The organism is Burkholderia sp. WAC0059, assembly GCF_002870125.1.
Classification (GTDB): domain Bacteria; phylum Pseudomonadota; class Gammaproteobacteria; order Burkholderiales; family Burkholderiaceae; genus Paraburkholderia.
The window spans coordinates 1-111,276 of the sequence record NZ_PNEO01000001.1 but is presented as its reverse complement, the minus strand read 5'-3'; the positions used below and the strand labels follow the sequence as shown (position 1 = coordinate 111,276).

107 protein-coding genes and 3 pseudogenes are annotated in these 111,276 nt (G+C 66.6%); 56 read left to right on the top strand and 54 right to left on the bottom strand.

Annotated elements, in window-relative coordinates:
- Positions 1–254: 254 nt before the first annotated feature.
- From CY652_RS00525 to CY652_RS00515, 3 genes are all read left to right on the top strand, one after another.
- Positions 255–596, top strand: a complete 342-nt coding sequence (locus tag CY652_RS00525; protein ID WP_102128997.1) for a hypothetical protein — start codon at positions 255–257, stop codon at positions 594–596.
- Between the two features lie 157 nt (positions 597–753).
- Positions 754–1,056, top strand: a complete 303-nt coding sequence (locus CY652_RS00520; protein ID WP_258002127.1) for a hypothetical protein — start codon at positions 754–756, stop codon at positions 1,054–1,056.
- 238 nt (positions 1,057–1,294) lie between these two features.
- Positions 1,295–2,602 carry an MFS transporter gene (locus CY652_RS00515; protein ID WP_102128727.1) on the top strand — a complete coding sequence of 436 codons (1,308 nt, stop codon included), beginning with the start codon at positions 1,295–1,297 and terminating at the stop codon, positions 2,600–2,602.
- A 58-nt stretch (positions 2,603–2,660) separates the two neighbouring features.
- On the opposite strand, the gene CY652_RS00510 is transcribed toward CY652_RS00515, so the two are convergent.
- The 3 genes from CY652_RS00510 to CY652_RS24320 form a co-directional block, all read right to left on the bottom strand.
- Positions 2,661–2,930: a hypothetical protein gene (locus CY652_RS00510; RefSeq protein ID WP_102128726.1), complete on the bottom strand. Its 270-nt coding sequence runs from the start codon at positions 2,928–2,930 to the stop codon at positions 2,661–2,663.
- A 16-nt stretch (positions 2,931–2,946) separates the two neighbouring features.
- A complete protein-coding gene (locus tag CY652_RS00505) occupies positions 2,947–3,381 on the bottom strand; it encodes a DoxX family protein (RefSeq protein WP_102128725.1) in 435 nt (144 codons plus the stop codon).
- Positions 3,382–3,740: 359 nt separating this feature from the next.
- Positions 3,741–3,902, bottom strand: coding sequence for a hypothetical protein (locus CY652_RS24320; protein ID WP_180970352.1), 162 nt, complete (start codon positions 3,900–3,902; stop codon positions 3,741–3,743).
- A 671-nt stretch (positions 3,903–4,573) separates the two neighbouring features.
- Between CY652_RS24320 and flhD the strand changes: the two genes are divergently transcribed.
- Together flhD and flhC are read left to right on the top strand one after the other, a co-directional pair.
- Positions 4,574–4,894: a flagellar transcriptional regulator FlhD gene (flhD, locus tag CY652_RS00500; protein WP_102128724.1), complete on the top strand. Its 321-nt coding sequence runs from the start codon at positions 4,574–4,576 to the stop codon at positions 4,892–4,894.
- Positions 4,891–5,505 carry a flagellar transcriptional regulator FlhC gene (gene flhC / locus CY652_RS00495; RefSeq protein WP_258002126.1) on the top strand — a complete coding sequence of 205 codons (615 nt, stop codon included), beginning with the start codon at positions 4,891–4,893 and terminating at the stop codon, positions 5,503–5,505. The genes flhD and flhC overlap by 4 nt, the downstream gene beginning before the upstream one ends.
- A gap of 121 nt (positions 5,506–5,626) precedes the next feature.
- On the opposite strand, the gene CY652_RS00490 is transcribed toward flhC, so the two are convergent.
- Both CY652_RS00490 and CY652_RS00485 read right to left on the bottom strand, forming a co-directional pair.
- On the bottom strand, positions 5,627–6,952 hold the full coding sequence (locus CY652_RS00490) for an Nramp family divalent metal transporter (RefSeq protein ID WP_102128722.1): 1,326 nt from the start codon (positions 6,950–6,952) through the stop codon (positions 5,627–5,629).
- A 46-nt stretch (positions 6,953–6,998) separates the two neighbouring features.
- A complete protein-coding gene (locus CY652_RS00485) occupies positions 6,999–8,195 on the bottom strand; it encodes an acyl-CoA dehydrogenase family protein (protein ID WP_102128721.1) in 1,197 nt (398 codons plus the stop codon).
- A gap of 549 nt (positions 8,196–8,744) precedes the next feature.
- Here CY652_RS00485 and CY652_RS24700 point away from each other — a divergent pair.
- Positions 8,745–8,873, top strand: coding sequence for a hypothetical protein (locus tag CY652_RS24700; protein ID WP_258002125.1), 129 nt, complete (start codon positions 8,745–8,747; stop codon positions 8,871–8,873).
- 41 nt (positions 8,874–8,914) lie between these two features.
- Here CY652_RS24700 and CY652_RS00480 read toward each other — a convergent pair whose 3' ends face one another.
- The 3 genes from CY652_RS00480 to CY652_RS00470 form a co-directional block, all read right to left on the bottom strand.
- Positions 8,915–9,820, bottom strand: coding sequence for a cation diffusion facilitator family transporter (locus CY652_RS00480; protein WP_102128720.1), 906 nt, complete (start codon positions 9,818–9,820; stop codon positions 8,915–8,917).
- A 202-nt stretch (positions 9,821–10,022) separates the two neighbouring features.
- Positions 10,023–10,796, bottom strand: a complete 774-nt coding sequence (locus CY652_RS00475) for an alpha/beta fold hydrolase (protein ID WP_102128719.1) — start codon at positions 10,794–10,796, stop codon at positions 10,023–10,025.
- Positions 10,793–11,848 carry a M14 family zinc carboxypeptidase gene (locus CY652_RS00470; protein ID WP_102128718.1) on the bottom strand — a complete coding sequence of 352 codons (1,056 nt, stop codon included), beginning with the start codon at positions 11,846–11,848 and terminating at the stop codon, positions 10,793–10,795. The genes CY652_RS00475 and CY652_RS00470 overlap by 4 nt, the downstream gene beginning before the upstream one ends.
- A gap of 254 nt (positions 11,849–12,102) precedes the next feature.
- Here CY652_RS00470 and phnC point away from each other — a divergent pair, with 254 nt between their 5' ends.
- From phnC to phnE, 3 genes are all read left to right on the top strand, one after another.
- The gene (gene phnC, locus CY652_RS00465; RefSeq protein ID WP_102128717.1) at positions 12,103–12,945 is read left to right on the top strand and encodes a phosphonate ABC transporter ATP-binding protein; all 843 of its coding nucleotides are present in this window, start codon (positions 12,103–12,105) and stop codon (positions 12,943–12,945) included.
- 34 nt (positions 12,946–12,979) lie between these two features.
- Positions 12,980–13,954, top strand: coding sequence for a phosphonate ABC transporter substrate-binding protein (gene phnD / locus CY652_RS00460; protein ID WP_102128716.1), 975 nt, complete (start codon positions 12,980–12,982; stop codon positions 13,952–13,954).
- A 167-nt stretch (positions 13,955–14,121) separates the two neighbouring features.
- Entirely contained in the window at positions 14,122–14,934 is an 813-nt protein-coding gene (gene phnE, locus CY652_RS00455) for a phosphonate ABC transporter, permease protein PhnE (RefSeq protein ID WP_258002155.1), read from the top strand.
- 83 nt (positions 14,935–15,017) lie between these two features.
- Here the strand turns inward: phnE and pcaF are convergent, their stop codons facing one another.
- The 5 genes from pcaF to cyoA form a co-directional block, all read right to left on the bottom strand.
- Positions 15,018–16,220: a 3-oxoadipyl-CoA thiolase gene (gene pcaF / locus CY652_RS00450; RefSeq protein ID WP_102128715.1), complete on the bottom strand. Its 1,203-nt coding sequence runs from the start codon at positions 16,218–16,220 to the stop codon at positions 15,018–15,020.
- Between the two features lie 317 nt (positions 16,221–16,537).
- Positions 16,538–16,870, bottom strand: coding sequence for a cytochrome o ubiquinol oxidase subunit IV (gene cyoD / locus CY652_RS00445; RefSeq protein WP_102128714.1), 333 nt, complete (start codon positions 16,868–16,870; stop codon positions 16,538–16,540).
- On the bottom strand, positions 16,871–17,479 hold the full coding sequence (gene cyoC, locus CY652_RS00440; RefSeq protein WP_102128713.1) for a cytochrome o ubiquinol oxidase subunit III: 609 nt from the start codon (positions 17,477–17,479) through the stop codon (positions 16,871–16,873).
- Positions 17,479–19,464, bottom strand: coding sequence for a cytochrome o ubiquinol oxidase subunit I (cyoB, locus tag CY652_RS00435; protein WP_102128712.1), 1,986 nt, complete (start codon positions 19,462–19,464; stop codon positions 17,479–17,481). The genes cyoC and cyoB overlap by 1 nt, the downstream gene beginning before the upstream one ends.
- Before the next feature lie 3 nt (positions 19,465–19,467).
- A complete protein-coding gene (gene cyoA, locus CY652_RS00430; protein WP_102128711.1) occupies positions 19,468–20,358 on the bottom strand; it encodes a ubiquinol oxidase subunit II in 891 nt (296 codons plus the stop codon).
- A gap of 170 nt (positions 20,359–20,528) precedes the next feature.
- Between cyoA and CY652_RS23705 the strand changes: the two genes are divergently transcribed.
- Entirely contained in the window at positions 20,529–20,840 is a 312-nt protein-coding gene (locus CY652_RS23705; RefSeq protein WP_146009990.1) for a hypothetical protein, read from the top strand.
- A gap of 157 nt (positions 20,841–20,997) precedes the next feature.
- Positions 20,998–21,822, top strand: coding sequence for an IclR family transcriptional regulator (locus CY652_RS00425; RefSeq protein ID WP_102128994.1), 825 nt, complete (start codon positions 20,998–21,000; stop codon positions 21,820–21,822).
- A gap of 56 nt (positions 21,823–21,878) precedes the next feature.
- Here CY652_RS00425 and phnN read toward each other — a convergent pair whose 3' ends face one another.
- Genes phnN through phnF form a run of 3 tightly spaced genes read right to left on the bottom strand, consistent with a single transcriptional unit; the run spans position 21,879 to position 23,952 of the window.
- Positions 21,879–22,442, bottom strand: coding sequence for a phosphonate metabolism protein/1,5-bisphosphokinase (PRPP-forming) PhnN (gene phnN / locus CY652_RS00420; RefSeq protein ID WP_102128710.1), 564 nt, complete (start codon positions 22,440–22,442; stop codon positions 21,879–21,881).
- The gene (locus CY652_RS00415) at positions 22,439–23,197 is read right to left on the bottom strand and encodes a DUF1045 domain-containing protein (protein WP_102128709.1); all 759 of its coding nucleotides are present in this window, start codon (positions 23,195–23,197) and stop codon (positions 22,439–22,441) included. The genes phnN and CY652_RS00415 overlap by 4 nt, the downstream gene beginning before the upstream one ends.
- Entirely contained in the window at positions 23,194–23,952 is a 759-nt protein-coding gene (gene phnF / locus CY652_RS00410; RefSeq protein WP_102128708.1) for a phosphonate metabolism transcriptional regulator PhnF, read from the bottom strand. The genes CY652_RS00415 and phnF overlap by 4 nt, the downstream gene beginning before the upstream one ends.
- Positions 23,953–24,152: 200 nt before the next feature.
- Between phnF and phnG the strand changes: the two genes are divergently transcribed.
- From phnG to CY652_RS00365, 9 genes are all read left to right on the top strand, one after another.
- Positions 24,153–24,647, top strand: a complete 495-nt coding sequence (gene phnG, locus CY652_RS00405) for a phosphonate C-P lyase system protein PhnG (protein WP_102128707.1) — start codon at positions 24,153–24,155, stop codon at positions 24,645–24,647.
- Positions 24,644–25,276 (top strand): phosphonate C-P lyase system protein PhnH, encoded by a 633-nt coding sequence (phnH, locus tag CY652_RS00400; RefSeq protein ID WP_102128706.1) that lies wholly within the window; start codon positions 24,644–24,646, stop codon positions 25,274–25,276. The genes phnG and phnH overlap by 4 nt, the downstream gene beginning before the upstream one ends.
- Positions 25,276–26,403: a carbon-phosphorus lyase complex subunit PhnI gene (locus CY652_RS00395; RefSeq protein WP_102128705.1), complete on the top strand. Its 1,128-nt coding sequence runs from the start codon at positions 25,276–25,278 to the stop codon at positions 26,401–26,403. Before phnH ends, CY652_RS00395 begins: the two co-directional genes overlap by 1 nt.
- Positions 26,400–27,347 carry an alpha-D-ribose 1-methylphosphonate 5-phosphate C-P-lyase PhnJ gene (locus CY652_RS00390; protein ID WP_102128704.1) on the top strand — a complete coding sequence of 316 codons (948 nt, stop codon included), beginning with the start codon at positions 26,400–26,402 and terminating at the stop codon, positions 27,345–27,347. Before CY652_RS00395 ends, CY652_RS00390 begins: the two co-directional genes overlap by 4 nt.
- Positions 27,344–28,114: a phosphonate C-P lyase system protein PhnK gene (gene phnK, locus CY652_RS00385; protein ID WP_102128703.1), complete on the top strand. Its 771-nt coding sequence runs from the start codon at positions 27,344–27,346 to the stop codon at positions 28,112–28,114. Before CY652_RS00390 ends, phnK begins: the two co-directional genes overlap by 4 nt.
- A 13-nt stretch (positions 28,115–28,127) precedes the next feature.
- Positions 28,128–28,913, top strand: a complete 786-nt coding sequence (gene phnL / locus CY652_RS00380; RefSeq protein ID WP_102128702.1) for a phosphonate C-P lyase system protein PhnL — start codon at positions 28,128–28,130, stop codon at positions 28,911–28,913.
- A gap of 17 nt (positions 28,914–28,930) precedes the next feature.
- A complete protein-coding gene (locus CY652_RS00375; protein WP_102128701.1) occupies positions 28,931–30,064 on the top strand; it encodes an alpha-D-ribose 1-methylphosphonate 5-triphosphate diphosphatase in 1,134 nt (377 codons plus the stop codon).
- A 429-nt stretch (positions 30,065–30,493) separates the two neighbouring features.
- Positions 30,494–31,261: an ABC transporter substrate-binding protein gene (locus CY652_RS00370; RefSeq protein WP_102128700.1), complete on the top strand. Its 768-nt coding sequence runs from the start codon at positions 30,494–30,496 to the stop codon at positions 31,259–31,261.
- 187 nt (positions 31,262–31,448) lie between these two features.
- Positions 31,449–31,862, top strand: a complete 414-nt coding sequence (locus CY652_RS00365) for a DUF6232 family protein (RefSeq protein WP_102128699.1) — start codon at positions 31,449–31,451, stop codon at positions 31,860–31,862.
- Positions 31,863–31,908: 46 nt separating this feature from the next.
- Here CY652_RS00365 and CY652_RS00360 read toward each other — a convergent pair whose 3' ends face one another.
- Entirely contained in the window at positions 31,909–34,362 is a 2,454-nt protein-coding gene (locus tag CY652_RS00360; RefSeq protein ID WP_102128698.1) for a glycogen/starch/alpha-glucan phosphorylase, read from the bottom strand.
- Positions 34,363–34,969: 607 nt separating this feature from the next.
- On the opposite strand from CY652_RS00360, the gene CY652_RS00355 reads away from it, so the two are divergent.
- Positions 34,970–36,325, top strand: coding sequence for an MFS transporter (locus CY652_RS00355; RefSeq protein WP_102128993.1), 1,356 nt, complete (start codon positions 34,970–34,972; stop codon positions 36,323–36,325).
- Between the two features lie 39 nt (positions 36,326–36,364).
- On the opposite strand, the gene ltaE is transcribed toward CY652_RS00355, so the two are convergent.
- Positions 36,365–37,369 (bottom strand): low-specificity L-threonine aldolase, encoded by a 1,005-nt coding sequence (ltaE, locus tag CY652_RS00350; protein WP_102128697.1) that lies wholly within the window; start codon positions 37,367–37,369, stop codon positions 36,365–36,367.
- Positions 37,370–37,534: 165 nt separating this feature from the next.
- Positions 37,535–38,209 (bottom strand): murein hydrolase activator EnvC family protein, encoded by a 675-nt coding sequence (locus CY652_RS00345; RefSeq protein WP_102128696.1) that lies wholly within the window; start codon positions 38,207–38,209, stop codon positions 37,535–37,537.
- Between the two features lie 265 nt (positions 38,210–38,474).
- Between CY652_RS00345 and CY652_RS00340 the strand changes: the two genes are divergently transcribed.
- Together CY652_RS00340 and CY652_RS00335 are read left to right on the top strand one after the other, a co-directional pair.
- The gene (locus tag CY652_RS00340; RefSeq protein ID WP_102128992.1) at positions 38,475–38,795 is read left to right on the top strand and encodes a hypothetical protein; all 321 of its coding nucleotides are present in this window, start codon (positions 38,475–38,477) and stop codon (positions 38,793–38,795) included.
- A 135-nt stretch (positions 38,796–38,930) separates the two neighbouring features.
- Entirely contained in the window at positions 38,931–39,659 is a 729-nt protein-coding gene (locus CY652_RS00335; RefSeq protein WP_102128695.1) for a DUF2968 domain-containing protein, read from the top strand.
- A 61-nt stretch (positions 39,660–39,720) separates the two neighbouring features.
- Here CY652_RS00335 and gndA read toward each other — a convergent pair whose 3' ends face one another.
- The 11 genes from gndA to CY652_RS00280 all read right to left on the bottom strand — a co-directional run bounded on the left by gndA (position 39,721) and on the right by CY652_RS00280 (position 53,331).
- Positions 39,721–41,130 carry an NADP-dependent phosphogluconate dehydrogenase gene (gene gndA, locus CY652_RS00330; RefSeq protein WP_102128694.1) on the bottom strand — a complete coding sequence of 470 codons (1,410 nt, stop codon included), beginning with the start codon at positions 41,128–41,130 and terminating at the stop codon, positions 39,721–39,723.
- A 218-nt stretch (positions 41,131–41,348) separates the two neighbouring features.
- Positions 41,349–41,954, bottom strand: a complete 606-nt coding sequence (locus tag CY652_RS00325) for a pyridoxamine 5'-phosphate oxidase family protein (RefSeq protein WP_102128693.1) — start codon at positions 41,952–41,954, stop codon at positions 41,349–41,351.
- 116 nt (positions 41,955–42,070) lie between these two features.
- Positions 42,071–42,982, bottom strand: a complete 912-nt coding sequence (locus CY652_RS00320) for an NAD-dependent protein deacetylase (RefSeq protein WP_102128692.1) — start codon at positions 42,980–42,982, stop codon at positions 42,071–42,073.
- A gap of 152 nt (positions 42,983–43,134) precedes the next feature.
- A complete protein-coding gene (locus CY652_RS00315) occupies positions 43,135–43,902 on the bottom strand; it encodes an SDR family oxidoreductase (RefSeq protein WP_102128691.1) in 768 nt (255 codons plus the stop codon).
- A 147-nt stretch (positions 43,903–44,049) separates the two neighbouring features.
- Positions 44,050–44,541: a GNAT family N-acetyltransferase gene (locus CY652_RS00310; RefSeq protein ID WP_102128690.1), complete on the bottom strand. Its 492-nt coding sequence runs from the start codon at positions 44,539–44,541 to the stop codon at positions 44,050–44,052.
- 77 nt (positions 44,542–44,618) lie between these two features.
- Positions 44,619–46,031 (bottom strand): DUF2252 domain-containing protein, encoded by a 1,413-nt coding sequence (locus CY652_RS00305; RefSeq protein WP_102128991.1) that lies wholly within the window; start codon positions 46,029–46,031, stop codon positions 44,619–44,621.
- Positions 46,032–46,413: 382 nt separating this feature from the next.
- Positions 46,414–47,430 carry an NAD(P)(+) transhydrogenase (Re/Si-specific) subunit beta gene (locus CY652_RS00300; RefSeq protein WP_180970350.1) on the bottom strand — a complete coding sequence of 339 codons (1,017 nt, stop codon included), beginning with the start codon at positions 47,428–47,430 and terminating at the stop codon, positions 46,414–46,416.
- Positions 47,431–47,843: 413 nt separating this feature from the next.
- A complete protein-coding gene (locus CY652_RS00295; RefSeq protein ID WP_102128990.1) occupies positions 47,844–49,034 on the bottom strand; it encodes a porin in 1,191 nt (396 codons plus the stop codon).
- A 779-nt stretch (positions 49,035–49,813) separates the two neighbouring features.
- A complete protein-coding gene (ahpF, locus tag CY652_RS00290) occupies positions 49,814–51,415 on the bottom strand; it encodes an alkyl hydroperoxide reductase subunit F (protein ID WP_102128688.1) in 1,602 nt (533 codons plus the stop codon).
- 179 nt (positions 51,416–51,594) lie between these two features.
- A complete protein-coding gene (ahpC, locus tag CY652_RS00285) occupies positions 51,595–52,158 on the bottom strand; it encodes an alkyl hydroperoxide reductase subunit C (protein WP_102128687.1) in 564 nt (187 codons plus the stop codon).
- 252 nt (positions 52,159–52,410) lie between these two features.
- Positions 52,411–53,331: a LysR family transcriptional regulator gene (locus CY652_RS00280; protein WP_102128686.1), complete on the bottom strand. Its 921-nt coding sequence runs from the start codon at positions 53,329–53,331 to the stop codon at positions 52,411–52,413.
- Between the two features lie 106 nt (positions 53,332–53,437).
- Between CY652_RS00280 and CY652_RS00275 the strand changes: the two genes are divergently transcribed.
- The 6 genes from CY652_RS00275 (at position 53,438) to CY652_RS25015 (ending at position 56,818) form a co-directional block, all read left to right on the top strand.
- Entirely contained in the window at positions 53,438–54,163 is a 726-nt protein-coding gene (locus tag CY652_RS00275) for a pirin family protein (protein ID WP_102128685.1), read from the top strand.
- A gap of 116 nt (positions 54,164–54,279) precedes the next feature.
- Positions 54,280–54,693, top strand: coding sequence for a DoxX family protein (locus CY652_RS00270; protein ID WP_102128684.1), 414 nt, complete (start codon positions 54,280–54,282; stop codon positions 54,691–54,693).
- 293 nt (positions 54,694–54,986) lie between these two features.
- A complete protein-coding gene (locus CY652_RS00265) occupies positions 54,987–55,409 on the top strand; it encodes a transcriptional regulator (protein ID WP_102128683.1) in 423 nt (140 codons plus the stop codon).
- Between the two features lie 39 nt (positions 55,410–55,448).
- Complete coding sequence (locus CY652_RS00260) at positions 55,449–56,006, top strand: FUSC family protein (protein ID WP_102128682.1); 558 nt, start codon at positions 55,449–55,451, stop codon at positions 56,004–56,006.
- 226 nt (positions 56,007–56,232) lie between these two features.
- Positions 56,233–56,364: a hypothetical protein gene (locus CY652_RS24695; RefSeq protein WP_258002124.1), complete on the top strand. Its 132-nt coding sequence runs from the start codon at positions 56,233–56,235 to the stop codon at positions 56,362–56,364.
- 10 nt (positions 56,365–56,374) lie between these two features.
- Positions 56,375–56,818 (top strand): rubredoxin, encoded by a 444-nt coding sequence (locus CY652_RS25015; RefSeq protein ID WP_102128681.1) that lies wholly within the window; start codon positions 56,375–56,377, stop codon positions 56,816–56,818.
- Positions 56,819–56,855: 37 nt separating this feature from the next.
- On the opposite strand, the gene CY652_RS00250 is transcribed toward CY652_RS25015, so the two are convergent.
- Positions 56,856–58,685, bottom strand: coding sequence for an IlvD/Edd family dehydratase (locus tag CY652_RS00250; protein ID WP_180970348.1), 1,830 nt, complete (start codon positions 58,683–58,685; stop codon positions 56,856–56,858).
- A gap of 298 nt (positions 58,686–58,983) precedes the next feature.
- Here CY652_RS00250 and CY652_RS00245 point away from each other — a divergent pair, with 298 nt between their 5' ends.
- Complete coding sequence (locus CY652_RS00245) at positions 58,984–60,132, top strand: DUF2242 domain-containing protein (RefSeq protein ID WP_102128680.1); 1,149 nt, start codon at positions 58,984–58,986, stop codon at positions 60,130–60,132.
- An 18-nt stretch (positions 60,133–60,150) separates the two neighbouring features.
- Here CY652_RS00245 and CY652_RS00240 read toward each other — a convergent pair whose 3' ends face one another.
- Together CY652_RS00240 and CY652_RS00235 are read right to left on the bottom strand one after the other, a co-directional pair.
- Positions 60,151–60,357, bottom strand: coding sequence for a glycine zipper 2TM domain-containing protein (locus CY652_RS00240; RefSeq protein ID WP_258002123.1), 207 nt, complete (start codon positions 60,355–60,357; stop codon positions 60,151–60,153).
- A gap of 153 nt (positions 60,358–60,510) precedes the next feature.
- Positions 60,511–61,179 carry a hypothetical protein gene (locus tag CY652_RS00235; RefSeq protein WP_102128679.1) on the bottom strand — a complete coding sequence of 223 codons (669 nt, stop codon included), beginning with the start codon at positions 61,177–61,179 and terminating at the stop codon, positions 60,511–60,513.
- A 384-nt stretch (positions 61,180–61,563) separates the two neighbouring features.
- Between CY652_RS00235 and CY652_RS00230 the strand changes: the two genes are divergently transcribed.
- Both CY652_RS00230 and CY652_RS00225 read left to right on the top strand, forming a co-directional pair.
- Positions 61,564–62,544: an aldo/keto reductase gene (locus CY652_RS00230; RefSeq protein WP_102128678.1), complete on the top strand. Its 981-nt coding sequence runs from the start codon at positions 61,564–61,566 to the stop codon at positions 62,542–62,544.
- A 143-nt stretch (positions 62,545–62,687) separates the two neighbouring features.
- The gene (locus tag CY652_RS00225; RefSeq protein WP_102128677.1) at positions 62,688–63,056 is read left to right on the top strand and encodes a DUF3564 family protein; all 369 of its coding nucleotides are present in this window, start codon (positions 62,688–62,690) and stop codon (positions 63,054–63,056) included.
- Between the two features lie 21 nt (positions 63,057–63,077).
- Here the strand turns inward: CY652_RS00225 and rarD are convergent, their stop codons facing one another.
- Positions 63,078–63,971 (bottom strand): EamA family transporter RarD, encoded by an 894-nt coding sequence (gene rarD / locus CY652_RS00220; protein WP_102128676.1) that lies wholly within the window; start codon positions 63,969–63,971, stop codon positions 63,078–63,080.
- A 396-nt stretch (positions 63,972–64,367) separates the two neighbouring features.
- On the opposite strand from rarD, the gene egtD reads away from it, so the two are divergent.
- Positions 64,368–65,339, top strand: a complete 972-nt coding sequence (egtD, locus tag CY652_RS00215) for an L-histidine N(alpha)-methyltransferase (RefSeq protein WP_102128675.1) — start codon at positions 64,368–64,370, stop codon at positions 65,337–65,339.
- A 42-nt stretch (positions 65,340–65,381) separates the two neighbouring features.
- On the opposite strand, the gene CY652_RS00210 is transcribed toward egtD, so the two are convergent.
- A complete protein-coding gene (locus tag CY652_RS00210; protein WP_102128674.1) occupies positions 65,382–65,672 on the bottom strand; it encodes an acylphosphatase in 291 nt (96 codons plus the stop codon).
- A gap of 163 nt (positions 65,673–65,835) precedes the next feature.
- Here CY652_RS00210 and hpnA point away from each other — a divergent pair, with 163 nt between their 5' ends.
- Together hpnA and CY652_RS00200 are read left to right on the top strand one after the other, a co-directional pair.
- On the top strand, positions 65,836–66,849 hold the full coding sequence (hpnA, locus tag CY652_RS00205) for a hopanoid-associated sugar epimerase (RefSeq protein WP_102128673.1): 1,014 nt from the start codon (positions 65,836–65,838) through the stop codon (positions 66,847–66,849).
- Between the two features lie 107 nt (positions 66,850–66,956).
- On the top strand, positions 66,957–67,445 hold the full coding sequence (locus CY652_RS00200; RefSeq protein WP_102128672.1) for a hypothetical protein: 489 nt from the start codon (positions 66,957–66,959) through the stop codon (positions 67,443–67,445).
- A gap of 192 nt (positions 67,446–67,637) precedes the next feature.
- Here the strand turns inward: CY652_RS00200 and CY652_RS00195 are convergent, their stop codons facing one another.
- Entirely contained in the window at positions 67,638–68,816 is a 1,179-nt protein-coding gene (locus CY652_RS00195; RefSeq protein WP_102128671.1) for a glycosyltransferase, read from the bottom strand.
- Complete coding sequence (hpnC, locus tag CY652_RS00190; protein ID WP_102128670.1) at positions 68,813–69,679, bottom strand: squalene synthase HpnC; 867 nt, start codon at positions 69,677–69,679, stop codon at positions 68,813–68,815. The genes CY652_RS00195 and hpnC overlap by 4 nt, the downstream gene beginning before the upstream one ends.
- A 339-nt stretch (positions 69,680–70,018) precedes the next feature.
- Here hpnC and ispH point away from each other — a divergent pair, with 339 nt between their 5' ends.
- Positions 70,019–70,963: a 4-hydroxy-3-methylbut-2-enyl diphosphate reductase gene (gene ispH / locus CY652_RS00185; RefSeq protein ID WP_102128669.1), complete on the top strand. Its 945-nt coding sequence runs from the start codon at positions 70,019–70,021 to the stop codon at positions 70,961–70,963.
- A gap of 12 nt (positions 70,964–70,975) precedes the next feature.
- The gene (hpnH, locus tag CY652_RS00180; protein WP_102128668.1) at positions 70,976–72,127 is read left to right on the top strand and encodes an adenosyl-hopene transferase HpnH; all 1,152 of its coding nucleotides are present in this window, start codon (positions 70,976–70,978) and stop codon (positions 72,125–72,127) included.
- Positions 72,128–72,257: 130 nt separating this feature from the next.
- Here the strand turns inward: hpnH and CY652_RS00175 are convergent, their stop codons facing one another.
- Positions 72,258–72,863: an MlaC/ttg2D family ABC transporter substrate-binding protein gene (locus tag CY652_RS00175; protein ID WP_102128667.1), complete on the bottom strand. Its 606-nt coding sequence runs from the start codon at positions 72,861–72,863 to the stop codon at positions 72,258–72,260.
- Positions 72,864–73,042: 179 nt separating this feature from the next.
- Here CY652_RS00175 and CY652_RS00170 point away from each other — a divergent pair, with 179 nt between their 5' ends.
- Together CY652_RS00170 and CY652_RS00165 are read left to right on the top strand one after the other, a co-directional pair.
- A complete protein-coding gene (locus tag CY652_RS00170; RefSeq protein ID WP_102128666.1) occupies positions 73,043–75,655 on the top strand; it encodes an MMPL family transporter in 2,613 nt (870 codons plus the stop codon).
- 11 nt (positions 75,656–75,666) lie between these two features.
- On the top strand, positions 75,667–76,584 hold the full coding sequence (locus CY652_RS00165) for an MlaA family lipoprotein (protein WP_102128665.1): 918 nt from the start codon (positions 75,667–75,669) through the stop codon (positions 76,582–76,584).
- Between the two features lie 134 nt (positions 76,585–76,718).
- Here the strand turns inward: CY652_RS00165 and CY652_RS00160 are convergent, their stop codons facing one another.
- The 8 genes from CY652_RS00160 to CY652_RS00125 form a co-directional block, all read right to left on the bottom strand.
- Entirely contained in the window at positions 76,719–77,207 is a 489-nt protein-coding gene (locus CY652_RS00160; RefSeq protein WP_102128987.1) for an acyl-CoA thioesterase, read from the bottom strand.
- 138 nt (positions 77,208–77,345) lie between these two features.
- Positions 77,346–77,993, bottom strand: a complete 648-nt coding sequence (locus tag CY652_RS00155) for a phosphorylase (protein WP_258002122.1) — start codon at positions 77,991–77,993, stop codon at positions 77,346–77,348.
- Positions 77,994–78,058: 65 nt separating this feature from the next.
- Entirely contained in the window at positions 78,059–80,056 is a 1,998-nt protein-coding gene (gene shc, locus CY652_RS00150; RefSeq protein WP_102128664.1) for a squalene--hopene cyclase, read from the bottom strand.
- A complete protein-coding gene (gene hpnE / locus CY652_RS00145; RefSeq protein WP_102128663.1) occupies positions 80,053–81,321 on the bottom strand; it encodes a hydroxysqualene dehydroxylase HpnE in 1,269 nt (422 codons plus the stop codon). The genes shc and hpnE overlap by 4 nt, the downstream gene beginning before the upstream one ends.
- Entirely contained in the window at positions 81,321–82,175 is an 855-nt protein-coding gene (gene hpnD, locus CY652_RS00140; protein ID WP_102128662.1) for a presqualene diphosphate synthase HpnD, read from the bottom strand. The genes hpnE and hpnD overlap by 1 nt, the downstream gene beginning before the upstream one ends.
- 183 nt (positions 82,176–82,358) lie before the next feature.
- The gene (locus CY652_RS00135; protein WP_102128661.1) at positions 82,359–83,336 is read right to left on the bottom strand and encodes a GGDEF domain-containing protein; all 978 of its coding nucleotides are present in this window, start codon (positions 83,334–83,336) and stop codon (positions 82,359–82,361) included.
- Entirely contained in the window at positions 83,333–83,947 is a 615-nt protein-coding gene (locus tag CY652_RS00130) for a chemotaxis protein CheC (protein WP_102128660.1), read from the bottom strand. Before CY652_RS00130 ends, CY652_RS00135 begins: the two co-directional genes overlap by 4 nt.
- Complete coding sequence (locus tag CY652_RS00125; protein WP_102128659.1) at positions 83,940–84,308, bottom strand: response regulator; 369 nt, start codon at positions 84,306–84,308, stop codon at positions 83,940–83,942. Before CY652_RS00125 ends, CY652_RS00130 begins: the two co-directional genes overlap by 8 nt.
- 548 nt (positions 84,309–84,856) lie before the next feature.
- Here CY652_RS00125 and CY652_RS00120 point away from each other — a divergent pair.
- Positions 84,857–87,124, top strand: a complete 2,268-nt coding sequence (locus tag CY652_RS00120) for a hybrid sensor histidine kinase/response regulator (RefSeq protein ID WP_102128658.1) — start codon at positions 84,857–84,859, stop codon at positions 87,122–87,124.
- A gap of 225 nt (positions 87,125–87,349) precedes the next feature.
- Here the strand turns inward: CY652_RS00120 and arsC are convergent, their stop codons facing one another.
- Complete coding sequence (gene arsC / locus CY652_RS00115) at positions 87,350–87,712, bottom strand: arsenate reductase (glutaredoxin) (RefSeq protein ID WP_102128657.1); 363 nt, start codon at positions 87,710–87,712, stop codon at positions 87,350–87,352.
- A gap of 620 nt (positions 87,713–88,332) precedes the next feature.
- On the opposite strand from arsC, the gene parA reads away from it, so the two are divergent.
- From parA to CY652_RS00105, 3 genes and pseudogenes are all read left to right on the top strand, one after another.
- On the top strand, positions 88,333–88,995 hold the full coding sequence (gene parA / locus CY652_RS00110) for a ParA family partition ATPase (RefSeq protein ID WP_102128656.1): 663 nt from the start codon (positions 88,333–88,335) through the stop codon (positions 88,993–88,995).
- Between the two features lie 24 nt (positions 88,996–89,019).
- Positions 89,020–89,128: pseudogene (locus CY652_RS25070) on the top strand (ParB/RepB/Spo0J family partition protein); the annotation flags it as partial.
- Positions 89,129–89,226: 98 nt separating this feature from the next.
- Positions 89,227–90,090 (top strand): annotated as a pseudogene (locus CY652_RS00105) (ParB/RepB/Spo0J family partition protein); the annotation flags it as partial.
- Positions 90,091–90,100: 10 nt separating this feature from the next.
- On the opposite strand, the gene CY652_RS00100 reads toward CY652_RS00105, so the two are convergent.
- The gene (locus tag CY652_RS00100; protein WP_102128654.1) at positions 90,101–91,459 is read right to left on the bottom strand and encodes a replication initiation protein; all 1,359 of its coding nucleotides are present in this window, start codon (positions 91,457–91,459) and stop codon (positions 90,101–90,103) included.
- 1,971 nt (positions 91,460–93,430) lie between these two features.
- Between CY652_RS00100 and CY652_RS00095 the strand changes: the two genes are divergently transcribed.
- Complete coding sequence (locus CY652_RS00095) at positions 93,431–94,615, top strand: DNA-binding protein (protein ID WP_102128653.1); 1,185 nt, start codon at positions 93,431–93,433, stop codon at positions 94,613–94,615.
- 198 nt (positions 94,616–94,813) lie between these two features.
- Here CY652_RS00095 and CY652_RS00090 read toward each other — a convergent pair whose 3' ends face one another.
- The 3 genes from CY652_RS00090 to CY652_RS00080 form a co-directional block, all read right to left on the bottom strand.
- Positions 94,814–95,815 (bottom strand): tyrosine-type recombinase/integrase, encoded by a 1,002-nt coding sequence (locus tag CY652_RS00090; protein WP_102128652.1) that lies wholly within the window; start codon positions 95,813–95,815, stop codon positions 94,814–94,816.
- A 20-nt stretch (positions 95,816–95,835) separates the two neighbouring features.
- Complete coding sequence (locus CY652_RS00085) at positions 95,836–96,255, bottom strand: DUF2471 family protein (protein WP_102128985.1); 420 nt, start codon at positions 96,253–96,255, stop codon at positions 95,836–95,838.
- A 120-nt stretch (positions 96,256–96,375) separates the two neighbouring features.
- Positions 96,376–96,987, bottom strand: a complete 612-nt coding sequence (locus CY652_RS00080; RefSeq protein ID WP_102128651.1) for a helix-turn-helix domain-containing protein — start codon at positions 96,985–96,987, stop codon at positions 96,376–96,378.
- Positions 96,988–97,173: 186 nt separating this feature from the next.
- On the opposite strand from CY652_RS00080, the gene CY652_RS00075 reads away from it, so the two are divergent.
- From CY652_RS00075 to CY652_RS00060, 4 genes are all read left to right on the top strand, one after another.
- Complete coding sequence (locus CY652_RS00075) at positions 97,174–98,373, top strand: glycine C-acetyltransferase (protein ID WP_102128650.1); 1,200 nt, start codon at positions 97,174–97,176, stop codon at positions 98,371–98,373.
- A 15-nt stretch (positions 98,374–98,388) separates the two neighbouring features.
- The gene (gene tdh, locus CY652_RS00070) at positions 98,389–99,417 is read left to right on the top strand and encodes an L-threonine 3-dehydrogenase (protein WP_102128649.1); all 1,029 of its coding nucleotides are present in this window, start codon (positions 98,389–98,391) and stop codon (positions 99,415–99,417) included.
- Between the two features lie 99 nt (positions 99,418–99,516).
- Entirely contained in the window at positions 99,517–100,152 is a 636-nt protein-coding gene (locus CY652_RS00065) for a TetR/AcrR family transcriptional regulator (RefSeq protein WP_102128648.1), read from the top strand.
- A gap of 112 nt (positions 100,153–100,264) precedes the next feature.
- On the top strand, positions 100,265–101,287 hold the full coding sequence (locus tag CY652_RS00060) for a hypothetical protein (protein ID WP_102128647.1): 1,023 nt from the start codon (positions 100,265–100,267) through the stop codon (positions 101,285–101,287).
- 283 nt (positions 101,288–101,570) lie between these two features.
- On the opposite strand, the gene CY652_RS00055 is transcribed toward CY652_RS00060, so the two are convergent.
- The gene (locus tag CY652_RS00055) at positions 101,571–103,433 is read right to left on the bottom strand and encodes an ABC transporter ATP-binding protein/permease (protein ID WP_102128646.1); all 1,863 of its coding nucleotides are present in this window, start codon (positions 103,431–103,433) and stop codon (positions 101,571–101,573) included.
- The gene (locus tag CY652_RS00050) at positions 103,430–104,305 is read right to left on the bottom strand and encodes an extracellular solute-binding protein (RefSeq protein WP_102128645.1); all 876 of its coding nucleotides are present in this window, start codon (positions 104,303–104,305) and stop codon (positions 103,430–103,432) included. Before CY652_RS00050 ends, CY652_RS00055 begins: the two co-directional genes overlap by 4 nt.
- Before the next feature lie 208 nt (positions 104,306–104,513).
- Here CY652_RS00050 and CY652_RS00045 point away from each other — a divergent pair, with 208 nt between their 5' ends.
- The 3 genes from CY652_RS00045 (at position 104,514) to CY652_RS00035 (ending at position 106,122) form a co-directional block, all read left to right on the top strand.
- Positions 104,514–104,942, top strand: coding sequence for a TOBE domain-containing protein (locus CY652_RS00045; protein WP_102128644.1), 429 nt, complete (start codon positions 104,514–104,516; stop codon positions 104,940–104,942).
- 83 nt (positions 104,943–105,025) lie between these two features.
- Positions 105,026–105,643: a nitrogen fixation protein NifQ gene (locus CY652_RS00040; RefSeq protein WP_102128643.1), complete on the top strand. Its 618-nt coding sequence runs from the start codon at positions 105,026–105,028 to the stop codon at positions 105,641–105,643.
- Positions 105,644–105,708: 65 nt separating this feature from the next.
- Positions 105,709–106,122 carry a winged helix-turn-helix domain-containing protein gene (locus CY652_RS00035; protein WP_374703613.1) on the top strand — a complete coding sequence of 138 codons (414 nt, stop codon included), beginning with the start codon at positions 105,709–105,711 and terminating at the stop codon, positions 106,120–106,122.
- On the opposite strand, the gene CY652_RS00030 is transcribed toward CY652_RS00035, so the two are convergent.
- Positions 106,119–107,462, bottom strand: coding sequence for a DUF2325 domain-containing protein (locus CY652_RS00030; RefSeq protein ID WP_102128641.1), 1,344 nt, complete (start codon positions 107,460–107,462; stop codon positions 106,119–106,121). The genes CY652_RS00035 and CY652_RS00030 overlap by 4 nt on opposite strands.
- Positions 107,463–107,783: 321 nt before the next feature.
- Between CY652_RS00030 and CY652_RS00025 the strand changes: the two genes are divergently transcribed.
- The 5 genes and pseudogenes from CY652_RS00025 to CY652_RS00005 form a co-directional block, all read left to right on the top strand.
- Positions 107,784–109,070, top strand: a complete 1,287-nt coding sequence (locus CY652_RS00025; RefSeq protein ID WP_102128640.1) for an MFS transporter — start codon at positions 107,784–107,786, stop codon at positions 109,068–109,070.
- A gap of 155 nt (positions 109,071–109,225) precedes the next feature.
- On the top strand, positions 109,226–109,702 hold the full coding sequence (locus tag CY652_RS00020; RefSeq protein ID WP_102128984.1) for a zinc-finger-containing protein: 477 nt from the start codon (positions 109,226–109,228) through the stop codon (positions 109,700–109,702).
- 51 nt (positions 109,703–109,753) lie between these two features.
- The gene (locus tag CY652_RS00015; protein ID WP_102128639.1) at positions 109,754–110,239 is read left to right on the top strand and encodes a hypothetical protein; all 486 of its coding nucleotides are present in this window, start codon (positions 109,754–109,756) and stop codon (positions 110,237–110,239) included.
- A 515-nt stretch (positions 110,240–110,754) separates the two neighbouring features.
- The gene (locus tag CY652_RS24315; protein WP_180970346.1) at positions 110,755–110,910 is read left to right on the top strand and encodes a hypothetical protein; all 156 of its coding nucleotides are present in this window, start codon (positions 110,755–110,757) and stop codon (positions 110,908–110,910) included.
- Between the two features lie 117 nt (positions 110,911–111,027).
- Positions 111,028–111,276, top strand: a pseudogene (locus CY652_RS00005) (ABC transporter permease); the annotation flags it as partial.

Here is a 111,276-nt window from a genome sequence, read left to right as displayed (position 1 = left end):
CTGCGGCAAATCGCGGAACTACGCCTTTCGCGAATAGTCTAGCTCGCTGCGTTCGAACTTGTGTGAACGTCGCGACGCGCCCGAAGCGGCAGTCGCATGGCTACAACACCACGAGCATGCGAGGCGAACGGGCCGCCGCAAAACGCGGCTTCGGCCCGTGCCGCCGATATATCGCCGATATAATGACCGGCTTCTCCCTGGAGAACGCGCGGCCTGTCGGGCGCGTGCCTTTTTTCGGAGCATTCAGGAAAGAGATGAAGAAACTTGCCGTGCCCCTGCTGTTCATCCCGCTTGCGCTCGGCGCATGTGCCTGGTTTCAGAAAAACCCCGACGCGAGCAGGCTCGTCATCGACAAAACCACTTCCCGCTCGGTCAACGACGTAATCGCCTGCCTGACGGTCGAGGCATCGAAGCACGACACGAGCTTCAGCACGTCGGCGGCAACGCAGGGCGCGACGATGCTCCAGTTCAGCGACTCGACCGTCATCCTGCTGCGCGCGGCCGGCAGCGGCACGACCAGCTACCGCGTTTTCGCGGCCGGCCATCCGTCTTCGGCCAGTTGGATCGGAAGCTCGAGCGAAACCTGCGCACCCTGACGAAATAACGAAACTAATGAAGCGGGCCGCCGGCAGGCGCTGCGTTTAAATCCGGTTACGCGTTGTGGCTTGCTGTAACACAATCGGGGCGAGTCTTAAGAATCGTTTAAGTCTTCCTCCGCACCATCGTCGAACCAGAAAGCAGCAGGAGGTGCCCATGCCCAAGCAGGACCCGACGACGATTGCAGAACGCCCGCTCGCGGCCGCCCGGAATGCGAGTCCGGCGCCCGCCCCCGTCCGCCCCGCGAAACGGACGATATTGCGCCGATTGCTCGGCCATCACGAACTGGCAACCTTGCTGCTGTTGCTGCACGCGCCGATCGACGCGCACGCGAAACCGGAGATCCCCATGCTCCAGGAAGCGGGGCTCGTCGAAACGGTCGCCCAGGACGTCGGGACGCCGCAGATTCGCCTGACGCCCGAAGGCAACGCGGTCCTGCAAGGGCTTGGCCTCGCCTGATTTTCATTCCTGCCAATGCCCTTCGCCGACGCGCCGCGCGCGTCGGTCTTCCCCTCCCCGCCTCGCTGGCCGCCCCGGCCGATCCTGTAGAATGACCCGCTGAATTTCGTCGTCGGCTCGTTCTCCTATCCGGACGAACGCGTTCCCGCTCCGGCGCCCCATCCCGCGCCCGCCCCGACGACCGCCACGCCCCACGCGTCCCGCGTGTAACGATCCATTTCATCCCGACTTTTCCGGCATGCAGGCAACCGACCTGAACGGCGCCGCGGCAGCGCGTGCGCTCGCCCCTCGCGACTACAAGACCCTGGCGCTGGCCGCGCTCGGCGGCGCGCTCGAGTTCTACGACTTCGTCATTTTCGTGTTCTTCGCGCCGGCCATCGGGCAGCTATTCTTTCCCGCGTCGATTCCCGACTGGCTGCGGCAGTTGCAGACGTTCGGCATTTTCGCGGCGGGCTATCTGGCGCGTCCGCTCGGCGGCATCGTGATGGCGCACTTCGGCGACCTGCTCGGCAGAAAGCGCATGTTCACGCTGAGCGTGCTCCTGATGGCGCTGCCCACGCTCGCGATGGGCCTGCTGCCGACCTACGCGGCAATCGGCAGCCTCGCGCCCGTGCTGCTGCTCGCGCTGCGCGTGCTGCAGGGCGCAGCCGTGGGCGGCGAAGTGCCCGGCGCCTGGGTGTTCGTCTCGGAGCATGTGCCGCAACGCCATGTCGGCTATGCCTGCGGCACGCTCACGGCGGGGCTCACCGCCGGCATCCTGCTCGGCTCGCTAATCGCGACGGCAATCCATCGGCAGTTCGGCCCCGCCGAAGTCGTCGCCTATGCCTGGCGCATCCCGTTCCTGCTCGGCGGCCTGTTCGGCATGGTTTCCGTCTATCTGCGCCGCTGGCTTCACGAAACGCCGGTCTTCGCGGAGCTCCGGCAACGCCGGTCGCTCGCTGACGAAATCCCGCTCAAGGCCGTGCTGCGCGATCACGGCCGCGCGGTCGTCGTCTCGATGCTGCTCACGTGGATGCTGTCGGCCGCCATCGTCGTCGTGATTCTGATGACACCGTCGCTGCTGCAAAAGCAGTTTCGCCTCGACGCCGCGACGACGCAGCTCGCGAACTGCGTCGCCACGCTGTGCCTGAGCATCGGCTGCGTCTGCGCCGGCTCGCTGGCCGGCCGCTTCGGCGCGCGGCGCGTGCTGGTGCTCGGCGGCATCGTGCTGGCCGCGTCGTATGCGCTGATGTTCCGGCAACTGGCCGTCGCGCCCTCGCTGCTGATACCGCTCTACGCGGTGACGGGCCTCTTCGTCGGCGTGGTCGGCGCCGTGCCGGTCGTGATGGTGAACGCGTTTCCGGCGGCCGTGCGCTTCTCGGGCATCTCGTTCTCGTACAACGTCGCCTACGCGATGTTCGGCGGCCTGACGCCGATCGTCGTCGCGCTGATGATGAAGTCCGAGCCGGTCGCGCCCGTGCTCTACGTCGGCGCGGTCTGCGCGCTCGGCGTCGTCACCGCGTGCTTCGTCAAGGATTCGCCCGCCGGGCGGCGGACACAACGCTGAAAGGCCGGACGGCCGGGTGGGCCTCGTCCACCCGCCGACCTCCCGGATCGAACGAAGCCTACAAGCTCGTTTCCTGAATCGACCCGGTGCTGACGGCCTTGTCGATCAGACCGGCGTCCTGGGCCTTGCGGATGGCATGCGCAATCAGCCGGTCCGGGTCCTCGAGCTCCACCTTCAGCATGCCGATCAACCCCGACGCGTCGAGGATCACGAGCGTCTTCGCCGAATCGGCATAGCTGATCAGGATGCGGCGCGAGCCGTCTTCGGCAAGGCTCGCGCAGAGCCGCTCGGTTTTACCGCCCACGTTGCAATCGAAGGTCTGTATCAAGGTCCGCTCCTCGAGTTCATCCGCGCAGCAGGCCGCCGCGCGGCGCGCGCAGGCCGTCCACCGATACGCGTCCTGCGCCCGTTACGGCCAGCAGCAGGAAACCGCCGGCAATCGCCACATTCTTCCAGAAATGGACGATCGCATCCTGTTGCAGCGCGGTAGCGGCGATGTTCCAGAAGTCGTGGCCGAACACGGCAGCCACGACGCTGTACACCGCCAGCACGAATGCGACGAAACGGGTTCGCACGCCGAGCACGAGCGCGAAACCGCCCAGCAACTCGACCGCGACCACGGCCGGCGCGGCGATCTGTGAGAACGTCACGCCCCTCGTCTGCAGCCAGCCGACGAACCCCGCGTATCCCAGCAGTTTCATTGCCGCGCCCCAGAGAAACAGGATGGCGAGCGCCACGCGGGCAACGAAAATGATCAGGGAATCGAAGGGACGCGTCATCAGGGCACTCCGGTGGGCAATAAGGAGATGACCGCCGCGCACACGGGCAGTTCCCGCGCGCCCCGGAGTGGAATGTGAAACGCGATCCGCGGTCGGCGCCATGCGCTTGCATGACCGCTCGCCGCGGACGACGAAAAGAACCGGCTAACCGTCAACGACAATGAAGCGCCCAACCATCAGTTGAAGATGGAGTCGCGAGCGAACCGCCAGGCACATTCGAGAGCCGCGTCACGGCTGGGCACATTGCGCCGGATAGCGAACGATCCACCTGAAAAGAAAAAGGGAAACGCGCCGGCGGCAGGCACCGGACCTCGCCGATCACGCGGATCTTGCAGAAAGAAGACCGACCCGGGACGCACTCAATGCCGATGATGCATCCAGTGCCCGCGATGCTCGTCGAGCCATCGGGTCAGCCGCGCCTCGATCCTGCCGCGGCTATGTCTCGACACGCCCCAGATCGCGGCGCTGATCACCAGCATCACGGCTGGTCCCAGCAAATAGGCCACCACCATCTCGCTCATGGCACGCTCCTCGCCATGTATTCGCCTTCGTCATCTCGATATTTTAGGCGATGGCATGCGCGCTACCAGTGCCGCTTCGGCCGCACCGTGGTCGACGCCGCCAGGCCCGCCGCCCCGCCCTGAGCGCGCGTCTTCGCGCGCGGGCCCGGCGGAGCCCGCGCCGTTCCGACCCCTGCCGCACGGAGCAGGAAGAACATCTGACAAGTTGTAACAAGTTTATCGGCTAAAGAGCGAATAAGGCAGGCGGAACTTCTTACTTAGCCAACCTGTTTTTTTTGAAATATTTATTCAACAAACTAATTGTATACACTCTGTGCGTCGGCAAACCGACCGGGAAGCGGACCGGGCAGGATTCGCCTCAACGCCATACGGCACGGGCTCGGCGCCCTCGCCGTCGGCCTGGACGGCGAGCGTCGACGCAATCTTGACGTTCAAGACAATTAGATGAAAAAGTTACCGAAATTCGGAAGTTTTTTTATTGACCTGTTTTTGAAAAGGGATTGCTTTCCGGGATAAGTCCTCATACAATTTGCCTCAAGGTGTTACGAGTTGTAACACCTTGTATCAAATGATCGGGGTCTGGTCAGCAACGGCAAAAACACCCGATACATGACAAAGTCATAACGGCAACTAATGCCGGCGGTTAATTCGGGGCTTCGGGAAACTGGGAAATGGACCGTAGCAGCGAGACGCTGGAGTCAATCCGCGAAATCAATCTGTCGTACATCATGCTCGCGCAGCGCATGCTGCGTGAGGACAAGGCCGTTGGCATGTTCCGGCTAGGCCTGTCGGCCGAACTGGCCGATCTGCTGGCCGGGCTGTCGCTCGCGCAGATCGTCAAGCTGGCGTCGTCCGACCAGCTTCTGTGCCTGTTCCGCTTCAACGACCACACCATGCTGTCGGCGCTCACGCAGACCACGCGGCACACCGACGTGGGCTCGACCCATGCGGCCATCCTGCTCGCGGGTCAACCTGCCGAGCAGTTCGCATGACAAGGGAATCGGCCGTCATGTCGACGAAGCGCAGCCTGACCGAAGACGCCCAGGAAGTATTCCGCGCCATCGCGTTGATCGAGCTGGGCGCGCGCATGCAGGTGCTCGAAAGCGAGCTGACCCTCTCGCGCGACCGGATGATCCGCCTGTACCGCGAGATCAAGGGCGTATCGCCGCCCAAGGGCATGCTGCCGTTCTCGGCGGACTGGTACATGACGTGGCTCGCGAACATCCACGCGTCGCTGTTTTACAACACTTATCTGTTCCTGAAGAACGAGGCGCGCTGCTCGCATCTCGACGCGCTGACGAAGGGATTCCGGCTCTATCTCGAGCACTGCCGCCACGCCGGCACCGAACCCGTCCTTGACCTGACGCGCGCCTGGACGCTCGTGCGTTTCTTCGAGGCCGACATCCTCCAGCTCACGCCCTGCTGCCGTTGCGGCGGCAAGTTCGTCGCCCATCGCCACGACCTGCAGCACAACGTCGTGTGCGGCGCCTGCCAGCCGCCCTCGCGAGCCGGCAAGACGAAGAAGGCCGCCGCCGCGCGGCGCGACGCCGACGTCAACCGCGCGGCCGATCCGGCCGCGGACGGGATCGCCGAAGCCGCCTGATCTTTTCGGGCGAGCCTTTTCGGAACCTTCTTCCCCTCGGGACTTCCATTCGACGCCGCGGACCGGGACCATCCGGTCCGCGGCGTTGTGCCGTATGGCCGACCGATTTCTCAGTTTCCGCTCAGTTTCCGGTAAACGTCTGCCAGGCCAGCCACAGGTTCGCGACCGTGATCACGACGAAAAGCAGCCAGGCGAGCAGCCGCGTCGGGAACCGGTTGGCGAACGCGCCCATCAGTGCGCGATCGTTGGTCATGCGGATCAGCGGCCAGAGCGCGAACGGCAGTTGCAGGCTCAGCACGACCTGGCTCGCGACGAGCATCGTGCCCACCGCGCCGTTGCCAAGCAGCGCCACGCCCGTCAGGGCCGGGATCAGCGCGAGCGTGCGCGTGATGAGCCGGCGCTGCCAGCACGGAATCTTCATCTGCAGGAAGCCTTCCATGATGACCTGGCCCGCCACCGTGCCCGTGAAAGTCGAGCTCTGGCCCGAGGCGAACAGCGCGACGGCGAACAGCACGGCCGCCGCGCCCGTGCCGACGATCGGCGCGAGCAGCCGGTAGGCATCCTCGATCTCCGTGACCTGGTTGTGCCCCGTCGCGTGAAACGCCGCGCCGGCGAGAATCAGGATCGCCGCGTTGATGAGCAGCGCGACGACGAGCGAGGCGATCGTGTCGATGCGCGACATGCGGATGGCCATGCCGATGCTCGCGGGATCGCGCTTTACCGCACGGGTCTGCACGATCGACGAGTGCAGATAGAGGTTGTGGGGCATCACGGTCGCACCGAGAATGCCGATCGCGAGATAAAGCGGCTCGCTCGACGAAATGGCCTGCCACGACGGGATGGCGCCGAGGAAGACCGCGGGCCAGTGCGGCTTCACGAGGACCAGCTCGACGAGATAGCCGACCCCGACGGTCGCGATCAGCCCCAGCATGATCGCTTCGAGCGTGCGGAATTTCTTGCCCTTCAGGCCGAGGACGATGAGCGTGTCGAAGGCGGTCAGCACCACGCCGACGAGCAGCGAGCAGTGCAGCAGCAGATGGAACGCGAGCGCACCGCCGAGCACTTCCGCGAGATCGCACGCGATGATCGACACTTCGGCGAGCAGCCACTGGACGATCGCGACGGGGCGCACGTAACGGGTGCGCGATAACTGGGCCAGGTCCTGGCCGGTGACGAGGCCGAGCCTCATGCTCAGGCATTGCAGCACGATGGCCGCGAGGCTCGAGAGCACCACGACGAACAGCAGGCTGTAGCCGTAGCGCGAGCCGGCCTCGATGTCGGTGGCCCAGTTGCCCGGGTCCATGTAGCCGATGGAGATGAGCAGTCCGGGACCCGCGAACTGCAGGATCCGCTTCCAGAGCGGCGCGTGCGTCGAGACCTCGACGCTGCCCTGCACTTCCGAGGGGCAAAACGGCGCCGTGGCCGTGGTCGGTAATCTGAACTCCAACGGATGATCCTCGAGAGTGACGCGGCGGCGGCCGCAATCTGGCCCCTCAAGTGTACAGCGTCGGCTCCGGCAGGTCCCCGGTCAGCGCATAACGGCCCACGGCGCGCACGCGATAGTCGAGCGAATCGTGCAGTGTATGGACCCGGGCATTGCGCCAGAAGCGGTCCAGCGCCAGCGCGGCGGCCGTCGCCCGCGCGCCGCAGGCATCGAACAACTGCTCACCGAGATCGAGCGCGGCGCGATGCGCCACGATCTTCGCCTCCGACACCGCCAGCGCGACTTCGGCGCGCGCCGATGCCGAAAGGCGCTCGCCCTCGCCCCATGCGTTCTCGAGCATCGATACGGCGCGACCGGCCAGCGCCGACGCGCTGAGCGCCTTCACCCGCATTTCGCCGAAGCGCTGCAGCATGTAGGGATCGTCCGTCGCGCGCTCGATGCCCGAGTTCACCCAGGGCCGCCCATGCTCGACCACCCACGCGCGCGCCTCTTCGAGCGCGCCCTCGGCGAGGCCGACGAACAGGTTGACGAGCACGAGCTGCGCGACGAGCGTGCGCAGCGTCGTGCGCGGATGCTCGGGCCGATGCAGCACCTCGTCCGGGCGTACCGTCACGCCGTCGAACGAGACGGTGCCGCTGTCGGTCTGCCGCTGGCCGATCGGGTCCCAGTCGTCGTGCACGGTAATGCCCGCGCGCGCGGTCGGCACCACGGCGAACACCGGCTCGCCGCTGGCCTCGTCGTGGGCACTGATCGTCATCATCTGCGAGCCGAACGTGCCGGAGCAAAAGCCCTTGCGCCCGTCGAGACGCAGCCCGCCGTCGGGCGTCGCATGCGCGACGAGACGCGTATCGAGCGGATTGACGGCATTGCCCCACCACCAGCCGCCATCGACCGTGCCGCGCAGATAACGCGCGCGCTGCGCCGCGTCGCCCCACAGATCGACGCTTGCGATCTGCAAATACTGAAAGCCGAGCAAATGCCCGAGCGCGCCGTCCGCGCGGGCCAGCGCGCGAACGACGCCGAACAGCTCCGACCAGTTCGCGCCCGCGCCGCCGTATTCGCGCGGCACGGAAAGCGTGAGCAGTCCGGCGTCGGCGATCAGCTTCTTTTCGTGCGCCGCGTGGCCGCCCGCGCGGTCGCGCCTGGCGGCGCTTTCGCGCAACGCCGCGACCAGTCCGGCGAGGCGCGCTCCCAGTTCCTGCCCGTCCTGCGCGCGTGCCTCGGCAGGTCCGCGAGGATCGTTCATACCCGACTCCCGATTGGTTCAAATTCCGGTAACGCCGCGCGCAGGCCCGAGGCCGCGCGCCGGTCGGCACCACACACGATCGATATACGGCGAATCCCGGCAAGATACAACGAACGCAGCGTGCCGGTCTGCAGGCGCGCGCGGGATTTCTACCGGCGAGCACAGCACATCGCAACGACCGGCCGCGGGCTGCCGCCGGCGATCATCGACACCGGCAGACCCGGAAAAATCCCGGAAAGAGTCCGCCGCGAACGCGGCGCATAGCAGAGCATGACGACGATATCCGCGCCCGGCAGACCGGCGGCGCCGTCGATGCGCCAGGCTCATGCCCGGATGAAGAAGACATGACGCGCTCGCCCGCTCCGTGTGGGGCGCAGCCGATGATAGAAACACCGGCGAATGCGGTCTACGAACGGATTGCGCAAAGCAAATCGCCCTTGCTGATATGGCCCGGCGCGCCGTTCCGGATTGTTCCGGAAATTCGACAATTCTTTTCGCGGGTCGGCGATTTATCGGCGTCGCGGCGGCGTCTACAGTCACGACTGTCCATTGCCAGCATCACTTGTCAGGATCTATTGCAAGGAGCACGACATGACCCCCGCCATCCCCTCGGAACTCGACAACTGGGACAGCTCGACGCCGGTCTGGACGCCGTTTCGCGGCGTATCGCAGGCGTAAGTACCGACCGTCCGCGCCGGCACGGCGCGAACGGCGCTGCGTCAGCGCTCGATGAAGTCCGGCTCGAAGAACACCCAGCGGACCTGCGGAAACGCGGCCTGCAGGTCGGCCTCGATGCGGTTGATCGCGTCGACGAGCGCGCGGCTCTGCGGATAGTCGATCATCTCGGCCTGCACGGCCACCATCACGTCCTTGCCCCACTGCAGCGTGATGAGATTGATGACGCCGCGAATCTCGGCGCGCGCGCGCAGAAACGCCTCGATGTCCCGCCGCACTTCGGGGCTCGCCGATTCGCCGGCGATCATCGACTTCACCTCGCGCGCCACGAGGCCCGCGATCACCATCAGCAGGATGCCGATTCCGATCGAACCGCAGGCGTCGAAAAAGGAGTAGCCGGTCGTCACCGTCAGCAGCACCGCGACGAAGGCGATCGCCAGACCCGCGAGCGCGGCGATGTCCTCGCCCGCGACGACGAGCAGATCCGATTCGCGCGTTTCGCGAAACCAGCGCCATAGCGATTTGCCCGGATGCTCGCTGCGGATCACGCGCAGCGCGCCCATGAGCGACAGCGTTTCGAGCACCACCGACACGCCGAGCACGCCCAGCGCCACGTAGACGTGCTGGAGCGGCTCGCGCGCGATCAGCCGGTGCACGCCCTCGTACACGGAGAACGCGCCGCCCGCGAAAAACAGCATGAGCGCGACGAGCAGCGAATAGAAATTGATCTCGCGTCCCGTCCCCATCGGGTGCAGCACGCTGACCGGGCGGTTTGCCTCGCGCAGGCCGAACAGCAGCAGCAACTGGTTGCCGCAATCGGCGGTCGAATGGATCGCTTCGGCGAACATCGAGCCCGAGCCCGTAAACGCGGCAGCGGCGAACTTGCAAAGCGCGATGCCGACGTTCGCGGCGAGCGCATACAGAATCGCTTTCGGAGATTCCGCGCTCATGCGACCTCGGCACGGGCCGACCGCGGCATCGACGCGGCGGCGCGCAAGAACGGTTGCGCGGGGAAGCGCAGTCCCGGCGGCGCCGGAAAAAAGCATGGGGTCATCGTGATCGGCCAGGGCGAAATCAATGTGCCCTATTATCGGCCAAATGCTTCGGTGAACGGCGGATGGTTGCCCTCCGCCCGACGCCTCGCCTGCCCGCTCAGGCGGATGCCTTCACCGGCATCCGCGCCAGCGACCATGCCTGCAACACGGAGCAGATCCATTGAGGATCGTCGTGGGGCAGATCGTGCCCAGCCCACGGATGGACGAGGTGCGTAGCCTGCCATGCCTCGGCGAGACGCGCCGAGCAGGCCGGATGCACGAGCCGGTCGTGCTGCGAAGACAGCACCAGTACCGGACAGCGCGGCACGCCGGACGCGGCGAACCGCGCCGCCGCCCAGAGCTGGCGCCATGCGTTGCTTCGGCTGACGGGCGCGCTCGCGCGCACGGCGCACCAGGCGGAAAGATCGGCGGCCACCGTGTCGCGCCGGTTGCAGGTGAGCGCATGCACGCGTCTTTCCACGGCTTCGGCGGCCTGCCAGCCGGACGCGATGCGCGCCACGGCGAGCCACGCACGCACGCGCAGTCTTTCGTGGACGCCGCCGTACGGCCGCATGCTCGTGTTCACGAGCGCGAGGCACTCGACCTCGTCCGGATAACGCAGCGCCCACCCGGCGGCGACCATGCCGCCTAGCGACATCGCCAGCAGCCGATACGGGCCGTGCGCACCGCACCGCCGCACGGCAAGGCGCACGAAGCCGACCAGCGCGGCCACGTCGGCGGGCGAGCGCAGCGGCGCATAAACGCCGTTGCCGGGCAAATCGACGGGCAACACCGGCGAGCCTTGACCGACCGACTGCGCGAGCAGCGCCGGAAAATTCCCCCAGTGCCGCGTTTCGCGCGTCAGGCCGCGCAACAGAATCCAGGTGCTCATGGCGCCTCCCGAACGCCCCAGCCGCCGGGCCGGCCGTACCAATAGCCGATCGCGCGCTGCATCAACTGCTGACGCTGACCGCCCTGCGGCAGCCAGCGCGCCGCCGAAAACGCCGCGCGCGCGAGAAACTCGAACAGGTTCGCGTGCCGGCGCAGCACGCGCGCGGTCCGGTGCGCCTTCACGGGATTGAAGATGCCCTGGCGCGAAAAAATCTGTCGCGGGTTCTTCTTGATCCACAGCCACGAACCGAGCTCGAGCGTCAGCGGCAGGAAAACGTTTTGCCCGGGCGCGCGATCGTAGGCGCAATCCCAGAGGTCGCCGTGCAACAGATACTGGTGGCTTTGCGGCTCGAACCGATAGCCGTGATGCGGATGAGCGCCTTCGAACATCGTCTTGAGCGCATACATCTCGGGCAGATGACGCATGAGCTGACGCGTGCGCGCATACGGAAACCAGATGCTGTCGCGCCAGCCATAGCCGGAATGGCAGTCGAGCGCGAAACTCAGCGGGCGCCGCGCCAATTCCTCGTCGACGACGCGCAAAAGCGCCTGCGCCTCGATTTCCATCGGCGCGTTGCGCCGGCCCCGATACCAGGGCAGCCACGAGCCGACGCGCTGCCCGCCCGCGAGAAACGGCACGGGCGCGTCGGCGTCCTGCGGCGCGTTGCGCATCAGGTCCACGCCGTGCGGATTGGCGCGCGTCGCCTGCCACATGCCGCCGGGATTGACGATCGGCATGAAGATGAGCCGCACCGATTCGAGCTGGCGCAGCAGCAGCTCGTCCCACGCGAGCCGGCCGAGCAACGCGCGCATGTAGTCGAGCACGAGCTGCGAGCCGATGCGCTCGAGCCCGTGTATGCCGCCGAAAAACCCGATCGCGGGCGCGTCCGGCGCGCGCGAGCCGACGCCCGCGGCATAGAGCGTGAACGTGCGCCCGCGCACCGACGTCTCGCCGAGACTGCGCACATCGAACCAGCGGCCACCGTCGTCGAGCAGTATTTTCAGCGCCTCGTACTCCGCAAAGCTGTCGGGAAGAAAACTCAAGGCCTGCATGGCTGCACCGGCTTGCGCGGACGGGTTATCGGGGACAGCACGGTAGACGTCTTCCAATATAGCCGCCCCAGCGGTCATTTCGCGTGACAGTGGCCGATGTCACGGCGCCGTCACAACCGGGCCGCGGCCTCGCATACGGAGAGTTTAGATATCTAGTCGTCTAGATGTCGAGACACATTCACCGAACCGTCATAGTCGCTTCCTAGAATGAGCCCACTCACCGGCCGTCGCCGGCATTTCGCAATGGACTCCCAATGGACGCGATCCACATCGAACGCCTGTCGAAGACCTTCGGCAACGGCCGCAAGGGACTCGATGAAGTCAATCTGCGCATCGGCACCGGCGAGATGGTTGCGCTGATCGGCGCGTCGGGTTCCGGCAAGTCGACGCTGCTGCGGCACATCGCCGGCTTCACGGCCTCCGACGCCCAGCCGTCGAAAATCTCGATTCTCGGCCGCCCGATCCAGCAGAACGGCCGCATCGTGCGCGAAGTGCGGCGCATCCGGCGCGACGTGGGCTTCGTCTTTCAGCAGTTCAATCTCGTGAACCGCCTGTCGGTCGAAACCAACGTGCTGATCGGCTCGCTCGCCCGCTTGCCGTTATGGCGGCGCATGACGGGATCGTTCCCGCGCAACGAGCGCGCACGCGCGCTGCAGGCGCTCGTCGAAGTCGGCATCGGCGAGCAGGCCGCCGAACGCGCCTCGACGCTCTCGGGCGGCCAGCAGCAGCGCGCCGCGATCGCGCGCGCGCTCGTGCAACAGGCGCGCCTCGTGCTGGCCGACGAACCGATCGCCTCGCTCGATCCCGAATCGTCGCGTCGCGTCATGGAATTGCTGCGCAAGCTGAACACCGAACACCAGTTGACCGTGCTCGTCTCGCTGCACCAGGTCGATATCGCCATGACGTACTGCCCTCGCACCATCGCGCTGCGCCAGGGCCGCGTCGTCTACGACGGGCCGTCCGCGGCCCTCACCCCCGAACTCCTGCAGCAGTTGTACGGCGCCGCCGCGCAGGAACTGCTGGAACCCGGCGACGCCGAATCGGCACCTGCACCGTCCTCCCCGACCTTCGGGCTCGTGTCGCATCCCGTGCATTAAACGAAGTCCTTTACTCCACAACGAACCGCATCCCATGAAACTGTTTCGCACCCTTCTCGCCGGCGCGGCGGTGTGCCTCGCGTTCGGCGCGAGTGCCGCCCACGCCCAGGACCTGAACTTCGGCATCATCTCGACCGATTCGTCGGCCGTGCTCGCGCAGCGCTGGCAACCGTTCGTGGACGACATGTCCCGCGAAACGGGCATGCACGTCCACGCGTTCTTCGCCACCGACTACGCGGGCATCATCGAGGCGATGCGCTTCAACAAGGTGCAGATCGCCTACTTCGGCAACGCCTCGGCCATGGAGGCGGTCGACCGCTCGGACGGCGAAGTGTTCGCGCGGGTGCTCTACGCGAACGGCGATGCGGGCTACAAGTCCGTGCTGATCACCAACGTGAACAGCCGCTTCAAGACGCTCGACGACGTGTTCAAGGACACGAAGGACGTGACGCTCGGCTACGGCGATCCGAACTCGACGTCCGGCACGCTGATCCCCGGCTACTACCTGTTCGCGAAGCACGGCCTCACCGACCTCGACTCGTCGTTCAAGTCGGTACTGCCGTCGAGCCATGAAGCCAACCTGCTCGCGGTCGTCAACGACAAGGTCGACATCGCGACGAACAACACCATCGAGCTCCAGACGCTGCAACAGGCGCATCCGGATCGCTTCGCCCAGGTGCGCGTGCTGTGGACCTCGCCGCTGATTCCGTCCGACCCGCTCGTGTGGCGCAAGGACCTGCCCGAATCGGCGAAGGCCGCGCTGCGCAAGTTCTTCTACCATTACGCCAAGACCGATCCGCGCGAGAAGCAGGTGATGATGAACATCACCGGCTACGCGGGTTTCGCGCCCTCGTCCGACGCTCAGTTGAACCCGATCCGCCAGATCGCGCTGTTCCAGCAGAAGGTCGCGATCCAGGACAACACGCGCATCTCCGCCAACGATCGCAAAACCCAGGTGGCGGCGATCGACGCGAAGATCGACGCGCTTCAAGCCGAGCCGAAGCCATGAGCACGGCCAACCCCGGTACGCCCCGCGCCATTCAGTCCGGCGATGCCGGTGTTGGCGACGCAAGCCGTCCGGGCGGCGCGCTGAACGCCGCCCAGACGGACACGACCGGCGCGCGGCCGGCCTTGTCCGCCAATCCCGGCGTCCGTTTCCCGCAGACGGCGGCGCAGATCGGACCGCCATCCGCCACCGGTCCGGTCAAAGGACCCGTCGACCAGGAGGCCCACCGCAAGCGGAGCTGGGCGTCGATGCTCGGCTGGGCCATCGTGTTCGTGGTGCTCGGCGCGTCGTGGCACGGCGCGGACATGCGCCCGCTCGACCTGTTTTCCGACGCGTCGAACATGAGCGAGTTCGCCAGCTCGTTCTTCCCGCCCGATTTCACCGACTGGCCCACCTACGTCCAGGAAATGCTCGTGACGCTCGCCGTCGCGGTGTGGGGCACCGCGCTCGCCATCGTCTGCGCGGTGCCGTTCGGGCTCATGTCCGCGCACAATCTCGCGCCCGCGTGGGTGCTGCACCCGGTTCGGCGCCTGATGGACGCATGCCGCGCCATCAACGAGATGGTGTTCGCCATGCTGTTCATCGTCGCGGTCGGGCTCGGTCCGTTCGCCGGCGTGCTCGCGCTGTGGGTCCATACCACGGGCGTGCTCGCGAAGCTCTTCGCGGAGGCCGTCGAGGCCATCGACCCGCGCCCCGCGGAAGGCGTGCGCGCCACGGGCGCGACGCCGCTCGACGAGATCGTCTATGGCGTGCTGCCGCAAGTCATGCCGCTGTGGATTTCGTACACGCTGTACCGCTTCGAATCGAACGTGCGCTCGGCGATGGTGGTCGGCATGGTCGGCGCGGGCGGCATCGGCGTCGTGATATACGAGGAAATCCGCTCGTTCGACTATGCGCAAACCGCCGCGGTGATGGTGATGGTGATCGCCGTCGTCACGGCGATCGACGTGATCTCCGCCTGGCTGCGCAAACGCGTTACCTGACGAACGCGCCCGTAATCGGACAATAGAAAAGGCGCGGCATGACTCGGTCGTGCCGCGCCTTTTCTCTTCATGCCTTACGCGGGTTATACGCGCTCGATCGCGATGGCAATGCCCTGCCCGACGCCGATGCACATCGTGCACAGCGCATAACGTCCCTTCGTGCGTTGCAGTTGATACGTCGCCGTCGTCACGAGGCGCGCGCCGCTCATGCCCAGCGGATGCCCGAGCGCGATCGCGCCGCCGTTCGGGTTGACGCGCTCGTCGTCGTCCGCAACGCCGAGCAGCCGCAGCACGGCCAATCCCTGCGAAGCGAAAGCCTCGTTCAGCTCGATCACGTCGAACTGGTCGATGGTCATGTTCAGGCGCGCCAGCAACTTTTGCGTGGCCGGCGCCGGACCGATGCCCATGACCCGCGGCGCGACGCCCGCCGTCGCGATGCCGAGCACGCGCGCGCGCGGCGTCAGGCCGAAACGCTTCGCGCTTTCGGCATTGGCCAGCAGCAGCGCGGCCGCGCCGTCGTTGACGCCGGACGCGTTGCCCGCCGTGACGGTGCCGTCGGGCCGCACGACGCCCTTGAGCTTTGCCAGCGCTTCCAGGCTGGTTTCGCGCGGATGCTCGTCTTTCGACACGACGATCGGATCGCCCTTTTTCTGCGCGACCGTGACGGATACGATTTCCTGCCCGAGCGTGCCGTCGCGCTGCGCGCGAGCGGCTTTCTGCTGGCTGCGCAACGCAAAAGCGTCCTGATCGGCGCGGCTTACGCCATATTCGGCGGCGACGTTCTCGCCGGTCTCCGGCATCGAATCGACGCCGTATTGCTGCTTCAGCAGCGGATTGACGAAACGCCAGCCGATGGTCGTGTCGTAGATCGCCGCATCGCGCGCGAACGGCGTCGCGGCCTTGCCCATCACGAACGGCGCGCGACTCATGCTTTCGACGCCGCCCGCAATCATCAGCGCCGCTTCCCCAGCCTTGATCGCCCGGGCGGCAATGCCGATGGCGTCCATGCCGGAGCCGCACAGCCGGTTGACCGTCGCGCCCGGCACGGCCTGGGGCAACCCCGCGAGCAACAACGACATGCGCGCGACGTTGCGGTTATCCTCCCCGGCCTGATTCGCGCAACCGTAGATCACGTCGTCGACCGCCTCCCAGTCCACTTCCTTGTTGCGCGCCATCAGCGCCTTGAGCGGCACGGCACCGAGATCGTCGGCACGGACCTGCGCGAGCGCTCCGGCATAACGGCCAATTGGGGTGCGAATTGCATCGCACAGATAGGCTTCCGCCATGTATATCTCCGGTTCGGCTGACTGTCCCGGCAAGCAACGGGCACGGCGCTCGCGCTCGAGTCGACTACAGTCAACCATGGCCCATAAAGTTCTAAATACGAACTCATGGGCGTATATCGAACTTTTCGCCGATCATAGGTGGCCTATGCGATGGGTGTCAAGTGAGCGGACCGGGACCACGGACGGGGATAGAAGAAGAGACGCGAAAAAGCCACATGGACCGGAGTCCATGTGGCTTTGCGAATGAATCGGGACGTTACGTTACTCCGTCCGGGCGCGCTGGAATCCATCATCGGATTCCAGCGCGGACAACGCGTCTAGCGCGACATCATGTTCATGCTGACGTTGTGCATGACCCAGATCGTGCCGAAGATCAGGAACAACACGGCCAGCAGCGTGTAGCAGAGTGCCGCGACGTTCCAGCCCTGCCCGGGCGATATGTTCAGATGCAGAAAGAACACGAGATGCGCGACGATCTGAACAAACGCGAGTATGGCGAGAACGGCCAGCATACTGCCGTGCGGCAGCGCGCCGTGCATCACGATGCCGAATGCGCCGGCCGTCAGCAGTATCGACAGGACAAACCCGGTGACATAGCTCCCCAGGCTACCGTGCCCTTCCTGCACATGATGGGGTTGCGATTGAGCCATTTAGATCACGCTCCCGAGATAGACAAAAGTAAAGACGCAAATCCAGACGACGTCGAGGAAGTGCCAGAACAGGCTCAGGCACGTCAGCCGCCGGACTTCCTGCTCGGTCAACTCCGGCTGCCGGATTACCTGCACGATCAGCACCGCCATCCAGATCAGACCGACGCTCACGTGCAGCCCGTGCGTGCTGACCAGCGTGAAGAACGACGACAGGAACGCGCTGCGATCCGGACCGGCCCCCTCCGCGATCAGACGGGAGAACTCGGTCACTTCGAGCAACAGGAACAACGCGCCGAGCACGAACGTCACGACAAGCCAGCCCAGGACGGCACCGGACTTACGCCGATGCGCCCCGAGCATCGCGAAACCGTAGGTGATGCTCGAGAGCAGCAGCACGCCGGTTTCGAGCGCGACGTCCTGGATGTCGAACAGATCCTTGCCGGTCGGCCCGCCCGCGTACTGATGCGACATCACTGCGAACACGGCGAACAACGACGCAAACAGCAGGCAGTCGGTCATCAGGTACAGCCAGAACCCGAAGACCGAGTAGGACGGTGGATGGCCGTGATCCGCCTCGGCCAGAGATGCGGTTTGGGTGTGCTGTAACATCAGTTGGCCTCCAGCGCGGCAAGCGCGCGGCTACGCTTTTCTTCGATTTCCTGGACCTCGGCCGCGGGAATGTAATAACCGTCGTTTCGGCCGAAGCTGCGGCCGATGATGGTGGCGGCAATGGCCACCAGCGCCACGACGGCGAGCCACGTGATGTGCCAGATGCCGGCGAACCCGAAAACCAGCGAGAACATGCCGATAAGAAACCCGGCACTCGTGTTCGACGGCATGTGGATGTCGCTGTAGGTCGCCGCCATGCCGAGGCCCTGGCCGGTTTCCTTCATGTGAGCGAACGCGTCGAGTTCCTGCACCTGCGGAATGACCGCGAAGTTATAGGCGGGCGGCGGCGACGACGTCGACCATTCCAGCGTGCGGCCACCCCACGGATCGCCCGTGACGTCGCGATATTCCGGCTTGTTGCGGTTGACGATGCTGACCCAGACCTGGGCGACCTGGTGCGCGACGCCGATCGCGATCAATACGACGCCCACGGCCGCCACCACGAACAGCGGATGCCATGCCGGATTGTCGTAATGGTTCAGACGGCGCGTCGCGCCCATGAAGCCGAGCACGTAGAGCGGCACGAACGCGACGTAGAAGCCGATGAACCAGCACCAGAACGCGCCTTTTCCGAGCTTGTCGTGAAGCTTGAAACCGAACACCTTCGGGAACCAGTAGCTGAACCCGGCAAGGTAGCCGAACACCACGCCGCCGATGATCGCGTTATGGAAGTGCGCAACGAGGAACAAACTGTTGTGGAGCACGAAGTCGGCGCCCGGAATCGCCATCATCACGCCCGTCATGCCGCCGATCGTGAACGTCACCATGAAGCCGATCGTCCACAGCACGGGGGCCGTGAATTCGATCCGGCCTCGATACATCGTGAAGAGCCAGTTGAAGATTTTCACGCCGGTCGGGATCGCGATGATCATCGTCATAATCCCGAAGAACGCGTTGACGTCCGCGCCCGAACCCATCGTGAAGAAGTGGTGCGCCCACACGAGGAACGCGAGCACCATGATCGCGCAGGTCGCATACACCATCGTCCGGTAGCCGAACAGCGGCTTCTTCGAGAACGTCGCCATGACCTCCGAATAGATGCCGAACGCGGGCAGGACGAGGATGTACACCTCGGGGTGGCCCCAGGCCCAGATCAGGTTCAGATAGAGCATGGCGTTGCCGCCGCCGTCGTTCGTGAAGAAGTGCATGCCGAGGTAACGGTCGAGGCCGAGCAGCGCGAGCGCGATCGTCAGGATCGGGAACGTCGCCATGATCAGCACGTTCGAGCACAACGCGGTCCACGTGAACACGGGCATCTTCATGAGATTCATGCCCGGGGCGCGCATCTTCACGATGGTCACGAAGAAGTTGATGGCCGTGATGAGCGTGCCGACGCCCGAGAGCTCGAGGCTCCAGATGTAATAGTCGACCCCGACGCCCGGACTGAACTGCAGCTCGGAAAGCGGCGGATAGGCGAGCCAGCCGACCTGCGCGAACTCGCCGATCACGAGCGACAGGTTGACCAGAATCGCGCTGATCGCGGTCATCCAGAACGACAGCGAGTTCAGGAACGGAAACGCCACGTCGCGCGCGCCGATCTGCAGCGGCACGACGAGGTTGAACAGGCCGATCATCAGCGCCATGGCCATGAAGAAGATCATGATGACGCCGTGGGCCGTGAAGATCTGGTCATAGTGGTGCGGCGGCAGATAGCCTGGACTATCGAAAGCGATGGCCTGCTGGACGCGCATCATGACGGCGTCGATGAAGCCGCGCAGCAGCATCAGCACGGCGACGACGATGTACATGACGCCGATCCGCTTGTGATCGACGCTGGTGAGCCATTCGCTCCATAGCCACTTCCACCGGCCGAGCACCGTCAGCGCGACCACGACGGCCAGCACCAGCAGGACCATGAAGGCGGCCGCGCCCATGATGATGGGCTGATCGAACGGGATCGCCTCTAATGTCAATTTACCGAACATGCGTTACCCCTTTGTACCGCAGGCGGCGTCCTGAAAATCGAGGACGTGGCCGTTGTTGTACTTCGCGATAATGTTGTGGAACAACCGCGGATCGACCGACGAGAAGTACTGCGCAGGGTTCTTCTCGCTCGGCTTCGCGACCTCCCCGTACTCGTCCATGCCGAGATGGCTCCCGGACGCCCGGACCTTCGCGACCCAGGCGTTGAATTCGTCGGGACTCGTGGCGAGCGTGCGGAACTTCATGTCCGCGAAGCCCCTGCCGCTGAAATTCGAAGAAATGCCGGCGTAGTCGCCCGCGTGGTCGGCAATGAGATGCAGGCGCGTCTGCATGCCCGCCATCGCGTACACCTGGGTACCGAGCTGCGGGATGAAGAACGAGTTCATCACCGAGTCCGACGTGATGTGGAAGTTGACCGGCGTGCCGACCGGCATGGCGAGCTGGTTCACCGTCGCGATGCCGAGGTCCGGGTAGATGAAGAGCCACTTCCAGTCGAGCGCCACCACGTCGACGTCGATCGGCTTGACGTTCGATTCGAGCGGCCGGTACGGGTCCAGCTCGTGCGTCGTCTTCCAGGTCAGGATGCCGAGGAACAGGATGATCAGCGCGGGAATGGTCCAGACGACGACTTCGATCGCCGTGGAATGCGACCATTTCGGCGCGTAAGTGGCGCGGGTGTTGCCGGCCCGGTAGCGCCACGCGAACAGCAGCGTGAGCACGATGACCGGGATCACGACGATCAGCATCGCCACGGTTGCGGTGACGATCAATGACTTCTCGGCCACCCCGACGCTTCCCTGCGGGTCGAGGACGGCAAGATCGCACCCCGAAAGGGAGGCCACCAGAACTAACCCCAGAGGGATTAACAACCTTTTGAAGGTTTTTCTATCTATCATGTTTGCCCGATTCCTTTGAACTACCATGGACACCCCAAAGGCATTTGCATTCCAATAAAGGCCATGCAAAATACGCCTGTATCGTTTGCCGGGCAATTTTACGAGATGGGCAAAGGGCTAAATTTGATCTTTGCCAAATAATCCAAAGCGGATTGTGGGTTGCACGATAAATGAGCAGACGGCGCGAAGTAGATGACGGCGACCTTGCGCGCGATACGCGGGCGCGACAAAAAGCCCTCTGGACAAGGGCTCAAACGATTCCTCCACCAAGACTAAAGCCGCGACGCATTGCTGAGCGAGAGATATATTCGTCTGCTACGTCATTGCCGCCGGGCGAATCAGGCGAGTTTGAATATTTTACAAACCCGGCAGATCATTTAATAAAATATTCTTATTTATTTCATTATTATTACAGTCGTTCAAAAAAGCAACAAACCCATCAAAATAACCCCCTTAATGTCAAATCATTTCAATTAAAATAATTTGACGTAAATCAAATCACAATCCAATAAAAACACGCGCCGTCATCCCGAACCGGGCCGCCGCTCTCCGGGCCGCCGGTTGGCGAAACCAGGCGCTTGCGCTATCTTCACGGCTTCCCGAAGCGGCCAGGCCGCACCGTTACTCCGCCCCATGCCCATGAGCCCCGTTCCCAGCGCATCGCCCGGCGGTCCCGCCGGGCAGGCCGGTCCGCCCGAGAAGCCGGGCGATTCGTATGTGCAATCGTTCGCGCGCGGCCTCTCCGTCATCCGCGCCTTCAACGCCGAGCACCCCGAACAGACGCTCACCGACGTCGCCGCCGCCACCGGACTCACGCGGGCCGGCGCCCGCCGCATCCTGCTCACGCTGCAGACGCTCGGCTACGTCGAGTCCGAGGGACGCCTGTTCCGCCTCACGCCGAAAATTCTCGATCTCGGCTTCGCCTATCTCACGTCGATGCCGTTCTGGAATCTCGCCGAACCGATCATGGAAGACCTGTCGGCGCAGGTGCACGAAAGCTGCTCGGCCGCCGTGCTCGACCGGACCGAGATCGTCTACGTCCTGCGCGTGCCGACTCACAAGATCATGACGATCAACCTGTCGATCGGCAGCCGGCTGCCGGCCTACTGCACGTCGATGGGGCGCGTCCTGCTCTCCGCGCTCGACAACGCGGCGCTCGGCACCGCGCTCGATCTCGTGCCGCTGCACGCGCATACGCCGCGCACGGTCACCGACCGCGACGAACTCAAGCGGATCATCGAACAGGTACGCGCCCAGGGCTGGGCCATCGTCGATCAGGAGCTGGAGGACGGGCTCATTTCGATCTCGGCGCCGATCCGCAATCGCCAGGGCCGCATCATCGCGGCCATGAACATCAGCGGCAACGCGCAACGCACGTCCGCGAAGCAGATGGTCAAGACGTTTCTCAATCCGCTGCAGCAGGCGGCGCAACGCGTCTCGAGTCTCGTCTCGCAGCGCACGTAGGAAGTAGGGGGCGACGGGAAAAGCGCGCCCGCCGGAAGCGGCGGGCGCGTCGGACATCAGGCGGCCACGGGTCCGCCCTGCACGCGCGAGAGCACGTCGATGAAGTGCTGGCCGGCGTCGTCGAGCCGGCCCGAATTGTCGATGGCCTCGAACCTCACGCCTTCGGGCAACGAAAACGGCGCGCGGCGCGCGAGACGCGCGGCGACCTGCTCTTCGGTTTCGCGCCCGCGCGCGGCCAGCCGCGCGGCCAGCACGTGCGGCGCGGCATCGATGTGCACGACCGTCATGCGCGGATAGCGCGCGAGCGCGCTGTCGACGTAGGCACGCGAACCGTTGACGACCACCGCGCAACCGAGCACCAGCCACTGGTCGATCTCGATCCCGACGCCGTAGCGCAGCTCGTGGCTGCGCCACTCGAGCGCGAAGAAACCGTGTCGCGAGCGCGCGTCGAATTCGGCGGCATTCAGCGCGATATGGTTTTCGCCCGCGCCTTCCTCGCGCGTGATGTACCGATGCGCGAACACCACGCCGCTGCCGGCGATCCGGCCGCGCGCGAAGCCGAGCAGCGAATCCTTGCCGGCGCCCGAGGGCCCCATGACGTATATCAGCCGCTCGCTCATACGTGCTGCTCCCGTCGCTCGCCGAGCGTCACGCGTTTCCACAGCACGAACGGCTCGCCCCGCGCCGGCTCGACGAAGAGCGCCACGCTCTCGACCGGCAGCGCGCCTTCCGGCTGCCTGCGCGTCGCCCATTCGTCGCGCAGCAGATCGCGCTCGCGCGCGTCGTCGAGCGGGCCCGACAGCGTCATGTGAAAACGGAACTCGTCGAACACGTACGGATAACCCCATTCGGCAAGCAGCGCGCGTTGCCGTTCGGTCAGCGGAGTGTCGAGCCGGCGCGCGAGATCGGCTTCGGAAAGCGCCGCGCGCAACGGCCCGAGCATGCGCAGCGCGTCGGACGCAAGCTCGCGCAAGGCGGCGGTGCCCGTCTCGTCGGCCGGCCGCAGCGCGACGAACCGGCCCAGCGTCGCCGCCTCGACGTTCACCGGAAAAGGCGCACGCGCGGCCGCCCAGCGCCGGGTCACCTCGAGCAGATCGTCGGGCGAAACGCCCGACGCCAGATGAAACGGCGCCACGAGCGTGCCGTGCCAGCCGTAACGCCACGGCTCGCGCGTCAGCTCCGCCAGCGGACGCGCGAGGCCCGCCGGCTGCGGCGACTCGAGCGTCTCGCCGCTTTCCGCGTCGCGGCCGAGCCAGACGCAGCCGGCGCGCCACCAGGCGGATCCGCGCGACGGCGCGAAGTAAAGCGCGAAGCGCGACGACGCACTCCACGCGGAAGCGGGCGTCTCCCGCTTTTCTGCCGCGGCTGCGTTCATACGTCGTGCTCCACCATCAGTTGCACGCGATCGGCCGCGAAATGCGTGACGCCGTATTTGATCGGCACGCCGTCGAGATCGACGTCGACGTTCTCGACCCAGAGCACCGGCTGCTGCCGGTTGATGTTGAGCCGCCGCGCCACTTCGGGCTCGGGCAGCACGCTGCCGATACGGCTCCATTTGCGCAGGTAGTCGTGCACGCCGAACTCGGCCAGCGCCTTGGTCGTGCCGTCGACGCGCTCCAGCACGGCCGGCAGATCGGCGAAACGCCCGGCCGGATACCAGCTACGCGCGTAGGTGAGCGGCACGCCGTCGGACTCGTGCAGCGTCTCGATCCGGTAGACGAGTACGCCCGCGCGCAGCCCGAGCGCCTTCGCCACGCCGGGATCGGCCTTCGCGCGCGATGCCGAGAGCATCTTGCCGGCCGCCGTGTGCTGCTGGCGCTGCAGATTTTCCGTGAAGCGCGTACGGCGGCCGATCGTGTAATCGATCGCGCCCGGCTGCACGAAAGTGCCGCGCCCCTGCTCGACGCTCACGAGCCCGAGCGCCGCCAGTCCGAGCATGGCGCGGCGCACCGTGTGCCGGTTGACGTCAAAGCGTTTTGCCAGTTCTCCTTCGCTCGGCAGGCGACCGTCCTCGCCGAAACCGTTCGCGGTGATTTCCGCGGCGAGGATCTGTTCGATCTGCCGCCACACCGCCACGCCCGCACCCCGCTCGACCTCGATACTGCGCGGGGCCTCGTCATTCGATGTCATGGTGCTGTCATTCCCCAGGAGTCCAATTGCAGTCTCTGCATTGTAGTGCGCGGGGCGTGATGGAAATATGAAATATATCCGTCATCGTTCCGCGGGTTGATTATATCTATAAACGTCTAGACGTTTAGATGAATAGATGCTCAAATAGCGATAATCCGTACCCCCGTTCTTCTCCCCTGCTTCCGACCCGAGGAATCCCGATGAACGCATCGTCCGCCCCGCCCTCCTCCGCCGCCCGGCGCGCATGGATGGCGGTTCTTGCGCGCACGCCGCGCGCCGAACTCGAGACCGCGCTCGCCGACGCGCTGGACGGCGAAAGCGCGCCGCCGTTCGACTGGCTCAGACCCCCGCAGACCGGACTCGCGATGGTGCGAGGGCGCGTCGGCGGCACCGGCGACGCCTTCAATCTCGGCGAAACCACGGTCACGCGCGCCACGCTGCGGCTGCGCGGCGAAAACCTGTCCGGCGCGACCGGCGTGGTCGGCGTGGCCTGCCACCTGGGCCGCGACAAACGCCGCGTCGAGCTGGCGGCGCTCGCCGACGCGCTGCTACAACTGCCCGAGCGCCACGCGCGTCTGTACGAGCGGCTCGTCGCGCCGCTCGCCGGGCGCATCGAGGCACGACGCACGCAGCAGCGCAACGACACCGCCGGCACGCGGGTCGAATTCTTCACGATGGTCCGGGGCGACGCATGAACGAACACCACTCCTCGCGAATCGATCTGGCCGCGCTCGCGCCCGGATTCGCCGAACCCGTGCGCGACACCCAGACGGTGTTCCGCACGCTGCTCGACGCGCTCGCGCGGCCCGGCAAGGTCTGCGCGATCGAAGCGCCGCTGCCCGCCGCGCCGGCCGGCGCGAAGGCGCCGCGCGCGGGCCTCGCCGCCTTCGCGTCGCTGCTTGCGCTCTGCGACTACGCCACGCCGGTCTGGCTCGCCGGAAGCGACGACGCGCTCGCGGCGGCCGTGCGCTTTCACACCGGCGCGCCGATTGCCGGCCACGCCCGCGACGCCTCGTTCGCCTACGTCCACGACGCGTCCGCGCTGCCGCCGCTCGACCAGTTCGCCTGCGGCACGCCCGAAGCGCCCGAGCACTCGGCGACGGTGTTCGTGCGCGTCGACGCACTGGAAGGCGGCGCGCCGCTCGCGCTGCGCGGCCCCGGCATCGAGCACGTTCAAACCATCGCGCCGGCCGGCCTGCCCGGGCGGTTCTGGCGGGAGCGCGCCGCGCTCGCGCCGCTCTTTCCGTGCGGCGTCGATTTCTACCTTGTCTGCGGCGAGCGCCTGATCGGCCTGCCGCGCACCACGCACGTGGAGGTGAACTGATGTACGTCGCTGTCAAAGGAGGCGAGCGCGCCATCGAAGCATCGTGGCGCCAGCTCGACAAGGCGCGCCGCGGCGATCCGCAGGTGCCCGAACTGAGCGTGACGCAGATTCGCGAGCAACTCCGGCTTGCGGTCGCGCGCGTGATGACCGAAGGCTCGGTCTACGACGAGGAGCTGGCCGCGCTCGCCATCAAGCAGGCCGCGGGCGACCTCGTGGAAGCGATCTTCCTGTTGCGCGCCTACCGCACGACGCTGCCGCGCTTCGGCTACACGCTGCCCGTCGACACGGGCGACATGCTGATCGGCCGGCGCATCTCCGCCACGTTCAAGGACGTGCCCGGCGGCCAGGTGCTCGGCGCGACCTACGACTATACGCAGCGTCTGCTCGACTTCACGCTGCTCGCCGAAGGCGGCGAACGGAGCGGCGAGAGCAAGGCCAACGCTCCGGCGCCCGAACCGCAGCACGAAGAATCGATGCCGCGCGTGGTCGCGCTGCTCGACCAGGAAGGCCTCATCGAGCAGGAAACGCCCTCGCCCGACGCGCCCGAACCCGGCGACCTCTCGCGCGAACCGCTCGCGTTCCCGGCCGACCGCGCCACGCGCCTGCAGAATCTCGCGCGCGGCGACGAAGGCTTCCTGCTCGCGATGGGCTACGCAACACAGCGCGGCTACGCGCACTCGCACCCGTTCGCCGGCGAGATCCGCTTCGGTTCGGTCGCCGTCGAAATGGAGCTCGACGAGCTGGGCGAAGCGGTCGAGATCGGCGACATCGAGCTGACCGAGTGCCAGATGGTGAACCAGTTCGCGGGCAGCAAGGCGGCGCCGCCGGCATTCACGCAGGGCTACGGCCTCGCCTTCGGCCACAGCGAGCGCAAGGCCATGGCCATGGCGCTCGTGGACCGCGCGCTGCGCGCCGAAGAGCTCGGCGAGTCGCTCTCGTCGCCCACCCAGGACATCGAGTTCATGCTGTCCCACAGCGACAACGTCGAGGCCTCCGGCTTCGTCCAGCATCTGAAGCTGCCGCATTACGTGGACTTCCAGTCCGAACTCGAACTCGTGCGCCGGCTGCGCGCGCAGCACGGCGCCGCGCAGGAAGCCGACGACGACCACAGGGAGCAGGCCGCATGAGCGCCACCGACAACACCGCCCTCGCCACCGCCAGGCAGCCCGACGCACGACCGGCCGGCGCGACCGCCCAGCCCACCACCGAGGGCTACAACTTCGCCTACCTCGACGAGCAGACCAAGCGGATGATCCGTCGCGCGCTGCTCAAGGCCGTCGCCATTCCCGGCTACCAGGTGCCGTTCGCCTCGCGCGAAATGCCGCTGCCCTACGGCTGGGGCACGGGCGGCATCCAGGTCACGGCCGCGATCATCGGCGAGCGCGACACGCTCAAGGTGATCGACCAGGGCTCCGACGACACGACCAACGCCGTCAACATCCGCCGCTTCTTCGCGCGCACGGCCGGCGTCGCCACGACGCGGCACACGCGCGAGGCGACGATCGTCCAGACCCGCCACCGCATTCCGGAAACGCCGCTCACCGAGCAGCAGATTCTCGTCTACCAGGTGCCGCAGCCCGAGCCGCTCTACAAGCTCGAACCGCGCCGCACCGAGTGCGAAAAGCTGCACGCGCTGGCCGACTACGGGCTCATCAGCGTGAAGCTCTACGAGGACATCGTCCGGCACGGCAGCATCGCGACCACCTACGACTATCCGGTCATGGTCAACGGCCGCTACCTCACGTCGCCCTCGCCGATCCCGAAGTTCGACAACCCGAAGCTGCACATGAACGCGGCGCTGCAACTGTTCGGCGCGGGCCGCGAGCGGCGCATCTACGCGATCCCGCCGTACACGCCGGTGAAGAGCCTCGACTTCGACGACCATCCGTTCGAAACGCAGCGCTGGGAGCACGCGTGCGCGCTGTGCGGCTCGCGCGAAAGCTTCCTCGACGAGATGATCGTCGACGACGCCGGCAAGCGCATGTTCGTCTGCTCGGACAGCGACTATTGCCACGAGCGCCGCGAAGAGCAGGAGACAGCGGCCACGCCCCACCACGGAGAACCGGCATGACGCCCCTGCTGAGCGCCCGCAATCTGACCAAACTCTACGGCGGCCGCAACGGCTGCCGCGACATCAGCTTCGACCTCTATCCGGGCGAGGTGCTGTGCATCGTCGGCGAATCCGGCTCCGGCAAGACCACGCTGCTCAACGCGCTCGCGCTGCGCCTCGACGCCGACCGCGGCGTGCTGCACTACACGGACGCGAACGGCGAAACGCTCGATCTGCGCGCGCTGTCCGAGCCGCGCCGCCGGCAGCTCATGCGCACCGAGTGGGGCTTCGTCCAGCAAAACCCGCGCGACGGCCTGCGCACGGGCGTCTCGGCCGGCGCGAACATCGGCGAGCCGCTGATGGCCGTCGGCGCGCGCCACTACGGCCGGATTCGCGAGACGGCGACGCAATGGATGGAGCGCGTGGAACTCGACGCGACGCGCATCGACGACCTGCCGTCCGCGTTTTCGGGCGGCATGCAGCAGCGGCTGCAGATCGCGCGTAATCTCGTGACGAGCCCGCGCCTCGTGTTCATGGACGAGCCGACGGCCGGCCTCGACGTTTCGGTGCAGGCGCGCCTGCTCGATCTGCTGCGCACGCTCACCTCGACGCTGCATCTGTCGGTGCTCATCGTCACGCACGACATCGGCGTCGCGCGCCTGCTCGCGCACCGGCTCATGGTGATGCAGGGCGGCACCGTGGTCGAGTCCGGTCTCACCGACCAGGTGCTCGACGACCCGCAGCATCCATACACGCAGACGCTGGTGGCCTCGGTGCTGCCGGTTTAGGACGACGACCATCATGACCACCCTCATCGCAACCGATTCCCCCGCCGGCGCGACGCGCGCGTTCGTCGAGCGGCCCGCGCTGATGCTGCGCGCCACCGGCGTGCGCAAGACCTTCACGCTGCACGGCCAGGGCGGCATCGGCATCGAAGCGCTGGCCGGCGTCTCGCTCGACGTCGAGCGCGGCGAATGCATCGTGCTCGTCGGCCCCTCGGGCGCCGGCAAGAGCACGCTGCTGCGCTGCCTCTACGGCAACTATCTCGCGAGCGGCGGCTCCATCGCGATCCGCGACGACGACGCGCCGCTCCAGCATCTGGAAATCACCCGCGCCGCGCCGCACGACGTGCTGCGCCTGCGCCGCAACGTGGTCGGCTACGTCAGCCAGTTCCTGCGCGTGATCCCGCGCGTGCCCGCGCTCGACATCGTCGCCGCGCCGCTCGTCGCGCACGGCACGGACGAAGGCGAGGCGCGCGAGCGCGCTGCGGCGCTGCTCGCGCGGCTGAACGTGCCGAAGCGGCTCTGGCCGCTCGCGCCGGCGACCTTCTCGGGCGGCGAGCAGCAACGCGTGAACATCGCGCGCGGCCTGATCGCGCAGCACCGGGTGCTGCTGCTCGACGAGCCGACGGCCTCGCTCGACGCGGAGAACCGCGAAGTGGTCGCGAGCCTCATCGTCGAGGCGCGCGAGCGCGGCGCAGCCATCGTCGGCGTATTCCACGACGAAGACACGCGCGAGCGCGTCGCCACCCGGCGGCTGGCCCTGAGCGCGCCGCGCGCCGAAACCCCCGTTGCCGAACCTGTCTGACACGGAGAGACCCACACATGTTGATCAAGAACGCTCGCATCGTGACGCGAGACGAAGTTTTCACCGGAACGATGCGCGTCGAGAACGGTGCGATCGCCGAAGTCTCCCAGGGCACGACCTCCGCGCGCGAGGCCGAGGACTGGAACGGCGACTATCTGCTGCCCGGCCTCATCGAGCTGCACACCGACAACCTCGAAAAGCACCTCGCGCCGCGCCCCGGCGTGCACTGGAACACCGACGCCGCGTTCGCGATTCACGACGCGCAGATCGCGGCGGCCGGCATCACGACCGTGTTCGACGCGCTCGCCATCGGCACGCGCCTGTCGGTCGGCGTGCGCGGACGCGACGTGCAGACGCGCTGCGCCGAGTCGCTCGCGCGCTTCTCGCAACGGGGCCTGCTGCGTGCCGACCACTTCCTGCACCTGCGCTGCGAGATCGCGACGCAAGACGTCGTCGAACTGTTCGATCTGCTGAGCGTGCATCCGCTCATGCGCCTCGCCTCGGTGATGGATCACACGCCCGGACAGCGCCAGTGGCACGACCGCGAACAGTGGCGCCGCTATCAGGAGCGGCACGGCAAGTGGACCGACGAACATGCCGAAGCGCTCCTCGTCGAGCTGGCCGAGGAGCAGCAGCGCTACGCCGACAAGCACCGGCGCGAGATCGTGGAGCGGTGCACGAAGCGCGGCATCCCGGTGGCGAGCCACGACGACACGCTCGTCGAGCACGTCGAGCAGGCGGCGGCCGAAGGCGTCGCGCTCGCCGAATTCCCGACTACGCGCGTCGCCGCGCAGGCGGCACGGGACCACGGCATCGCGACGATCATGGGCGCGCCCAACATCGTGCGCGGCGGTTCGCACTCGGGCAACGTCTCCGCGCTGGAGCTCGCGCAGGCCGGGCTGCTCGACATCCTCTCGTCGGACTACGTGCCCTCGAGCCTGCTCACGGCCGCGTTCGAACTCGTGCACAAGGCCGAATGGACGCTGCCGCGCGCGCTCGCCACGGTATCGGCGGAGCCGGCCCGCAAGTCGGGGCTGACCGACCGCGGCGCGATCGAACCGGGCCTGCGCGCGGACTTCGTGCGGGTCACGATGCTCGACACGCTGCCCGTGCCGCGCGCCACCTATCGCGAAGGCCAGCGCGTCGTCTGAGCGGCCGCGCGCGCAAGGCCCGACAATCTGCCGACAGCGTTTATTCAAAGAGCATTCGCGCCCTGTCTGGCGAGGCCTGCCGTCCCCGGCGGCAGGCCCTTCCCGCTGTAGCGAGATCGCGACAGCGGAACCGTTTTCCCTCCCCTCCCGACCCGCGTCCACGCGGGGCGATCGCCCGAAACGTCCGATCCACGGCCATCCGGCAGGAACGGATCGCGCTGCCATGTCGGCGTGCCGCAACAGCCTTCCCCGCGCCATCCGGTATTACACTTGTCACACAATCGTTTTGACCTGGTAAGCTTGGGTCACGCCGTTTCCGGCCCGCCCGGCCAAACCCGACGGATTCCTGACGCAAAAACGCAGGACCATGCCGCGCGGCGGCACCCCCACACGCGGGGCCATTCGAACCACTCCGAGGAGTTACAGATAGTGAAGAAACTGCTTGCCACCCTGTCGATCGCCCTGCTTGCCGTATCGGCAGGCACCGCCCACGCGAAGGACTGGACCACCATCCGCTTCGGCGTCGACGCCAGTTACCCGCCCTTCGAATCGAAGGCGCCCGACGGCAAGCTGGTCGGCTTCGACATCGACCTCGGCAACGCGATCTGCGCACGCCTGAAGGCGAAGTGCGTCTGGGTCGAGAACGACTTCGACGGCATGATCCCGGCGCTGAAGGCGCGCAAGTTCGACGGCGTGCTCTCCTCGATGACCATCACGCCGCAACGCGAAGAGCAGATCGCCTTCTCGTCCAAGCTCTTCGACACGCCGACGCGCCTCGTCACGAAGAAGGGCTCGCCGCTGCAGCCGACGGCCGACTCGCTGAAGGGCAAGTCGGTCGGCGTCGAGCAGGGCACGATCCAGGAAACCTACGCGAAGGCCAACTGGGCGCCCAAGGGCGTGAACGTCGTCTCGTACCAGAACCAGGATCAGGTCTACGCCGACCTGCTCTCGGGGCGCCTCGACGCCACGCTGCAAGACGAAGTGCAGGCCAGCATCGGCTTCCTGAAGACCCCGCGCGGCGCGGGCTACCAGTTCGCCGGCGCGGAAATTCCGTCGGGCGCGGCCGCCATCGGTCTGCGCAAGGAAGATACCGACCTGCGGACCCAGATCGACCAGGCCATCGCCGGCATCATCAAGGACGGCACCTACAAGAAGCTCGAGGCGAAGTACTTCGATTTCGACGTGTACGGTAGCTGATGCCGCGTCGCGCGGGCGGTCCTCCGCCCGCGCCGTTCTCGCCGCTTCAGGCCGGACGGGCTCCGCAGCGCGGGGCCTGTTCCGTTTGGGTGCAGGCCGGCGGCCATGCGTCCCGGCGGCGCTTCCTGCCGGGCGGCGGCTTCTGGTACTCTGCGCCCTTTCCCTGTCGACACTGAAGAAAGAATCAATGGAACTCCCGTTCAACGAAGGCGGCGTCTCGGTCACGCGCAACGCGCTGTCCGTCGCCGGCCAGGTGCTCGCGCTGCGCGACATCGCCGACCTGCGCGTCGTCACGGTCAAGCGCAACCGCGCGGTGCCCGTTGTGCTCGGGCTGATCGGCATCGCCGGCGCGATCGCGAGCGCCGTGTACGGCTCGGCGGCCGGGCTCGTCTGCGGCGCGATGCTCGTCGTGGTCGGCATCCTGTCGTGGTACACCCAGGACGTCACGCACCGGCTCGTGGTCGTGTCCGGCGGCGAGCCGCGCGAGGTGCTGTCGAGCCTCGACCGTGCGTTTGCCGGGCGCGTCGAAACCGCGCTGCGCAACGCGATGGAAAGCAGAAACGCAGCGGCCGCGCCGGGCGGCGAACGCGCCCAGCCCTGATCCGGGAAAAACCCGCCGCCATACCCGCGGGTTTCGCCCCGCCCGCTCAGCCCAACTCGACGGGCTTCACGCGCCAGATGTCGCGCGCATACTCGGCAATCGCACGATCCGACGAAAACTGGCCCATGCCGGCGACGTTTTCGATCGCGCTCGCGGTCCACGCCCCGACATCGACGAAGCGCCGGTCCACCGCCTCCTGCTCGCGCGCGAACGCCGCGAAATCGGCGAGCACCATGTAGTGATCGCCCCAGTCCACGAGCGTGTGGAAGATGTCCGAGAAACGCCCCGCATCGCCGGACGAAAAGAAGCCGGTACGAATCTGGTCGAGCGCCGTGCGCAGCTCGGCATTCTCCTCGTAGATCTGGCGCGGCCGGTAGCCCGTCGCGCGCAGCGCGTCCACTTCGTCGGCCGTGTGACCGAAGATGAAGATGTGCTCCGGCCCGACCGCGTCCCGAATCTCGATGTTCGCGCCGTCGAGCGTGCCGATCGTAAGCGCGCCGTTCAGCGCGAGCTTCATGTTGCCCGTCCCCGACGCTTCCGTGCCCGCGAGCGAGATCTGCTCGGAAAGATCGGCGGCCGGAATCAGCAGCTCGGCCACGCTCACGCCGTAGTTGGGAATGAACAGCACCTTGAGCCGGTCGCCCACGACCGGATCGCGATTGACCGTCGCGGCCACGTCGTTGACGAGCCGGATGATCGTCTTGGCGATCCGGTACGCGGAGGCCGCCTTGCCGGCGAACAGCACGACGCGCGGCACCCAGTCTCGCCCGGGCTCGGCGCGAATGCGGTTATAGCGGACGATGACGTGCAGCACGTTCAGCAGCTGCCGCTTGTATTCGTGGATGCGCTTGACCTGCATGTCGAACAGCGCGTCCGGATTCAGCTCGACGCCCGCGCGCCGCGCGAGGTGCTGCGCGAGACGCGCCTTGTTGCTGCGCTTCGCCTCGCGAAACGCGGTCTCGAACGCGCTGTCGCCGCGCAGCGTGCGCAGCGCCGCCAGCTCGAACAGATCGGTGCGCCAGCGCGGGCCGATGCTTTCGTCGACGAGGCGCGCGAGCGGCGGGCTCGCCTGCGCGAGCCAGCGGCGCGGCGTGATGCCGTTGGTCACGTTGGTAAAACGCTCGGGATAGAGGCGCGCGAAGTCCGCGAAAATGTCCTTCGTCATTAGCTGCGAATGCAGCTTCGAGACGCCGTTCACCTTGCGGCTCGCGACGATGGCGAGATAGGCCATGCGCACGCGGCGCGGGCCGTACTCGTCGACGAGCGAGATGCGGCGGATCAGGTCGAGATCGTGCGCGCCCTTCACGCCCGCCTCGTGCAGGAACGACGCGTTGATGTCGAAGATGATCTCGAGGTGACGGGGCAGAAGCCGCGCCAATAGTTCGACATCCCACGTTTCGAGCGACTCGGGCATCAGCGTGTGGTTCGTGTACGAGAACACCTGCTGCACCTGTTCGCGCGCCTCGTCCCACGGCACGCGGTGCACGTCGACGAGCAGGCGAATCAGTTCGGGAACCGCCAGCACCGGGTGCGTGTCATTCAGATGCACGGCCACTTTCTCGGCGAAGCGGCCGAACGTGCTGTGCGTGCGCAGATAGCGGCGAATCAGGTCCTGCATCGTCGCCGACACGAAGAAATACTCCTGGCGCAGCCGCAACTCGCGGCCCGCCATCGTCGAATCGTCGGGATAGAGCAGGCGCGAGACGTTCTCGGACACGTTGCGCGCCCCGACCGCGCGCTGATAGTCGCCCTGGTTGAACGCCGAGAGATCGAGCTCCTCGGGCGCGCGCGCCGACCACAGCCGCAGCGTGTTGGTCGCCGTCGTCGCAAAACCGGGGATGACCGTGTCGTAGGCCATCGCGTTGACGTGCTGCGTGTCGATCCACTCGATGCGGCCGTCGCGCTGCACCGTGCGGCCGCCGAAGTGGACGGGATACTGGATCTCGGGACGCGGAAACTCCCACGGATTGCCCGAACGCAGCCAGTAATCGGGCGTCTCCACCTGCTCGCCGTCGACGATCTGCTGGCGAAACATGCCGTACTCGTAGCGGATGCCGTAGCCGTAGCCCGGCACGCCGAGCGTCGCCATCGAGTCGAGAAAACAGGCAGCGAGCCGGCCGAGCCCACCGTTGCCGAGCGCCGCGTCGGGCTCGAGCTCGATCAGCGCTTCCATGTCGACGCCCACGCCCGCGAGCGCCTCCTTCATCGGATCGTAAATGCCGAGCGCGAGCAGCGCGTTGGTAAACGTCCGGCCGATCAGGAATTCCATCGAGAGGTAGTAGACGCGCTTGACGTCCTGCTCGTACTGGCGCCGCGTGGTCGCCATCCAGCGCGCGACGAGCCGGTCGCGCACCGCGAGCGCCGCGGCATGCAGCCAGTCCTGCGGACGCGCGGCCACGGCGTCCTTGCCCACGCCGTAGACAAGACGGTTGGAAAGGGAGCGGCGCAACGCGCCGACGCTGTTGTCGAGCTGATCGAACTCGAGGTCCACGGCTGTCATCGAAACCTCCGGGAAAAGCGGCGCAATCGCGCAGGTATTCCAGGCAGCGCGTCCGGTACGGAGGTGCCGCATGGCCACGGGTCAGCTTGCAGAGTAGGACATTTTCCCGGCCGGCGGCCGTGAAGCCGACCGGCGAAGGCGACTCGGCCGGGCGAGGCGTTATCCGGGTCCGGTGCTTGCTCGCAAATCATCCCCCGGTCGATCTGCCAGGCTGGCGGGAAGGATTGCCGGGGCCCGGGCCGGCCTTCGTTCGAGGCACTGGAATAGCGAGGCGGGTGTGAATTCGGAGGTGCTGGACGGACTAGACAGTTAGTTGCGTTTTATAAATTACGCTTGACGGGCCGCGTTCGGGCCACGTCCCGGCCGGCCCGCCGTTCAAAGCCCAATCATTACGTTTACCCTACGATGCGAAGCCCAAGCTGCACAATCCCGCAGCCTCTGCAACAATCTCGGGCGAACCCTAATCAATCGGCGGCCAAACACCCCGCCGCCGGACGCAGGTTCATCCGAATCCGGCCGCACCGTCGCGGCCCTCCGCCACCGACACGAGTCCACCTTGTCCGAAACCCGCTCCGCGTCGCACGACACCGGGAACGCCGACGCGCCCATGTCCGCCAGGAATCGTCGCGCCATGGCGGCCGTGATGCTGGCCGTCACGCTCGCCACGCTCGACACCGCCATCGCCAACACCGCGCTGCCCACCATCGCCATCGACCTCCACGCCGAGCCCGCCGCGTCGGTCTGGGTCATCAACGCCTATCAGCTCGCGATGGTCGCCACGCTACTGCCGCTCGCCGCGCTCGGCGACATCGTCGGGCACCGGCGCATCTACCTCAGCGGCATCGCCGTCTTCACGGTCGCCTCGCTCGCCTGCTCGGTCGCCTCGACGCTGCCCGCGCTCGCCATCGCGCGCGTGCTGCAGGGCCTCGGCGCCAGCGCGATCATGAGCGTCAACACGGCGCTGATCCGCTACCTGTATCCGCCGCATCAGCTCGGACGCGGCCTCGGGCTCAACGCGCTGGTGGTCGGGGTGTCGTTCGCGGTCGGGCCGACCGTCGCCTCGGCGATCCTCTCCGCCGCCACCTGGCCCTGGCTCTTCGCGGTCAACGTGCCGCTCGGCGTGATCGCGCTGGCCTTCGCCCTGCCCGCGCTGCCGCAGACGGCGCGCGGCAAACACCAGTTCGATCCGCTCGCGGCGTTGCTGAACGTCATCACGTTCGCGGCGCTGATCTTCTCGCTCAGCGAAGCCGCGCAGCGCGGACCGCTACCCGTCGTGATCGTTGCCGCCGTCGTCACCGTCGTGTTCGGCCTGCTGCTGCTCCGGCGCGAAGCCGGGCACCCCGCGCCCATGCTGCCGGTGGACCTCTTCAAACGGCCCGTGTTCGCGCTCTCGGCCGTCACCGCCGTGTGCTCGTTCGCGGCCCAGGGGCTCGCGTTCGTGTCGCTGCCGTTTTATTTCGAGGAGATCCTGCATCGCAGCCAGGTGGCGACCGGCTTCCTGATGACGCCCTGGCCCGTCGTCGTCGCGCTCGCCGCGCCGTTCGCGGGGCGCCTCTCGGACCGCTATCCGCCGGGGCTCCTCGGCGGCATCGGCCTCGCGGTGCTCTGCGTGGGCATGGCGTCGCTCGCGCTAATGCCCGCGCATCCGTCGGTCGTGAACATCTCGGTGCGCATGGCGATTTGCGGGGCGGGATTCGGGTTCTTCCAGTCGCCGAACCTGAAGGCGATCATGGCGAGCGCGCCGCCCGAACGCAGCGGCGGCGCGAGCGGCATCGTCGCGACGGCACGGCTGCTCGGGCAGACCACGGGCGCCGCGCTCGTGGCGCTGTGCTTCGGCATCGCCGGACACCACGGCCCGACGCTCGCGCTCGCCTTGGGCGCCGTCTTCGCGGGCGCGGCGAGCATCGCGAGCGGCCTGCGGCTCTTCGCGCCGTCGCATCGCTCGGGCGCGCCGGCCGCCTGAACGCGAGGCCGCGCGCCGAAGCGGTCCGGCGCGCGGCGCTTACTTCGCGAAATACCCCTTGACGGCCGCGACGACCGTGTCGATGTCGGCCGCCGACACGTCGAGATGCGTGACGAACCGCGTCGCGTAGAGCATCTGCGTGAGGATGCCGCGTTCCTTGAGCCAGGCTTCGAGCGGCGCGCAATGCGCCTCGGGAACCTGCGCGAACACCATGTTGGTGGCCTGGGAAAGCACCGTCACCCCGTCGATCTGCGCGAGGCCGGCCGCGAATCGCGCCGCGTTCGCGTGGTCTTCGGCAAGGCGCTCGACGTTGTGGTCGAGTGCGTAGAGACAGGCGGCCGCGAGCACGCCCGCCTGGCGCATGCCGCCGCCGAGCATCTTGCGCCAGCGGCGAGCGCTCGCGATCAGCTCGCGACTGCCGACGAGCACCGAGCCGACCGGCGTGCCGAGTCCTTTCGAGAAGCAGATCGACACGCTGTCGAACGGCACCGTCAACGCGTCGAGCGGCTGCCCCGACGCGACGGCGGCATTGAACACGCGCGCGCCGTCGAGATGCGCGGCGAGCTCGCGCGTGCGCACGAAGTCCGTCGCGCGCGCGACGTAATCGGCCGGCAGCACCTTGCCGCCGATCGTGTTTTCCAATGCGAACAGGCGCGTGCGCGCGAAGTGATCGTCGACCGGCTTGATCGCGGCGGCGATGCGTTCGAGCGGAATCGTGCCGTCCGGGGCGTTGTCGAGCGGCTGCGGCTGGATGCTGCCGAGCACCGCCGCGCCGCCGCCTTCGTACTTGTAGGTGTGCGCGGCCTGGCCGACGATGTACTCGTCGCCGCGCGCGCAATGCGCCATCAGCGCGGCGAGGTTGCTCTGCGTGCCGCTCGGGAAAAAGAGCCCGGCCTCCTTGCCCGCCGCCCCGGCCACGCGCTCCTGCAGACGGATCACGGTGGGATCGTCGCCCCACACGTCGTCGCCGACTTCGGCGCGGGTCATCGCGGCCAGCATGGCCGCGCTCGGGCGGGTAACGGTATCGCTGCGCAAATCGATCATGCGTCGGGCTCCTCGGTAATGGAATGGCGCGCGGGGGCGAACCCGGGCGGGCGCGGCATCGAAGCTTCCGAGTGTATTTTCAAACGGGGACGACAGGCAAATCGGCGCGGCGCATTTTGCGCGGCGCCGACGGGACGATGAAGCGTGGTTGCAATCGGCGCGCGATCAGCGCGGCAGAATCGAAAGCGGATCGACAGGCTTGCCGTCGTTGCGGATTTCGAACTGCACGCCCGTCACGTTGTGGCTATCCGTGCCCATTTCGGCGATCGGCTGCCCCTGCACGACGACGTCGTCCTGTTTGACGAGCAGCCTGCCGTTGTGTCCGTAGGCGGTCACGACGGCGTCGTTGTGCTTGATGATGACGAGCGGCCCGTAGGCCGCCATGCCGTTGCCCGCGTACACGACGCGCCCGGCCGCGGCCGCGTGGACCGTCTCGCCGGGCGTGCCGCCGATCAGGATGCCCGTCGACTGGCCCGGCACGAACCGCTGGAGGATCGGGCCGCGCACGGGCCAGGCGAGCGACCCCGGCGGCAGGGCGACCTGCGCCGTGGCGGCGGGCGGCGTCGCGACGGGCGGCGCCACGCGCAGGATCTCGCCCGCCGCCACGGGCGCGTTATTCTCGAGCTGGTTCCAGCGCGCGAGGTCCTGCGGACGCTGCCCGAACGCGGCGGCGATGCTCGCGAGCGAGTCGCCCGGATTGACGCGGTAATACCCTGCGGGCGCGGCCATGCTGCCGGCCGGCGCCGTTCCTCCGCTCCACGGCGTGAGCGTGCAGGCGCTCATCAGCAGCGCCGCGGCCCAGGCCGGATATGCGCCCAGGCGTCGCCATTGTCGGTTCATCTCGCTTATCCTCGCTTGCGTACTCGACATGCATTCGAGTGCCGATCCTGCACATTCGTTCGCATACGTTCGTCATGAAGCGCGCGAACGCCGGGCGAAAACCCAGAACGCGCCCCCATTATATCGGCCGTTGCCCGCGCGCCGACCCGGCCCGCCGATATTGATTCGACGCCATGCTCGCCTATACTCCGTCGTGCTGCTCTCCAAAAACGGCCTGGCCGCCGATCTGCACCGCCGCGCTCCCGCATTCGTGAGGAATCCGAGGATGAACAAAGCCACCTTCGTGTCCGTGCAGCTTAATGCCGAAGACGTCGCAGCATCGCCGGGGCTCGTCGAACTGTTGAACAACCATCTCGTGTTCGCCGCCGACGTCGCCGAGGCCGCCGACGAACTCGTGCAGCTCGCCAGCATCGCCCGCCTCGCGAGCGGCGTCGAGGCGACCGTCGAGCTTCCCGCCGTGGCGATCGAACGGCTGCGCGACGCGCTCGACACGCTGAGCGGCTACGACGAAACCTGGCTTTTCGCGCTCGAACCGAGCCACGCACTCTTCGACGATATTGCACGCCGGCAGCGCACGCTGCACTGACGCTGCCAGCAGGAAGCGGGCAGGACCGGCCCCTTCGCCGGACGCCCGGTCGTTTCGCACGGGCCGCGCGGTTCCCTGCGCCGTCGGGCGCGAGGGACCGCGCGGAATATCGCCGTGCCCTTTTGGGGAATTGCCGTGAAAACTTTCCTGAACCGCCGCACCGGCCTCTTTGCCGCCGGCCCGTCCCATCTCGTCGCCGTCGCGCGCGACGTGCAGCCCGCCGCCGAACCCGCTCCGGACCCGGCAACGGCCGGGGAACCACCGCCCGAGACGGCCGAATCGGCGCGCCCGGTGCCCACGCTGCGCGCGGTGGCCGTGGTACCTTCGCAGGTCAACGGACGGCCCGTGCAGATGGCGGACAGCAGCGAATTCGACGCGCTCGCGAACGCCGATGCGCTGACGACGTTCCGCCTGTTCCGCAGCTTCGATTACGCGGTGAGCCTGCAGTTTCACGCGCGCGAGCTGACCTACTACGTCGCGCTCCACCAGGACGGCATGCTCTGGCGCGCGCTGAAGGCGGCCGACCTCGATGCCGCGGATGCCGTGTTTCACCATCTCGAGGAGCAGGCGATGCGCCTCGCGGACGGCGAAACGCGCCGCGCGCAACTGATCGCGCAGAACGAGCAGCTCACGCGCCAGATTTCGCAATCGGAATCGCACGCCGAGCGCCTGCGCAGCGATCTGCAACGCCACGCGACGCAGGAACATCTCGTGACGAACCGCCAGCACCAGGTTCGCAAGGAAGTCGCCCAGCTCGAGGCGCAGCGCATCGCGGCGCAAGCCCAGTTGAACAAGGCTCATCGCTCGATTCACCAGTTGAGCGTGGCGAGCAACGAAGGCATCCCGCATCTGCCGGGACGGTGAAAAAATAAAGGCGCGCGGGCGAAATGCCCGCGCGCCTTCAGTCAGCCGTGCGTTCGAACGCTCAGAACCACTCGGCGTGGAAGCTGCCGGGCTTGTCGACGCGCTCGAACGTATGGGCGCCGAAGAAGTCGCGTTGCGCCTGCACGAGATTGGCCGGCAGGCGCTCCGAGCGGTAGCCGTCGAAGTACGCGATGGCCGACGAGAACGCCGGCACGGGCACGCCCACGTTCACGGCTGCCGTCACCACTTCGCGCAGCGCGGCCTGGTAGTTCGCGGCGATGTCGCGGAAGTACGGGTCAAGCAGCAAATTCGCCAGTTGCGGATCGTGGGCGTAGGCGTCGGTGATCTTCTGCAGGAAGCGCGCCCGGATGATGCAGCCCGCGCGGAAGATCTTCGCGATCGTCCCGTATTGCAGGTCCCACTTGTATTCGTCGGAGGCCGCGCGCAACTGCGCGAAGCCCTGGGCGTAGGAGATCACCTTGCTCAGGTAAAGCGCGCGCCGCACCGACTCGACGAACGCCGCGCGATCGCCCGCGAACGGCTTCGCGCCGGGACCGGCGAGCACGCGGCTCGCCGCGACGCGCTGTGTCTTCAGCGACGAGAGCACGCGCGCGAATACGGACTCGGTGATGAGCGGCAGCGGCACGCCGAGGTCCAGCGCGTTCTGGCTCGTCCACTTGCCCGTGCCCTTCTGCGCGGCGCGGTCGAGAATGACGTCCACGAGGTCCTGGCCCGTCTCGTCGTCCTTCTTGCCGAAGATCTTCGCGGTGATCTCGATCAGGTAGCTGTCGAGCTCGCCCTGGTTCCACTGCGTGTAGACCTCGCCGAGCGCCCGGTTGTCGAGGCCGACGACCTGCTTGAGCACCGCGTAGCTCTCGGCGATCAACTGCATGTCGCCGTACTCGATGCCGTTGTGGACCATCTTCACGTAGTGCCCGGCGCCGTCCGGGCCCATGTAGGCCACGCACGGCTCGCCGTCGGGCGCCTTCGCAGCGATCTCGGTCAGGATCGGCGCGACGAGCTCGTAGGCGTCGCGCTGGCCGCCCGGCATGATCGACGGCCCTTTCAACGCGCCTTCCTCGCCACCCGAGACGCCCGTGCCGATGAAATGCAGCCCGGACTTCGCGAGCTCCTGGTTGCGGCGGATGGTGTCGGTAAACGGCGTGTTGCCGCCGTCGATCAGGATGTCGCCTTCATCGAGCAGCGGCTTGAGCGCGGCGATGGTCGCGTCGGTCGGCGCGCCGGCCTTCACCATCAGCAGGATGCGGCGCGGCTTTTCGAGCGACGCGACGAAGTCTTCCGGCGTGTAGGCCGGCACCAGCTTGCGGTCGGGAAACTCCGCGATCAGCTCGTCGGTTTTCTCCCGGCTGCGGTTGTACACCGATACGGCATGCCCCCGGCTCTCGATGTTCAGCGCCAGATTGCGCCCCATGACGGCGAGCCCCACGACGCCGATTGCCTGCTTACCCATATGACTCTCCATTTCTCGCAAAATCCTGGGCGCCCGGCGGCGCCGATCGTGCAAGGATAAGGGAAACGGCCGCCGGCCGTGCGAACGCGTGCGCGGCGCCGCCGTCGCGCGAGGCGCAAACCGCATGCCCGTGGCGCGAAAGGCGGACCCGGCGCCTTCCGGTCGTCGGGCGAGGCGCGCGCGGTTCAAGCCCGGCTTCGGGCGCCGCTCGATAGCGCTCAGTAGAGGCCCGTGCGCAGCCGCTGCACGAGCTCGAGGTCGTAGGCTTGCGCGTCGAAGCGCTCGCCGTTGATGCGCCGGTGCATCTCGCCCGCGCTCGGCAGGCGCGAGCGCTCGACGTGCTGCGCCGGATCCCAGAGCTTCGAGCGCGTGACGGCCTTCGAGCAATGGAAGTACGCCGCGTCGACCTCGACGATCAGCACGCTGCGCGGCGGCTTGCCCTCGACCGCGAAGCTTTCGAGAAGCGCCGCGTCGCTCGAGACGCGGCCGCGCCCGTTGACGCGCAGCATCTCGCCGACGCCGGGCACCATGAACAGCAGCGCGACGTGCGGCCTGACCGCCACGTTGCGCAGGCTGTCGATGCGGTTGTTGCCGATGCGATCGGGCAACGCCAGCGTGCGCGCGTCGACGATGCGCACGAAGCCGGGCGCGTCGCCGCGCGGCGAGCAGTCGAGCCCGTCCGGCCCCGCGCTCGCGAGCACGACGAACGGCGAAAGCTCGATGAAGCGCCGGTAGTCCTCGTTGACGTGGTCGATCTCCTTGTTGATCGCCCGTTCATGCGGCTGTCCGTAGAGGGCTTCGAGCGCCTCGAGCGTGATCGTCATGGGAAAGCCTCTCTCCTTGGGCAGCGACACGGCGGGTACGACCGGCGGCGCCTCGTCCGGTCAGGTTGTCAGGTTCGATGCGCCCGGCGGGCGTTCTTCCGGTTTCGCCCGGCGGTTCAACACGGCGCCTCGTCCGTGGCGAGCCGCGCGACAAACGTTTCGAGCGCCGGCGCGCACGACGCCTCGACTTTCAGCGCCAACAGCGGGTCCGCGCGGGTCCGGCCGAGATTGATCGCGGCGATCGGCTTGCCCATGCGCTGCGCCCACACGCAGAAGCGATAGCCCGAATACACCATCAGCGACGAGCCGACCACGAGCAGCGCGTCGGCGGCTTCGAGCGCGTCGCTCGCCGCCGTCACGCGCTCGCGCGGCACGTTCTCGCCGAAAAACACCACCGCAGGCTTGAGCCGCCCGCCGCACGCCGGGCAGACCGGCACGTCGAAGGCCGCCGAACCGTCCCAGTCGAGATGGGCGTCGCCGTCGGCCGCCGGCTCCGCATACGCGCCGGCCAGGCCGGGATTGCCCGCTTCGAGCAGCGGCTGAATCGAGGCGCGCGTGTACTGCGCGCCGCAATCGAGGCAATCGACATGGCCGATGCTGCCGTGCAGCTCAATCACGCCGGTGCTGCCGGCGCGCTGATGCAGCCCATCGACGTTCTGCGTGACGAGCGTGGCAAGATGTCCGCCGGCCTGGAGACGCGCGAGCGCCCGATGCGCGCCGTTGGGCCGCGCCTGCGCGACAGCCGGCCAGCCGATCATGCTGCGCGCCCAATAGCGTCGCCTCGCGTGATCGGAGCCGAGAAATTCCTGCAGCGTGATGGGCGGCGAACGTTTCCATTGGCCGTTTTCGTCGCGATAGCCGGGGATGCCGGAATCGGTGCTGATGCCCGCGCCCGTCAGCACGAAAAGACGCGGATGACGCCGGGCGAACGCGTGGAGCGCATCGAGCGCGGCCGAAGCGGAAACCGCGAACGGCGGAACCGGCTCGGGAACGCGGGCGGACTCGGAAACGGATGCGAATGCAGTCATGGCGGCGACGCGAAAAACGAACGGAGACGGCCTGTCTGCCGCGCCGCGCCGGGGCCGCGAACCGTGCGCCGGCGCGGCGGGTGCCGGCAAGGCTCGCGGCTCGGCCCAGTATATAGCGCGTGACGCCGTCCCGCGAGGACGGCGCCCGCGCGTCAGCCGCGCCCGACGAACGGCATTTTCGTGGCCATGACGGTCATGAACTGGACGTTCGCCTCGAGCGGCAGGCTGGCCATGTGCAGCAAGGCGTCGGCCACGTGCCCGACGTTCATCAGCGGCTCGACCGCGATCTGGCCGTTCGCCTGGGGCACGCCGCGCGCCATGCGCTCGGCCAGGTCGGTCTCGGCGTTGCCGATGTCGAGCTGGCCGCACGCGATGTCGTAGCGCCGGCCGTCGAGCGATACCGTCTTGGTCAGGCCCGTGACCGCGTGCTTGGTCGCCGTGTAGGCGATGCTGAACGGCCGCGGCGCGTGGGCCGAAATCGAACCGTTGTTGATGATCCGTCCGCCGCGCGGCGACTGCTTCTTCATCATGCCGAACGCCGCGCGCGTGCAGAGAAACATGCCGGTCAGGTTCGTATCGACGACGGCGCGCCAGTCCTCGACCGAAAGCTCGTCGATGTCGACGGCCGGCGCGCCGCGCCCCGCATTGTTGAAGAGCAGGTCCAGCCGCCCGTAGCGCGTGCGGATCGCGTCGAACAGCGCCTCGACGCTGGCCGCGTCGCCGACGTCGCAAGGCACGGCGAGCGCATCCCGGCCCTGCTGACGCGCTTCGTCCGCGAGCGCCTCGAGCAACGGCGCCCGCCGCCCCGCCAGGACCACGCTATAACCGTGTTCGAGCAGTTTCTTTGCGCAGGCGCGGCCGATGCCGCTGCCCGCGCCCGTCACGAGCGCCACCTTGCCGTGCTGTCCGTCGTTGCTCATTGCTTGCTCTCCTCATGGGTCCGGGTTTGTCTTCGCCCGTCGATGCCGATGCGCGGCGCGTCGTGTTGCGGCCGGCGCAATCGTCGGGGCGACGGTGTGTCGATTCCGCACCATACCGTAGTGGGTAGGGGATGACAAATGGGGGAATCAGGCAGAAAACCCGCGGTTTCCATGCCGTCCGGCGGCGCGCAGCACGGCGGGCCGGTTGCCGAGCGCGGATACGGGGGCGAAGAATTCGACGCCCTTGCTGTTCTCTTTCACGACCTGAAAGCCCAGCTTTCGATGAAAGGAAACGGACAGCCGGTTCGTCTTATAGACGTGGCTTCTCAGTTCGGCGATGCCCTTTGCGCGCGCGAGCCCGGCTATCTGCACGAGCAGTTCGAATACGGCCGATGTCCGGTGCAGCGGATGCGTGCTGAACGCGCTCACGAACCAGCAAGTCTGCGATTCGGGCCGAAGCATGGCATAGGCGACGAGCGTGCCGTCCCGGCGTACCGCGCATAGCGTGCTGCCGGCCGCCAGCGATTGTTGCAGGCTCGCCCGGTGCCGGTCGACGTCGAACGTGTCGCCGGCCCGCTCCGTATGTTCGCGCAGCGTGAGCACGTCGAGGTCAAGCAGTTCGTCTATCGATGGCAGCATGTCCCGAGGCACCTGGAGGGTCGTTGAAAGAAGCGAACGGACGTCGGCGCAATCCGGCGCGCGTCGGGTCGGGACAGTCAGGCCGGGAAAAATTCGTTCATCATCTGCTCGTCGGTCCGCGCCTGCAGCGCGCCGCTGCGCACGGCCTTCACGAACGCCTCGTAATCGCGCTCCACCTGGTCCGCATAGGCGAAGGCATAGCCGGTCAGCGCCTCGACGAACTGTTCGCCGCGCCCGATATAGGCCGCGATCTCGATGGCCGACCCGCCCGCCTTCGCATGCGCGCGCGCGAGCGCCCAGCCGCAGAGCCGCGCATAGCCGGCAAGCTGCGCGCTGTCGAACAACTCCAGGTCCACCGTGAGCTTTCTGTCGCGCAGATGCCGGACATAGAACTGGTGGCCCGAGGGCGCGGTCGTCCAGCCGAGGAAAATGTCGCTTGCCGCCTGCAGCAGGCGCTGCCCGTCGACGACGCGCGCGCCCTCGTGCTTGTGCGGCGTGGCCCGGAAATAGCGGGCCATGACCGGACCGCGCGCCTCCTTGAATTGCAGGAACAACGGCTGGTCGCGATCATCGACGGCAAGCAGCACGAGCGAGCGCAGGCCCACGCTGCCGACGCCCGCCACCCTGAGCACCAGGTCCTGAATCGGGAACTGTCCGAGCAGCGCGCGACGGTCGGGCGGCAGCGTCTTGAGGTAGCCCGAGTAAACCGGCCCGATCCAGCGCCGCCAGTCGGCGGCCTCGCGCTCGTCGCCCGCCTGCTCGAACAACGCCGGCCAGTCCTTCACGTGAAAGAACGACAGCGGCAGATCGCGCATCGTCCAGCGTTCGCCGTCGCGCTGCACGAGCCGGTCATGCGCGCTTTCGTGCACGCGGCCCGCGCCCTTCTCCATGCTGCGCCGGATCGGGCGGCGTCCTTCGGGCGCAAGCGCGGTCTCCACCATCTGGTCGAAACCGATCCGGTCGTACCAGAGTTCGAGCACGCCGCACTGCGCGTACTGGCGCATCCGGTCGAGATACTCGCCGACGGCCGAGAGCACGAACGTCTCCGCGACGCCGCGCGAGTAGCCGCCCTGCCGCGCCACGACGACGAGGCTCGCGACGAGCCGCTTGAGATCCCACTCCCAGGGGGCCGACGTTACTTCGTCGAAATCGTTCAGATCGAAGACGAGCTGTCGCTCCGGCGTGGCGAAGGCGCCGAAGTTGAGCAGATGGGCGTCGCCGCAGATCGGTATCGTCATGCCCGTATGCGGCGCAAACGCGAGGTCGTGCGCCTGGAGGATCGCGCTGCCGCGCAGGAAGGCGAACGGCGAGGCGAGCATGCGGCCGTGGCGCAGCGGCACGAGCCCGGCGAGCCGGCCTTCGCTGCTCTCGCGCAGCAGGTCGAGCGGGTCGCGGCGCGGCTCGCCCGTCTGCCGGTGGCTCGAGCGCTTCGCGCGCTCGCGCGCCGCCCGGCCTGCCGCCTCGCGCTCAGCTATGGTGCTCGCACTCATGCGCTTCTCCATCGTCGGAATTTGTCGTGAATCGTGGGGCGGCAAGGCCGCGCGAGGCCCGATTCCGCGTCGATAACGTCGTCGCCGACCCTGGCCCGCCCGGTATTTAAACGTGCAGTGCTGCATTGCGCAAGGGCGGCCAGGAGAGCGGAAGTTCGATGGAGAAGGGGTTCGCCAGCCTGAAGATCGCGATGGAACGGAAGGCGTGCCGGGGAGATGGCGGACATGGATATCGCGCTCGTTTCAGCCCGCACGCATGGCCTCGAACCGCGGACCGGACAGCCGACTTCCGATGGCAGGACACGCGCGGCCCGCCGGGCGAGCCACGCGCACAAGGGAAGCGCCCCGCGCTTTGCGGGCTCGCGCTACTTCCGTTTTGTCGTTATGACCGCTGCCGTCGCCAACGGTCCCGCGCGACGCAACGCCGGCCGTGCCGTCCCGGTCCCGACGACCGGACGCGCTCGCCGCCGGCCAGTTCGTCCTCCGTGCCGGCCGCGAAGTCGGCGTAAAACGGCGGAAACCAGTCGGCACAGTCCAGCAATGCGACGGACATCGGGGCGTCGACGAGGGCCGCGCCCAAACCGGGCCGTGCGACACCGCCCCACGCCGCCAGCGACGGCGCGGACGACCACCCCGAGCCGGCCGGTAGGCCAGCCTGAGGCAAAGCCCTCGAGGCATTTTCCAGCCGTACCGTCGTCAAACGCGCGCCCCATGCCGCGGCGAGACCGCTTGCCGCGATCAGGACGGAAAGCCCGGCATCCGGCGCGCCGGATGACTTCACGAATCCGCAGCCGAGACCGAGCAGGAGCAGCAGGGCGAGTCCCTGGACGATGTCGTCGCCGGCGGAGCGCCGGATGCGTCTCTGCGAGCGCGAACGGTGCGTGTCGAGCAGCACCGCGGCCGAGCCGGCCAGCGACAACGCGCCGACCAGCACCGCCAGATAGAGGCCCGCGCGCTGGCAGGGCGCGGAATTGCCAAGCCGCAGATCAAGCAGGAAGCCGCCGCACAATGCGCCGAGGCCGACCGCACCGCCGAGCAAGCCGACGACGCGCGAGCGACCGTCCAGGTCGAACTGGCGGGCGAGCCATACGCCGCCCAGCCCGCCGGTCAGACCGGCCGTCATCGCCCAGACGTCGCGCCCCAGACTGCCGGCAAGGAAGACCGGCAATGCAACGAGCGCCACCAGAAACGCGCTCGTCCGCCATCTCGTCGCGTATTCGGACGACGGCGCCGCGAGCCGCGAGCGCCCCCGCGGACAGCGCGGCGCTCCGCCGGAACGGCGCGAGACAACGAACCCGGTCCGCTGCGCGAGCGCGCCCAGCACGAAGGCCAGGGCGAACCCACCGCCCAGCCATGCGGCCATCGAAATCACCTGTAGTAGAGCCAATCGTTCCGGCATGTCTCCTCCTGCCACCTTTCGGGCGGCTTCCACCCTGTCGTCGCCGGCTTCGGACGAAACCCGGCGCGATCGCTGGCTGGATCGATGCAGCAGAAGGTACAGAACCCTTTCGGGTAGCGCCATTGAGGAAAATGGGGATGTCCGTCCAGGCGTCCCGGAACGCTCGGGCCGCCGACGGCAGCATAACCAGAGATCGCCGCCGCTGCCCCGGCAGCGTAGGACGACGCGGTGCCGCCTCCATGCCTGCGCACCGCGTATAGGGGAAAACCACGAGTCCGGCGAGAGCGGTGCCGGGTGCCGGGGCCGTCCAGGAGATCGACGATCGAACGGCAGGACTACTGCGAAGCCATAAAAAAACCGGGCGCGCCGTCGAAGCGGCGCACCCGGCCATGAGACAACGCCCTACGTTTTTATTAGAACTTGTGACGGATACCCACGCTGACCAGCGTCTGCGAGCTGGTGCCGTAGTAGCCGTACGAACCGATCGAGGCTTCCGCCGCCACCGGCGTCGCCACGCCGTCGACGTCGCCGATCGTCGTGCCGCTCGCGTGCTGCCAGGCCGCCACGGCGTACAGGTCGGTGCGCTTGGACAGGCTGTAGTCGGCACCGGCTGACACCTGGTTGTAGCTCGCCGACGTATCGCCGCTGGCGTGCGTATAGCTGTAGCCGACGCCCACCAGCAGCGCCGAGTTGGCCTGGAAGTTCACGAAGCCCTGACCCGTGGTGTAGGTTTCGGTACTCGCGAACGCCGACTCCGAGTCAGGCGCGTACTGGGCGTTGCTGTAGCCGAGGCCCAGGGTGAACTTGCTGATCGTGTACTGCACGGCCGCGCGGGCGATCTGCAGCGAGTGAGCCGACGAGTAGCCGATGTTGACCGGACCGTCGAACGGGCCGTCCGACGTGCTCGACCAGTCTTCCACGCCGCGCGTGACCGCGCTTTCGTTGTTCGCCGCGTAGAAATAACCGCCGGCGATGGCGAGCGGGCCGTTGTTGTACGCCACGGCAGCCGAATAGGACTGCTCGGAACCCGTCGAGCCCGCAATGCCGCCGAACGAGTACATCACTTCGGCTTGCAGACCGCTCCAGACCGGCGTCGTGTACTTGACCGCGTTGTTCACGCGGAAGCTGTTGTCGTAGTTGTCGACGTCGCCTGCCGTCGCGAACGACGAGCCGAAGTAGTTGTCTTCGGTGATGCCCTGCACGAGGTCGATCAGCGGGTCGTACTGGCGGCCCAGCGTGACGGAACCGTACTGGTCGCTCGTCAGGCCCACGAACGCCTGACGGCCGAACATGCGGCTGCTCTGATTGAGCTGGCCGTTGTTCGGGCTAAAACCGTTTTCCAACTGGAAAACGGCCTTCAGGCCGCCGCCCAGATCTTCCGCCCCCTTGATGCCCCAACGCGAGCCCGACAAGTCGCCGCCGCTGCTGTTGCCGATCGACCAGACGGTGGCACCCGGGCCTTCGCCGAAGTTGCCGCCGGCATGGTTGAGGTAGGTGATCGACGTGTCGATGGTGCCGTACAGCGTCACGCTCGACTGCGCGTGAGCCGTGCCAGCCACGCCGAGGACGGCGAGCGAAATGGAGGTTAGAGCAAATTTTTTCATCATCGTTGATTCTCCTGGCGCTAAAGAAACTACTACTAACTAACTTCCGCCGGGAGACTAACCTGACCAATCTCCGAAGTAAAAAATTTAAAAAAGGTGTGTCAATTAAGTAACAATGGGTCTTACAGATATTTTTATATTTGACAAATGTAAATTTAAAAAAACGCAATAATAACCATATGGCGACGGAACGAGGCGCCCGTCAAGGCCCAAGGCCAGCGCTTGATTTCCGGCCTTCCCCGCCCTTTTCCGTTGGCCCACCCGAACGTTATTCTTGTCGGAAGAATCAAGAATCGAGGCGATTGTCGATGCCGAATGATCGAACCCCTTTGTTCCACCTGGTCGAACCGGCTTGCACTGCGAATTAGGGTGTGGCTAACGGCTCACGGCCTCTGCGACAGCGTCGGTCCCGGTAGAACCGCGCCGTGTTTCGGCCCGGGAAGCGCACCAGACACGCCTCTTCCGGCACCAGGATCAGGCATTTCCGGGGCGATCGATTGATGCAGCAGGTGCAACAAACGTTTGCCATCGACAACCACCGACATTTACGCGTGTCGACTGCCCGAAGATGGTGCGCGGACTCCCCCGCAAGGTGGTTCCGGCAGCCTTCCGCCATGAGATTCCCGGCCGTCGCTTACGGCGGAGATGCAATATCGGCTTCAAAAAGAAAAACGCCGGCAATATGCCGGCGCTTTTATCTATATAACATCGCGACCCGATATTCGAAGCCGCCCGGGAAAAGAAACCGCCGAAACCGCGTTATGCGCGTCTCTCCCGTATCAGGCAATTGCCGCCAGTTGCTGCTTCACGTCTTCCTCGGTATCGGCCGACGTGCGGATCAGATGCTCGAACGCGCCCAGCGAAGCCTTCGCGCCGTCGCCGACCGCAATCACGATCTGCTTGAACGGCACCGTCGTCACGTCGCCGGCGGCGAACACGCCCGGCACCGACGTCTGGCCCTTCGCGTCCACCTCGATCTCGCCATGCTTCGTCAGCGCAATCGAGCCCTTCAGCCACTCGGTGTTCGGCACGAGACCGATCTGCACGAACACGCCTTCCAGCTCGACGTGACGCTTCTCTCCCGTGTCGCGTTCGAGATAGGTCAGCCCCGTCACCTTCTGGCCGTCGCCGATGATCTCGCTCGTCTGGGCCTGCGTATGCACCGTGACGTTCGGCAGGCTGCGCAGCTTGCGTTGCAGCACTTCGTCCGCGCGCAATTGCGCGCCGAACTCGAGCAACGTCACGTGGTTCACGATGCCCGCGAGGTCGATCGCCGCCTCGACGCCCGAATTGCCGCCGCCGATCACGGCGACGCGCTTGCCCTTGAACAGCGGGCCGTCGCAGTGCGGGCAATAGGCCACGCCCTTGTTGCGATACTCCTGCTCGCCCGGCACGTCGACGTTGCGCCACCGCGCGCCGGTCGCGAGAATCACGCTCTTCGCGCGCAGCGTCGCGCCGCTTTCGGTCTTCACCTCGATGACCTTGCCCGGCACGATCTGCGAGGCGCGCTGCGTGTTCATGATGTCCACGTCGTAGGCACGCACGTGCGCTTCGAGCGCGGCCGCGAACTTCGGCCCCTCGGTTTCCTGCACCGAGACGAAGTTCTCGATAGCCAGCGTGTCGTTCACCTGGCCGCCGAACCGCTCGGCCAGCACGCCCGTGCGGATGCCCTTGCGCGCCGCGTAGATCGCGGCCGCCGCGCCCGCCGGACCGCCGCCGACCACGAGCACGTCGAACGTTTCCTTCGCGTTGAGCTTTTCCGCCACCCGTGCGCTCGCGCCGGTGTCGAGCTTCTGCAGGATTTCCTCGACGCCCATGCGGCCCTGGCCGAACACTTCGCCGTTCAGGTAGACCGTCGGCACCGCCATGATCTTGCGCGCCTCGACTTCATCCTGGAACAGCGCGCCGTCGATCACGACGTGACGGATGCGCGGGTTGACGACCGACATCGCGTTCAGCGCCTGCACGACGTCCGGGCAGTTCTGGCAGGACAGCGACATGTACGTTTCGAAGACCAATTCGCCGGGGAGGCCGCGAATCTGTTCGATCACGTCGGCCTCGATCTTCGCCGGATAGCCGCCGACCTGCAGCAGCGCCAGCACGAGCGACGTGAACTCATGACCCATCGGAATGCCCGCGAAGGTCACTTCGACGTCGCTGTTCACGCGGCGCAGCTTGAACGACGGCACCCGCGCATCGCCCGCTTCGTCGCCGCGGCTTTCCACATAAGAAATCTTCTCCGAAGATTCCTCGATATCCTTGAGCAGCCCGTGCAGTTCCTGCGACTTTTCGCCGTCATCCAGGAACGCAACGATCTCGATCGGCTGCGTGACCCGTTCCATGTAGCTTTTCAGTTGCGTCTTGAGATTGGCGTCGAGCATGATTTTTTCCGGCTTGTGGGTAACAGGGAGAGACGATAATTGCTAAATACTGCTAACCAACTTCGGGATACGGGATATCCGTCTCCCTGATTCGGGCCGCTCCGGCTGGAGCAGCCCGTCTACTGCATGGATGGGGGCAGGCACACGCATATCAAGAGCATGCGCCCGGCACCGCTTCCTTAGATCTTGCCGACGAGGTCGAGCGACGGCTTGAGCGTTTCGGCGCCTTCCTTCCACTTGGCCGGGCACACTTCACCCGGGTGCGAAGCGACGTATTGCGCTGCCTTGACCTTGCGCAGCAGTTCCGACGCGTCGCGGCCGATGCCGTTGTCGTGGATTTCGTAGAGCTTGATCTGGCCTTCCGGGTTGATCAGGAACGTGCCGCGCAGCGCGAGGCCTTCTTCCTCGATCAGCACCTCGAAGTTGCGGGCCAGCGTGGCGGTCGGGTCGCCGATCAGCGCGTACTTCACCTTGCCGATCGCATCCGACGTGTCGTGCCATGCCTTGTGGGCGAAGTGCGTGTCGGTCGACACGCCGTACACTTCGACGCCCAGCTTCTGGAACTCGGCGTAGTTGTCCGCCAGGTCTTCCAGCTCGGTCGGGCACACGAACGTGAAATCGGCCGGATAGAACACCACCACCGACCACTTGCCCTTCAGCGTGGCGTCCGACACGTCGACGAACTTGCCGTCCTTGAATGCCGTTGCCTTGAAGGGCTTGATTTGCGTGTTGATGAGAGACATGCGTTGTTTCCTTACGCTGGGTTGGGAAGAGGTATGGACGAAGATTAAGGGAATCTCGCCGGTTTGAAAAATTGGTTGCTTGTATCGCGGATATTGCCTGTCCCTATCGGGCTTTTCGGGCCCGTGCAGGCGCGCTCTACAGCCCGCACCGCGGGGCATTGAGCATACAACGAACGGCCCGATTCCGCCTGGCTTGAGCCCGACAGGCAATCGACAGGTTGCCCCTCGGGCGCGCCGGCGGCGCAGCGGACGTCAGCGCGCCGCGCCGCGCTCGCCGTACGGCTTGTCCGGCCCGCTCGGCGCCAGCCGCGTGCGCAGAAACTGCGTGAAGGCGCGGATCGTGACCGCACCTTCACGATGCTGCGGATAGACGGCGTGCAGCGCGGTCGGCGGCGGCAGATGGTCGGCCAGCACTTCGACCAACTGGCCCGCGGCCAGCGCGGGCCCGACGATGAAATCGGGCAGGAGCGCGATGCCGAGACCGGCGACGGCCGCATCGCGAATCACCTCGCCGTTGTTCGCGCGCAGCGGGCCGTGCACGTCGAACGGCACGTGCGCGCCGTCCACGATGAACTCCCAGTTCGCCCGCCCCTCCTGCCCGTAGACGAGGCAGGCGTGCTGCGCCAGCTCGGCGGGTACGGCGGGCGCGCGGCGCCGACGCCGGTAACCGGGGCTGCAGCACGCCACCATCCGCACGTCGGCCAGCTTGTGGGCGATCAGCGTCGAGTCGGCGAGCCGTCCGATGCGCAACGCCATGTCGAAGCCTTCGCCGACCAGGTCGACGATGTGGTCGGAAAGCACCATGTCGAAACGCACGTCCGGATGCGCGCCGAGGAATTCGGCCACGAGCGGCGACAGATGCTCCACGCCGAACGACATCGGCGCGCTCACCTTCAGCAGCCCGCGCGGTTCGGAACGGCGCGCCGACATGGCCTGCTCGGCATCGGCCACCTCGGCGAGGATGCGCTTCGCCCGTTCCCGGAAAGCATGACCGAGTTCCGTGACAGCCAGTTTGCGCGTATTGCGCACGAGCAGCCGCACGCCGAGGCTCGCCTCGAGCGCCGCCACCCGGCGACTGACGAACTGCTTCGATAACCGCAGACGGTTCGCGGCCGCCGTGAAATTGCCGGCCTCGACCACGGCCACGAAAATTCGCATGTCGTCGAGCTGCATAGAATTTGTCCACCCAAATGAGACAGTGATTCACATTTTACCGTCATTGAACTCATCCGGATTGACCTAAACTTTCGATCATTCAACCAGATCGACGGAGGTCGAAATGATCGAAATCAGACAGGCGGCGCAACGCGGCCGCGGCGAACACGGCTGGCTCAGCTCCCGCCACACCTTTTCGTTTGCGAACTACCACGACCCGAAGCAGATGGGCTTCTCCGACCTGCTCGTCATCAACGACGACCGGGTCGCGCCGGGCCGCGGCTTCGGCACGCATCCGCATCGCGACATGGAGATCTTCTCCTACGTGCTGGAAGGCGCGCTCGAGCACAAGGATTCGATGGGCACGGGCTCGGCGATCCTGCCCGGCGACGTGCAACTCATGAGCGCCGGCACCGGCGTCACCCATAGCGAGTTCAACCATTCGGCGCGCGAGCTCGTGCACTTTCTGCAGATCTGGATCGTGCCGTCGCAAAAGGGCGCCCAGCCGCGCTACCAGCAACGCCACGTCACGGACGCGGAAAAGCGCGGCCGGCTGCAGCTCGTGCTGTCCCCCGACGGCGCGGAGGAATCGCTGCAAATCCGCCAGGATGCCCGCGTGTACGCAGGCTGCTTCGACGGCGACGAGCGCGCGCATTTCGCGCTCGGGCCGGACCGCTATGCCTATCTGCACGTGGCGCGCGGCAGCGTGACGCTCAACGGCGTCGTGCTGAACGAAGGCGACGGCGCGCGCATCCGCGCCGAGCAGGCGCTGGATTTCACGGACGGCCGGAACGCGGAAGTCCTGTTGTTCGACCTGCGCAACAACGAAATGTCGGACTTCTGGTCCTGACGCATCATTAACCGCCGCATGCAGGGAGGACAGCCGCCGGAAGCGGCGATCCTCCGGCCGCGGCGGTCCGAACCCCGATAGAACCACCCCAATAATTCGTTATCCGGAGAATCAACATGAGATACAACCTGTTCGGCCAGCGCAACGACGGCGTCCTGCTCGTCGCGCGCGTCCTCCTCGTCGTCCTGTTCATCCTGTTCGGCTGGCAGAAGCTCACGGGCTTCCATGCCACCGTGGGCTACATGACGTCGGTCGGCGCGCCGGCGCCGGCCCTGTCGGCAGTCGTCGCGGTCGTGATGGAGCTCTTCGTCGGCATCCTGATCGCCGTCGGGTTCTATACCCGTCCGCTGGCCCTGCTGCTTGGGTTGTACGCCATCGGGACCGCCGTCATCGGCCATCATTTCTGGAACGAGACCGGCATGGCGCAGTACGGCGACATGATCAATTTCTACAAGAACATCAGCATCCTGGGCGGACTGCTGGCGCTCGCCGTCACCGGACCGGGGCGGTTCTCGATCGACCGGCAGTAATCGTCGCGACCGGACCGGCTCGCGCAGGCATGGTGCGTCCACCCAATCCGGGCGGGCGCACCATGCGGCATTCCCGCGTATCCCGAACCAGCTAACGGCGCATTCCTCGACCGAACCGGTATAGGGACGGTAAATAGCAGAGGAAGTTGTCGGATAGCGGATATTTTCGTCGAGGACAGACTCACGCGCTCGGCATCCCCATACTCCGAAATAGGCTAATTCATGCCTTAAAAAGCTAAAAATAGCCTATCGAGTTGGCTTCTTCGGCGAAACCGGATTGCACAATCTGGCCCATGCCGACCGCCGATGAAAAAGCTGCTTTTGCCGAGCGACTGAGATTCGCCATGAAGCGCGCACCGGAGCGGCTGCGCGGCGGCACCGATCTTGCGCTGCACTTCAACCTGCGCCATCGCGGCGCCCATCCGGTTTCCGCCCAGACCGCCCACAAGTGGCTCAGCGGCCGCACCGTTCCCACCGACGACAAACTGCGCACGCTCGCCGACTGGTTCAAGGTGGACCTGCACTGGCTGCACTACGGCCCGCCGCCGGCGGGCATGCCGCCGGGGCCGCCGAAACCGGTGCCGCGCGATGCAAAGTACCCGCCCTCGACCGAGACGCTGGAGCTGGCCTCGAAGATCGAGGCGCTCACGCCGCATCACCGCTACCTCGTGCAGGAGCTCATCGAGCAGTTCTACGGCGACGCGGACAAGGGCTGAAACGGCGCGGCCGTTTTCCACTCCCCAAAACAGGCGGGCATGAACGACTCTCCGGACAACCTCCTAGCCCATCTGACTACACTCCAGCAGTCGGTGTTCAACGTATTCAAGCGCCTGCCGCTCAAGAGCCGCGCGCTCCAGGGGCTGCTGATGGCGCTGCGAGCCGTCTGTGCCGCGAGCCTCGCCTACGGCCTCGGCGAACTGCTCCACACCGGGCAGGCCTTCTGGGCCGCGATCACGGCCATCGCCGTCACCCAGCACAACTACGCGGATACGCTGAACCTGTCGCGCGACCAGTTCATCGGCGCGCTGGCGGGCGGCGTCTGCGGCTTTGCCGGCGCGGTGCTGGGCGGGGGTTACTACGAGGCCTACGTGGCGACGATCGCCATCGTCATCACGGGCTGCTGGTGCCTGAATGTCGGCAGCGCTGCGCGGCTCGGCGCGATCACCGCGACGATCGTCCTGCTCGTGCCCGCCGCCGGTCCCGCCTGGAGCGTCGCGCTGGTGCGTTTCGCCGAAGTGACGATCGGCATGGTCTGCGCGCTGCCGGTGAGCTGGCTGTTTTCGTATGCGGAGCGGCGCTGGCTGCACAACTGAAGGCCGGCGAACGGCGCCGCCCCGGCTTCGATAACCACGAAGAAATAGTCCATCTCCCGGCGAGCGCTAATCGCGGCGTTTGGAGCGGCGATAATCGTGGCCCAGCCGATATCAGCATTGACTTACATCAATACCTCCGCAAGCCGGTTGGGTGAAATCGTGCGAAACTCGTCGCCCGCGCCGTGTCCGGCGCGCCGCACGCCATCCCGACCCGCAGGAAAATCCGATGACCCGCTCAAACCCGACTCCCGCTGCCCCGTCCTCCCCGTCGCGCAAATCGTTGACGCTGCTCCAGATCCTCTCGCTGCTCGGCCTCAGCGGAATCGCCGCGTCGGCGCTGTTCCGCCTGCTCGCCTGATTTCCGCGTCATGTACAAGAAGGGCGTGGCCGTCGAAATCCAGTTCTCTCCCGAGCGCCTCAACGACGCGGCGGGCGACCCGTACTGGATCGACCTGAGCGCGGCCGAAGCGACCGCGCTCCTGCGCGCGCTGCAGACGCAGCTCGGCGAGCACGAAGCCGGCACGGCCTCCCCGCTCGTCATCACGCTCGACGCCGCGGCCACAGGCGCGGGAAATGCCGCTGCGCCGACGCCGACGTCGGCGCCATCCACGCCGACCGCCGCCCCCGAAGCAGCAGACTCGAACGAATTCAAACAGTGGGTTTGCCTGATCTGCGGCTGGATATACGACGAAGCGGCCGGCGCCCCCGACGAGGGGCTCGCGCCCGGCACGCGCTGGGCCGACGTCCCCGACGACTGGCGCTGTCCGTTGTGCGACGTGGGCAAGGAAGACTTCGCGCTCGTCGAGTTCTAGGTTCTAACCCCGCCCACTCCATCCGCGCATCGGCAAATCAGTGATTGTGGCGCGACTCGCCGCGCGTCTCCACGATGTTCAGATAAAGCGTCGCCGGTTCGAGGCATGCGCCGCTGCCCTGCTGCCCGACCATGCTGCGGTAAATCTCCTCCCACGGCGTCTTGTTCCGCAGGACCGGCGGCTGCCACGCGCTACGCCGTTCGGCCATTTCCGCATCGGGAATCAGCACGTCGACGCGACGCGCGGCAAGATCGATGCGAATGCGGTCGCCGGTGCGCAAAAGCGCGAGGTTGCCGCCCACGGCCGCTTCCGGCGACACGTTCAGGATCGACGGGCTCGCCGACGTGCCGCTCTGGCGGCCGTCGCCGATCGTCGGCAGCGTGTCGACGCCGTCCCGGAGCAGCGCGGCGGGCGGCTGCATGTTGACCACCTCGGCCCCGCCCGGATAGCCGACCGGCCCGCAGTTGCGGATCACGAGCACCGTACGCGCGTCCACGCCGAGCGCCGGGTCCTCGATGCGCGCGTGGTAATCCTCGGGCCCCTCGAACACCACGGCCCGGCATTCGAATACGTCGGGATGCTCAGGATCAGAAAGGAAGCGCCGCCGGAACGCCGGGTCGATCACGCTGATCTTCATCACCGCGCTTTCGAACAGATTGCCCGACATCACGACGTAACCGGCCGCCTGCCTGAGCGGCGCGTCGTAGCGGCGGATCACCTCGCGATCGGGCTCCCGCACCTGCGCGAGATTCTCCGCGAGCGCGCGGCCCGTGACGGTCAGCGCGCGGCCGTCGATCTTTCCGGCCGCGAGTAGCTCGCGCATCACGGCCGGCACGCCGCCCGCGCGGTGAAACGCCTCGCCGAGAAAGCGGCCCGCCGGCTGGCAATCGACGAGGAGCGGCACGTCGGGGCCGAGCCGCTGCCAGTCGTCGAGCGTATGATCGACGCCCATGTGGCGAGCGATCGCGATCATGTGGATCGGGCAGTTCGACGACGCGCCGAGCGCCGCGGCGGCAACCACGGCGTTCTCGAACGCGGTTTTCGTCATGATGTCCGACGGGCGCAGGTTCTCGGCCACCATCGCGACGATGCGCCGGCCCGTTTCGTAAGCCATCCAGCCGCGCTCGCGATGCGGCGCGGGAATCGCCGCGCAGCCGGGCAGCGACATGCCGAGCGCCTCGGCAAGCGCGTTCATCGAGAGCGCCGTGCCCATCGTGTTGCAGTGCCCGGCCGAGGGCGCGGAGGCGCTGACCATCTCCATGAAGCTCTCGTAGTCGATCTCGCCGGCCGCGAGCTGCTTGCGCGCATGCCAGATCACCGTGCCGGAGCCCGCCAGCTTGCCCTGCCACCAGCCATCGAGCATCGGGCCGCCCGAGAGCACGATGGCGGGCAGGTTGACGGTCGCCGCGGCCATCAGGCACGCGGGCGTGGTCTTGTCGCAGCCCGTCGTCAGCACCACGCCGTCGATCGGATAGCCGTGCAGCACCTCGACGAGGCCCAGATACGCGAGATTGCGGTCGAGCGCGGCGGTCGGGCGCTTGCCGGTTTCCTGGATCGGATGCACGGGAAATTCGAGCGGAATGCCGCCCGCGTCGCGAATGCCGTCGCGCACGCGCTGCGCGAGCTGCAGGTGATGGCGGTTGCAGGGCGCGAGATCGGAGCCGGTCTGTGCGATGCCGATGATCGGCTTGCCCGACTGCAACTCCTCGCGCGTGATGCCGTAGTTCATGTAGCGCTCGAGATAGAGCGCGGTCATGCCGGGGTCGCCCGGATCGTCGAACCAGCGGCGGCTGCGCAGACGGCGCGGCGCATTGCCCTGCGGGGCAGACGAAGCATCGGGAATGCCGGTATCAGCGGGTTTCGACATGGTGTCTCCTCTCATGTCCGACGGCGGAAGAAGCCTGGGGAAAGGCGTCGGGCTTGCCGGGCGCGCGCCTTGCGCGGACGGCCGTGCCCTCGCCAGCGGCCCGTCGCTGCGGGCTCGCGTCCAGAATAAACGCAAATGGCGCCCGGGATCCTCCGATCGGGCAGCGTCCGGCGGCGCGACCTCCGGAGATTTGGCCCCCCGCGATTACCCGCGGGCCGCCGGCCGATTTGGTAGGCGGGAAGGGAACCGCACTACAATGCATCCCGTCCGACGTACAGGTTGCTGGTCCGTTCTGAAAATGTCCCTGTTTCCGAGAGTTGCCCCGTTCCTGCTGGTTCCGCTGCTCGCCGTCCTCGGCGCGTGCGCGTCGCCGCAACCGAAATTCCGCGACGATCAACTGCTCAACAGCAGCGCGAGCCCGTATGCGCGCAATTTCAGCTTCTCCAACGCCGACGCCTGCGATGCGGCCCGGCGCGCCCTGCTGAGCCAGGGCTACATGAGCACGATGCCGCATGACGACACCGTGGACGCGACCAAGAACTTTCAGCCGACGAACGACACGCACTACGTGGTCGAGGTGCACGTCGTCTGCACGCCCGGCGATGCGGGCAACACGAGCGTCGTCTACGTGAACGCGATACAGGACGGCTATGCGCTGAAGAAGAGCGACACGTCGGCCAGCGTGGGGCTCTCGATATTCGGCTCGCTGTCGCTGCCGATCCGCTCGAACAACGACGCCATGGTCAAGATTTCGAGCGAGACGATCCAGTCGGACGCGTTCTACACGCGGTTCTTCGAACTCGTCGGCCAGTACCTGAACACGGTCGCGCATCCCGAGGCCGTGCCGGGCGGATCGATCGACATCACGCCGCTGCCGCCCGTGGCGCATGAAACGCCGCCGGTTGCCGCGACCGCGGCCGCCGTCCCGCAAACGGCCTCCACGACCACGGCGATCCCGCCCTCGCCGGCGACGGTTTCCGCCACGCCCGAACCGACGACTGCCGCCGCGAACGCCGGCACGGCCGGCGCGCAACCCACGGCGACAACGGTTCCCGCGGCCGTACAAACACAACCGGCCGAAACGACGGGCGCGAGCGACCACGCGACGACGACAGCGACCAGCCCCGCGGACCCGGAACTGCGAGCGACGATGCCGCAAGCCATGATGCCGGCCAGCCCGGCACCCTTGCCGGCGCCTTTACTGGCCCCTTCGCCGACCGTCGTGCTGACCGGTCCGACGGCGGTGCCGGCCGGCATCGGCCAGCCGCCGATCCTGCCCGTCTCCGCGACCGTCGGCTTACCAGCGGCGCCCATTGTCGCGCCGGCAGCGCCCACCGTCACGGCGCCATCGGCAGCAGCCGGCGCGGCGACGGGCACCCGCAGTGCGGCTGCCGCGCCCACGTCGTCCACGCCGGCGGCAAATCCGCCGTCCGGCCCGGCACCCTGAACCTCGCGCGGCGCCCCGCTACTTGCCCAATTCGTGACCGATTACGCCGCCGGCCACGGCGCCGCCCACCGTGCCGACCGCGCTGCCGTTCGTCGCCCGATTGCCGACGTAGCCGCCCGCCGCCGCGCCGCCGAGCGTGCAGGCCCCGGTGCCGGACACCGTTCCTGCGGCGAGGAGGGCCAGCACGAGCCCGGTGGCGCACTGCCGGAATTTGTTCATCTTCATGTCTCCCTGATCGTTCGTTACGGACAGGAAGCAACGCGCAAACGGCATACCGACCTATTCCCGGCAAGCGGCGCTTGCCGCCCCGCCCCAGGTCCGACGAAACCCAGGTCCGGCAAAAGAATGAAGAATGTGCTGCCCGGGTAACGGGCCCGGTCAATGCAGGGTCGAATACGCGTGCGCCGTCACGCACGAGCCGACCCACTGGGCCAGATCGGGCAGATAGACGGCCCAGTGTCCCACCAGCGAATGGCCGTGATCGTCATGGGTCAGTGCGACGTCGGCCAGCGCGGCCCGCACGAGACGCCCGAGCGCCACGCCTTCCATCGAATCGACGCAATCGAGCGTGGACTCGAAACCGGCCGCGCCGATGTCGGCCCACTGGAGGCGCATGAAGTCGAATACGCGCTGATTGAAATTGAACTTCGCGCGCTCGACGTCGTTCGCCACCTCGAACGGCAGTTCGACGTACCGCAGCAGCGGCGCGCCGTTCGCGACGATCAGGGCGCCGGCGACGTCCATGCAGAAGCCGAACACCATCTGGCAGTTGAGCCTGCCGTCCATCTCGCGCACGTGCTCGCGCAAATCGAACGCCTGCAACGGCGTGCAGTGCCAGTTGTTCGTGTCGCCGCGCGCATGGTGCTCGTTGCGCAGCGTCGCGTACACCTCGGCATGGATGCGCGAGACGAAGATGGCCGGCCCGAGATGCATGCCGCCGCCGACCCACGCCGGCTCCACGAACAGCGTGCCGTCCCGGCAGTAATGGCGGCGTACCACGAGCCAGAGGGCAAAAGGCGCAATGTAGTCGGTGGCGTCGTCGGTCATGGCAGGACGGGCGGAAAGTGCGGAAGCCTATTTGTCAGCCCCTGTGTTAGCCCCTTCGTCGGGCTAAAATCAGGCTAAATTTAACCAGATCGAACACTAGCACAGGTCCGGGCGCCGCAGACCTCTCAAAAACGGAGAGGATTTGCCGCACCCGGTCGGTGCGAGGCTCCGTGCCGTCTGCAAACGGGCCGGCACGCCGACGGCCGCTGCGATACCCTTTACGAAGCCTGGGCGGCAGCGGCCCGGCAGCCCGCCTGCGACTGGCCCGCTCCCGCGCGCTTTGCAGGCAGCGCCCGCCCTTCCTGCCCCGTCACCGCGCGCAAGGCGCACCGGCCGCCGGCCCCGCGTTCGCGCGTCCCTTCATTCATCACAGGAGCAACAGCAATGGACTACGTCAGGCTCGGCTCGACGGGACTCGAGGTATCGCGTTTGTGCATCGGCTGCATGACTTACGGCGTGCCCGAGCGCGGTACCCATCCCTGGACGCTCGGCGAAGACGCCAGCCGCCCGTTGATCCGCCAGGCGCTCGACGCCGGCATCAACTTCTTCGACACGGCGAACGTCTATTCGGACGGCACCTCGGAGGAAATCGTCGGTCGCGCGCTGCGCGACTTCACGCGGCGCGAGGACGTCGTGATCGCGACCAAGGTGTTCAACAGGATGCGTCCCGGCCCGAACGGCGCGGGCCTCTCGCGCAAGGCGATCTTCACCGAGATCGACCACAGCCTGCGCCGCCTCGGCACCGATTACGTCGATCTCTACCAGATTCACCGCTGGGACTATCACACGCCGATCGAGGAAACGCTCGAAGCGCTGCACGATCTCGTGAAGACCGGCAAGGTCCGCTACATCGGCGCGTCGTCGATGTACGCGTGGCAATTCAGCAAGGCGCTCTACACGTCGCGCCTGAACGGCTGGACGCCGTTCGTCAGCATGCAGAACCACCTGAATCTGCTCTATCGCGAAGAAGAGCGCGAAATGCTGCCGCTCTGCAAGGACCAGGGCATCGCGGTGCTGCCGTGGAGCCCGCTCGCGCGCGGCCGCCTCACGCGCGAATGGAACGCGGCGAGCGAACGCCAGCAGACCGACACCTACGGACAGACGCTCTACGAAACCACCGCCGACGCGGACAGCGCCGTGGTCGAAGCCGTGGCGACCATCGCGCGTTCGCGCGGCGTGTCGCGCGCGCAGGTCGCGCTCGCCTGGATACTGCAAAAGCAGCCGGTGACGGCGCCGATCGTCGGCGCCTCGAAGCCGCAGCATCTCGAGGACGCCGTGGCCGCGTTGTCGCTCGCACTGACCGACGACGAAATCGCCGCGCTCGAGACGCCGTATATTCCGCACACGGTGGCCGGGCACGCGTAACGGGCACATTGCGGCGGCGAGCACACGAACCGGCAATATGTGTGCACCGCTGCAACTTCGCCCTGTCGGGTAGACGCGCCTTGAACCCGTCGGCAGGCGTCCTAGACTGTTTACCCAGTCTCTTTTTTTCAGTGCCGACCATCATGCGACTCACGATTCTGGTCAACGGCCCCGACCAGGCCGCCCATCACGATTACGCCGTCCTCTGGCTCGATACCGAGCAGCAGCGCTGGTCACGCGAATCGCACGAGGGCATCGACCTGCCCGAGTGGGGCGAGCTGCACGATACGGGCAGTCTCACCACCCTGTGCGCGCCGGGCGAAGACGAGCCGCTCTGCACGCTGCGCGGGCTGCACGTGGACCCGGACCCGAAGCGGCAGTTCCGCTCGACCGCCGGCGACGCGACCTGGTCGTGCACGCCCTCGCACACGCTGGCGAGCGGATTCTGGAAACTCCAGGCCGTGGACCGCATGCCGGTTCACGCGGAAAGCGCGCTCTTCAGCAAGCACTGATCCGCCCGCCGGTGAACACGGTTAGCGCGCAAGCCTCACGAGCCGCGCGCCGTGCCATGCGGTCAACGCGACGGCGAACCAGATCGGCACGTAGGTGGCCAGTTGCGATGCGCTCAGGCGCTCGCCGAGCAGCGTGACCGAGACGAGCACGAGCAGCACCGGCTCGACATAGCCGAGGATGCCGAACAGCGCCATCGGCAGCAGCCGGCTTGCCTTCAGATAGGCGGCCAGCGCGAGCGTGCTCAGCACGCCGAGCCCCGGCAGCAGCACGAACGCGAGCAGCGCGCGACCTTCGAGCACCGGGAACGAATGGCCCGCCACTGCCTCGACGAGGGCGACCGGCAACAGCAGCACCATCTCGACGGCGAAAATCGTCAGCGAATCGAGCCGGATTCTGCGGCGCAGCACGAAATACGGCGGATAACCGGACACGACGAGCACGGTCGGCCATGCGAACGCGTGGGTCGTCCAGAGTTCGTGCGCCACTCCCACCGACGCACAGGCCACCGCAAGCCATTGCAGCCCGTCGATGCGCTCGCGATAGTAGAAGCGCCCCACCAGCACCATGGCGAGCGGCAACAGAAAGTAGCCGAGCGACACTTCGAGCATCCGGCCGTGCAACGGCGCCCACAGGAACACCCAAAGCTGGGCGCCGAGCAGCGTCGCGCTGGCCGCGAGCGCAAGCGCAATGCGCGGCTGCGTCGTCACCCGGGCCGCGAGCGCGCGCAACTCCGGCCAGCGGCCGCGCAAGCCGAGCAGCAATAGCGCGCCCGGCGTCGTCCAGATCACGCGCCACGCGAAAATGTCGAGGCCGCCGAGCGGCGCGAGCAGCAGCGTATAGGCCGACATGAGCGCGAACAACGCCGACGCGCTCGCGGAAAGGGCAAGGCCGCGCCGCAGTTCAGGCGGATTCATCGACACGGGCGCGACAGCGGGAAAGTGCCATGGCGTGCGGAAAAATAAATGCACGCGGGAAGGATCGTTCTCATCGAATCAATTGGGCGTATGGCCTTGCGGACGGCAAGGCAGCCGGCATTCTAGACGCCCCGGGGAGGTGCGGACAGCGATGGGCGCATTCGCGGCGAATGCCCGGGCACGCCGCATGCTGCCAGGCCAGGGCAGCGGCGGGGGTCGTCGTTATCAGGTCGATTCCTCCGTTATGACAATTACGGCATGTACCATAACGTAGATGCGGGCGTGACAGCGAACGCCACTCTCCCGCGGCTGCGTCTCGCGCATACCGCCGGTGTCTGCCGGATCGTCGAACGTGGCCGCGAGAACTCGTCCCATCCGACCCACCTGGAGCCCCGCATGCCTCTGCCCGCGCCCCTGCCCAACGCCGTTTCCCCCGACTTCGCCGCCGACGTCCGCGCCGGCCTCGCCCATGCGCCGCAAAAGGAACTGCCGTCGCGATACCTGTACGACGAAGTCGGCTCGGCGCTGTTCGAAGTCATCACCGTGCTGCCCGAATACGGCGTCACGCGCGCCGAGGAGCGCCTGCTCGCCGCGCATGCGGCCGACATCGTCGCCGACCTGCCGGACAACGTCAGCGTCGCCGAACTCGGCAGCGGCAGCGGCCGCAAGACCCGGCGCATCCTGGAGGCGCTCTGCCGCCGCCATCCCACGGCCTACAGTCCGATCGAGATTTCGCGCACCGCGTTGCAGCTTTGCCGGCGCGAACTCGCCGACCTCGAACGCATCTCGATCGTCGGCTACGAGCGCGACTATCTGGCCGGTCTCGCCGAAGTGAGCCGGCACCGCGCGCCGGGCGAGCAGTTGCTCGTGCTGTTTCTCGGCAGCACGATCGGCAATTTCGCGTATCTGGCCGCCACGCACTTCCTGCACGACATCCGCGCGATGCTGCGCGCGGGCGACATGCTCCTGCTCGGCACCGACCTCATGAAGCCCGTCGCGACGCTGCTCGCGGCCTACGACGATGCCGTCGGCGTCACCGCCGCGTTCAACCGCAACCTGCTCGCGCGCATCAACCGCGAACTCGGCGGCGACTTTCCGCTCGAGGCGTTCGAGCACGTCGCGCGCTTCAACGCCGAGGCGCGCAGCGTCGAGATGCATCTGCGCGCCAGGCGGCGCGTCGACGTGCGCGTGCGGGCGGCGGAGCTTGCCGTGACGTTCGAGGCGGGAGAAACGATCTGGACCGAGAGCAGCCACAAGTACGAGGCCGCCGAAATTCCCGCGATCGCGGCCGATGCGGGCTTCGAATGCCGCCGGCAATGGTTCGAGACGGATTGGGGGTTCGCCGAGAGCCTGCTCGCGGCCGCGTGACCGGAGGACGGACGCGGATGGACCGCGCCGCGCGCGGCGCGGTCAGTGCTGCTCGAAGCGTTCGTAGCGCTTCTCGGTGAAACGTTCTTCGCTCACCACGTCCGTCACGCGCGCGGACGGCGGACCGTGACGCAGCCACGACAGCATCCGGTCCACCTGGTTGGCCGAGCCCTGCACGAGCGCCTCCACGGAGCCGTCCTCGAGGTTGGCCACCCAGCCTCGAATGCCGAGCGCATGCGCCTGGCGCACGGTCGCATGACGAAAGCCCACGCCCTGCACGATGCCCCGCACGCGCACGTAATACGTTTCGACGCGCGAATCCAGATCCGTCATCGTTCGATCTCCCGGTACGTTTTACGCCGGCATTGTAGCCGTCCCCGCGCGCGCCTGCCGGCGCGACATCCGCCCGCCCCACGCGGCGCGCGCGCCACGTACAATCCGTGCCACGCCGCCTTCGGCGCCTCGCGCCCCTCATCACCATGGAACCGAACCCCGCATGACCGATCCGAACCGCGACCTCGTGCTGATCACCGGCGCCTCCGGCTTCGTCGGCTCGGCCGTTGCCCGCATTGCGCAGCAAAAAGGCTTTGCCGTGCGCGTGCTGGTACGCGCGACGAGCCCGCGCACCAATCTCGACGCGCTCGACGCAGAAGTCGCCGTAGGCGACATGCGCGACGTCGCGTCGATGCGCGCCGCCCTGCGCGGCGTGCGCTATCTCTTTCACGTCGCCGCCGACTACCGGCTCTGGGCGCCCGATCCGGCCGAGATCGAGCGCGCGAATCTCGAAGGCGCGCAGGCCACGATGCGCGCCGCGCTCGACGAGGGCGTCGAGCGCATCGTCTACACGAGCAGCGTCGCCACGCTGAAGGTCACGAGTTCCGGCCGGAGCACCGACGAAACCTCGCCGCTCGCGGCCGCCCAGGCCATCGGCGTCTACAAGCGCAGCAAGGTGCTGGCCGAGCGCGCGGTGGAGCAGATGATCGAGCGCGACGGGCTGCCCGCCGTGATCGTCAATCCCTCGACGCCGATCGGGCCGCGCGACGTGAAGCCCACGCCGACGGGCCGCATCATCGTCCAGGCGGCGCTCGGCAAGATGCCGGCGTTCGTCGACACGGGGCTGAATCTCGTGCACGTCGACGACGTGGCCGCCGGCCACTTCCTCGCGCTCGAACGCGGCAGAATCGGCGAGCGCTACATTCTCGGCGGCGAAAACCTGCCGCTGCAGCAGATGCTGGCCGACATCGCGAACCTGACCGGCCGCAAGCCGCCGACGATCAGCCTGCCGCGCTGGCCGCTCTACCCGCTCGCGCTCGGCGCGGAGGCACTCGCGCAGTTCACGAAGCGCGAGCCGTTCGTGACCGTCGACGGGCTGAAGATGTCGCGCAACAAGATGTACTTCACGTCGGAGAAGGCGGAACGCGAGCTGGGCTATCGCGCGCGGCCCTATCGCGAGGGGCTGCGCGACGCGCTCGACTGGTTTCGCGAGGCGGGCTATCTGCGCGCTTCGTGAGCGAAGCCGGCAAATTTGTTACAACTTTCGCGGTAAGGGCGCGCCTTGCCGGACGGTCGCGATGCGGGCTGCGGGTAAAATCGCGGGTCCTACCCGAGAAGCCTCGCATGAACCTTCAAGAACAGATCGGCGCGCTGGAAACCCGCGTCGATCAGCTCATCCGGACCGCCGCCGCGCCCGCCTCGGGCGCGACCACCGCCACGCCCGACACCGAGCGGGAAACGCAGAAAGAAAAGGCCCCCGCCGCGCCGCCGGCCGGCCACACCGACGAAGTGCCGGTCCTGCAGATCGGCCGGCCCTCGCAGAACGAAATCACGATGACGATCGGCGGCCAGAGCGTCTCGCTCCAGCCGCAGCAAATCAGTCAGTTGATCGAAGAACTGTCGAACGCGCGCGCCTCGATGACGCCCGAGCCGCCCGCCAGCCTTCCGGCGGGCTGGCGGTTCGCGTCGACGAGGAATCCGGTGATGGCCGTGCAGAAACAGTCGAACGGCGACCGGCTGCTGGTGATGCGGCACACGGGCCACGGCTGGGTGCCGTTCGTGCTCTCGCCGGACATGGTCGCCCAGCTATACATGATGCTCACGCAGCGCTAGGGTCGGTCACGCCAATCCTTGCGGGGCCGACTACCCGGGAGAACGGGAGAACGGCCGATCGCCACGTCAGGCTCCTCGCGGCCCGGGCCCTTCGGGCGGTCAGCGCAAGCCTGTCATTAACGCGAACTGCGGTGAACCGCGCCCCCTACGAGACCCGGCGAAATCCCGGGCCGCGCAGCCCCGTGCCAACGCTCAGCGCTCCTGCACCGGCGCCTGCACGCGCGCCTTCCACTGTCCGCCCTTGCCGCGCCAATACCGCCAGGCGGACGCGAACGTGGCCCCCACGTAGAACAGCGCAACGAGCGGCAACACCGGCGCCCACAGCGGCGAGCGGCGGTAATAGCGCAGCATCGGCAGGTAGGCGCAGCACATCGCAGCCCAGGCGAGCCACGCGGGCCAGCCGGTCGGCCCGAGGACGAGCGCCGCCACGGGCGGCACCAGATAGATGATCGCCATGCCCGCCAGCGTCCCGGCGAGCAGCCACGCGGAATAGTGGAGCTGCGTGAACGCCGTGCGCGCGATCATGTTCCAGATGTCCTGCCAGCTATCGTAGGGGCGCAGCGAGACGCTGTGCGCCGCCACGTCGAGCCGGATCGGATGATGGCCTTCGCCGCGATGCTTGATGCGCGCGGCGAGGCTGCAGTCGTCGATCAACTCGGCGCGGATCGACTCGATGCCGCCCGCCTCCTCGAGCGCCGCGCGGCGCACCAGCATGCAGCCGCCCGCGGCGGCGGCCGTGCGGTTGCGCGGATTGTTGACCCACGCGAACGGATAGAGCTTCGCGAAGAAGAACACGAACGCCGGGATGAGCGCCTTTTCCCAGAACGAATCGCAACGCAGCCGCACCATCAGCGACACCAGATCGCGGCCCTCGGCCCGCGCGCGCACGACGAGCTGGGCGAGCGCGTCGGCGGGATGGCCGATGTCGGCGTCGGTGAGAAGCAGATAGTCGGCGGGCAGGCCGAGCGTGCCCACGGCCTCGATGCCCTGCGACTGGGCCCAGACCTTGCCCGACCAGCCGGCCGGCAGCGGCTTCGCCGCGATCACCGTCAGCCGCTCCGGGCACCGAAGCGCCAGCGCGGCGGCACGTGCGGCCTCGGCGGTGCCGTCGGTGCTGTGGTCGTCGACGACGACCACGTGGAACGCGCCCGCGTAGTCCTGTTGCAGCAACGAGCCGACCGCCTCGCCGATCGCGTCGGCCTCGTTGCGCGCCGGCACCACGGCGACGACGGCCGGCCAGCCGCCCCCGTCGGGCTCGGTCACGGCAAGCGGCGCGGCCGGCCGGGCACGCCAGAAGCCGCCGCGCGCGAACAGCAGGACGACCCAGATCAGCAGCGAAAGACAGGCAAGACCAAAGAGAACGGTCGTCATGCCCGGCCCTCGATCGACGCGACGCGCACGCTGACGCGGCGCGAGAGCCACATGCCCGCCGTGCGCAGCGCGACGACGATCCAGTCGCGCGCCTTGAACGTCGGCCGGTGCCGGAACACGTCGTAGCCGGCGCGTTCGATGCGTTCGAGCACGCGCAGCCCGCCGTGCACGACGCTGCAGAGTTCGAGCCCGAAGCGGCCCGGAATGCGCAGCGCGAGCGGCGCGCCGCTCACCATCATCGCGCGCGCCTGGGCCACCTCGTGCCGCATCAGCGCGCGCCACGAATCGTCCACGACGCCGGCCGCGATCTGGACCTCGGTCACGTTGAAACGCTCGCGATCGGCATGCGGCAGATAAATGCGGCCCTTTTCCCAGTCGGCCTCGACGTCCTGCCAGAAGCTGATGAGCTGCAATGCGGTGCAGATCGCATCGGAATCGGCGCAGTTCTCGGGCGTTGCGGCATCGATCAGATGCAGCATGAGCCGCCCGACCGGATTGGCCGAGCGGCGGCAATAGTCGAGCAGCGCGGGCCAGTCGGCGTAGCGCAGCGTGTCGATGTCCTGGTCGAATGCCTCGACGAGATCGTGAAACAGTTCGAGCGGCAGCCGGTGGACCGCCGCCACGTCCGCCAGCTTCGCGAACAGCATCGGGTGCACGGGCGCGGGCCGTCCCGCGGCGACCGCCTCGAGGCCGGCGCGCAGGTCGGCGAGCCGCGCGTGGCGCTCGGCGGGGCTCCAGTCGCCCTCGTCCGCGACGTCGTCGGCCGTGCGCGCGAATTGGTAGATCGCGCTCACCGCCGCGCGCAGGGCCTTGGGCATCAACACGCGCGCGACCGGGAAATTTTCGTAGTGGTCGACTTCCATCGGGATATCCGCAATCGGTTTCTTTCGGATTTCTTTCGTCCGGCCGGCCCGTGAGCCGCACAACGCGCTGTCCGGGCAGGACCGAACAGTTTAAGGGTTCCCGAATCGCGCTGCACGGCAACATAGGGGAAACACTGGCAAGAAATGCCGCCGCGGTGCAAACGCCGCAGCGCGAGAAGTGCGCAGCAAACTGCCCGTAATCGCGTTAAAATGCGCGTTTGGTCTTGGTGCGCCGGTTTGAAATCGGGTTCGGTGCGCCCATTAATTATGATGGTCGCGGCGATAGAGTCTTTTTTACCGACTTCTTCGAAACCCGCGTCAGTCGGAGTTCGCCACCCTATGCGAGTCATCCTTGCCCAGCCCCGCGGCTTTTGTGCGGGCGTGGTTCGCGCGATCGAGATCGTCGATCGCGCATTGCAGAAGCACGGCGCGCCGATCTACGTGCGCCATGAAATTGTCCACAATCGGCATGTGGTCGAAAACCTGCGCAATAAAGGTGCCCGCTTCGTGGAAGAGCTCGACGAGGTGCCGGAAGGCGCCGTCGCGATCTTCAGCGCGCACGGCGTGGCCAAGAGCGTCGAGCGCGCCGCGAACGAGCGCAGCCTCGACGTGCTGGACGCCACCTGTCCGCTCGTCACGAAAGTGCACGTGCAGGGCCGCCAGTACGTCTCGGCCGGCCGCACGCTGATCCTGATCGGCCACGCCGGCCACCCGGAGGTGGAGGGCACGATCGGCCAGATCCCGGGCAGAGTGCTGCTCGTGCAGAGCGAAGCCGAGGTGGCGACGCTCGACCTGCCGCTCGACGCGCCGCTCGCCTACGTGACGCAGACCACGCTGTCGGTCGACGATACGCGTGGCATCATCGACGCGCTGCTCGCGCGGTTCACCGACATCGTCGGCCCGGACACGCGCGACATCTGCTATGCGACGCAGAACCGTCAGGCGGCCGTGCGCGAGCTCTCGACCCAGGTCGACGTGCTGCTCGTGGTCGGCGCGACGAACAGTTCGAACTCGAACCGGCTGCGTGAAATCGGCAGCGAAACGGGCGTGCCGAGCTACCTCGTCGCCGACGGCTCCGAAGTGAAGGCGGAGTGGTTCGCGAACGTGCAGGCGGTCGGCATCACGGCCGGCGCGTCGGCACCCGAGGAAATGGTGGAGAACGTCATCGATGCGCTGCGCGCATTGGGCCCCGTCGAGGTTTCGACCATGGCGGGCCGTGAAGAAAAAGTCGAATTCAAGCTGCCATCGAAACTGATGGAGCCGCTTGTTGCACGTGAAGTCTAAGGAGGACGCCTCTTGTCTATTCCGCTGCTACAAAAAATCCGCGTTGGCGCCTATATCGCGCGCCAGCATTTCGGCGGCAACAAGCGCTACCCGCTCGCGCTGATGCTCGAGCCGCTGTTTCGTTGCAACCTCGCGTGCAACGGCTGCGGCAAGATCGACTACCCCGATCCCATCCTGAACCAGCGCCTCTCCATCGAGGAATGTCTCGGGGCCGTCGACGAGTGCGGCGCGCCGATCGTCTCGATCGCGGGCGGCGAGCCGCTCCTGCACCGGGACATGCCGGCGATCGTGAAGGGCATCATGGCGCGCAAGAAGTTCGTGTATCTCTGCACGAACGCGCTGCTCATGGAAAAGAAGATGGACGACTACGAGCCGAACCCGTATTTCGTCTGGTCGGTCCACCTCGACGGCGATCGTGAAATGCACGATCACTCGGTCTCGCAGGACGGCACCTACGACAAGGCCGTCGCGGCGATCAGGGAAGCCAAGCGCCGCGGCTTTCGCGTCAACATCAACTGCACGCTGTTCAACGACGCGGTTCCCGAGCGCGTCGCCGCGTTCTTCGATTCGCTCGGTCCGATCGGCGTCGACGGCATCACCGTGTCGCCGGGCTACGCCTACGAACGCGCGCCGGACCAGCAGCATTTCCTGAATCGCGACAAGACCAAGACGCTGTTCCGCGATATCTTCAAGCGCGGCAACAAGGGCAAGAAGTGGTCGTTCAGCCAGTCGGGCCTCTTCCTCGACTTCCTCGCGGGCAACCAGACCTACGCGTGCACGCCGTGGGGCAACCCGGCGCGCACCGTGTTCGGCTGGCAGAAGCCCTGCTATCTCGTCGGCGAAGGTTACGTGAAGACCTTCAAGGAGCTGATGGAGACGACGGACTGGGACAAGTACGGCACCGGCAACTACGAGAAGTGCGCGGACTGCATGGTCCACAGCGGCTTCGAGGCGACGGCCGTGATGGATACGTTCGCGCATCCGCTCAAGGCGCTGAAGGTCAGCCTGAGCGGCCCGAAGACGGAAGGCGCGTTCGTGCAGGACATTCCGCTCGATCATCAGCGGCCGGCCGAGTACGTGTTCTCGCGCCACGTCGAGATCAAGCTCGAAGAGATCAAGCACGCGGCCCAGACCGGCAAGCCGGCGACGGTCGCGGCGCATTGAGCGCGAGGCGCCGCGCGGCCACCGGCATGCGCGGCGCTGCCTGACCCGGGAATCCGGTTCTTGCCGGGAAAGACTGCCGCGAGAGTCCGCGCGCGACGGGGACGATCCCCGCGGCGCGCGGAAAAAACGATCAGTCGTTGCCGCGGGCGTTGTGATCGGTCAGGAACTTGATCAGCCCGTCGATGCCGCCCCTCGAGAGCTGCTCGGCGAACTGGTTCTGATACACCTGGATCAGCCAGGCGCCCATCATGTTGATGTCGTAGATCTTCCAGCCCGACGCGGCGTGTTCGAGCCGGTAGTCGATCTCGTCGTCGCCGCCGTTGCTGATCACGTGCGATTGCACGACGGTATCCTTCGCGTCCGCCGCCGTGTGCGAAGGCACGAAGTTGAACGTCACCTGCTGGTCACGCAACTGTGCAAGCGACGCCGCGTAGGTTCGCACGAGCAGCAACTGGAACTGTTGATAGAGCTGCTGCTGCTGTTGCGGCGTCGCGGTAGTCCAGGCTTTGCCGACCGCGATGCGGGTCGTGCGCTCGAAATCCGTGGAGGGCACGAAATGGCTTTCGACCACGGCGGTGATCCTGGCCATGTCGCCGCTGCGCGCCTGCGGGTCGGCCTTCATTGCATCGACCGTTCCCTCGACCGCGTTCTTCACGACGGTATCGGGAATAGTCTGTGCACAGGCGGTGCCCGACACTAGGGCAGCCGCGAAAAAAGCGGTCAAATAACGTTTCATACGCTCATCTGGGCAGTGGAGTGAACGCCGGACCGGCTGGCGCAGCGCGCCCGGCGAGGCCAGTATACCGGCTTTGCCCCGGCCGACCCGTGTGCATGCGGCACGCCGCCGTGCGCGAGGCCGGTATACTTGTGCGCTATTGCCCAAAAAAACGCCTCTGACAACGCACCTGTGTCTGTATGCTGAAGCCTTTCATCGTTCACCTCGTCGCCTGGTCGGTGCGCCGCGCGGCGTGGGTCATTGCACTGGCGCTGCTGGTCGCCGTGCTCAGCGGCGTCTACGTGGCCGGGCATTTCAAGATCAACACGGACGTCAGCGGGCTGGTTCAGGACGACGCGAAATGGGCGGCGCTCGGCGACGCCCTCGACAAGGCGTTCCCGCAGCGCGACCAGGCGCTGCTCGTCGTGATCGAGGCCAATGCGCCGGAGCTCGCCGACGCGGCGGCCGACACGCTCGCCGACGCGCTAAAGCAGGACGCCCGCGAATTCGGCTCGGTCACGCAGCCGGCCGGCGGCCCATTCTTCGAGCACAACGGCCTGCTGTTCCCCGATCTCGCGACCGTGCAGTCGACGACGAAGCAACTCGTTCAGGCGCGCCCGCTCGTCAACACGCTCGCGAAGGATCCGAGCGTGACCGGCCTTGCGGATACGCTGACGACGACGCTCTTGCTGCCGCTCACGATCGGCCAGGTCAAGCTGCCCGACATGGCCCATCTGCTCGGCAAAAGCGCCGACACGGTCGACCGCGTGCTGGCCGGCCAGCCGGCCGCGTTCTCGTGGCGCGCGCTGGTGGACACGGACGTCGCGACGAAGCCGGCCTACGCGTTCATCACCGTGCAGCCGGTCCTCAATTACGGCGCGCTGAAGGCCGGCGCCAGCGCCTCGGATGCGGTCCGCGCCACCGCCGCCGCGCTGCATCTCGACGCGCGCTACGGCGCGCGCGTCAGGCTGACCGGCGAGCAGCCGCTTGCCGACGAGGAGTTCGCCTCCGTCGAGGACGGCGCCGCGCTCAACGGCGCCCTCACCGCGATCGTCGTGCTCGTGATCCTCTGGCTCGCGCTGCGCTCGGCCAAACTGATCGTCGCCGTGCTGATCACGCTCGTGGTCGGCCTCGTCATCACGGCCGCGCTCGGGCTCATGATGGTCGGCGCGCTGAACATGATCTCGGTGGCGTTCATGGTGCTGTTCGTCGGCCTCGGCGTCGACTTCGGCGTGCAATTCGGCGTCAAGTATCGCGAGGAGCGCTACAAGGACGACCGGCTCGACAGCGCGCTGCTGAAAACCGCGCACAGCGTCGGCGTGCCGCTCACGCTCGCAGCCGTGGCCGTGGCCGAGAGCTTCTTTTCGTTTCTGCCGACCGCTTATCGCGGCGTCTCGGAGCTCGGCCAGATCGCCGGCGTCGGCATGTTCGTCGCGTATTTCTGCAACATGACGCTGCTGCCGGCCCTGCTGCGCGTGTTCGCGCCGCGCGGCGAAGCGGCCTCGCCGGGCTTCGCGCGCCTCGCGCCCGTGGACGCGTATCTCGCGCGCCATCGCAAGCCGGTGCTCGTCGGCACGCTGGTCGTCGTGCTCGGCGCGTCGCCGCTGCTGCTGCATCTGCGCTTCGACTTCAATCCGCTGCACCTGAAAGATCCGCATACCGAATCGATGGCCACGCTGATCGCGCTGAAGAATTCGCCGGTCATCTCGATCAACGACGTGAGCGTCCTCGCACCGTCGCTCGCGGCGGCCGACCAGATCGCGGCACGTCTTGGCAAGCTGCCCGAAGTCGGTCGCGCAACGACGCTCAGTTCGCTGATTCCCCCGGACCAGCCGCCCAAGCTGGCGCTGATCTCGGCCGCGGCGCAGCAACTGCTGCCCGCGCTCACGCAGCCGGCCGCGCCCGCGGCGACCGACGCGGCACGCGTCGCGGCGCTGAAGCGCGCCGCCGGCCAGCTCTCGCTCGCGGCCGGCGACCACCCGGGCCCGGGCGCGGCCGAGGCCGAGCACCTGTCGGCGTCGCTGACGAAACTCGCCAACGCCGACGCAGCCACGCGCGACCGCGCGGAAGCCGCGTTCTCGCTGCCGCTGCGACTCGCGCTCGGACAACTCTCGGACTTGCTGCAACCCGCGCCGATCACGCGCGAGACGCTGCCGCCGGCGATGGTGCGCGACTGGGTGGCGCCGACGGGCCAGGCGATCGTCGACGTCGCGCCGCGCGTGCCGGCCGGCGTCGATCCTAACAACGACGCCCTGCTCGCGCGCTTCGCGCACGGGGTGAAGGCGGCCGAGCCCGGCGCGATCGGCGGGCCGATCTCGATCCTGCATTCGGCCGACACGATCATCAAGGCGTTCCTGCAGGCGGCGGGATGGGCCGTGCTCCTCATCACGATCCTGCTGTGGATCACGCTGCGCCACTTCGGCGACGTGCTGCGCACGCTGGTGCCGCTGCTCGTGTCGGCGCTCGTCACGCTCGAACTCTGCGTCGTATTCGGCATGCCGCTGAACTTCGCGAACATCATCGCGCTGCCGCTCATGCTCGGCGTCGGCGTGGCCTTCAAGATTTACTTCGTGATGGCATGGCGCGCGGGCCAGACCGGCCTGCTGCATTCCAGCCTCACGCATGCGGTGCTCTTCAGCGCCGCGACGACGGCGACCGCGTTCGGCAGCCTCTGGTTATCGCACCATCCGGGCACCTCGAGCATGGGGCGGCTGCTTGCGCTGTCGCTGTTCTGTACGCTGATCGGCGCCGTGGTGTTCCAGCCGGTGCTGATGGGCGAGCCGCGTGCGAAGCGCGCAAGATCGCAAAAATAAGGGATCGACCGATGAAGAAGCAAAAAGCCGCGCTGATGGTAGCCGCGGCCAGTCTGACAGTCCTGATGGGGGGCTGTGCCACGGGGCCAAACCGCAAGGCGGACGACCCGCTGGAACCGATGAACCGGGTCATATTCAAGGTCAACGACACCATCGACCACACGGTCGCGCAACCCGCCGCGCGCGGCTATCAGAAGATCACGCCGCGGCCGCTGCAACAGGCCATCAGCAACTTCTTCTCGAACCTCGGCGACCTCGGCAACATGGCCAACGACCTGTTGCAACTGAAGATAACGGCCGCCACCGAAGACCTGGTGCGCTTCTCGATGAACTCGACCTTCGGGATCGGCGGGTTGCTCGACTTCGCCACGCCGGCAGGGCTGCCCAAGCACAACCAGGACTTCGGGCTCACGCTCGGCTACTGGGGCATCCCGTCGGGCCCGTATCTCGTGCTGCCGCTGTTCGGACCGAGCTCGTTCCGCGACGCGGTGGGCCGGGCCGTCGACGTGAGATTCAATCTGCTGAACTACGATCTCGATCCGCGCGATCGCAACGCGCTCTACGTCGTACAGTTCGTCAGCGCCCGCGCCGACATGCTCGGCGCAAGCGATCTGCTCTCGCAGGCGGCGCTCGACGAATATTCGTTCGTACGCGACGCCTACATGCAGCAGCGCAATTCGGCATTGCACGGCTCGTCGGGCTCGACTTCGCCACCGCCGCCCGACTACGGCGACCCGGGCGACGGCAGCAGTTCCTCCACCACGAGCCCGGCCGCCGGTACGGGCGCGGCGTCGGGTGTAGCGGCAGGCACGGCGGCGGCATCGGCTCCTGCTGCCGCATCGGCTCCGGCCGCGCCGGTAGCTGCCAGCGGCCCCGCTGCGGCGCCGGCTGCTCCCGCATCGGGTACGGCCAGCGCAACGACGCCCTGAGGCATCTTCGGCCACGGCAATGAAAAACCCCCGGCAGACGCTACGCGCCTGCCGGGGGTTTTTTCTGGCTCCGGAGCCGGCCGAGCCGCACTGTCGATCCTCGCCCGACGGCACCGGCCGAAACCGCTACGGAATCAATACACGGTATCCACTTCGGGCAGGCGTTCTTCCAGCCCATCCCCCGCCTTCGGGGCCTCCGGCTCGCCGGCCGGCGGCACCGCCGTCTGCCCGCGAAACTGCTCGAAGGCCTCGTCGGCATAGATCACCCGGCTACGGCCGTGCGGCGCCGGATTGCCAACCTCGTCGAGATTCACGAACACCATCTTGTCGATCGTCAGGATGCTTTTGCGCGTGATCTTGTTGCGCACTTCGCAACGCAGCGTGATCGAGGTGCGCCCGAAATGGGTTGCGGTCATGCCCAGCTCGATGATGTCGCCCTGGCGCGCCGAGCTGACGAAGTTGATCTCCGACATGAACTTGGTCACGACGCGCTTGTTGCCCAACTGGCAAATCGCGTAAATGGCGGCTTCTTCGTCGATCCAGCGCAGCAGACTGCCGCCGAACAGCGTGCCGTTCGGATTCAGGTCTTCCGGCTTGACCCATTTGCGGGTATGGAAATTCATCTGGCTCATCTGGTACGCCCCTCGAAAGTGATTTCCCGATTCCCAGGTGGACCTAGGGTTAACGCTAGGATTGTAGCGAATATAAGGGTTTTCCCGAATCAATACAAGAGAGCCAAAATTGTGCTGGTTGTAGCGACGCTACAGTACGCCGGCCTGCGCCAGAACCCGTCGCGCCTCGACGAGCGCCGCGCGCGCCGCCCGCGCATCGGCAGCGAGACGCAGCAACGCGCCAAGCTGCGCGGGATCGCGCACCAATTCGCGCAGAATCGGCCAGACCGAGGTACTGCCGTCGTCGCGCAACCCGGCCGTGGCGGCGGCGGGCAGGCTTCGCCAGGCCGGATCGACGATCGCGCGGCACACCGCGAACGGCAGGCCGCGCGCGGCCGCAGCCGCGGCCGCGAGATGCGACTCCATGTCGACCGCCAGCGCACCCGTCGAGCGGAACAGCGCCTGCTTGTCGGCGGCGCCCGTCAGCGGCGCCACGACCGCCGCTTCCACGCCGCGCCGTACCCGGCCGGCCAGCGGCGACGTTTCGAGCGCGGCGGCAAGGCGCTGGGACCACTGGGCATCCGTGTCTGCGCGGCCGAACGGCCCCTCTACGGCTTCCGCGACGATCAGCGTACCCGGCGCGAGGTCGGGCGCGAGACCGCCCGCCGTCCCGAAGCTGATGACGCCGGACGCGCCGCGCGAGAGCGCGGCGGCGAGCGCCCGTTCAAGCAGATCCGCCCGGGCAGCGAACACGACCTCGACGCCCGGGCCGCGCGCAATGCGCGCCTCGAACGCCATGCCAGTCACCGCGACAACGGGCAACCCGCGACGGTCGGCTCCGGAAGAAGACGTGGCCGGCACGGTCACATCCCGACCGCGACGCGCGTCGTGCCGTCGCGCTTCAGGTTGCGATAGCGCGCCAGCGCCCACAGCGGGAAGAACTTGCGATAGCCGTGATAGCGCAGATAAAACACGCGCGGAAAACCCGTCGCGGTAAAGCGCGTTTCGTCCCAGAGGCCGTGCTCGCGCTGCGTCGTCTGCAGATACGCAACGCCGCGCGCGACGGCCGGATGATCGACCTCGCCGGCCGCCATCAGGCCGAGCAGCGCCCAGGCCGTCTGCGACGCGGTGCTCGGCGCGCGCTCGTAGCCGCGGTACTCGAGCTTGTAGCTCGTGCCGTCTTCGCCCCACCCGCCGTCGTCGTTCTGGATGGCGACGAGCCACTGCACCGCCCGGCGGATGCGCGCGTCGTCGGGCGCGAGACCGGCCGCATTCAGCGCGCACAGCGCGCTCCAGGTGCCGTAGACGTAGTTCATGCCCCAACGGCCGTACCAGCTACCGTCCGCCTCCTGCTCCTTGAGCAGGTAGTCGAGCGAGCGGCGGGCCGGCTCGCTCGTCGCCGGCAATTCGCCGATCTGCGCGAGCATCGACAGACAGCGCGCCGACACGTCGGCGGTCGGCGGATCGAGTAGCGCACCGTGATCGGAAAATGGAATGTTGTTCAGATAGTACTGGGTATTTTCCGGCTCGAACGCGCCCCAGCCGCCGTCGCTGCTCTGCATGCCGACCACCCATTCCCTCGCGCGCGCGATCGCCTCGCCGTAGAGCTCCGGCCGGTCGGGACCGGCTGCACGGTGCATCGCCATGACGACGACGGCCGTATCGTCGACGTCCGGATAATGGGGATTCGCGTACTGGAACGCCCAGCCGCCAGGCCGCACGTCCGGACGGCGTGAAATCCAGTCGCCGCGCACGTCGAGGATCTGCAGCGGCCGCAGCCATTCGAGGCCGCGCTGCACCGCCGCCTCGGCGCGAGCGTCGCCGGTTTCGAGCAACGCGTGCGCCGCGAGCGAGGTGTCCCAGACCGGCGACAGACAGGGCTGGCAATACGCCTCGTCGTCGTGAACGGCGAGCAGCTTCTCGATCGACTGGCGGGCGATCGCGCGATGCGGGTGATCGGGCGGATAGCCGAGCACGTCGTACATCATCACCGAATTCACCATCGCCGGAAAAATCGCGCCGAGCCCGTCCTCGCCGTTCAGCCGCTCGTCCACGAACGCAACCGCCGCGTTGATCGCGCGCTGGCGCAGATACTGCGGGAACAGCGGATCGAGCACGCGCAGCACGCCGTCGACCGCGCGGAAGAACGCGAACCAACCCTTGTTCTGATGCGGCGCGCGCTCCGACAGCCCGGTCGTGACGGGCGCGCCGCGAAACAGCTCGTCGATGCGCACGCCGCGCGGATTGCGCGCGACCGGATGTTTCGCGTTGAGCACGAGGAGCGGCACGATCACCGTGCGGGCCCAGTACGACACCTTCGAAAGGTGGAACGGAAACCACTTCGGCAGCAGCATGATTTCGACGGGCATCATCGGCACCGCGTACCAGGTGACGACGCCGAAGAGCGCGAGCAACACCCGCGTAAACACGTTCGACGCCTCCGCGCCGCCCGCCGCGAGAATCGCCGCGCGCGCGCGCGCCATGTGTTCGGCATCCTCGGCGTCGCCGATCATCTTCAGTGCGAAATAAGCCTTGACGCTCGCGCTCACGTCCATCGCGCCGTCGGTGAACAGCGGCCAGCCACCGTCGGCGAGCTGGATGCGGCGCAGATAGCTCGCGATCTTCCGTTCGAGTTCCGGGTTCGCGGGCTCGCCGAGGTAGTGGACGAGCAGCACGTATTCGGCCGGAATGGTCGCGTCGGCCTCGAGTTCGTAAACCCAGTGGCCGTCCGGACGCTGGTCGGCCAGCAGCGCGTCGGTGGCGCGGTTAATCGCCGTGCCGAGCACGTCGGCCGCGTTTGCCGCGGGCGCGGCGCGATCTGCCTGCGTGTCGGGCGGCAGGGCTTGGGATAAATCGTTCATCGGTGCTCCAGGGATACCGTGAAAAGCGTATCCGCGGCCTTCTGGCCGGAGCGGATCGCCCCTTCAATCGTTGCGGGCAGACCGGTCGCGACCCAGTCGCCCGCGAGCATCAGGTTGTTCCAGCGCGTGCGGGTGGCCGGCCGACGCATTTCCTCCTGCGGCACGGCAGCGAACGTCGCGTGCCGCTCCGCCACGATCTGCCAGGCCGGCATCGGTTCCGGCGGCAGCGACGTCACCTGCGCGACGTCCGCCCAGATCGAGCGGGCCAGTTCTTCGCGCGGCATGTCGAGCAGCCGGTCGGCACCGTTGATCGTGACCGACAGGCGTCCGTCGAAACCGAACAGCCATTCGGCCGTCGAGTTGACGAGGCCCGTGAGCAGCGCAAGGCCCGGCGGCGGCTCGACCGCGAAATGCGCGTTGACGACGGCGCGAAAACGTTGCGGCGTCTGGATGCCGGGCACGAGCGTGCGCGCGACATCGGGCGGCACGGCGAGCACGACGGCATCCTGCGAATCGAGCGGAACCGGGGTGCCGTCGAAATCGAGCGCGCTCGCGCGGCCGGCCGTATCGTCGAAGGAAATGGCGGTGAGACGCGAGCCCAGCCGGATCTGTGCGCCGCCGTGCTGCAGGAGCCGCAAGGCGGGATCGACGAACGCGCTGCCGAGGCCGTTCTTCGCGACGAGCGGCCGGCAGGCGTCGCCGCCGCCGGCAAGCGCCTCGCGCGCCACCGCGCCCGCCAGCTCCGCGCTGCCCTCGCGCGGCTCCACGTTGAGCACCGCGCGAAAAAACGGCCGTACGAGCCGCTCCCACAGCAAGCCGTCGCTGCGCATCGTCTGCGCCATCGTGCGGCCCGGCTTCGCGAACAGGAGCGGCAGCAGCGACAGATAGTCGACGGCCCTCGTGCCGGGCACGCGCGCGCCCCCGTCGAAGATCCACCAGGGCAGACGGCCGCGCGAGAGCCGCAGGGTCCAGCGCGAACGCGTCGCGAGGTCCATGAACGCGAATTCGGGCTGCGCGGGACCGACGAGCTCGTCGCTCGCGCCAATCGCCCGCAGATAGCCGAGCGTCGCGTGATGGCCCGAGAGTACGAAGTGATTGCCGCTGTCGAGGTTCACCCCGAGCACGCGATCATAGTACGAGCGGCAGCGCCCGCCGGCCTGGTCCGCCGCTTCGTGCAGCACCACCCGGGCGCCGCGCCGCTGCAACTGGACCGCGGCGGCAAGGCCGGCAAGCCCCGCGCCGATCACGTGAACGAGCCTCGCCATCAGAACAGCGCGTAGCGGGCGAGAATCCACAAGAGCCGCGCGCGCGGCTTGCCGAGCTTCGCGCGCGGCAGATCGAAGCCGCGCTCGAGCGTGCGATCGAGCAGGCAACGATAGACGCCCGACATGATGCGCGGCGCCTTCACCTGGATGCGCGGCGCGCGATCCATGATCGCGTCGGCCTCGGCGAAGTGCTGCTTCGCGCGTTCGGCCAGCGTCGCGCACACGCGCGGCAACGACGGATCGGCGGCAATCGCGTGCGGATCGCCGCCGGCGTCGATCCCTTCGCGCGCGAGCAGTTCGCGCGGCAGATAGCAGCGGTTGATGTCCGCGTCCTCGTCGATGTCGCGCAGGATGTTGGTAAGCTGCAGCGCGCGCCCCAGATGATGGGCCAACAGGCGTCCCGGCTCGGGCTCCATCCCGAAGATCCTCACCGACAGCCGCCCGGCCGAACTCGCGACGCGGTCGCAGTAGAGGTCGAGCGTGGCCTCGTCGGGCGCGCAGATGTCGGCGGCGGCATCCATCGCCATGCCGTCGATCATCGCGTGGAAATCGTCGCGCTGGAGCTGGAACGTATGGATGTGCCGCGTCAGGGCGGCGAGCGACGGGCGAGGCGTGCCGGCATAGCAGGCGTCGATGTCGGCGCGCCAGGCCTCGAGCCCGGCGGCCCGCTCGCTGCGCGGAAGATCGCTGTCCGCGATGTCGTCGACGGCGCGGCAGAACGCGTAGACCTGGTACATGGCATCGCGCTGCGCCGCCGGCAGAATGCGCATGGCGAGATAGAACGAACTGCCGGCCGTGACGGCGGCGGCGTCGGTTTGCTGCGTATCGTCCACGACGAGGTTGGAAACGGCCAAGACGATCTCCGCTGGGAGGAGCCCGCGACGGGGCGATCAGGAACTCTCAGGCCCGCATGGCGCGGGCCGCCCGCGCGCGCGGAACACGCGCAGGGCACCAGCTGTAAGCCGGAAAATGGGCGAAAGTATACCAACCTTTAGGCCCGGCCGCAGTCCCTGCCCGGGCCGGCCCGTCCGGCCGGCTCAGACGGGCCGGGCAGGCTCGCCCGGCGGTGTGAACATCACCGAACGGTTGCGGCCCCCGCGCTTGGCCTCGTAGAGCGCCTCGTCCGCCTCGTTGATCAGGGCGTCGCAAGTGGGTGCCCCCGGCCGCGCGGTCGTGCCGCCCACGCTGGCGGTCACGCTCACGCTCGCGCCCGGCACCTCGACGGCCACGCTGCCGATGATGCGGCGGATCTTCTCGGCCGCCTGCATCGCGCCTTCGAACGCCGTGGCCGGCATCAGCAGCGCGAACTCCTCGCCGCCGAAGCGCCCGAACGTGTCCTGCTTGCGCACCACGTCCGCCACGCGCTGGGCGATCTCGCGCAGCACCGTATCGCCGGCCGCGTGGCCGTAACGGTCGTTGATCTGCTTGAAATGGTCGAGGTCGAACAGCAGCACCGACAGCTCGCCGCCGTAGCGCTGCCAGCGCATGAACTCATCGACGAAACGTTCCTCGAAATAGCGCCGGTTCGCAATGCCCGTCAGCCCGTCGCGATGCGCGTACTCCTGCAGTTTGGCGACGGCCTCCTCGCGCTCGCGCTGCACGATGCTCACGTGCGTCACGTCGGAGATCGTCACGCAAACCGCCACCACCTCGCGATCGCGCATGAGCGGCATGAACGTGCAGTCCTGCTGCATGAAATCGACGCCGCCGGTGATCGGCCGGTCGTGATCGAAACGGAACAGGTAAGGCCGTTGCTCCCAGGAGCTGAACGCGAAGGTGCCGAGCTGGAACACGCTCTCCACCTTGCGGACGAGCCAGGCGCGCGGCAGATCGGGAAAGTGCTCGAAGAGCGAGCAACCGAGCACCTGCTGCGCCGGCAAACCGCTGTGGTCCTGCATGAAGCGGTTCCACATCAGCACGTTCATCTCGCGATCGAGCACGAAAATGCCGAAACCGACCCGCTCGACGACGAGATCGGACAGCGACAGCGATGGCCCGTCAGGCGCCGTGCTCATAGCCCCTGCAGCAGCGTGTCGAGCGCGCGGCTCACCTGGCGGATCGATTCCTCGGCCATCAGCATCACGAGATGGGCGCGCAGCGGACGGTCCTCGAGCGAGAGATTCACTTCCACGAGCAACGCCACGTTCCAGACGAGCATGCCCGGCTGGAAGACGTCGACGAGCGATACCGCCTCGCCCAGCATGTCCGGCGCCGAGAAGATGGGCACGAGCCCCAACTGGCCGAGGATCGACGACACGCAGGCGCCGGTGAGCACGTTGGCGATGTCGAAAATCAGCTCGGTCTCGCTCGCCTGTTCCTCCGCCTGCGGATCGCGCACGAGCGCGGCCAGATCGGTCATGCCGGCGCTGCGGCAGATGACGAGCACCTCGCCCTTGATCTCCGAGCGGAAGCCCTGGCGCACCACCGTGACCGAGTCCTCGATGCCCGTCATCTCGCGCAGCGCCCCGGCCGCCTCGCTGAGGGCGACCGTGCGCACGCGCGGCACCGACAGCTCGATGAACGAGTCGAGCAGCCGCGACAGCCGGCTCGCCGCCGTCCCCATCCCGAGGTTGGCTAGCTCCTGCAGCGCATCGCGCTGGTCTTCGGTCAGGACGGGTTCACGCATACAACCCATACTCCCTCAGGATGGGCAGCAACGCTTCAGGCGTGACGGGCTTCGCGACAAACGCGGCGGCGCCGAGCCGGCGCACGCGCTCTTCGGCAAGCGGCTGCACGTCGGCGGAAACCACGATCACGAACGTGTTCAGGTCCTCGTGCTGGAGCGCCTCGAGCACCTGGAAGCCCGTCATGTCCGGCATCGTGAGATCGAGAAACATCACCGACGCCCGACCCGCGCGATAAAGCGCCAGCGCCTCGCGCCCGTTGGACGCGTACGAGATATCGACGTCCCAATCCTCGGGCAACGCTTTCGTGAGCAGCTTGCGGGCAAGCAGCGAATCGTCGGCGATCACGATGGGCAAGGACATGGCTGGCTGAGTAATAGAAAACCCGGCGCAGGGATTCTGAATGCCCGCGCCATGCAAAGTGAAAGTCTGCGTGAAAAAAGCGATTGTGAAGGCGGTTGCCGCTTGCAAACCGCATCTGCTGCCGAAACCGGGCATGGCAGCGTAGGGACTGCCCGGCCAGGCACTGAACGGTGTGCCGCCGGAAATCTACCTGTCAGGACGCGCTTTTATCGCGTCGCAAATTCTCGAAGTAAACCGGCGAAAACGCAACTCGCCCAAAACGGATTTGTAAATAATATCACCCCAAAATTTAACAATTTTTGAAATATCTACCTTCTCAGGCTGGAAAACCACGCTGATCATGCTTTTGATTACGTTTGCGACTCCGCATTCATCCCGGATTTGGACAAAACCGCGCAGCCGTCATTCCGTGCCCGCGCCCCGCCCTGCGCGACCGGCGCGCCTGTCCGGACGGCCCGCCGAAATCCGGTCAACCCGGAAAAAAACCCGTCGGACTTGTCGTTTATGATGACGGAACGCAAGTTTCGCCCGACGCCGCCGCCCCCGACATGACTCCAGAACGGCCCGCCCAACCCGCCGTGCGTCCGCCCGAACCGGCTCGCGACGAGGAATCCCCGTTTCCGGCTGCCCCGGAGCACGATTTCGCGGTCCGGCGCAGAACGCTGATCACCCTGCTTGTCGCCGCCATCGTGCTGCCCTGCCTCTATGTCGCGACCATGGCGATCAACGACCTGCACGCGCGCGAGGCCGAAGCGGCCGATGCCACGCAACGCACGGTACGGGTCGCGGAAGAGCACGCCCTGAAGGTCTTCGACATGAACGAGGCGCTCGACGCCCGCGTGGTCGATCTCGTGCAGGGACTCGACGACGACGGCATCCGGACGGAGGAGCCGCAGATCCACGACAAGCTCAAGGCCATCGGAGGCGGCTATCCCCAGGTCGCGGCGGTCTCGATCTTCGGCCGCGACGGCCAATTGCTCGCGAGCAGCCGCTTTTCGCCCCCGCCGCAGATATCGATCGCGCAACGCGACGACTTCACCGGCATTCGCGACGGCAAGGTCATCGAGCACGTTTCGCGCGTGATGTTCGGCCAGGTCAGCGACGAAGTGGTGTTCAACATGGGCGTCGCGCGCCGCGACGCCGACGGCACGTTCGCCGGGATCGTCTCCGTCGCGCTGCGGCCGGGCTATTTCACGGGCTTCTACCGCGACCTGCTCGGCCCCGACTCCCCGATGACGATGGGACTCGTGCGCAGCGACGGCGCCGTGCTGGCCCACCATCCGCTGGGACGCGGCATACCGGAGGTCATCACGGACAATCCCGCCTTCACCGAAGCGCTCGCCGCGGGCCGCGATGCGGGTCTCATTCGCGTGCACTCGCAACTGGTCGGCGACAACCTGATCCTTGCCTACCGGCGGGTGGGCGGCTACCCGGTGTACGTATCGTGCGGCTATCGCACGTCCGCGATCCGGGCCGGCTGGTATCGCCATCTGAGCCTGCTGATTCTGTCGATGTTCACGCCGTCCGTCGCGCTGTGGTGCGTGATCTGGCTGTCGCTGCGCCGGCTCGCGGCCGAGGAGGAAGCGTGGGAGCGCTGGCAGGCCGAGGCCTCGATGCGCCGCTCGATCGAGTCCGCCTATCGCCAGTCGCGCAAGATGGAAGCGCTCGGCAACCTGGTGGGCAGCGTGGCGCACGACTTCAACAACCTGCTGATGATCGTGTCCGCGAACGTGCAGATCGTGCGGCGCCGCGGCGGCGCGACCGGGTTCGATCGCGAGCTTTCGGCCGTCGAGCGCGCGCTCAAGAGCGGACAGTCGCTGACCCGCCAACTGCTCGGCGTGGCGCGCAAACAGCCGCTGCGCAACGAGACGATCCACGTCGCACGCTGGCTGCCCGCGTGCCGCGAGTTGCTGCGGGCATCGCTCGGCGCCAGGGTGTCGCTCGTGATCGACGCCGGCGACGGCATATGGCCGATCCTCGTGGACGTCGCCGAACTGGAACTCGCGCTGATTAATCTCGCGGTCAACGCGCGCGACGCCATGCCGAACGGCGGCCGCTTCACGGTACGCGTGCGCAATATCACCTTCCGACCCGGTGACGGCTTTCCGCTCGACGGCGACTTCGTCCAGCTTTCGCTCGAGGACACGGGCATCGGCATGCCGCCCGACGTGCTGGCCCGCGCCTTCGAACCGCTTTTCACGACCAAGCCCAAGGGGACCGGCACCGGTCTCGGACTCCCCCAGGTGTTCGCATTCTGCGAGCGCTCGGGCGGTCTCGCCGCGATCGACAGCGCCATTGGCGCCGGAACCTCGGTGCATCTGTATTTGCCTCGCGCGCAGATCGCCCCGACGGCCGAACGGCCGGCCGAGCCGGGCCGGCCGACCCGCGCGCAGGTCCTGCCGGGGCTACGCGTACTGCTCGTCGAGGACAACGACGAAGTCGCGGCCGGTACGGAAGCGCTGCTGCAGATGATGGGGCACCACGTGACCTGCGCGAACGATGCGGCGAGCGCGTTGCATCTGCTCGGCGAGCGCTATTCCGGCGACGCGAGACACGATGCGATCCTGCCGTTCGATCTCGTGATCTCGGACATTCACATGCCGGGCAACATGAACGGCATCGACCTGGCCGAAGCGGTCCGGAACATCGACCCCAGGCTGCCCGTCATTCTCGTGACGGGGTATGCCGAGCAACTGGATCGCGCCCGTCATGCCGACGTGCGCGTGTTGTCCAAGCCGTTCGATATCGCGCTACTCGAAAAGATGCTGGAAACGATTCAGCGCGAACTGACCGCCCACAGCGATGCCGCGGGATAAACGCAAGGATGCCGATTCAATTTCCCGGGCTGGCCATGTTGTGAATAACGAAGCCGTCCCGGTAGTTATCCACAGTTTCTGTTGAGAACCTTGTGGACAATCTCCGGCATTCGCCGGCGGCATCAGGCATTCCGTCAGATCGGCATTGGGCCCTGGCGCATCGTGATTCCGCGAGCGGCCTGACGCGAATGGCAAAAGGAAAGGATTCCAGATGGCTCGCGTGAATCAGGCGAACAATGTCCTGATGTTTTCGACGGGTCGACCGATTACCGCCCGGCCGTCACGCACGACAATAGGCCGTTGCAGCAGGATCGGATGATTCGCCAACGATTCGTAAAGCATCTCCTCGGTCACGTCCTGGGCATCGAGGTTCAGCGCCTTATATTCCGCTTCGCCGGACCGGATCATCTCGCGCACCGAACCACCCAGCATCGCATGAAGTTTCTTTAATTGTTCGACTGAAAGCGGTTGTTTCAGGTATTCGACGATTTCGACGTGTTCATTCCGGTCGTTGTTCAGAACGTTAGCGATCAGGTCGCAGGTCGCGCGAGATTTCGAGCAACGAGGGTTGTGATAGATGGTGATCATGGAAGGAGCGATTTATTCGGCAGGCAAGCGGGTCGATCGCTATATGGAACCGGATCGATCTAGCGGGACCGTGATGAGTTTACCCCTCTCCTTTCCTTGTTATGGCGACACTTGAACTCAAGGAAGAGGTAGGCAGGTGCAATCTGTGCAGGGTGATCAACTGGATGCATAACGCAGGGTTAGATTCATTTCCCACACACCTCCTTCAATTTTAGTTTTATTTAAAATTTAAATTAACCTGCAACCATAAGCATCTAGTGTAGATAACCCGCCGCCCAATGAACTCGCGGAACGCTCGTCAACTGGAAGGTGCTTTATGCGCATAAAGCACCTTCCAGATAAGACCTTCCGCCTGAATCCCAACCAGCCGATCAAGGAACAGCCGGAACGTATTCGCCAGAGCATCTCCTCCCGCCACCCAAACCGGCTCACACCCGCACACAACGAGCCAGGCAATCCACAAACCGCGCCCCAACATGCCGCTGCCGAGAATACTGCTGTAGCTTTATGCGCATAAACCGTAAGCCAGATGGCTAATACACAACGAATGCTGCAACAAACATTGAAATCGCTTTTTTCTTCTGTAGAATTCAACAATCCTGAGAAAAAGGGGATATGAATTGGCGGCGGAAATCATTGCAATCACGCAGCAAAAAGGTGGGGTCGGCAAAAGCACAATCGCCATGCATCTTGGTGCGGCCTTCCACGAAAGAGGCAAGCGCGTCCTGGTCGTCGATGCGGACGGACAAAACACCCTTATTCACTGGGCCAGTGCATCGACAGACGAAGAGAATGGCATCCCGTTTCCCGTGGTCAATCTATCCGAGGCCGGCGGCCAAATTCACCGGGAAATCAAAAAATTCATCGGGGATTACGACATCATCGTGGTCGATTGTCCACCGTCGATCACCGAGAAGGTTTCGGGCGTTGTCCTGCTGGCCGCGACGATTGCCGTCATCCCGACATCCTCTTCGCCCGCCGATTACTGGTCCAGTGTGGGATTGGTCAAATTGGTGCAGCAAGCCCAGGTTATGAACGAAGACTTGCGGGCCGTATTTCTACTCAACAAGACGGAAGAGAAACGCATGCTCACCCGGGAATTGAAGCGTGCCCTGGAAGAGCTCGGCTTTCCTTTACTCAAAACACAAATCCCCACCCGCGAAGCCTACAAGCAGGCAATGGCGCTCGGACAGACGGTTCTTCAGATGACGGACCGAGGCGCAAAGCTCGCCAGTGCCGAAATACGTGCATGCGCCGACGAGATCGCGGCGATGCTCCCCTGACTTTATGCGCATAAAGGCCCCCGAATGAAACCTTCCCAACTGGCAAAAGGCTTCCAGGCTCGCCCCGACAAGAGCAGCAGCGAAAAGCGGACCGCGCTCGATCGTCTGAATGCAATCGACGGGCTCGTCGAGCAAGACCAGCGGAAAGCAACCGAGGCAACGGCACACTCGCCGCAGCCTGAATCGCGATCCAACGTGAAAGACGACGCACAGACCCTTCGCGTCGAAGGCGAGTCGCCCGAATATCGCGTATGGCGAACCGGGCAGGGATATCAACCGGGGCAGGTCATCGAATTACCGCTCAAGGCCATCAAGGCCAGCCCGTTCAATCCGCGTCATTTCTATTTGAAATCGTCGATTGCAGAGCTTGCGGTCAATCTGGCGAAGCAGGGGCAACAACAGGCCATTCACGTCATTCCGGATTACGCCAATCCCGACACTTATTTCGTCAGCGATGGCGGGCGACGCGTTCGCGCTTTGAGAGAAGCGAATAAGGAGACCGTCAAGGCAATCGTCGTCGATCTGCCGATTGGCATCGAAAGCTACAAGCTCGGCTACGATCTCAACGTTCAACGCGACTCGCAAACCGTATTCGACAATGCGGTCGTCTGGAAGCGCTTCCTCGAAGAAAATTACTTCCAAAGCCAGAGAGAATTGGCCGAGCACCTGGGGCTAGACGAATCGACCATCGCCGTAGCCCTGTCGATCGCGAAATTACCGGAAGCGATCATGCAGGAAATGGTCGCGCGACCGGACCGCTTCGGTTCGAACATGGCCTACCAGGTCGGGCGTTATCACACCGCACGCGGCACCGATGCCACGTTGCGCCTGATTAACCGGATTCTGTCCGACGATCTGAGTACCCGCCAGGTTGCCGACATCGTCAAGGGACGGGCCAGCAGCGATCAGGAAAACGCCACACCCTCGAGCCGCCAGCGATATGCCCGGCGTCTCGAGATCAAGCTCGGCGGAGTATCCGTCGGAGATCTGAAGTCTTACGGTGACGACCGACTGGAATTGCGGCTCAAGGGACTGGAAAAGGAGCGGCGCGACGACATCCTGCGGCAAATCGAGCAGATATTGCAGTTTCAATAACCGGAAACCGCTACGCCGCCGCCCGGGACTGGCTCAAGGTGAAGGCGAGCAGATCGCCATCGGTCGGCTCACCCCAAGTCTTGCGGGCGAGCCAGTCAAAAAACGCCGTTTCGGCCAGCTTCGATTCCAGCCCGCGACGACGCCAGTCGTCGCGCATATGCGCCCCCAGCGCCGGCAGCTCATCCTCTTCGAATGAGCGACGCGCCAGTTCGCGTCCCGTCTCCCCCTGCTCGTTGTACAACGCCTGAGCTTCCTTGCGTCGGTAGGCTGCATATTCGCCCAGCAGACGAGCCTTGAGATCGTCCGCGGGCACCGCCGCGCCTGCCGCAATCCTTGCCGTTCCCGAAGCGGGCACATCCTCGACCGGCGGCGCATAACCCTTCTTGAGCGCATCCTTGAAAAGCGCGGCGGCACTGCGCACGGGGGGCAGGGTGGTACTGCGCATGCGCTGCTCGGTCATCTGCAGCGCGGCACGAATGCGATTTTCCTCGCTATCGGCATATAGCGACTGCGCTTCCTTCAGCGAGATGCCGATTTTGACCATGCGATCAACGAGCGTGCTGTCGAACACGTTCGGATGCTCGTCGAGCGCCAGCATCGGTTGTTTCCGTTCGGATACCCGGAACTGGATCTCAGCCACGCGCCGACCTTCGCGATGCTCGATCAATTCGACGAAAATGTTCGTCACGGCGTTGACTTCCGCGATCGCCGGCCGAAGATAGTCGCGTTTGAAATACTTGTACTCGCGTTTAGCCTCGTCGCCTGCTTCCGTGTCCGGCGTACCCGACAGGATGGGACGCCACCATTCCCACGTTTCCCGCATCGTCAGATGGCTTGGATTCGTCAGGTAGCGCACGCAAATCTCGTACAGGGCCAACCCGGCACTGCTGCGCAACTGACTCTGAAACTGCAGACTCAAACGGGCATATTGAACCGGGTCGAGCAGCTTCTTCTTGATCTTTGGAGCGAACGAGAATTCGACCCAGACGCGACGGGTCGCCGGATCTTCGAGAATTTCGGCGTCGGCAATCAGCGTCGAGATACCCCATTTGCGCCCGGGTTTCTGGCTCGACGTACCCTGACTCCATTCGACCTGCACCGACACCATGCGCCGCAGATGCTCCTTGACGAGCGCCGTATCGTTAGAATCGAACGCAGAATTGGCCACAATGTCGGAAAGCAGCGCGCGATAGGTATCGCCCGACTCGTCGGCCTGCTGGGCAACCGCCAGCAGGACATTGAACAGCTTGCGGGTCAGCAAGGTAATCTTGCCGCTCTTGGGCTGGATGGCGATCGCCTCGACGGCCTTGCGCAGCTCGGCCGAACTGGGGCTCACCACATCGGTCTTCTTTACGCGCTTCGTAACCATGCGTCGGAGTCGAAGAGGATTCTGCCGACAGCATACCGTCTGCGGTGATAGCCGTCTACAGAAACGACCTCACCATTCCAGGTGATTCAGGCCCCCAATCTGGTGCTCACCGCGAATCATTCCCGTAAAGACTCACCTATATTTTTGCCGGGGCACACCGCCCATCGTTGTCCGTCGCCGGATCGCTCCGATCCCCCACTTTCCGACAAGCCAGGACATCGCCCCTGATTCTCCTGTATCCCCTCACTTTCAAACTGTCTCATATCTACGACGCTGCCCAAGCCCGATGGGCACCTGCTCCGAACGTCCTGAAAGATAAGGAGAAACCATCACCGGCAGATCAGGATCGACGGATCGCCCGCTCCGTCGACCTTGCGTTATGTCAACCTGTCAGCCTGCCTCCTGAAAAGGCTCACCTCAGGAAAACGCGGTACGCCCATTCCACCAAGCCTAGGCTGAGGTCAGCTATCCGGAGAGACCCGAGATACCCCCGAAAACCCTCACCTTTGGGGCGTAATGCCCGAACCTTGCCCAAAGCGGAAGCCTCCCAGGCCAGCTCCCGCAAAAACTCACCTTCCGGAGAACGATGCCTAAAAATTCAATCGATCCGGATAGTTACCCGTGGCACTTCGAGTACTTCATCGGTGTCTTCATATCCCGTAAAAGCTCACCAGTAGCAAATCGCGGCGCAACGAAGAGCTCCTGGCGATTCATTAACTGATAATCCTGTATTTCCTCACCATCGAACGCTCGAAGCGTGCCAGATGGAACTCACCTATCGCTGTATACCGCCATCTTAGAGTAAGTGAACGCAAACTTACTATGGATTAGCTCTTTGATCCGCCGGCCAGACTACAACGAAGACACCCCGAAAAGGCTCACCTCAATATGAATGCCTCGCAAGCGCCAATCCCCGGTAAGGTCCCGAGAAAGCTCACCTTTAGCGGGGCAAGGCTCCCACCTATTGCCAACGAAAAATCGCGAGCGGCGTCCCTCGTCACCCATGATCCTGAAAACGCTCACCTATGGAGGCCAGCCGGCCCAAGGCCAGGGCAGACCGGTGACATCCCCCGAAAAATCTCACCTCTGTTTGCCGTTTCTTCCCGGGAGATCTCACCTCAAGTTCAAAGCGCTCCAGAATCTCGCTCCAGACACCAACATATCGGCTCCCCGTATCCGCTCACCACTACAGGTCACCCAACATTCGCCCCAGGTAAGCTACTCGGGAGCATAACGCACGTCTGATCCCGTAATTCCTCACCTTTGCCTATACAGCCTAGCCGAAGCAGCCCCGAATCCGCTCACGACCCTTCCTGCAACTGCTCCCCATCACTCCTGAACCCAATCACGGTACCGTCCCGCAGAAGCTCACCCACTATCCCGCAAAGCATCACCTCGCTCCCCGCTAAGCCTTGCTGGATAAGGATATGGCGAGGCGTTAACGTTTTTCAACAAGTATCAAGGGTGTTTACTTTTATTACTCTCAACGACCCTGCCTGAGAGTTTCAGAAAAATTGCCCACACCTTCCATCCCAAACCTTGGGCAAGCCCCCAAGGGCATTTCAACCACAGATACAAGGCCGTAGAGGAACTTCCGTGAAACAACTTTAAAAAACCGAGGGCTTCCTTAAATTCCTTTAATGACAAAGACTTAGCGCAATCGGGTCAGATGTTTCACGCCTCAAGAAGACCCCAGACAAAAAATTTTCCACCATCTGGCTAAACGCCAGGCCACGATGTCCAAATGGCCAAAAATGTATTTAAAGTAACGTTATTTGATGTATTAAATACATTCATCCACGTCGTGCCAACCAGGCTTACCACACCGACCAGATCCTGCAATCGCGATAGACGAACGCTTCCGGCCGCTCGCAGCAGAAGTTCGTGCCGCTGCGCCATCGATCAGCAAAGCTGTATCAATCAATACACGATTTGTTATGATCAACAAGTGTTTTCTTTTTCGAGGCCCGGATGACGGTCAATGACGAGCGGTTCGCCATTCGCGAGGAACTCGATGTGCTGCGCAAGAATGGCGCGAAGCGTCAGGAGTTGTCGCTACACGCCTGCAAGCGGTTGTTTTTCGACCTGGGTATTCGTCCATCGATGGCCTCGGTTCGGGAACTGACGCAAACCGGTAGCGCCAGCGACATCCCGAAAGACATCGAGTTGTTCTGGCAGAGAATTCGCAACGCGTCGAAAGTGCGTATCGGCGGCGGGGCAATTCCGCCCATGCTCGAGGAGCAGGCCGGAGAACTGCTGGGCCTGCTGTTCGACGCAGCGCTGGCTCAGGCGCGCAGTACACTCGAAGGCGAACGGACGGAGATGCAGGCGGCATCCGCTGGAATGGAACAGCGCGTACGCGATGCCGAGAGTCGTCGCGAAGCGGCCGAGGGCATGCTGCAACGTAGCGAAGCCCAGGCAGAAACCGCATGGACGAGAGTTCGCGAACTCGAAGCGCAATTGGCTGCTTCCACCGCGCACGACCGTCGCGAACAGGACGGATGGCAGGCGACGGCGCACCGTCTGGAAAACGAGAATGAAGTTTTGCGCAAGCGAATCGACGCGGAGCTGTCGGCCAACGCAACCCTGCATGACCGCATCGATGCCCTGAACAGAGAACTGCGCGAACGCACCGAACATTACGCGCAGCAGATCAAGGATGCGCTCAGCGAAGCGGAGCGACGCGTCAAGCCAATGCTGGTTGAACTCGACTCGCTGCGTTCAATGTCGTCCACGTGGCAGACGGCCCAGCGAGAGGCAAGCCGCAAGGAATTCGATTACATCCAGCAACTGGCGGCCGCCAAGGCGCGCGGCGACCGGCTCGATGCCCAATTGCGCGAGCGCAGCGACGAGATCGATATCCTGACCCGCCAAGTCGCTGCGTTACGCGACCGCTCGGGCGTCGATGCTTCGGTGGCCGGCGTCGTGTCTTCATTGGCGGCTTCCGGCCGGCTACGCAAGGACGAGTTGGCCCGAATCGGAACCGTAATGGATGGCCATGTCGAACTCCCCCCGCATTGCCCCAAATGCCGGGACGGAGAGCCCGAACTATCGCAAGCCGACGACGGCTATGAGCTATCGTGCCCGGAATGCGATCGCTCGTCCGGCGTACAGCACTCGCGGCTGGAAGCCGTCGCCCACTTCATGTCGGACTAACCCCTTTAATTGGCGGGAAGACTTCGAGCTGACTCAGGCCCGAAGCCACTGCGATCGAACTTCTATTGCGAGTATTCCTGACCTCTTCCTCCCAAGACTATCCGGTGAGCTTTTCCGGGAGCTTTCCATGTTTAGTCGGCGCCCGTCAGGACACGGTTTCGATCGCGTTGCTCACAACGACAAATCCGACCGAACTATCTACGCTTTTGCCTGCCCGAAACGGCTACCTACCGGGGGCTTCCGGCTTTCGCGTGCAGCCCACGCCTGCCATGCACGATGTAGCCGGTTAGCCGATATCGGCTGCATGAGTCCGAGCCATTGCCCGACCTGTTCCGGCGCCATGCCGTTTTCGAAGTGGTGAGCGGCGAACGTATTACGCAGCGTTCGAGGACTGGCGCGTTCGGTGCGTGTCGCGGCGATGCCTGCGGTCTCCATCAGGTCGTCGACTGCGCGCAGCATGGTCGCCTTGTGCATCGGCCGGCCGGAAGGCGAGCCGGGAAACGCGTGCTGGCCCGGCAGGCCAGCCAGCCGCCGCTCGTCGAGCCAGACTGCGAGTACGGGGACGGCGAACGACGTCAGGGGAATCCGGCGTGCGGGCGCTGGATGGGCCGATTCGATTTCTATCCATCGCGCCGCCGGGTCGACGTTGTTCAGCGGTAAGGCAATGGCGTCGCTGGTTTTGAGTCCGGCACCGAGGAAGACGGCCGCAAGTGCCCTGTCGCGCGCTTCGCGCCAGCGTCGTGCCGCGGTTCGTTCCCCGGGCGGGGCCGCCAGACGAGCGACCAGTGCCGTGCGTTCCTCCTGCGTGAGGAAGCCCGTCGGTTCGTTTTCGCGCGCATTGCGCCAGGCGGCTTCTCCGTCCTGTGCGATGAAGCGTGCCGGGTTCGTCGATGCCAGTTCGATTTCGCGTATGTGGTCCAGTACGCGTTCGACAAGGCGCAGATATCGGGCGCGCTGCGGCTTACGCACGTCGAGGCCGGCCGCGAATTCGGCAATGGTCGGCTTATCGACGGTCTGAAGCGTCTTGTGCCTGAGTCGAAGCCAGTCGAGAAACAGGCCCCATTGCGCTCGATAAACGTCAGCCGACGAGCGCCGGAATCCTTGTGCGGCAAGCCACGCGTCGAAGGCCGAGCGCGGGTCCAGTCGCCAGTCGTCGCGCTGCTGATCGAACAGGTCGCCTGGGCCGTGCGCGGAAATCATCGTCTTCGGCCTCGTTGTAATCAGCCGTGTCCGGATGCCGTGCGGAACGTCGATGGCCGGCTTCCGGGAGGGTAGATGCCCCGATCTCGTTTCGTATCCGGCATATCGGGCGCAACCTGGGCCACCTCCTCATAGGTTTCGATCACGAATCCGAACGCAGCGGGCAGCGCATTCGACTTGCCGAAATCGACAGGATCGTCGGTTTCCGGCCAGGCCAGATCGCGAGGTCGCCGGAACAGGTCGAGCACGTGTGCGTCGTGACGGCTGGCCAGGCCGAGGTCCGCGAGCGCTTCGGCCTCGATGGCGTGCAGCAGCCGCCAGGTGAGCGGTACTGCCTTCGCGATGTAGCGCTGCGCAATATGCCGGACGATCTGCTCGAGGTCGTGCGCCGCGGCCTGAAAGCGGAGTGCGGCCAGATCGTGTTCGTTCGGGGTCTGCATGATCTTGCTCCAGTCGATCTCAATCACTGTATGAATATACAGTAATCGGGCTGGCAGCGATATTTCCCGCACGGCCTCTATCGACTGGCCGATGCTTGCCTCCGGCCGGCGTCGCGCGCGTCAACCGTGAATCACGACCAGCAGGGCTCGCGCCTCGTTCTTGCCCGCATTGCGGATCGCGTGCGGCTGGTCGGCCGCATAGCGGGCCGTGTCTGCCACCTTCAGCCGGCGGGTCGTGTCGGCCGCCTCGACGTCGATGCTGCCGTGCAGGACGGTCAGATGTTCGCGCGTGCCCGGTTCGTGCGCGTTCGACACCAGCGCGCCGCCCGGTTTCAACGTCAGTTCGTACCACTCGAAGCGACCGGCCAGCTCGATCGGCCCCCAGACGCGCAACTGGTAGCCGGCGTCCTGTCCGTGCAGGGTCGGGATGTCGTGCGGACCGGCGACTGCGATCGCCTCGGGCGCTCGCGGCGCGGAGAACAGCGAATCGAGATTGACGCCCAATGCGTTCGTGAGACGCCACGCGACGGCGATGGTGGGATTGGCCTTGTCGCGCTCGATTTCCGAGAGCATCGACTTCGACACGCCGGCGGCGCGCGAGAGCTCGTCGAGCGTCATCCGGCGCTCGTTGCGCAGGCGCTGAATCTGTTCGCCCACGCGCGGCGGGGCGGTGAGCGTTCCAGCCGGGTGGGCGGCCGGCGTCGAAGCGCGCGGGGTGCGTGAGCTTGCCATTTACTGACCTATCGATTAGAGTTCGTCCGGTATATCGAAATTAAGTTCGATAAATTGAAAAAATCCGGCGATGTCGACGGCGACTATAACAGGCGTCGGCCGTCCCGGATAGCCGGCGAGCGAGCGGCCGCGAGGCACATGCGTGTCGCGCCGGCCGCGAGCCCGTCTCCCGGAGGAGTCCGATTCATGCACGAACCCTATCTTGCCCATGTGCGCGCGACGCTCGACCAGATTCGCGCCGACGGCTTTTACAAGAGCGAGCGCGTGATCGCCACGCCGCAGTCGTCGCAGATTCGCCTCGCGGACGGCGCCGCGGTGCTGAATTTTTGCGCGAACAACTACCTCGGTCTTGCCGACGATCCGCGGCTCGTCGCGGCAGCGAAGGACGGGCTCGACCGCGACGGATTCGGCATGGCGTCGGTGCGTTTCATCTGCGGCACGCAGACGGTGCACCGGCAACTGGAAAGCGCGCTCGCCGCGTTCTTGCAGACCGACGACTGCATTCTCTATTCGAGCTGCTTCGACGCGAACGGCGGCCTGTTCGAAACGCTGCTCGACGAGGCGGACGCGATCATCAGCGACGAGCTCAACCACGCAAGCATCATCGACGGCGTGCGGCTTTCGAAGGCGAAGCGCTATCGCTACCGCAACAACGATCTCGCCGATCTCGAAGCGAAGCTGCGCGAGGCCGACGCGGCCGGCGCGCGTTACAAGTTGATCGCAACGGACGGCGTGTTTTCGATGGACGGCATCATCGCCGACCTGGCCGGCATCTGCGATCTGGCCGACCGTTACGGGGCGCTCGTGATGGTCGACGATTCGCATGCGGTCGGCTTCATCGGCGGGCATGGTCGCGGCACGCCCGAGCATTGCGGCGTCGCGCAACGCGTCGATATCGTGACCGGCACGCTCGGCAAGGCGCTCGGCGGAGCGTCGGGCGGCTACGTCGCCGCGCGAAAGGAAGTGGTCGAGTTGCTGCGCCAGCGCTCGCGGCCCTATCTGTTTTCGAACACGCTGGCGCCGAGCATCGCGGCGGCGTCGCTGAAAGTGCTCGAGCTGATCGCGAGCGACGAAGGCGCGCGGTTGCGCGAGCGCGTTCGCGCGAACGGCGCGCATTTCCGGCGCGAGATGAGCGCGCTCGGCTTCACGCTCGTGCCCGGCGAACATCCGATCATCCCCGTGATGCTCGGCGACGCGCAGGTCGCCTCGAACATGGCCGACGCGTTGCTGCGCGAGGGCGTCTACGTGATCGGCTTCTCGTATCCGGTCGTGCCGAAGGGACGCGCGCGCATTCGCACGCAGATGAGCGCCGCGCACACGCCGGAGCAGATCGAACGGGCCGTCGAGGCGTTCGCGCGCGTCGGCCGACAACTCGGCGTGATCTGAGGAGCGACAATTTCCATGAAAGCACTGGCAAAACTCGAACGCGCGCCGGGCCTCACGCTGACCCAGGTGAAGAAGCCCGAAGTCGGCCACAACGACGTGATGATCCGGATTCGCCGCACGGCGATTTGCGGCACCGACATCCACATCTGGAAATGGGACGACTGGGCCCGGAAGACGATTCCCGTGCCGATGCACGTCGGCCACGAGTACGTCGGCGAGATCGTCGAGATGGGGCAGGAGGTCCGCGGCTTCGCCATCGGCGATCGCGTGTCCGGCGAAGGGCATATCACCTGCGGTTTCTGCCGCAACTGCCGGGCCGGCCGTCGGCATCTGTGTCGCAACACGGTGGGCGTCGGCGTGAATCGCGAGGGCGCGTTCGCCGAGTATCTGGTGATTCCGGCGTTCAACGCGTTCAAGATTCCGCCGGAAATCTCCGACGATCTGGCCGCGATCTTCGACCCGTTCGGCAACGCGGCGCACACGGCGCTGTCGTTCAATCTCGTGGGCGAGGACGTGCTGATTACCGGCGCGGGGCCGATCGGCATCATGGCGGTGGCGATCGCCCGCCATGTCGGCGCGCGCAACGTCGTGATCACCGACGTCAACGACTACCGGCTCGACCTGGCGCGCAAGATGGGCGCGACGCGCGCGGTGAACGTCGCGCGCGAATCGCTGCGCGACGTGATGGCGGACCTCCAGATGACCGAGGGCTTCGACGTCGGACTCGAAATGTCGGGCGTGCCGAGCGCGTTCACGGCGCTGCTCGAAGCGATGAACCACGGCGGCAAGGTGGCGCTGCTCGGCATTCCGCCCGCGCAGACCGCGATCGACTGGAACCAGGTGATCTTCAAGGGGCTGGAGATCAAGGGCATTTACGGCCGGGAGATGTTCGAGACCTGGTACAAGATGGTCGCGATGCTGCAGAGCGGGCTCGATCTCTCGCCGGTCATCACGCACCGCTTCGGCGTCGACGATTACGAAAAAGGGTTTGCGGCAATGCTCTCCGGCGAGAGCGGCAAGGTGATTCTCGACTGGGCCGCCTGACGGGCGGTCGCCACGGTCGGCGGTTCCGCCCGACGAAGGCGTGCCGCCACCGCGTGTTTGTGAGAGAATGGTCGTTCTCCCGATGTCGAGGTCACGCCATTGAGCAAGACAGGTTCCGCTTCAGGCGAGCCGCCGGCCGATGCCCGCGAACGCCTGCTCGAGGCCGCCGAAGCCCTGGTTTATGCGGGCGGTATCCACGCAACCGGCGTGGATGCGATCGTTCGCGCGTCCGGGGCGGCGCGCAAGAGTTTCTACACCCATTTCGAATCGAAAGATGCGCTCGTCGCGGCCGCGCTCGAACGGCGCGACGAGCGCTGGATGCGCTGGTTCATCGAGGCCACGCTGCGCCACGGACGCACGCCGCGCACGCGCCTGCTCGGCATGTTCGACGCGTTGCGCGAGTGGTTCGTCGCCGACGACTTTCACGGCTGCGCTTTTCTTAACGCCGCGGGCGAGATCGCGCATCCGGACGATCCGATACGCGCCGTTTCGCGCATGCACAAGGAGCGCCTGCTGGCGTTCGTGCGCGAGCAGTTCGATGACTACGTGGCGTCGGCCGGCATCGAGCGGCGGCTTGCCGCCCGGCTCGCGCGGCAGTGGCTGATCCTGATCGACGGCGCGATCGGCGTGGCGCTCGTGAGCGGCGATGCCGATGCCGCGCGCGATGCGCGCGCCGCGGCCCAGCAGATACTGGATGCGAACGAGTCCGTCGGGCGGGTGCCGCATCAGCGGTGAGGGTTTTCGGGAGCCGGGCGGCCCGCTCCGGCCCGGCGGAAGAATCTGGCATGCTCCTGTCCTGACGATGCGGGTGGAACGCAGGCGACGGACAAACGCACGGAGCGCGGAGATGGGTCTCTTCGGCTGGCTGTGGCCGGGTGCAGGGCGGGCAAGCGAGACGCCGCAGACGGCGGAATTGATCGCGCGGGTGCTCAGGCTCAGTCCGACGCTGAAGCTGGCCCGTCGCTACCGGGCGCGCCTTGCGCCGGCGTTGCAGGTGTCGTTCGACTACGTCGCCGGTCTGGTCGGGCGCGTACCGGCTGCGCGCGAGGCCAGCGCGTTGTCCTGGTCCACCGACCCCTACATTCACGCGTTCTTTGCCGCGCCCGGCGAAGTGGCGCCGGCATTGAGCCGTTCGCCCGAGCTGCACGCGTGGTTCGATCTTCATCCGCTGGCGCAGCATGGTTATGCGGTGCTCGGCATGGCCATGACAGAGCGCCGCGTGTTCGGCGTCGAGCAGCAGGGCGATGCCGTGCGCGTCGACGTGGCACGCACTACGCTCAGCTTCGACGATCACCAGGTGCGCGTGTGCGGCGAGACCGAGGTCGAGTTGCGCCGCGAAATCGTGCAGCGCGTCGTCGAGCAGATCGCGCTCGAAGGGCTTGCCCGGATCGGCGACGACGAATCGCGGCGCGATGCGCTCGAAGAAGAACGGGCCCTGCTCAGGACCCGTCTGCAACTGCTGGCTCACCAGGGCGCCGGCACCTCGGGCATGCTGGGCGGCCACGCGGCAGCGCCAACAGCGGACGTTGCCGGCGTGGCGCGTCTGCAGGCGCGGCTCGATCGGAACGCGCAGGCATTGGCCAGGCTTGGCCTGAAGACCGACGCGCTCGAACGCGAACTCGACGTGATCTGCGACGTGCTTTCGCATCCCGAGGCGCATACGCAGGTCGAAACGCGCCGCGTCCGGCTCGACCGGATGAACGTGGTCGTCGACGATGACAGTCGAGACTGTGCGCCGATCGAGTTCCCGCTTGCCCGGATTCCCGCCAGTCCGCTCGGTGTCCGGGCCTTTTCGCTCGTGCGGTTCGAGCGTGCCGATCTGACCGTGTCGACGGGCGTGTTCGACGCCGCCGGCGGGCTGGCGATCTGAAAGGTGAGTATTTTCGGGAGTCGGGATTCGGGGGCCCGCGCCGGCGCCGCGGTTTTCCCTGCCGTACGAAAAAAAGCCAGCGCGAGCGTGATTTAGCCGCATACGAGGCGCAGGCGCGCCGTGCGAACCGACTGCCGGAATTGGCTAAAACCGGCGAAAGGTGAGTTTTTTCGGGAGAGTCGCGGCGTCCCTCGAAACGGTGCCTTCCGTGTCCCGATCAATGGAAAAACCGCTACTGTGCGGCCTGCGTACCGGTCGGACGATTGCGTGAAGGTGAGCTTTTTCAGGGGCTGGCGGCAGGTTTATCGGAACCGGTCGTCCGCACCGGCCACACCGATACGCCATCGGGGTCGATCGCCAATCGATACGGGCCGCCGGTTTCCGGCGGCGCATCTTCTGCCGCCACGTCGAACAACTGGCCGCCGATGTCGAGCGTCGCGTACCGATCGCCATGGCGCAGGCTGCTGCCGGCGACCGAGCCTGCGTGCGGCCCCTCGGGCGTGGCGCGAATCGCGCGTGGCGACACGCGCCACATCACGCGTTCGCCGACGCGGGCCTGACGGTCGGCCGTTTCGAGGCGCAGGCCCGCCGCCGTTTCGACGACGCCCGGCGCGCGCACCGTGCCGTCTCCGACGTTGTGCAGGCCGAGCAATTCCGCCACGCGCGGCGACGCGGGCTGCCCGAACACCGTATCGATCGTCCCGACCTGGAGAGCGCGGCCCTGTTCGATGACGAGCACTTCGTCGGCGAGCAGCGCGGCTTCGTCGGGGTCGTGCGTGACGATGACCGTGACCGCGGCGATCTCGCGCTGCAGGGCGCGCAGCGACTGCTGCAGGCGCCGCCGACGCGGCGTGTCGAGCGCTGAGAACGGTTCGTCGAACAGCAGGAGCTGGCTGTGGCGCGTCAGCGCACGCGCGAGCGCTACGCGCTGACGCTGACCGAACGAGAGTTCGCGCGGCAGCCGGGCAGTCAGCGAATCGAGCCCGAGATGTTCGACCCAGTAGCGCGCGGTGGCCGCGTCGGCATCGGCGGGAAATGACAATTGCCGCGCGACGCTCATGTGCGGAAAGAGCCCGTAGTCCTGCGGCATGTAGCCGATCTGCCGGCGCTCGGGCGGCAGCGCGCCGAGGTCGATGCGCCCGAGCGTCACCGGGCCGGCCTCGTTGCGCTCGAGCCCGGCGATCAGCTTCAGCGCCAGCGACTTGCCCGAGCCCGACGGCCCGATGATGGCGAGGCGTCGCGTCGCCGGCCGCCACGCGACGTCGAGGCTGAAGGCGCCGAGCGTGCGCTTGAGATCGAAGGCGAGCCGCAGGTCTTCGTTTGCTGCCACGGCGGACCCGGGGCCGGCGGCGCGTGTCTCGTCGCCGCTCTCGTGCGGCGGCGCGATGCTCGAGCGCCTGCCGTGGCTGTAGACGGAGAGCGCGGCGCAGACGATGGCGATCGCCAGCGTCGGCAATAGCAGCGGCATCATCGCGGGCAGGCCCTGGCCGCCGAACACGACGTAGGTGTACACGGGCAGCGAGTACGGATGATAGGCGACCATGACCGTGGCGCCGAACTCGCCGAATGCCCGCAGCCAGGCGAGCGCGAGTCCGGCGCGGATGGCGGGCCAGGCGATGGGCAGCGTCACGCGCAGGAACCGGCTGCCGGCGCGATGGCCGAGCGTCGCGGCCACGTCGTCGTAGACGGGGTCGACGGCGGCGAAGGCGGAACGCGCCGCGACGATCAGAAACGGCGCGGCGACGAAGGATTCGGCCAGCACGATGCCGGCGAACGAGTCGGTCAGCGTGCCGCCCGTCAGCCGGCCAATCCAGCTATATGGCCCGAGCAGGAACAGCAGCAGCACGCCGCTCGTGAGCGGCGGCAGCGCAAGCGGCAGTTGCACGACGAAGCCGAGCAGGGCGACCGCGCGCGAGGGCGAGCGCGCGAGCCAATAGCCGAGCGGCACGCCGCCGATGAGGATGAAGAGCGCCGCCACGCTCGCGCTGGCGGCCGAGACGCCGACGGCGGACCAGGTCGCATGCCAGTCGACGTCGGCCCAGTCGGCCGCCCCGATCTGCGGGATGCTGGCGATGAACGGCGCACATAGATAGACCGCGAGCAGCGCGGCGAGCCAGAGCAGCGGCCGCGCGGCGGAACGCGTCATTGCGCGGCGTCGATCACGGCCTGAACCGGCGAGGGAATGGCCTGCTCGTTGCCGCTCACGGTCGGCTGCACGACGTCGACGCCGTGCTCGGCGAGGAGCCGGCGGCCTTCGGCGCTCAGCAGGAAGTCGACGAAGCGGGCCGCGCCGCTTGCGTTCGGCGCGTCGTTGAGGATCGTCAGCGTGTAGTCGGCCTGGACCTTCAGTTCGGGCGCCGGCTTGATCGCGGGAATCTTCAGGTCGGACGTTTCGGTCGAGTAGAAGAAGCCCGCGTCGAGTTGCCCCGACTGCAGGCGGCCGACGAGCGTTTCCTCAGGCAGCACCTGCTCGGGATTCTCGGGCGCGCCGAGTACCTTCTCGACGAGATCCGGCTCGTGGTAGAGCGCGGCGGCCTTCGTCACCATCTCGACCGTGAAGGCGCCCTTCGGATCCAGCTTCGGATCGGTGCGGCCGATGCGGATGCCGGGCTCGGCCAGCACCTGATCCCAGCGCTTCGTGCGCAGATCGGCGGCGAAACGGCTCTTCGGGTTGTAGCCGATCATCAGCGGCGACTGCGCGAAGGTGACGTACCAGGTCACATGGTCGCCGTTGTCCGCGCCCATCAGGCTCGTGTTGACCTTCGGGCTCGCGCTGATGAATACGTCGCCGCGCCGCAGCTTGCCCTTGATCTCGTTGGCGATCTTGTTCGAGCCGGCCGCATAGCCCCGGAAGTGCAGGCCCGTCTCCTTCTCGAACGCGGGGCCGACGCTGCGCTCCATCAGGTTGACGAGCGAGCCCGCGTACAGCACGTTGACGTCGCTTTCGTCGGCGGCGCAGACGTTCGCGCTGAAGATTCCCGCCAGTACGACCACCGAAGCTGCAAGTTTGCGAATCATGTCTTCCACCCCATATCGTTCGTTATAAACGCCGATATATTACGATGGACTGAACGAGCGTTGTTTGCGTCTGCCGAATATTTGGGTTGGGACTTATCCGCAGACGGCGTGCGGGAGGACCGCTACACTACGCGGGTAGTGCCGCCCATCCATCGTCGGCTGGCCGGGACGCGTTGCCGCCCCGACGAACCCCTGGAGACAGACCGCCATGCGCACGAGTGCCCGTAACCATTTTGCCGGCAAGGTCAGCGCCGTGAAGGCCGGCGCCGTCAACGACGAGATCGTCCTGAGCGTCGAGCACGGTCTTGAGATCGTCGCGATCGTCACGCACGGCAGCGCGGTTTCGCTGGGGCTCGCGGCCGGCAAGCCGGCGTTCGCGCTCGTCAAGGCGTCCTCGGTGATCGTGATGACCGGGGCCGACGGCAGCCGGGTGTCGGCGCGCAATCGCGTCGCGGGCTCGGTCGTGTCGGTGACGAAAGGGGCCGTCAATGCCGAGGTGATCGTTGCCTCGCCGGCCGGCGCGCAGGTTGCCGCCATCATCACCAACGAGAGCGTCGACCGGCTCGGCCTCGCGGCCGGCCAGCCGGCCGCCGCGATCTTCAAGGCGTCGAGCGTGATCGTGGGCGTCGATGACTGAACGCCGCCCGCGCGGGCGGGAAGCGTTCGTCGCCATGCCGCGTGCATCAATCGCATCGCTCGCCTCGAATCGGACTCGACGTCATGGCTGAACGACCGGATCTGCCGAAGCACACATTCGCCGGGCAGGACTTCGAATCGGCCGCGCGGGCGCGTTGCGACGCGCTGACGGGCGGCCGGACCGAGGCCGGATCGTCCGACGCCCGGCTCTTCGCGCGCCTCGTCGCCGCGCGGGACGTGCGCGGCGAACTCGCGCTGCTCGGCCTGCCGCCGGACCGGCTGGCGGCGCTGTATCGCCGGCATTTCGCCGATTTCGTCGAGACCGCCGCGCCTCGCGCGGTGTCGCCGGCCGTAGCCGATGCCGGGCGGCTCGCCTTCACCATCGCCATGCGCGACCTGCTGCTGGCGTTTCGTTCGCCCGACGTCGAGGGCGACGACGCGCATTGCCTCGCGACCATCATCGCGCATGCCTGTCTGCGGCCCGATCATCTTTGGCGCGACCTGGGCCTCGACGGGCGCGACGACGTCACGCACATGCTGGAGCGCTATTTTCCAGCGCTCGTCGCGCGCAATGTCGACGGGTTGCGGTGGAAGAAATTCCTCGCGCGCGAACTCGCGCTGGCAACGGGCGCGACGCCGGGGCCCGCACCGGGTTGTCCCGGCTGCGAAGACTTCGGGTTCTGCTTTCCGGAAGGACGTTGAGCGACGCGCCGGTCGGCCCGGCGCCGCGTGCGGCTTCGGGGCGCGAGGCACGAAGCGCATCGTGTATGCTTGCGCGCATGACTCATCCCGAACACGATCCGGCCGTCCCTGCCCGCGAAAATGCGGAGCCTGAAGTACGTTTTCGCATGCGGATCCGGTACGCTGGCATGATCGCGCTAGGTCCCGGCAAGGTGTCGCTGCTCGAGGCCGTGCGCGAACACGGCTCGATCTCGGCCGCCGCGCGCAGTCTCAACATGTCGTATCGGCGCGCATGGCTGCTCATGGACGAACTCAACCGGGCGCTCGAGTCGCCGGCCACCCTTTCCGAGCATGGCGGCCAGAGCGGCGGCGGCAGCACGCTGACGCCGGTCGGCGAGGAAATCGTCCGTCTTTATCGCGACATCGAGGCGCGCGCGGCGGCGTCCTGTGCGCCCGAGATCGCCGCGCTGACGAAACTGCTCCGGAGCGGCGAGGCCTAGCCGTGGCGCAGGCAGAACCGCGAGGCGGGCTGCGCCGATGAGAGGATCGAGGCGGCCGTGGCCGACGCGGCGTCGCCGCCGGTGGTCATGAGCCGGGTCATCAGCTCGACGAAACTCGCGACGCTCGCGGTGCGCAGCGGGTAATACGCCACCTGATGGCGTTCGCAGACGCGTTTGAGCTGGTTCATCGAATCGTGGTCGATGCAATCGACCGGAAACACGGCGAGATCCGCGCCCGCGAGCGTGGACGCCAACAACCCCTTGCGATCCTCGATGCCGCCGTCGTGCACGGCGAGCTCTCCGCCCGCCGACGTTACCCATCGCTTCAGCGCCTGGTTCGAGCCGGGCCGGCCGCCCACGTAGACGATGCGCTTGCCCGCGAGACTGACGGGCACGTCGTTCGACGGCGTTTGCTCCGTCTGCTGCATCGCCAGCTCCATCGCGCCCGCCTCGGCCTGCAGCGCGTTGACGAGCGCATGCGCGTCGTCGAGCTGCGCGCGCAGCGTGTGCGCTGTCGCTTCGTCGGCCGCGGCACGCTGCTCGGCGGTTTCGCGACGGCTCGTCTGAAGCGCGAGGCGGGCGTCGCGCGCGGCCAGCGCCTCGCGCAGCGCGGCGACTTCGGCCTGCCGTTGCGCGTCGTCGGCCGGTGCCGGCGGGCGGGCTGCCTGGGCAGCCAGTTCGGCCAGCGCCGCGTCGCGCTGCATGCTCATCTCGTGCAGCCGTGCCTGCTGACGTTCCATCCTGGTCCGCAGTTCGACGTTTTCCTTTTCGAGCGCGACGAGGCGCCGGATATCGGCCCGATTGGCCGCGCCGACGAGGTGCGAGAGCATGTGCAGTTCGCCGAACGCGGCCTGGCGGACTTCCAGCGTGGCCTGCGGATGCGTCATCAGCGCCCAGTAGGCGGGCGGAATGTCGCCGCTCGCCAGCGCGTCGTTCCAGCGCTCGAGCAGGGCCTGCGGATCGCGCGCCGAGGCGAAGAGGCGCACCGCGCCCGCATACCGCGTGTCGAGCGCCTTTTGCAGGGCCTTGCAGCCGGGGCCGCCGTGGATCGCGAGCTCGACGGCGGCATGGTGGATTTCGAGGTCGCTCGCGTGGCGCGCGTCGAGATTCGCAAACTTCGGGACCAGTTTGCGCAGCTCGTGCGTGCTCAGACACGTGCCGATGATCGAGCAGTGCAGGTGCGAGTCGAGGTCGGCCAGGCGGGCGCGCCTGCCCGGGCGGTCGATTTCGGCGGCCGTGGGTTCGCAGCAGGCGTCGCCTGAAAGGGCGCGCAGATACGGCGCATCGTCGGGCGATTCGAGGCCCGGCGTTCGGGCGAGGCGAAACGGCGGAGCGTGCATGATGACCTCTGGTCCGGTTCGAAGCGCGAAAGACGGTCGGCGCGTCCGTTTCCGCGGGAGGCGCGCCGGCCGATCGCCGGTCGTAGGGGAATTCGAAATATATCACGGAATATATCGATGGAATTCCGCCCGCAGGGCGCCCGGCGGGGCAGGGCGAGGTCCTTCTACCCGGACCGGACGGCTCGATCGGGGCGAGGCGCCTGCGCCCATCGATATGCCTTAATAGGTATATCGATGGGCGTAATGGATCGTATGGGTAGCGGCGACCTGCACTAGAATCGTCGGCTTTCGAGTTTCCGGTCGCAGTCGGCCGGCCCGTTCATGAGCACTCCTCCTTCCGTACCGGATCGCGGCCCGAATGCGTCAGGCACGCGCGAAGCGGCCGGCCTGTTGCGCAACCGCGCGTTCCAGCGTTTCTGGGCGGCGCGCGTGCTGTCCTCGATGTCGTTCCAGATGCTGGCGGTCGCGATGGGCTGGCACGTCTACGCCATCACGCACAGCGCGTTTTCGCTGGGCCTCGTCGGTCTCGCCCAGTTCCTGCCGATGTTCCTGCTGACGCTCGTGGTCGGCCAGGTCGCGGACCGCTACGACCGTCGACGGATTGCCGCGGTGTGCCAGTCCGTCGAGGGAGCCGCGGCGCTGCTGTTCGCGGCGGGAACGTTCGGCGGCTGGCTGGGCGCGCCGCTCGTCTATCTGCTGGCGGCGTGCGTGGGCGCGGCCCGCGCGTTCGAGTCGCCGGCGATTTCGTCGCTGCTGCCCGGCGTCGTGTCGCGCGAGCAGTTGCCGCACGCGACGGCGTGGGCCACGTCGGCCAATCAGACCGCGCAGATCGTCGGCCCCGCGCTCGGCGGCCTGCTCTACGGCATCGGCCCGGGGCCGGCCTATCTGGCCTGCGCCGCGTCGTTCGCCGTGGCGGCCGTGCTGGTCGGCGCGGTGCCGCTGCAGGCGAAGCCGGCCGCCCGCGCACCGGTGACGCTCGCTTCCGTCTTTTCGGGCATCGCCTTCATCCGCTCGCAGCCGGCCATTCTCGGGGCGATGTCGCTCGATCTTTTCGCGGTGCTGTTCGGCGGCGCGACCGCGCTCCTGCCCGTGTTCGCGCGCGACATCCTCCACGCCGGCCCGCTCGCGCTCGGGCTGCTGCGCTCGGCGTCGGCGGCCGGCGCGCTCGCGGGCACTGTCTGGCTCGCGCATTTTCCGCTGCGCCGCCGGCCTGGCGCGGCGATGTTCGGCGGCGTGATCGTCTTCGGTCTCGCCACGCTGGCGTTCGGGCTGTCGCGCAACCTGGCCGTGTCGCTGCTCGCGCTGGCCGCGCTCGGTGCTTCGGATGTGGTGAGCGTCGTCGTGCGACTCTCGCTCGTGCAACTGCGCACGCCCGACGAGATGCTCGGGCGCGTGAGCGCGGTCAGCTCGCTTTTCATCGGCACGTCGAATCAGCTCGGCGAATTCGAGTCGGGTCTCACGGCCGGCTGGTGGGGCGCGCCGCGCGCGGTGCTGGTGGGCGGCGTCGCGACGATCGGCGTGGCGCTGCTGTGGATGCGGCTCTTTCCCGAGTTGCGCCGGACGCGCTCGCTGGCGCACGAGGAGACGCGCGCCGCGGCCGGCACGTAATCCCGCCGTTGCCGGGGGCGGCGTGTCGTGCCGCGCTCCGGGCGTCGGGGCCGGCGTTTCCCGGTATGCTGATGCGAACGGCGCCGCCGCGCCTTCTTCCTTTCGCACGCCATGTCCACGAAGCCGTTGCCCGTTTTCGCCCCGAGGAGCCGCCGATGCGCGTAGGCCGCCCGGTCAAGGCGCTGCCGCAGCCGCTTTGCGACTATTGCGGCGAGCGGGCCGTGCTCGCGCGATACGGCGACGAAGCCTATCCGTATCGCGACGATCACGGTCCGCTCTGGATCTGCACGGCCTGCGGGGCGTGGATCGGCGTGCACGCGCGCAGCACGCGCAACGTGCCGCTCGGCCGCCTCGCCGATGCCGCGCTGCGCGAGGCGAAGAGCCGCCTGCACGACGTGCTCGAACCGCTGGTCGCGGCCAAGGTGCGGCGCGACGGCGTGAACGCTTTCGAGGCGCGCGCGCGAGCGATCCGCTGGGCTGCCGACGCGCTCGGATTCGAGCCGGCCCACGCGTCGCTCCACCATCTGTCGCTCGAGCAATGCGAGCAGGCGATCCGCTACGTCGAGGCGTTCATGGCCGCCCGGCGGCGCGGGCAGGATTCGGGCGACGCCGAAGACGATCGAGACGCTTAATTTTCGGCCCGGTTTGCCGTTATTGCGCGTGACTGACTCCTTTCCCGCACCATGGCCAGGACCCCTTCGTTTTCCCGCGCGCCGCAGCAAGGCGGCCGCGCGCGCCGCAGCAAGGCGATGCTGTTGCCGATTCCGCGCGCGAGCGCCAACGGTCTGGCGTTGCAGGTCCATCTCGCGCTGGCCGCGCTGCACGGTTCGGGCGGTACCCGCCAGGACGCCCAGACGCTGCTGCATACGCTGGCTCTCGCCTCGGCGATCGCGGATGCGGGCTACGGCTCGATTGCGCCCGGGCTGATGGCGGCCGCCGAGGCGGCCGTGACCGCGTGCTTCTCGAACGGCCGGGAAACCGGCCGGTGGCGGCTCGACGACGCGGCGTTCGACGCGTTTTCGCAGGTCGTGACCGTCTACGACAGGCAACTGCAGACGGCGCCGCTATGGGCGCTGACCGAGGCGAGCCAGTGGCTCGAACGCCTCTCCGCCGGAGAGCCTCGCGCACAGGCCGTGCATGCCGATGACGCCGCGCGCGAATCGTGTTGACTTCGGGCTTGCCGAATGTCTAAAATTCGCCCGTCTTCACAAAAGGGGCTGGTGCCTTGGACAGTAGCAGTAGTCGATCTTCGAGAAGTTTCGCTGCCTGACCGGCAGGACGTCCGCGCCCCTTCCCATCGCCGCCGTCCTGCCAGAAGGCAGACGGTGCGCGTCCTGCAGTACCGCAATATCCGCCGTACCTCTTCGTGCATCCCGATTGACGTCGTCCCGACGAACGCGCTCGCGCGGGTTCGGCCGGCCTCCCGTTGCGGTTCGCCTGTTCGCGGCTGCGCTCGTGTCCCTGCCTCGCGGCGGGCGCGCGGCCGCCGGAACAGGCATGGGCGTCCCCGGACGCAGGCAAGGAGCTTCGATGTCCGACAGTGACAGTTACCCGTTATGCCGCTTCCTTTTGTTGTCGCGAAAGGAAAGCGAGTAGACGTTCGCCGTTGCGCGCTTCGCGCGCCGCTGTCGGGTCTGCTGGCTTTCCGCGAACCGTGTCAGGCCGCAAGTCCCGGAGAAACAGCATGCAGTTCAGCCTTCTTCTGCCGCTGCAGGCGCATTTCGATGCGCGGCGCGAGCGCCAACCCGGCGAGCCGTCATGGCCGCCCATTCCGTCGTCGTCTTCCGGAGCGCGCCGATTTGCCGTGACGAGGTTCGGCGCCCTGGCCCGGGCACTGTGATTCTTCGTCTGATCGCGGGCGCTCCTGCATGATCCGTGTTCATCATTCTTCAGCGCGAACCGCCCGCCGCACGCTGGCCGGCGCGGGCCGCGCGCACCCTGTAGCGGGAGGCCGTTAGTGGATTCCAGTTTCAACCTCAACCGGACGGCGAACGCGTCGGCGTGGCGGCTGCTGCCCAACGGGTGGGACTTTGTGACGTTCCCGCTGATCATCTGCGTGATCGCGCTGTTCGCGATCGGGTTTCACCAGACGATGGCGCCGATGTCCACGCTCCGGACCCAGGTCATCTCGCTGGACCCGGCCATGCTCCCCGAGTACGCGCTGCGCACCATCCTGCGCATGCTCGCGGCCATGTTCGCCTCGCTC

What these genes read in the sequence shown, in the direction of transcription:
- rarD (WP_102128676.1), bottom strand. Translation starts at nt 63,971, where the DNA reads ATGAATCCGCCTGAACTGCGGCGCGGCCTTGCCCTTTCCGCGAGCGCG.
- CY652_RS00210 (WP_102128674.1), bottom strand. Translation starts at nt 65,672, where the DNA reads ATGACGGATCTGGATTCGCGCGTCGAAACGTATTACGTGCGCGTGCGG.
- egtD (WP_102128675.1), top strand. Translation starts at nt 64,368, where the DNA reads ATGCCTCTGCCCGCGCCCCTGCCCAACGCCGTTTCCCCCGACTTCGCC.
- CY652_RS00415 (WP_102128709.1), bottom strand. Translation starts at nt 23,197, where the DNA reads ATGAACGCAGCCGCGGCAGAAAAGCGGGAGACGCCCGCTTCCGCGTGG.
- CY652_RS00265 (WP_102128683.1), top strand. Translation starts at nt 54,987, where the DNA reads ATGCCGACCGCCGATGAAAAAGCTGCTTTTGCCGAGCGACTGAGATTC.
- CY652_RS00035 (WP_374703613.1), top strand. Translation starts at nt 105,709, where the DNA reads ATGCTTGCGCGCATGACTCATCCCGAACACGATCCGGCCGTCCCTGCC.
- phnD (WP_102128716.1), top strand. Translation starts at nt 12,980, where the DNA reads ATGAAACTGTTTCGCACCCTTCTCGCCGGCGCGGCGGTGTGCCTCGCG.
- CY652_RS00480 (WP_102128720.1), bottom strand. Translation starts at nt 9,820, where the DNA reads ATGAGCGCGGAATCTCCGAAAGCGATTCTGTATGCGCTCGCCGCGAAC.
- CY652_RS00240 (WP_258002123.1), bottom strand. Translation starts at nt 60,357, where the DNA reads ATGAAGATGAACAAATTCCGGCAGTGCGCCACCGGGCTCGTGCTGGCC.
- CY652_RS00305 (WP_102128991.1), bottom strand. Translation starts at nt 46,031, where the DNA reads ATGAGTGCGAGCACCATAGCTGAGCGCGAGGCGGCAGGCCGGGCGGCG.
- CY652_RS00395 (WP_102128705.1), top strand. Translation starts at nt 25,276, where the DNA reads ATGTACGTCGCTGTCAAAGGAGGCGAGCGCGCCATCGAAGCATCGTGG.
- CY652_RS00250 (WP_180970348.1), bottom strand. Translation starts at nt 58,685, where the DNA reads ATGTCGAAACCCGCTGATACCGGCATTCCCGATGCTTCGTCTGCCCCG.
- CY652_RS00175 (WP_102128667.1), bottom strand. Translation starts at nt 72,863, where the DNA reads ATGAAACGTTATTTGACCGCTTTTTTCGCGGCTGCCCTAGTGTCGGGC.
- CY652_RS00100 (WP_102128654.1), bottom strand. Translation starts at nt 91,459, where the DNA reads ATGGTTACGAAGCGCGTAAAGAAGACCGATGTGGTGAGCCCCAGTTCG.
- phnL (WP_102128702.1), top strand. Translation starts at nt 28,128, where the DNA reads ATGACCACCCTCATCGCAACCGATTCCCCCGCCGGCGCGACGCGCGCG.
- CY652_RS25015 (WP_102128681.1), top strand. Translation starts at nt 56,375, where the DNA reads ATGTACAAGAAGGGCGTGGCCGTCGAAATCCAGTTCTCTCCCGAGCGC.
- CY652_RS00340 (WP_102128992.1), top strand. Translation starts at nt 38,475, where the DNA reads ATGAACAAAGCCACCTTCGTGTCCGTGCAGCTTAATGCCGAAGACGTC.
- CY652_RS00275 (WP_102128685.1), top strand. Translation starts at nt 53,438, where the DNA reads ATGATCGAAATCAGACAGGCGGCGCAACGCGGCCGCGGCGAACACGGC.
- CY652_RS00080 (WP_102128651.1), bottom strand. Translation starts at nt 96,987, where the DNA reads ATGGCAAGCTCACGCACCCCGCGCGCTTCGACGCCGGCCGCCCACCCG.
- CY652_RS00050 (WP_102128645.1), bottom strand. Translation starts at nt 104,305, where the DNA reads ATGATTCGCAAACTTGCAGCTTCGGTGGTCGTACTGGCGGGAATCTTC.
- CY652_RS00055 (WP_102128646.1), bottom strand. Translation starts at nt 103,433, where the DNA reads ATGACGCGTTCCGCCGCGCGGCCGCTGCTCTGGCTCGCCGCGCTGCTC.
- CY652_RS23705 (WP_146009990.1), top strand. Translation starts at nt 20,529, where the DNA reads ATGAGCAGACGGCGCGAAGTAGATGACGGCGACCTTGCGCGCGATACG.
- CY652_RS00120 (WP_102128658.1), top strand. Translation starts at nt 84,857, where the DNA reads ATGACTCCAGAACGGCCCGCCCAACCCGCCGTGCGTCCGCCCGAACCG.
- ispH (WP_102128669.1), top strand. Translation starts at nt 70,019, where the DNA reads ATGCGAGTCATCCTTGCCCAGCCCCGCGGCTTTTGTGCGGGCGTGGTT.
- CY652_RS00130 (WP_102128660.1), bottom strand. Translation starts at nt 83,947, where the DNA reads ATGCGTGAACCCGTCCTGACCGAAGACCAGCGCGATGCGCTGCAGGAG.
- CY652_RS00485 (WP_102128721.1), bottom strand. Translation starts at nt 8,195, where the DNA reads ATGAACGATCCTCGCGGACCTGCCGAGGCACGCGCGCAGGACGGGCAG.
- hpnE (WP_102128663.1), bottom strand. Translation starts at nt 81,321, where the DNA reads ATGGCGAGGCTCGTTCACGTGATCGGCGCGGGGCTTGCCGGCCTTGCC.
- ahpF (WP_102128688.1), bottom strand. Translation starts at nt 51,415, where the DNA reads ATGCTCGACGCCAATCTCAAGACGCAACTGAAAAGCTACATGGAACGG.
- shc (WP_102128664.1), bottom strand. Translation starts at nt 80,056, where the DNA reads ATGAACGATTTATCCCAAGCCCTGCCGCCCGACACGCAGGCAGATCGC.
- phnG (WP_102128707.1), top strand. Translation starts at nt 24,153, where the DNA reads ATGAACGCATCGTCCGCCCCGCCCTCCTCCGCCGCCCGGCGCGCATGG.
- flhD (WP_102128724.1), top strand. Translation starts at nt 4,574, where the DNA reads ATGGACCGTAGCAGCGAGACGCTGGAGTCAATCCGCGAAATCAATCTG.
- CY652_RS00060 (WP_102128647.1), top strand. Translation starts at nt 100,265, where the DNA reads ATGGGTCTCTTCGGCTGGCTGTGGCCGGGTGCAGGGCGGGCAAGCGAG.
- CY652_RS00280 (WP_102128686.1), bottom strand. Translation starts at nt 53,331, where the DNA reads ATGCAGCTCGACGACATGCGAATTTTCGTGGCCGTGGTCGAGGCCGGC.
- phnH (WP_102128706.1), top strand. Translation starts at nt 24,644, where the DNA reads ATGAACGAACACCACTCCTCGCGAATCGATCTGGCCGCGCTCGCGCCC.
- phnC (WP_102128717.1), top strand. Translation starts at nt 12,103, where the DNA reads ATGGACGCGATCCACATCGAACGCCTGTCGAAGACCTTCGGCAACGGC.
- CY652_RS00295 (WP_102128990.1), bottom strand. Translation starts at nt 49,034, where the DNA reads ATGAAAAAATTTGCTCTAACCTCCATTTCGCTCGCCGTCCTCGGCGTG.
- CY652_RS00200 (WP_102128672.1), top strand. Translation starts at nt 66,957, where the DNA reads ATGAACCTTCAAGAACAGATCGGCGCGCTGGAAACCCGCGTCGATCAG.
- CY652_RS00020 (WP_102128984.1), top strand. Translation starts at nt 109,226, where the DNA reads ATGCGCGTAGGCCGCCCGGTCAAGGCGCTGCCGCAGCCGCTTTGCGAC.
- CY652_RS00315 (WP_102128691.1), bottom strand. Translation starts at nt 43,902, where the DNA reads ATGAGCAACGACGGACAGCACGGCAAGGTGGCGCTCGTGACGGGCGCG.
- CY652_RS00360 (WP_102128698.1), bottom strand. Translation starts at nt 34,362, where the DNA reads ATGACAGCCGTGGACCTCGAGTTCGATCAGCTCGACAACAGCGTCGGC.
- flhC (WP_258002126.1), top strand. Translation starts at nt 4,891, where the DNA reads ATGACAAGGGAATCGGCCGTCATGTCGACGAAGCGCAGCCTGACCGAA.
- CY652_RS00170 (WP_102128666.1), top strand. Translation starts at nt 73,043, where the DNA reads ATGCTGAAGCCTTTCATCGTTCACCTCGTCGCCTGGTCGGTGCGCCGC.
- CY652_RS00505 (WP_102128725.1), bottom strand. Translation starts at nt 3,381, where the DNA reads ATGACGCGTCCCTTCGATTCCCTGATCATTTTCGTTGCCCGCGTGGCG.
- CY652_RS00040 (WP_102128643.1), top strand. Translation starts at nt 105,026, where the DNA reads ATGGCTGAACGACCGGATCTGCCGAAGCACACATTCGCCGGGCAGGAC.
- CY652_RS00310 (WP_102128690.1), bottom strand. Translation starts at nt 44,541, where the DNA reads ATGCTGCCATCGATAGACGAACTGCTTGACCTCGACGTGCTCACGCTG.
- CY652_RS00085 (WP_102128985.1), bottom strand. Translation starts at nt 96,255, where the DNA reads ATGCAGACCCCGAACGAACACGATCTGGCCGCACTCCGCTTTCAGGCC.
- CY652_RS00345 (WP_102128696.1), bottom strand. Translation starts at nt 38,209, where the DNA reads ATGAACCGACAATGGCGACGCCTGGGCGCATATCCGGCCTGGGCCGCG.
- phnK (WP_102128703.1), top strand. Translation starts at nt 27,344, where the DNA reads ATGACGCCCCTGCTGAGCGCCCGCAATCTGACCAAACTCTACGGCGGC.
- CY652_RS00260 (WP_102128682.1), top strand. Translation starts at nt 55,449, where the DNA reads ATGAACGACTCTCCGGACAACCTCCTAGCCCATCTGACTACACTCCAG.
- CY652_RS00195 (WP_102128671.1), bottom strand. Translation starts at nt 68,816, where the DNA reads ATGACGACCGTTCTCTTTGGTCTTGCCTGTCTTTCGCTGCTGATCTGG.
- CY652_RS00525 (WP_102128997.1), top strand. Translation starts at nt 255, where the DNA reads ATGAAGAAACTTGCCGTGCCCCTGCTGTTCATCCCGCTTGCGCTCGGC.
- CY652_RS00230 (WP_102128678.1), top strand. Translation starts at nt 61,564, where the DNA reads ATGGACTACGTCAGGCTCGGCTCGACGGGACTCGAGGTATCGCGTTTG.
- CY652_RS00075 (WP_102128650.1), top strand. Translation starts at nt 97,174, where the DNA reads ATGCACGAACCCTATCTTGCCCATGTGCGCGCGACGCTCGACCAGATT.
- CY652_RS00515 (WP_102128727.1), top strand. Translation starts at nt 1,295, where the DNA reads ATGCAGGCAACCGACCTGAACGGCGCCGCGGCAGCGCGTGCGCTCGCC.
- CY652_RS00090 (WP_102128652.1), bottom strand. Translation starts at nt 95,815, where the DNA reads ATGATTTCCGCGCACGGCCCAGGCGACCTGTTCGATCAGCAGCGCGAC.
- ltaE (WP_102128697.1), bottom strand. Translation starts at nt 37,369, where the DNA reads ATGATCGATTTGCGCAGCGATACCGTTACCCGCCCGAGCGCGGCCATG.
- pcaF (WP_102128715.1), bottom strand. Translation starts at nt 16,220, where the DNA reads ATGGCGGAAGCCTATCTGTGCGATGCAATTCGCACCCCAATTGGCCGT.
- CY652_RS00470 (WP_102128718.1), bottom strand. Translation starts at nt 11,848, where the DNA reads ATGCAGGCCTTGAGTTTTCTTCCCGACAGCTTTGCGGAGTACGAGGCG.
- CY652_RS00155 (WP_258002122.1), bottom strand. Translation starts at nt 77,993, where the DNA reads ATGGCGTTCGAGGCGCGCATTGCGCGCGGCCCGGGCGTCGAGGTCGTG.
- CY652_RS00160 (WP_102128987.1), bottom strand. Translation starts at nt 77,207, where the DNA reads ATGAATTTCCATACCCGCAAATGGGTCAAGCCGGAAGACCTGAATCCG.
- phnN (WP_102128710.1), bottom strand. Translation starts at nt 22,442, where the DNA reads ATGAGCGAGCGGCTGATATACGTCATGGGGCCCTCGGGCGCCGGCAAG.
- hpnC (WP_102128670.1), bottom strand. Translation starts at nt 69,679, where the DNA reads ATGGAAGTCGACCACTACGAAAATTTCCCGGTCGCGCGCGTGTTGATG.
- CY652_RS00325 (WP_102128693.1), bottom strand. Translation starts at nt 41,954, where the DNA reads ATGACGATCACGCTCGAGGCGCTCGAAGCCCTCTACGGACAGCCGCAT.
- CY652_RS00300 (WP_180970350.1), bottom strand. Translation starts at nt 47,430, where the DNA reads ATGCCGGAACGATTGGCTCTACTACAGGTGATTTCGATGGCCGCATGG.
- CY652_RS00025 (WP_102128640.1), top strand. Translation starts at nt 107,784, where the DNA reads ATGAGCACTCCTCCTTCCGTACCGGATCGCGGCCCGAATGCGTCAGGC.
- CY652_RS00245 (WP_102128680.1), top strand. Translation starts at nt 58,984, where the DNA reads ATGTCCCTGTTTCCGAGAGTTGCCCCGTTCCTGCTGGTTCCGCTGCTC.
- cyoD (WP_102128714.1), bottom strand. Translation starts at nt 16,870, where the DNA reads ATGGCTCAATCGCAACCCCATCATGTGCAGGAAGGGCACGGTAGCCTG.
- CY652_RS00375 (WP_102128701.1), top strand. Translation starts at nt 28,931, where the DNA reads ATGTTGATCAAGAACGCTCGCATCGTGACGCGAGACGAAGTTTTCACC.
- CY652_RS00225 (WP_102128677.1), top strand. Translation starts at nt 62,688, where the DNA reads ATGCGACTCACGATTCTGGTCAACGGCCCCGACCAGGCCGCCCATCAC.
- CY652_RS00475 (WP_102128719.1), bottom strand. Translation starts at nt 10,796, where the DNA reads ATGAGCACCTGGATTCTGTTGCGCGGCCTGACGCGCGAAACGCGGCAC.
- CY652_RS00320 (WP_102128692.1), bottom strand. Translation starts at nt 42,982, where the DNA reads ATGACTGCATTCGCATCCGTTTCCGAGTCCGCCCGCGTTCCCGAGCCG.
- gndA (WP_102128694.1), bottom strand. Translation starts at nt 41,130, where the DNA reads ATGGGTAAGCAGGCAATCGGCGTCGTGGGGCTCGCCGTCATGGGGCGC.
- CY652_RS00135 (WP_102128661.1), bottom strand. Translation starts at nt 83,336, where the DNA reads ATGAGCACGGCGCCTGACGGGCCATCGCTGTCGCTGTCCGATCTCGTC.
- tdh (WP_102128649.1), top strand. Translation starts at nt 98,389, where the DNA reads ATGAAAGCACTGGCAAAACTCGAACGCGCGCCGGGCCTCACGCTGACC.
- CY652_RS00030 (WP_102128641.1), bottom strand. Translation starts at nt 107,462, where the DNA reads ATGCACGCTCCGCCGTTTCGCCTCGCCCGAACGCCGGGCCTCGAATCG.
- phnF (WP_102128708.1), bottom strand. Translation starts at nt 23,952, where the DNA reads ATGACATCGAATGACGAGGCCCCGCGCAGTATCGAGGTCGAGCGGGGT.
- CY652_RS24320 (WP_180970352.1), bottom strand. Translation starts at nt 3,902, where the DNA reads ATGAGCGAGATGGTGGTGGCCTATTTGCTGGGACCAGCCGTGATGCTG.
- CY652_RS00520 (WP_258002127.1), top strand. Translation starts at nt 754, where the DNA reads ATGCCCAAGCAGGACCCGACGACGATTGCAGAACGCCCGCTCGCGGCC.
- CY652_RS00270 (WP_102128684.1), top strand. Translation starts at nt 54,280, where the DNA reads ATGAGATACAACCTGTTCGGCCAGCGCAACGACGGCGTCCTGCTCGTC.
- CY652_RS00425 (WP_102128994.1), top strand. Translation starts at nt 20,998, where the DNA reads ATGAGCCCCGTTCCCAGCGCATCGCCCGGCGGTCCCGCCGGGCAGGCC.
- cyoB (WP_102128712.1), bottom strand. Translation starts at nt 19,464, where the DNA reads ATGTTCGGTAAATTGACATTAGAGGCGATCCCGTTCGATCAGCCCATC.
- CY652_RS00235 (WP_102128679.1), bottom strand. Translation starts at nt 61,179, where the DNA reads ATGACCGACGACGCCACCGACTACATTGCGCCTTTTGCCCTCTGGCTC.
- CY652_RS00165 (WP_102128665.1), top strand. Translation starts at nt 75,667, where the DNA reads ATGAAGAAGCAAAAAGCCGCGCTGATGGTAGCCGCGGCCAGTCTGACA.
- CY652_RS00045 (WP_102128644.1), top strand. Translation starts at nt 104,514, where the DNA reads ATGCGCACGAGTGCCCGTAACCATTTTGCCGGCAAGGTCAGCGCCGTG.
- cyoC (WP_102128713.1), bottom strand. Translation starts at nt 17,479, where the DNA reads ATGTTACAGCACACCCAAACCGCATCTCTGGCCGAGGCGGATCACGGC.
- CY652_RS00390 (WP_102128704.1), top strand. Translation starts at nt 26,400, where the DNA reads ATGAGCGCCACCGACAACACCGCCCTCGCCACCGCCAGGCAGCCCGAC.
- CY652_RS00015 (WP_102128639.1), top strand. Translation starts at nt 109,754, where the DNA reads ATGGCCAGGACCCCTTCGTTTTCCCGCGCGCCGCAGCAAGGCGGCCGC.
- ahpC (WP_102128687.1), bottom strand. Translation starts at nt 52,158, where the DNA reads ATGTCTCTCATCAACACGCAAATCAAGCCCTTCAAGGCAACGGCATTC.
- CY652_RS00125 (WP_102128659.1), bottom strand. Translation starts at nt 84,308, where the DNA reads ATGTCCTTGCCCATCGTGATCGCCGACGATTCGCTGCTTGCCCGCAAG.
- arsC (WP_102128657.1), bottom strand. Translation starts at nt 87,712, where the DNA reads ATGATCACCATCTATCACAACCCTCGTTGCTCGAAATCTCGCGCGACC.
- CY652_RS00365 (WP_102128699.1), top strand. Translation starts at nt 31,449, where the DNA reads ATGGAACTCCCGTTCAACGAAGGCGGCGTCTCGGTCACGCGCAACGCG.
- CY652_RS24695 (WP_258002124.1), top strand. Translation starts at nt 56,233, where the DNA reads ATGACCCGCTCAAACCCGACTCCCGCTGCCCCGTCCTCCCCGTCGCGC.
- CY652_RS00095 (WP_102128653.1), top strand. Translation starts at nt 93,431, where the DNA reads ATGACGGTCAATGACGAGCGGTTCGCCATTCGCGAGGAACTCGATGTG.
- CY652_RS24315 (WP_180970346.1), top strand. Translation starts at nt 110,755, where the DNA reads ATGCAGTTCAGCCTTCTTCTGCCGCTGCAGGCGCATTTCGATGCGCGG.
- cyoA (WP_102128711.1), bottom strand. Translation starts at nt 20,358, where the DNA reads ATGATAGATAGAAAAACCTTCAAAAGGTTGTTAATCCCTCTGGGGTTA.
- hpnA (WP_102128673.1), top strand. Translation starts at nt 65,836, where the DNA reads ATGACCGATCCGAACCGCGACCTCGTGCTGATCACCGGCGCCTCCGGC.
- CY652_RS00355 (WP_102128993.1), top strand. Translation starts at nt 34,970, where the DNA reads ATGTCCGCCAGGAATCGTCGCGCCATGGCGGCCGTGATGCTGGCCGTC.